General features: G+C 65.2%; 119 protein-coding genes, 2 tRNA genes and 1 pseudogene (2 of these 122 running past the window's edge). 42 read left to right on the plus strand and 80 right to left on the minus strand.

Features of this window, described 5'->3' with window-relative positions:
* Window positions 1–1518 carry the 5' portion of a bifunctional aspartate kinase/homoserine dehydrogenase I gene (gene thrA / locus AC5P8F_RS10500; protein WP_346601862.1) on the minus strand. Its footprint begins 987 nt before the window's first position, so 1518 of the gene's 2505 nt are visible here — the first part of the coding sequence; its start codon is at window positions 1516–1518; its stop codon lies beyond the left edge, outside the window.
* 27 nt (window positions 1519–1545) lie between these two features.
* Between thrA and AC5P8F_RS10505 the strand changes: the two genes are divergently transcribed.
* A complete protein-coding gene (locus tag AC5P8F_RS10505) occupies window positions 1546–1866 on the plus strand; it encodes a hypothetical protein (protein WP_346601863.1) in 321 nt (106 codons plus the stop codon).
* A 9-nt stretch (window positions 1867–1875) separates the two neighbouring features.
* Here the strand turns inward: AC5P8F_RS10505 and AC5P8F_RS10510 are convergent, their stop codons facing one another.
* Both AC5P8F_RS10510 and AC5P8F_RS10515 read right to left on the minus strand, forming a co-directional pair.
* Window positions 1876–2826 carry a DMT family transporter gene (locus AC5P8F_RS10510; RefSeq protein ID WP_032957678.1) on the minus strand — a complete coding sequence of 317 codons (951 nt, stop codon included), beginning with the start codon at window positions 2824–2826 and terminating at the stop codon, window positions 1876–1878.
* Window positions 2827–2993: 167 nt separating this feature from the next.
* Window positions 2994–3689 carry a helix-turn-helix transcriptional regulator gene (locus tag AC5P8F_RS10515; RefSeq protein ID WP_014646939.1) on the minus strand — a complete coding sequence of 232 codons (696 nt, stop codon included), beginning with the start codon at window positions 3687–3689 and terminating at the stop codon, window positions 2994–2996.
* Window positions 3690–3792: 103 nt separating this feature from the next.
* Here AC5P8F_RS10515 and AC5P8F_RS10520 point away from each other — a divergent pair, with 103 nt between their 5' ends.
* On the plus strand, window positions 3793–4599 hold the full coding sequence (locus tag AC5P8F_RS10520) for a DUF6491 family protein (protein ID WP_075076810.1): 807 nt from the start codon (window positions 3793–3795) through the stop codon (window positions 4597–4599).
* Here AC5P8F_RS10520 and AC5P8F_RS10525 read toward each other — a convergent pair.
* From AC5P8F_RS10525 to AC5P8F_RS10535, 3 genes are all read right to left on the minus strand, one after another.
* Window positions 4596–5648, minus strand: a complete 1053-nt coding sequence (locus AC5P8F_RS10525; protein WP_014646937.1) for a linear amide C-N hydrolase — start codon at window positions 5646–5648, stop codon at window positions 4596–4598. The genes AC5P8F_RS10520 and AC5P8F_RS10525 overlap by 4 nt on opposite strands.
* 67 nt (window positions 5649–5715) lie before the next feature.
* Complete coding sequence (locus AC5P8F_RS10530) at window positions 5716–6129, minus strand: DUF6691 family protein (protein WP_478406464.1); 414 nt, start codon at window positions 6127–6129, stop codon at window positions 5716–5718.
* On the minus strand, window positions 6126–6563 hold the full coding sequence (locus AC5P8F_RS10535; RefSeq protein ID WP_197605204.1) for a YeeE/YedE family protein: 438 nt from the start codon (window positions 6561–6563) through the stop codon (window positions 6126–6128). The genes AC5P8F_RS10530 and AC5P8F_RS10535 overlap by 4 nt, the downstream gene beginning before the upstream one ends.
* Window positions 6564–6649: 86 nt before the next feature.
* Here AC5P8F_RS10535 and AC5P8F_RS10540 point away from each other — a divergent pair, with 86 nt between their 5' ends.
* Window positions 6650–6973 (plus strand): ArsR/SmtB family transcription factor, encoded by a 324-nt coding sequence (locus tag AC5P8F_RS10540; RefSeq protein WP_032957672.1) that lies wholly within the window; start codon window positions 6650–6652, stop codon window positions 6971–6973.
* A 3-nt stretch (window positions 6974–6976) separates the two neighbouring features.
* Here AC5P8F_RS10540 and AC5P8F_RS10545 read toward each other — a convergent pair whose 3' ends face one another.
* The 5 genes from AC5P8F_RS10545 to AC5P8F_RS10565 form a co-directional block, all read right to left on the minus strand.
* On the minus strand, window positions 6977–7405 hold the full coding sequence (locus AC5P8F_RS10545; protein ID WP_014646933.1) for a BLUF domain-containing protein: 429 nt from the start codon (window positions 7403–7405) through the stop codon (window positions 6977–6979).
* 83 nt (window positions 7406–7488) lie between these two features.
* On the minus strand, window positions 7489–8622 hold the full coding sequence (locus AC5P8F_RS10550) for a hybrid sensor histidine kinase/response regulator (protein WP_032957670.1): 1134 nt from the start codon (window positions 8620–8622) through the stop codon (window positions 7489–7491).
* The gene (locus tag AC5P8F_RS10555; RefSeq protein ID WP_046430340.1) at window positions 8619–9194 is read right to left on the minus strand and encodes a chemotaxis protein CheB; all 576 of its coding nucleotides are present in this window, start codon (window positions 9192–9194) and stop codon (window positions 8619–8621) included. Before AC5P8F_RS10555 ends, AC5P8F_RS10550 begins: the two co-directional genes overlap by 4 nt.
* Window positions 9194–10018: a CheR family methyltransferase gene (locus AC5P8F_RS10560; protein WP_049440811.1), complete on the minus strand. Its 825-nt coding sequence runs from the start codon at window positions 10016–10018 to the stop codon at window positions 9194–9196. Before AC5P8F_RS10560 ends, AC5P8F_RS10555 begins: the two co-directional genes overlap by 1 nt.
* Window positions 10015–13128 carry a response regulator gene (locus AC5P8F_RS10565; protein WP_142234642.1) on the minus strand — a complete coding sequence of 1038 codons (3114 nt, stop codon included), beginning with the start codon at window positions 13126–13128 and terminating at the stop codon, window positions 10015–10017. The genes AC5P8F_RS10560 and AC5P8F_RS10565 overlap by 4 nt, the downstream gene beginning before the upstream one ends.
* 151 nt (window positions 13129–13279) lie before the next feature.
* Between AC5P8F_RS10565 and AC5P8F_RS10570 the strand changes: the two genes are divergently transcribed.
* Both AC5P8F_RS10570 and AC5P8F_RS10575 read left to right on the plus strand, forming a co-directional pair.
* Window positions 13280–14443 (plus strand): two-component system sensor histidine kinase NtrB, encoded by a 1164-nt coding sequence (locus AC5P8F_RS10570; RefSeq protein WP_401730139.1) that lies wholly within the window; start codon window positions 13280–13282, stop codon window positions 14441–14443.
* Window positions 14433–14792: a response regulator gene (locus AC5P8F_RS10575; protein ID WP_014646927.1), complete on the plus strand. Its 360-nt coding sequence runs from the start codon at window positions 14433–14435 to the stop codon at window positions 14790–14792. Before AC5P8F_RS10570 ends, AC5P8F_RS10575 begins: the two co-directional genes overlap by 11 nt.
* An 85-nt stretch (window positions 14793–14877) precedes the next feature.
* Here the strand turns inward: AC5P8F_RS10575 and AC5P8F_RS10580 are convergent, their stop codons facing one another.
* Window positions 14878–15771: a helix-turn-helix domain-containing protein gene (locus AC5P8F_RS10580; protein WP_495228076.1), complete on the minus strand. Its 894-nt coding sequence runs from the start codon at window positions 15769–15771 to the stop codon at window positions 14878–14880.
* Window positions 15772–15917: 146 nt separating this feature from the next.
* Between AC5P8F_RS10580 and AC5P8F_RS10585 the strand changes: the two genes are divergently transcribed.
* Window positions 15918–16478 (plus strand): GNAT family N-acetyltransferase, encoded by a 561-nt coding sequence (locus AC5P8F_RS10585; protein WP_142234640.1) that lies wholly within the window; start codon window positions 15918–15920, stop codon window positions 16476–16478.
* A gap of 7 nt (window positions 16479–16485) precedes the next feature.
* Here AC5P8F_RS10585 and AC5P8F_RS10590 read toward each other — a convergent pair whose 3' ends face one another.
* Window positions 16486–16950: a GNAT family N-acetyltransferase gene (locus AC5P8F_RS10590; protein ID WP_142234639.1), complete on the minus strand. Its 465-nt coding sequence runs from the start codon at window positions 16948–16950 to the stop codon at window positions 16486–16488.
* Between the two features lie 662 nt (window positions 16951–17612).
* Here AC5P8F_RS10590 and AC5P8F_RS10595 point away from each other — a divergent pair.
* Window positions 17613–18512, plus strand: coding sequence for a hypothetical protein (locus AC5P8F_RS10595; protein WP_197574455.1), 900 nt, complete (start codon window positions 17613–17615; stop codon window positions 18510–18512).
* A 550-nt stretch (window positions 18513–19062) separates the two neighbouring features.
* Here the strand turns inward: AC5P8F_RS10595 and AC5P8F_RS10600 are convergent.
* A tRNA-Arg gene (locus AC5P8F_RS10600) sits at window positions 19063–19145 on the minus strand.
* A gap of 203 nt (window positions 19146–19348) precedes the next feature.
* Here AC5P8F_RS10600 and AC5P8F_RS10605 point away from each other — a divergent pair.
* Window positions 19349–19714 carry a DUF6713 family protein gene (locus AC5P8F_RS10605; RefSeq protein ID WP_329768001.1) on the plus strand — a complete coding sequence of 122 codons (366 nt, stop codon included), beginning with the start codon at window positions 19349–19351 and terminating at the stop codon, window positions 19712–19714.
* Here the strand turns inward: AC5P8F_RS10605 and AC5P8F_RS10610 are convergent.
* On the minus strand, window positions 19708–20208 hold the full coding sequence (locus tag AC5P8F_RS10610; RefSeq protein ID WP_329768000.1) for a hypothetical protein: 501 nt from the start codon (window positions 20206–20208) through the stop codon (window positions 19708–19710). The genes AC5P8F_RS10605 and AC5P8F_RS10610 overlap by 7 nt on opposite strands.
* A 51-nt stretch (window positions 20209–20259) precedes the next feature.
* Between AC5P8F_RS10610 and AC5P8F_RS10615 the strand changes: the two genes are divergently transcribed.
* Window positions 20260–20964: a hypothetical protein gene (locus tag AC5P8F_RS10615; protein ID WP_495228079.1), complete on the plus strand. Its 705-nt coding sequence runs from the start codon at window positions 20260–20262 to the stop codon at window positions 20962–20964.
* Window positions 20965–21586: 622 nt separating this feature from the next.
* On the opposite strand, the gene AC5P8F_RS10620 is transcribed toward AC5P8F_RS10615, so the two are convergent.
* Window positions 21587–22201, minus strand: a complete 615-nt coding sequence (locus tag AC5P8F_RS10620) for a hypothetical protein (protein WP_495228081.1) — start codon at window positions 22199–22201, stop codon at window positions 21587–21589.
* Window positions 22202–22715: 514 nt separating this feature from the next.
* On the opposite strand from AC5P8F_RS10620, the gene AC5P8F_RS10625 reads away from it, so the two are divergent.
* Entirely contained in the window at window positions 22716–22985 is a 270-nt protein-coding gene (locus AC5P8F_RS10625) for a hypothetical protein (protein ID WP_495228083.1), read from the plus strand.
* A gap of 163 nt (window positions 22986–23148) precedes the next feature.
* On the opposite strand, the gene AC5P8F_RS10630 is transcribed toward AC5P8F_RS10625, so the two are convergent.
* Entirely contained in the window at window positions 23149–23574 is a 426-nt protein-coding gene (locus AC5P8F_RS10630; protein WP_440980494.1) for a BLUF domain-containing protein, read from the minus strand.
* A gap of 207 nt (window positions 23575–23781) precedes the next feature.
* On the opposite strand from AC5P8F_RS10630, the gene AC5P8F_RS10635 reads away from it, so the two are divergent.
* Window positions 23782–24447 (plus strand): SOS response-associated peptidase, encoded by a 666-nt coding sequence (locus AC5P8F_RS10635; protein WP_495228085.1) that lies wholly within the window; start codon window positions 23782–23784, stop codon window positions 24445–24447.
* A 132-nt stretch (window positions 24448–24579) separates the two neighbouring features.
* Here the strand turns inward: AC5P8F_RS10635 and AC5P8F_RS10640 are convergent, their stop codons facing one another.
* The 35 genes from AC5P8F_RS10640 to AC5P8F_RS10810 all read right to left on the minus strand — a co-directional run bounded on the left by AC5P8F_RS10640 (window position 24580) and on the right by AC5P8F_RS10810 (window position 51802).
* The gene (locus AC5P8F_RS10640; RefSeq protein ID WP_188238718.1) at window positions 24580–24936 is read right to left on the minus strand and encodes a hypothetical protein; all 357 of its coding nucleotides are present in this window, start codon (window positions 24934–24936) and stop codon (window positions 24580–24582) included.
* A gap of 13 nt (window positions 24937–24949) precedes the next feature.
* Window positions 24950–25648 (minus strand): hypothetical protein, encoded by a 699-nt coding sequence (locus AC5P8F_RS10645; protein ID WP_188238717.1) that lies wholly within the window; start codon window positions 25646–25648, stop codon window positions 24950–24952.
* A 262-nt stretch (window positions 25649–25910) separates the two neighbouring features.
* On the minus strand, window positions 25911–27725 hold the full coding sequence (locus AC5P8F_RS10650) for a hypothetical protein (RefSeq protein WP_495228088.1): 1815 nt from the start codon (window positions 27723–27725) through the stop codon (window positions 25911–25913).
* A 5-nt stretch (window positions 27726–27730) separates the two neighbouring features.
* Entirely contained in the window at window positions 27731–32305 is a 4575-nt protein-coding gene (locus tag AC5P8F_RS10655) for a tape measure protein (protein WP_495228089.1), read from the minus strand.
* A gap of 81 nt (window positions 32306–32386) precedes the next feature.
* Entirely contained in the window at window positions 32387–32935 is a 549-nt protein-coding gene (locus AC5P8F_RS10660) for a hypothetical protein (protein WP_495228091.1), read from the minus strand.
* 37 nt (window positions 32936–32972) lie between these two features.
* Window positions 32973–33716 (minus strand): hypothetical protein, encoded by a 744-nt coding sequence (locus AC5P8F_RS10665; protein WP_440980499.1) that lies wholly within the window; start codon window positions 33714–33716, stop codon window positions 32973–32975.
* 22 nt (window positions 33717–33738) lie between these two features.
* Window positions 33739–35706 (minus strand): hypothetical protein, encoded by a 1968-nt coding sequence (locus AC5P8F_RS10670; protein WP_495228094.1) that lies wholly within the window; start codon window positions 35704–35706, stop codon window positions 33739–33741.
* A gap of 2 nt (window positions 35707–35708) precedes the next feature.
* On the minus strand, window positions 35709–35945 hold the full coding sequence (locus tag AC5P8F_RS10675; RefSeq protein ID WP_262094141.1) for a hypothetical protein: 237 nt from the start codon (window positions 35943–35945) through the stop codon (window positions 35709–35711).
* A gap of 56 nt (window positions 35946–36001) precedes the next feature.
* Complete coding sequence (locus AC5P8F_RS10680; protein WP_053497214.1) at window positions 36002–36376, minus strand: hypothetical protein; 375 nt, start codon at window positions 36374–36376, stop codon at window positions 36002–36004.
* A 128-nt stretch (window positions 36377–36504) separates the two neighbouring features.
* Complete coding sequence (locus AC5P8F_RS10685) at window positions 36505–36978, minus strand: phage tail tube protein (RefSeq protein WP_053497212.1); 474 nt, start codon at window positions 36976–36978, stop codon at window positions 36505–36507.
* 78 nt (window positions 36979–37056) lie between these two features.
* Window positions 37057–37419 carry a tail completion protein gp17 gene (gp17, locus tag AC5P8F_RS10690; protein ID WP_440980502.1) on the minus strand — a complete coding sequence of 121 codons (363 nt, stop codon included), beginning with the start codon at window positions 37417–37419 and terminating at the stop codon, window positions 37057–37059.
* Complete coding sequence (locus tag AC5P8F_RS10695) at window positions 37416–37919, minus strand: HK97-gp10 family putative phage morphogenesis protein (RefSeq protein ID WP_495228097.1); 504 nt, start codon at window positions 37917–37919, stop codon at window positions 37416–37418. The genes gp17 and AC5P8F_RS10695 overlap by 4 nt, the downstream gene beginning before the upstream one ends.
* Window positions 37912–38247, minus strand: a complete 336-nt coding sequence (locus tag AC5P8F_RS10700) for a phage head closure protein (protein ID WP_495228098.1) — start codon at window positions 38245–38247, stop codon at window positions 37912–37914. Before AC5P8F_RS10700 ends, AC5P8F_RS10695 begins: the two co-directional genes overlap by 8 nt.
* A complete protein-coding gene (locus AC5P8F_RS10705) occupies window positions 38244–38723 on the minus strand; it encodes a head-tail connector protein (RefSeq protein WP_495228100.1) in 480 nt (159 codons plus the stop codon). Before AC5P8F_RS10705 ends, AC5P8F_RS10700 begins: the two co-directional genes overlap by 4 nt.
* 1 nt (window position 38724) lies before the next feature.
* Window positions 38725–38991 (minus strand): hypothetical protein, encoded by a 267-nt coding sequence (locus tag AC5P8F_RS10710; protein WP_188238893.1) that lies wholly within the window; start codon window positions 38989–38991, stop codon window positions 38725–38727.
* Between the two features lie 60 nt (window positions 38992–39051).
* Entirely contained in the window at window positions 39052–40296 is a 1245-nt protein-coding gene (locus AC5P8F_RS10715) for a phage major capsid protein (RefSeq protein ID WP_049432460.1), read from the minus strand.
* A gap of 11 nt (window positions 40297–40307) precedes the next feature.
* Complete coding sequence (locus tag AC5P8F_RS10720; protein WP_188238708.1) at window positions 40308–41150, minus strand: head maturation protease, ClpP-related; 843 nt, start codon at window positions 41148–41150, stop codon at window positions 40308–40310.
* Window positions 41128–42390, minus strand: coding sequence for a phage portal protein (locus AC5P8F_RS10725; RefSeq protein ID WP_440980503.1), 1263 nt, complete (start codon window positions 42388–42390; stop codon window positions 41128–41130). The genes AC5P8F_RS10720 and AC5P8F_RS10725 overlap by 23 nt, the downstream gene beginning before the upstream one ends.
* Before the next feature lie 8 nt (window positions 42391–42398).
* Window positions 42399–44279 carry a terminase large subunit gene (locus AC5P8F_RS10730; RefSeq protein WP_188238706.1) on the minus strand — a complete coding sequence of 627 codons (1881 nt, stop codon included), beginning with the start codon at window positions 44277–44279 and terminating at the stop codon, window positions 42399–42401.
* Window positions 44236–44613 carry a hypothetical protein gene (locus tag AC5P8F_RS10735; RefSeq protein WP_239526997.1) on the minus strand — a complete coding sequence of 126 codons (378 nt, stop codon included), beginning with the start codon at window positions 44611–44613 and terminating at the stop codon, window positions 44236–44238. Before AC5P8F_RS10735 ends, AC5P8F_RS10730 begins: the two co-directional genes overlap by 44 nt.
* A 150-nt stretch (window positions 44614–44763) precedes the next feature.
* Window positions 44764–45087, minus strand: coding sequence for an HNH endonuclease (locus AC5P8F_RS10740; RefSeq protein WP_099553154.1), 324 nt, complete (start codon window positions 45085–45087; stop codon window positions 44764–44766).
* On the minus strand, window positions 45087–45377 hold the full coding sequence (locus AC5P8F_RS10745) for a hypothetical protein (RefSeq protein WP_164262512.1): 291 nt from the start codon (window positions 45375–45377) through the stop codon (window positions 45087–45089). Before AC5P8F_RS10745 ends, AC5P8F_RS10740 begins: the two co-directional genes overlap by 1 nt.
* A 162-nt stretch (window positions 45378–45539) precedes the next feature.
* On the minus strand, window positions 45540–45884 hold the full coding sequence (locus AC5P8F_RS10750) for a DUF1064 domain-containing protein (RefSeq protein WP_440980504.1): 345 nt from the start codon (window positions 45882–45884) through the stop codon (window positions 45540–45542).
* Window positions 45881–46357 carry a lysis system spanin subunit gene (locus AC5P8F_RS10755; RefSeq protein WP_495228103.1) on the minus strand — a complete coding sequence of 159 codons (477 nt, stop codon included), beginning with the start codon at window positions 46355–46357 and terminating at the stop codon, window positions 45881–45883. Before AC5P8F_RS10755 ends, AC5P8F_RS10750 begins: the two co-directional genes overlap by 4 nt.
* On the minus strand, window positions 46354–46818 hold the full coding sequence (locus AC5P8F_RS10760) for a lysozyme (protein WP_495228105.1): 465 nt from the start codon (window positions 46816–46818) through the stop codon (window positions 46354–46356). Before AC5P8F_RS10760 ends, AC5P8F_RS10755 begins: the two co-directional genes overlap by 4 nt.
* Window positions 46815–47012 (minus strand): hypothetical protein, encoded by a 198-nt coding sequence (locus tag AC5P8F_RS10765; RefSeq protein ID WP_032954460.1) that lies wholly within the window; start codon window positions 47010–47012, stop codon window positions 46815–46817. Before AC5P8F_RS10765 ends, AC5P8F_RS10760 begins: the two co-directional genes overlap by 4 nt.
* A 189-nt stretch (window positions 47013–47201) precedes the next feature.
* On the minus strand, window positions 47202–47918 hold the full coding sequence (locus AC5P8F_RS10770) for a hypothetical protein (protein WP_495228106.1): 717 nt from the start codon (window positions 47916–47918) through the stop codon (window positions 47202–47204).
* Between the two features lie 70 nt (window positions 47919–47988).
* Complete coding sequence (locus AC5P8F_RS10775) at window positions 47989–48192, minus strand: hypothetical protein (protein ID WP_495228108.1); 204 nt, start codon at window positions 48190–48192, stop codon at window positions 47989–47991.
* Complete coding sequence (locus tag AC5P8F_RS10780; protein ID WP_262217157.1) at window positions 48189–48557, minus strand: Ref family protein; 369 nt, start codon at window positions 48555–48557, stop codon at window positions 48189–48191. The genes AC5P8F_RS10775 and AC5P8F_RS10780 overlap by 4 nt, the downstream gene beginning before the upstream one ends.
* The gene (locus AC5P8F_RS10785; RefSeq protein ID WP_495228110.1) at window positions 48557–48775 is read right to left on the minus strand and encodes a hypothetical protein; all 219 of its coding nucleotides are present in this window, start codon (window positions 48773–48775) and stop codon (window positions 48557–48559) included. Before AC5P8F_RS10785 ends, AC5P8F_RS10780 begins: the two co-directional genes overlap by 1 nt.
* Window positions 48776–48964: 189 nt before the next feature.
* Window positions 48965–49567, minus strand: a complete 603-nt coding sequence (locus AC5P8F_RS10790; protein WP_495228112.1) for a hypothetical protein — start codon at window positions 49565–49567, stop codon at window positions 48965–48967.
* On the minus strand, window positions 49533–50519 hold the full coding sequence (locus tag AC5P8F_RS10795; protein ID WP_495228113.1) for a helix-turn-helix domain-containing protein: 987 nt from the start codon (window positions 50517–50519) through the stop codon (window positions 49533–49535). Before AC5P8F_RS10795 ends, AC5P8F_RS10790 begins: the two co-directional genes overlap by 35 nt.
* A gap of 31 nt (window positions 50520–50550) precedes the next feature.
* Window positions 50551–50895 (minus strand): hypothetical protein, encoded by a 345-nt coding sequence (locus AC5P8F_RS10800; RefSeq protein ID WP_065179345.1) that lies wholly within the window; start codon window positions 50893–50895, stop codon window positions 50551–50553.
* 68 nt (window positions 50896–50963) lie between these two features.
* On the minus strand, window positions 50964–51275 hold the full coding sequence (locus AC5P8F_RS10805; RefSeq protein WP_495228115.1) for a winged helix-turn-helix domain-containing protein: 312 nt from the start codon (window positions 51273–51275) through the stop codon (window positions 50964–50966).
* Window positions 51272–51802 carry a phage regulatory CII family protein gene (locus tag AC5P8F_RS10810; protein WP_495228117.1) on the minus strand — a complete coding sequence of 177 codons (531 nt, stop codon included), beginning with the start codon at window positions 51800–51802 and terminating at the stop codon, window positions 51272–51274. Before AC5P8F_RS10810 ends, AC5P8F_RS10805 begins: the two co-directional genes overlap by 4 nt.
* Window positions 51803–51955: 153 nt before the next feature.
* Here AC5P8F_RS10810 and AC5P8F_RS10815 point away from each other — a divergent pair, with 153 nt between their 5' ends.
* Window positions 51956–52249, plus strand: coding sequence for a hypothetical protein (locus AC5P8F_RS10815; RefSeq protein WP_495228119.1), 294 nt, complete (start codon window positions 51956–51958; stop codon window positions 52247–52249).
* A gap of 85 nt (window positions 52250–52334) precedes the next feature.
* Here the strand turns inward: AC5P8F_RS10815 and AC5P8F_RS10820 are convergent, their stop codons facing one another.
* Complete coding sequence (locus AC5P8F_RS10820) at window positions 52335–52763, minus strand: hypothetical protein (protein WP_495228121.1); 429 nt, start codon at window positions 52761–52763, stop codon at window positions 52335–52337.
* A 72-nt stretch (window positions 52764–52835) separates the two neighbouring features.
* Between AC5P8F_RS10820 and AC5P8F_RS10825 the strand changes: the two genes are divergently transcribed.
* Together AC5P8F_RS10825 and AC5P8F_RS10830 are read left to right on the plus strand one after the other, a co-directional pair.
* Window positions 52836–53534: a LexA family transcriptional regulator gene (locus AC5P8F_RS10825; RefSeq protein ID WP_495228123.1), complete on the plus strand. Its 699-nt coding sequence runs from the start codon at window positions 52836–52838 to the stop codon at window positions 53532–53534.
* Between the two features lie 294 nt (window positions 53535–53828).
* On the plus strand, window positions 53829–54020 hold the full coding sequence (locus AC5P8F_RS10830; RefSeq protein WP_495228125.1) for a hypothetical protein: 192 nt from the start codon (window positions 53829–53831) through the stop codon (window positions 54018–54020).
* A gap of 243 nt (window positions 54021–54263) precedes the next feature.
* Here AC5P8F_RS10830 and AC5P8F_RS10835 read toward each other — a convergent pair whose 3' ends face one another.
* A complete protein-coding gene (locus AC5P8F_RS10835; RefSeq protein ID WP_495228126.1) occupies window positions 54264–54530 on the minus strand; it encodes a hypothetical protein in 267 nt (88 codons plus the stop codon).
* A 138-nt stretch (window positions 54531–54668) separates the two neighbouring features.
* Between AC5P8F_RS10835 and AC5P8F_RS10840 the strand changes: the two genes are divergently transcribed.
* From AC5P8F_RS10840 to AC5P8F_RS10855, 4 genes are all read left to right on the plus strand, one after another.
* The gene (locus AC5P8F_RS10840; RefSeq protein WP_495228128.1) at window positions 54669–54926 is read left to right on the plus strand and encodes a hypothetical protein; all 258 of its coding nucleotides are present in this window, start codon (window positions 54669–54671) and stop codon (window positions 54924–54926) included.
* An 87-nt stretch (window positions 54927–55013) separates the two neighbouring features.
* On the plus strand, window positions 55014–55223 hold the full coding sequence (locus AC5P8F_RS10845; protein ID WP_197556855.1) for a hypothetical protein: 210 nt from the start codon (window positions 55014–55016) through the stop codon (window positions 55221–55223).
* Window positions 55220–55951, plus strand: a complete 732-nt coding sequence (locus AC5P8F_RS10850; protein WP_495228129.1) for a hypothetical protein — start codon at window positions 55220–55222, stop codon at window positions 55949–55951. Before AC5P8F_RS10845 ends, AC5P8F_RS10850 begins: the two co-directional genes overlap by 4 nt.
* Window positions 55944–56174, plus strand: coding sequence for a helix-turn-helix domain-containing protein (locus AC5P8F_RS10855; RefSeq protein WP_197556853.1), 231 nt, complete (start codon window positions 55944–55946; stop codon window positions 56172–56174). Before AC5P8F_RS10850 ends, AC5P8F_RS10855 begins: the two co-directional genes overlap by 8 nt.
* 34 nt (window positions 56175–56208) lie before the next feature.
* Here the strand turns inward: AC5P8F_RS10855 and AC5P8F_RS10860 are convergent, their stop codons facing one another.
* Window positions 56209–56436, minus strand: a complete 228-nt coding sequence (locus tag AC5P8F_RS10860; RefSeq protein WP_495228131.1) for a hypothetical protein — start codon at window positions 56434–56436, stop codon at window positions 56209–56211.
* 375 nt (window positions 56437–56811) lie between these two features.
* Between AC5P8F_RS10860 and AC5P8F_RS10865 the strand changes: the two genes are divergently transcribed.
* A complete protein-coding gene (locus AC5P8F_RS10865; RefSeq protein WP_495228133.1) occupies window positions 56812–57129 on the plus strand; it encodes a hypothetical protein in 318 nt (105 codons plus the stop codon).
* A gap of 180 nt (window positions 57130–57309) precedes the next feature.
* Entirely contained in the window at window positions 57310–58299 is a 990-nt protein-coding gene (locus AC5P8F_RS10870; protein WP_495228135.1) for a tyrosine-type recombinase/integrase, read from the plus strand.
* A gap of 12 nt (window positions 58300–58311) precedes the next feature.
* On the opposite strand, the gene AC5P8F_RS10875 is transcribed toward AC5P8F_RS10870, so the two are convergent.
* From AC5P8F_RS10875 to AC5P8F_RS10885, 3 genes are all read right to left on the minus strand, one after another.
* Window positions 58312–59013 carry a hypothetical protein gene (locus tag AC5P8F_RS10875; protein WP_495228137.1) on the minus strand — a complete coding sequence of 234 codons (702 nt, stop codon included), beginning with the start codon at window positions 59011–59013 and terminating at the stop codon, window positions 58312–58314.
* Window positions 59013–62255 carry a hypothetical protein gene (locus AC5P8F_RS10880; RefSeq protein ID WP_495228139.1) on the minus strand — a complete coding sequence of 1081 codons (3243 nt, stop codon included), beginning with the start codon at window positions 62253–62255 and terminating at the stop codon, window positions 59013–59015. Before AC5P8F_RS10880 ends, AC5P8F_RS10875 begins: the two co-directional genes overlap by 1 nt.
* 218 nt (window positions 62256–62473) lie before the next feature.
* A tRNA-Arg gene (locus tag AC5P8F_RS10885) sits at window positions 62474–62550 on the minus strand.
* A gap of 183 nt (window positions 62551–62733) precedes the next feature.
* Here AC5P8F_RS10885 and amaB point away from each other — a divergent pair.
* From amaB to AC5P8F_RS10920, 7 genes are all read left to right on the plus strand, one after another.
* A complete protein-coding gene (gene amaB, locus AC5P8F_RS10890) occupies window positions 62734–64266 on the plus strand; it encodes an L-piperidine-6-carboxylate dehydrogenase (RefSeq protein WP_014646923.1) in 1533 nt (510 codons plus the stop codon).
* Window positions 64266–65105: an SDR family NAD(P)-dependent oxidoreductase gene (locus tag AC5P8F_RS10895; RefSeq protein ID WP_134966140.1), complete on the plus strand. Its 840-nt coding sequence runs from the start codon at window positions 64266–64268 to the stop codon at window positions 65103–65105. The genes amaB and AC5P8F_RS10895 overlap by 1 nt, the downstream gene beginning before the upstream one ends.
* 179 nt (window positions 65106–65284) lie before the next feature.
* Complete coding sequence (locus AC5P8F_RS10900) at window positions 65285–65569, plus strand: DUF4190 domain-containing protein (protein ID WP_014646921.1); 285 nt, start codon at window positions 65285–65287, stop codon at window positions 65567–65569.
* A gap of 4 nt (window positions 65570–65573) precedes the next feature.
* Entirely contained in the window at window positions 65574–66344 is a 771-nt protein-coding gene (locus tag AC5P8F_RS10905) for a class I SAM-dependent methyltransferase (protein WP_478406458.1), read from the plus strand.
* 8 nt (window positions 66345–66352) lie between these two features.
* Complete coding sequence (locus AC5P8F_RS10910) at window positions 66353–67408, plus strand: quinone-dependent dihydroorotate dehydrogenase (protein ID WP_032962331.1); 1056 nt, start codon at window positions 66353–66355, stop codon at window positions 67406–67408.
* An 8-nt stretch (window positions 67409–67416) separates the two neighbouring features.
* Window positions 67417–68478, plus strand: a complete 1062-nt coding sequence (gene murB / locus AC5P8F_RS10915) for a UDP-N-acetylmuramate dehydrogenase (RefSeq protein WP_014646918.1) — start codon at window positions 67417–67419, stop codon at window positions 68476–68478.
* A gap of 32 nt (window positions 68479–68510) precedes the next feature.
* A complete protein-coding gene (locus AC5P8F_RS10920; RefSeq protein WP_049406338.1) occupies window positions 68511–69398 on the plus strand; it encodes a DMT family transporter in 888 nt (295 codons plus the stop codon).
* 110 nt (window positions 69399–69508) lie between these two features.
* Here the strand turns inward: AC5P8F_RS10920 and AC5P8F_RS10925 are convergent, their stop codons facing one another.
* From AC5P8F_RS10925 to AC5P8F_RS10945, 5 genes are all read right to left on the minus strand, one after another.
* On the minus strand, window positions 69509–70513 hold the full coding sequence (locus tag AC5P8F_RS10925; RefSeq protein WP_032959991.1) for an aminoglycoside phosphotransferase family protein: 1005 nt from the start codon (window positions 70511–70513) through the stop codon (window positions 69509–69511).
* A gap of 99 nt (window positions 70514–70612) precedes the next feature.
* Window positions 70613–71647, minus strand: a complete 1035-nt coding sequence (locus tag AC5P8F_RS10930) for a DUF418 domain-containing protein (protein ID WP_111206791.1) — start codon at window positions 71645–71647, stop codon at window positions 70613–70615.
* Window positions 71644–72234 (minus strand): TetR/AcrR family transcriptional regulator, encoded by a 591-nt coding sequence (locus tag AC5P8F_RS10935; protein WP_495228143.1) that lies wholly within the window; start codon window positions 72232–72234, stop codon window positions 71644–71646. Before AC5P8F_RS10935 ends, AC5P8F_RS10930 begins: the two co-directional genes overlap by 4 nt.
* A 96-nt stretch (window positions 72235–72330) precedes the next feature.
* Window positions 72331–73134 (minus strand): APH(3')-II family aminoglycoside O-phosphotransferase, encoded by an 804-nt coding sequence (locus AC5P8F_RS10940; RefSeq protein WP_495228145.1) that lies wholly within the window; start codon window positions 73132–73134, stop codon window positions 72331–72333.
* Between the two features lie 41 nt (window positions 73135–73175).
* Window positions 73176–73682: a DUF2938 domain-containing protein gene (locus AC5P8F_RS10945; protein WP_049440782.1), complete on the minus strand. Its 507-nt coding sequence runs from the start codon at window positions 73680–73682 to the stop codon at window positions 73176–73178.
* Window positions 73683–73737: 55 nt separating this feature from the next.
* Here AC5P8F_RS10945 and AC5P8F_RS10950 point away from each other — a divergent pair, with 55 nt between their 5' ends.
* From AC5P8F_RS10950 to AC5P8F_RS10965, 4 genes and pseudogenes are all read left to right on the plus strand, one after another.
* Complete coding sequence (locus AC5P8F_RS10950; RefSeq protein WP_495228147.1) at window positions 73738–74403, plus strand: ArsR/SmtB family transcription factor; 666 nt, start codon at window positions 73738–73740, stop codon at window positions 74401–74403.
* 14 nt (window positions 74404–74417) lie between these two features.
* Entirely contained in the window at window positions 74418–75146 is a 729-nt protein-coding gene (locus tag AC5P8F_RS10955; protein ID WP_495228149.1) for a GNAT family N-acetyltransferase, read from the plus strand.
* A 28-nt stretch (window positions 75147–75174) separates the two neighbouring features.
* Window positions 75175–75890, plus strand: a pseudogene (locus AC5P8F_RS10960) (SDR family NAD(P)-dependent oxidoreductase).
* A 94-nt stretch (window positions 75891–75984) separates the two neighbouring features.
* Entirely contained in the window at window positions 75985–77931 is a 1947-nt protein-coding gene (locus AC5P8F_RS10965) for an EAL domain-containing protein (protein WP_495228151.1), read from the plus strand.
* Here AC5P8F_RS10965 and AC5P8F_RS10970 read toward each other — a convergent pair.
* Window positions 77928–78539, minus strand: a complete 612-nt coding sequence (locus AC5P8F_RS10970) for a TetR/AcrR family transcriptional regulator (RefSeq protein ID WP_014646907.1) — start codon at window positions 78537–78539, stop codon at window positions 77928–77930. The two genes, AC5P8F_RS10965 and AC5P8F_RS10970, sit on opposite strands and share 4 nt — an antisense overlap.
* A gap of 104 nt (window positions 78540–78643) precedes the next feature.
* Between AC5P8F_RS10970 and AC5P8F_RS10975 the strand changes: the two genes are divergently transcribed.
* Both AC5P8F_RS10975 and AC5P8F_RS10980 read left to right on the plus strand, forming a co-directional pair.
* Complete coding sequence (locus tag AC5P8F_RS10975; RefSeq protein ID WP_495228154.1) at window positions 78644–79720, plus strand: MBL fold metallo-hydrolase; 1077 nt, start codon at window positions 78644–78646, stop codon at window positions 79718–79720.
* Window positions 79721–79886: 166 nt separating this feature from the next.
* Entirely contained in the window at window positions 79887–83006 is a 3120-nt protein-coding gene (locus tag AC5P8F_RS10980) for a galactose-binding domain-containing protein (RefSeq protein WP_495228156.1), read from the plus strand.
* Between the two features lie 59 nt (window positions 83007–83065).
* Here the strand turns inward: AC5P8F_RS10980 and AC5P8F_RS10985 are convergent, their stop codons facing one another.
* The 9 genes from AC5P8F_RS10985 to AC5P8F_RS11025 all read right to left on the minus strand — a co-directional run bounded on the left by AC5P8F_RS10985 (window position 83066) and on the right by AC5P8F_RS11025 (window position 93724).
* Window positions 83066–84043 (minus strand): ABC transporter substrate-binding protein, encoded by a 978-nt coding sequence (locus AC5P8F_RS10985; RefSeq protein WP_014646904.1) that lies wholly within the window; start codon window positions 84041–84043, stop codon window positions 83066–83068.
* 16 nt (window positions 84044–84059) lie between these two features.
* Window positions 84060–85805 (minus strand): amino acid ABC transporter permease/ATP-binding protein, encoded by a 1746-nt coding sequence (locus AC5P8F_RS10990; RefSeq protein ID WP_495228158.1) that lies wholly within the window; start codon window positions 85803–85805, stop codon window positions 84060–84062.
* The gene (locus AC5P8F_RS10995) at window positions 85802–86353 is read right to left on the minus strand and encodes a GNAT family N-acetyltransferase (protein WP_478442258.1); all 552 of its coding nucleotides are present in this window, start codon (window positions 86351–86353) and stop codon (window positions 85802–85804) included. The genes AC5P8F_RS10990 and AC5P8F_RS10995 overlap by 4 nt, the downstream gene beginning before the upstream one ends.
* Window positions 86350–87570 (minus strand): M20 aminoacylase family protein, encoded by a 1221-nt coding sequence (locus AC5P8F_RS11000; protein ID WP_343229554.1) that lies wholly within the window; start codon window positions 87568–87570, stop codon window positions 86350–86352. Before AC5P8F_RS11000 ends, AC5P8F_RS10995 begins: the two co-directional genes overlap by 4 nt.
* 4 nt (window positions 87571–87574) lie before the next feature.
* Complete coding sequence (locus tag AC5P8F_RS11005; protein ID WP_495228160.1) at window positions 87575–88918, minus strand: LLM class flavin-dependent oxidoreductase; 1344 nt, start codon at window positions 88916–88918, stop codon at window positions 87575–87577.
* A gap of 18 nt (window positions 88919–88936) precedes the next feature.
* Window positions 88937–89914 carry an MsnO8 family LLM class oxidoreductase gene (locus tag AC5P8F_RS11010; protein ID WP_262224675.1) on the minus strand — a complete coding sequence of 326 codons (978 nt, stop codon included), beginning with the start codon at window positions 89912–89914 and terminating at the stop codon, window positions 88937–88939.
* 14 nt (window positions 89915–89928) lie between these two features.
* Window positions 89929–90291 carry a DUF3088 family protein gene (locus tag AC5P8F_RS11015; RefSeq protein WP_197574368.1) on the minus strand — a complete coding sequence of 121 codons (363 nt, stop codon included), beginning with the start codon at window positions 90289–90291 and terminating at the stop codon, window positions 89929–89931.
* 157 nt (window positions 90292–90448) lie between these two features.
* Entirely contained in the window at window positions 90449–91030 is a 582-nt protein-coding gene (gene msuE, locus AC5P8F_RS11020) for an FMN reductase (protein ID WP_032960012.1), read from the minus strand.
* Between the two features lie 117 nt (window positions 91031–91147).
* Window positions 91148–93724 carry a TonB-dependent receptor plug domain-containing protein gene (locus tag AC5P8F_RS11025; RefSeq protein WP_495228162.1) on the minus strand — a complete coding sequence of 859 codons (2577 nt, stop codon included), beginning with the start codon at window positions 93722–93724 and terminating at the stop codon, window positions 91148–91150.
* A gap of 328 nt (window positions 93725–94052) precedes the next feature.
* On the opposite strand from AC5P8F_RS11025, the gene ftrA reads away from it, so the two are divergent.
* The 3 genes from ftrA (at window position 94053) to AC5P8F_RS11040 (ending at window position 96158) form a co-directional block, all read left to right on the plus strand.
* On the plus strand, window positions 94053–95054 hold the full coding sequence (gene ftrA / locus AC5P8F_RS11030) for a transcriptional regulator FtrA (protein ID WP_014646895.1): 1002 nt from the start codon (window positions 94053–94055) through the stop codon (window positions 95052–95054).
* Between the two features lie 94 nt (window positions 95055–95148).
* Window positions 95149–95583 carry a BLUF domain-containing protein gene (locus AC5P8F_RS11035; protein WP_495228163.1) on the plus strand — a complete coding sequence of 145 codons (435 nt, stop codon included), beginning with the start codon at window positions 95149–95151 and terminating at the stop codon, window positions 95581–95583.
* A 107-nt stretch (window positions 95584–95690) separates the two neighbouring features.
* Window positions 95691–96158 (plus strand): chemotaxis protein CheW, encoded by a 468-nt coding sequence (locus tag AC5P8F_RS11040; protein WP_495228165.1) that lies wholly within the window; start codon window positions 95691–95693, stop codon window positions 96156–96158.
* An 11-nt stretch (window positions 96159–96169) separates the two neighbouring features.
* On the opposite strand, the gene AC5P8F_RS11045 is transcribed toward AC5P8F_RS11040, so the two are convergent.
* The 3 genes from AC5P8F_RS11045 to AC5P8F_RS11055 all read right to left on the minus strand — a co-directional run bounded on the left by AC5P8F_RS11045 (window position 96170) and on the right by AC5P8F_RS11055 (window position 98408).
* Window positions 96170–96670 (minus strand): hypothetical protein, encoded by a 501-nt coding sequence (locus AC5P8F_RS11045; RefSeq protein ID WP_057494058.1) that lies wholly within the window; start codon window positions 96668–96670, stop codon window positions 96170–96172.
* A gap of 92 nt (window positions 96671–96762) precedes the next feature.
* Window positions 96763–97350 (minus strand): TetR/AcrR family transcriptional regulator, encoded by a 588-nt coding sequence (locus tag AC5P8F_RS11050; protein ID WP_049440761.1) that lies wholly within the window; start codon window positions 97348–97350, stop codon window positions 96763–96765.
* A 110-nt stretch (window positions 97351–97460) separates the two neighbouring features.
* The gene (locus tag AC5P8F_RS11055) at window positions 97461–98408 is read right to left on the minus strand and encodes an AraC family transcriptional regulator (RefSeq protein ID WP_495228167.1); all 948 of its coding nucleotides are present in this window, start codon (window positions 98406–98408) and stop codon (window positions 97461–97463) included.
* Window positions 98409–98510: 102 nt separating this feature from the next.
* Here AC5P8F_RS11055 and AC5P8F_RS11060 point away from each other — a divergent pair, with 102 nt between their 5' ends.
* A complete protein-coding gene (locus AC5P8F_RS11060; RefSeq protein ID WP_046430252.1) occupies window positions 98511–99350 on the plus strand; it encodes an oxidoreductase in 840 nt (279 codons plus the stop codon).
* Between the two features lie 47 nt (window positions 99351–99397).
* On the opposite strand, the gene AC5P8F_RS11065 is transcribed toward AC5P8F_RS11060, so the two are convergent.
* The 3 genes from AC5P8F_RS11065 to AC5P8F_RS11075 all read right to left on the minus strand — a co-directional run bounded on the left by AC5P8F_RS11065 (window position 99398) and on the right by AC5P8F_RS11075 (window position 103127).
* Window positions 99398–101167 carry an oleate hydratase gene (locus tag AC5P8F_RS11065; protein WP_329855601.1) on the minus strand — a complete coding sequence of 590 codons (1770 nt, stop codon included), beginning with the start codon at window positions 101165–101167 and terminating at the stop codon, window positions 99398–99400.
* A gap of 141 nt (window positions 101168–101308) precedes the next feature.
* Window positions 101309–101833 (minus strand): GNAT family N-acetyltransferase, encoded by a 525-nt coding sequence (locus AC5P8F_RS11070; RefSeq protein WP_197605061.1) that lies wholly within the window; start codon window positions 101831–101833, stop codon window positions 101309–101311.
* A 199-nt stretch (window positions 101834–102032) separates the two neighbouring features.
* Window positions 102033–103127, minus strand: coding sequence for an FAD-dependent oxidoreductase (locus tag AC5P8F_RS11075; RefSeq protein WP_495228169.1), 1095 nt, complete (start codon window positions 103125–103127; stop codon window positions 102033–102035).
* 80 nt (window positions 103128–103207) lie between these two features.
* On the opposite strand from AC5P8F_RS11075, the gene AC5P8F_RS11080 reads away from it, so the two are divergent.
* From AC5P8F_RS11080 to AC5P8F_RS11100, 5 genes are all read left to right on the plus strand, one after another.
* Complete coding sequence (locus AC5P8F_RS11080; protein WP_014646885.1) at window positions 103208–103663, plus strand: MarR family winged helix-turn-helix transcriptional regulator; 456 nt, start codon at window positions 103208–103210, stop codon at window positions 103661–103663.
* Window positions 103664–103846: 183 nt separating this feature from the next.
* Complete coding sequence (locus AC5P8F_RS11085; RefSeq protein ID WP_032958113.1) at window positions 103847–104302, plus strand: SRPBCC family protein; 456 nt, start codon at window positions 103847–103849, stop codon at window positions 104300–104302.
* A 10-nt stretch (window positions 104303–104312) separates the two neighbouring features.
* Window positions 104313–104645 (plus strand): ArsR/SmtB family transcription factor, encoded by a 333-nt coding sequence (locus AC5P8F_RS11090; RefSeq protein WP_014646883.1) that lies wholly within the window; start codon window positions 104313–104315, stop codon window positions 104643–104645.
* A 2-nt stretch (window positions 104646–104647) separates the two neighbouring features.
* Window positions 104648–105106 (plus strand): SRPBCC family protein, encoded by a 459-nt coding sequence (locus AC5P8F_RS11095; RefSeq protein WP_495228172.1) that lies wholly within the window; start codon window positions 104648–104650, stop codon window positions 105104–105106.
* 50 nt (window positions 105107–105156) lie between these two features.
* Window positions 105157–106173 (plus strand): DUF6896 domain-containing protein, encoded by a 1017-nt coding sequence (locus AC5P8F_RS11100; protein WP_495228174.1) that lies wholly within the window; start codon window positions 105157–105159, stop codon window positions 106171–106173.
* Window positions 106174–106190: 17 nt separating this feature from the next.
* Here the strand turns inward: AC5P8F_RS11100 and AC5P8F_RS11105 are convergent, their stop codons facing one another.
* Window positions 106191–107199, minus strand: the 3' portion of a protein-coding gene (locus tag AC5P8F_RS11105) for an alpha/beta hydrolase family protein (RefSeq protein WP_495228230.1). Its footprint extends 251 nt past the window's final position; only the last 1009 of its 1260 coding nucleotides appear in the window; its start codon lies off the right edge, out of view; the stop codon is at window positions 106191–106193.

Here is a 107199-nt window from a genome sequence, read left to right on the forward strand (position 1 = left end):
CAACTGCGGGCGCGCGGCCAGCAGCTGGTCCAGCAGCGCGGCACCGACGTTGCCAGGCCCGATCACACCCACCGCGAAGGTCTGCGGCGACAGCCAGAAGCCGGCATGCGCGGCGCGCAGGGCGCGGGTGGCATCGGCACTGTCCACCGCCACCGAAATGTTGCGCTCGGACGAGCCCTGCGCGATTGCCAGGATGTTCACCTGCGCGCGGCCCAGCGCCTCGAACAGGCGCGCCGCCACGCCGGGTTGGCCGGCCATGCCGTCGCCCACTGCCGCCAGAACGCTGACGCCCTCGCTGACCTGCACGCGCTGCACCTGGCCCACCGACAGCTCATGCGCAAACGCATGCAGCAGCGCCTCGCGGCCACGTGCAGCTTCGGCGGCGCGCACCACGCAGCAGATCGAATGTTCCGACGAACCCTGCGAGATCATCACCACCGACACCTGCGCCTGGCGCAGGGCAGCGAATACGCGCTCTGCAGTGCCTGGCACGCCGATCAGGCCGGTGCCTTCCAGGTTCAACAGGGCCAGGCCCGGGCTCAGGGTCAGGCCCTTTACCGGCCCACGCGGCGAGCGCTCGGCACTGATGCGCGTACCCGGATGCGCCGGTTGGAACGTATTGCGGATGAAGATCGGCAGGCCCAGGCGGATCGCCGGCGACATCGTCTGCGGGTGCACCACTTTGGCGCCGAAGTAGGCCAGTTCGCAGGCCTCGTCGTAGCTGAGCGATTCGAGCTGCACGGCTTCGGGTACCAGGCGCGGGTCGGCTGACAGCACGCCGTCGACGTCGGTCCAGATGTGCAGTTCATCGGCATTGAACAGCGCGGCGAAGATCGCGCCGGAGTAGTCACTGCCGTTGCGGCCCAGGGTGGTGATGCGGTCATCACGGTCACGCGCGACGAAACCGGTGGCGACCAGGCGCGGCTGAGGATGTTGAAGGCGCCATTGCGCGAGGCGGTCGGCGCTGGCTTCCCAGTCGACATCGACGCCCAGCTCGCCATGCCCGACCACCAGCACATCGCGCGCATCGAGCACCGCACAGTCTTCGCCCAAGGCACGCAGGTGGGTGCCAAGCAACTGCGCGGAGAACACTTCGCCCAGGCCCTGCACGCGGTCCAGCACCTCGCGCGGCAGCTCGCCGATCACCGCCAGCGCCGCCAGCACTTCGGCCAGCTGATCGAAGCGGGCGTCGATCCATTCGACCGTCTCGCCGACCTGCTCGCCCAGCAGCGCCACGGCGGCGCCACGGTGGCGCGCGCGCAGGGCATGCCAGGCCTCGCGCCAACCCTGGTCACCCTTTGCCGCCAGCTGCGCCAGATCGATCAGCGCGTCGGTGACCCCCTTCATCGCCGAGACGACAGTGACCTGCAGCGACTCAGGACGGGCCAGCAGCAGGCCGGCAACATGGCGATAGCGTTCGGCATCGGCCACCGAGGTGCCGCCGAACTTGTGCACGACAGTGGACGGTGCAGCCAGATCGGCCGGGGCAACGGGATGGGCGGGGGCGTGGGAAGACATGCAGACCTCGGTAGGAGGCCCCGTCGCATGCAGGTGTCGAGTTTCCCCGCCACCTGGATGGTGCGGGGCCGTGGTTTTCGGGAGTTACACGAAGACGACGGGCCGCACCAGGGCAGTGGTGACGGTGGTGGTGGTAATGGTGGTGGTGGCGACCGGCGCAGTCGGACGGCCCGCAATGGCGGGGGCGATCAGGCTGGCGTGGGCGGCATCAAGGACCATGACGCACAGAAAACACTGTGCACCGGTCCGCTGTCAAGTGCTGCGATGCAAAAAATCATTGCGGCGATCATCGGCCAACGTGCCGGCATTTGGTTGCATCTGAGACCAAGCCGGCATCAGCACGCTTGACGCCCACATTCAGCCTGCATGTTCGGCGATCGCCCGTGGCGAGCGATGGGCATGCGCGCACAGCATCACGCCGGCCACCAGGAACACGATCGCCAGCGCCTCCAGCAGCGAGGGCCAGCGCTGCTGCCAGGCGAAGGCATACGCCAGCGCGAACAGCGTCTCGAACACGATCATCTGCCCGGTCAGGGTCAATGGCAACAGGCGGCTGGCACGGTTCCAGAACGCGTTGCCGAGGATCGAGGCCACCACTGCCACGCCGGCGCTGATCGCCCAGAAGCCACTCCACTGCGCCGCGGTGTGGGTACCGCTGTGGCCGATGAAGGCCATCGGCACCAGCAGCAGGGCCAGGCCGCCAGTGGTGACGCCGGTCAGCAACGACCAGTCGTGGCTGGACAGGTCCGGCCGGCGCGCCAGCCAACGACTGTTGCCGATCGAGTACAGCGCCCACGAGAACAGCGCACCGAACGCACAGAGCAGGCCAATCAGGCGCTGCCGCCACGGTGTTGCGAGGTGTTCGGACATCAATGCTTCCCAGCCCACCAGCGCCACGCCGAGCACGCACAGGCCCAGCGCCGGCAGCAGCTGCTTCAACGGCACCGCGCCCTGCTCGCGCACGCCAACCACAGTGACCACCACCGGAATCAGGCCGACAATCAATGACGCCGCCGCGCCACCGGCCCACTGCACCGCCGTGGCCAGCAGCAGGAAGTACACCAGGTTGCCGGCCAGGCTCAGCCACAGCAGCCCGAACCATTCGGCGCGGCCCAGCCGCGGTGCCAGCCGCTTCCAGCGCGGCAGCAGCAGAGCGATGGCAATCAGGCCATAGACCAGGTAGCGACCGGCGGACAGTTGCAGGGCATTGAACGACTGCAGCACGGCGGGCGCGAGAAAGACCACGCCCCACAGCGCGCCAGCGGCAACGCCATTGGCGATGCCCAGGGCCATCGGGTTGTTGCGCATTCGGGTTCTTCGGGGGAAGAGAACGGGCCGCGCAGTGTAAGCGCTGGCCAGCGGGCGCTCTTGACCGAGGCTATTGCCTTGTCATCTCTGTAGAGCCGAGCCAATGCTCGGCTGCGATTGGCCGCTGTGCAGATAAGGGCAGCCGAGCGTGGGCTCGGCTCTACAGGTCAGATGGCGCCCCTGCGCCAGGCGGCCGGCGTCTGCCCGCACTCACGACGCAGCGCACGGGTCAGTGCACTCTGCTCGGAATAGCCTGCCGCCAGCGCGATATCGCTGATCGGCGCCGCACTGGTACGCAGCTGGTGCTTGGCCCAACGCAACCGGCTTGCACTGAGCCAGGCCTGCGGGCTCAGCCCGAACTCCCGCTGGAACAGCGCATGCAACCGGCTTTCGCTGACACCGACGAAGGCGGCCATGCGTGCTACCGGCCACGCCTGGCCCGGATCAACCTGCACCGCCGCGCACAGGCCCTGCAGGCGCGCACCACTGCCCGCCGGTGCGAACACCTGGAGCAGCTGCGGCAACAGGGCCGGCAGTGCCTGGCCCTCACACACCTGCGCCAGGCGCTGTCGCAGCGCCAGTGGCAGATGCAGCCAGCGCTGGCGGCACAGGTGTTCCTGGGTACCGTCATCGAGCACACCCGGGGGGCAGTCGACGATCACGAAAGCATTCGGGCCATCGGCCATCTGGTCGTGTGCTTCGCCAGCCGCGACGAAGGCCCCCTGCAGCAGGTCCAGGCGACCACCGCGGCCTTGCATCTCGAACTGCAGTTCGCCCTGCAGCGGCAGCACCCACTGCGCGTAGTCATGACGGTCCAGGCCGGTGGCCTGGCCGTAGTGCCGCAGGTGGAAGATCGCGCCCATATGAAGAGTGTGCGCGTGCTGGCATTTCCCTGCAACGCGGCCCCGGCACCGGCCATGCTATGTTCCAGCCAGTTACAGACGCAGGGATGGCAGGATGAACAGCATGATCCGATTGCTTCCGCTGGCACTGGCCAGCGCCTTACCCCTGGCCGCCCTGGCCCAGGCGCCATCCGCGCCATCGGCCGCCGAGCGCATCGCACCTGCACCGCACTGCCTGGACGCACGTGACGTACGCCAGGTCGAGCAGGAGACACCGACCGCCATCGCGGTCCGTGATGGCAGGGGCCAGGCCTTCCGCATCGACTTCAGCGCAGCCTGCCCGGGTGTCAACGAAGCCAGCACACTGCGGCTGGAGGCGCCTTCGGGCTGGGCCTGCGGCCGCCCCAGTGAACAGGTGATGGTGGATGGCCGCCGCTGCGGCGTCGGCAGTGTCACCCCCATCGACAACCGGGAGTTCGCCAGCACCGCTCGCCAGAGCAGCCGCCTGTACGCGGCCACCCTGCCGCCGGTGAACGTGACCGCCACAGGCAAGCCCAGCCGTGGCGGCAGCAGCCCGCGCCATACCTTCCAGGCCTCGCCAGCGTTCTGCTTCGCCACCCGCCATGTGCGCAGCTGGAACGAGGATCCGCAAGGCGTGGTGGTGGAGACCAATCCGCGCCGCAATGGCGGCAATCGCTACTACCGCGTCGAACTGGCCGGCAGCTGCTCGATCCTGGCCGGGGCGACCTCGGTGGAATTCCAGTCCGGTTTCCAGAACGGCCTGATCTGTGGCAATCCGGGCGATCGCATCGTGGAGACGCCGTCCGGAATCCCCGGCGACATGCGCGCCAGCACGCCGCGCTTCGCCCGCCCGGGCTGCAGCGTGCTGGCGGTCTATCCGAAGGACGCGCCGGACCAGGCCTCGCGCTAGCCGTCCACGCCGAGGAAGGCGAACGGTGCACTGGGTACGAAGTGACCCAATGCATCGCCGGCGAACGTGTTGCGCTGGTCCTTGCCAAGGTCGAGCTTGAGCACCTGGCCGCCGAAATCGACCTTGTTCAGATCGATCCAGAAGGTGTTGGGGGTCAGCGCCGATTCGAAGAAGTACAACCGCCGCTTGTGGTCGGCCACCGTGCGCCAGCGCGTCGATGAGATGTTCGGCTCGCCCGGCGTGGTGATGCCGTACGGCACCGACGCATTGCGGATCACGCTGAACACGCTGGCCAGCGCTTCCACCGGGTCCTCGGCCTTGGGAATGGCATTGATGTAGAACGACGCACGCGCGAAGCGGTCGGACGAGCGGTTGGTACCTGGCAGCATCACCGTGCCACCGATCTGCTGCCAGTAGCTGTTGAGTGCCAGCTGCTGCTCGAAGATCGGCGAGTTGGTCATCACCTGGTAGCGCCGGTCATGGTGGATCACCTGGCGCCCCCCGATGTACTCGACGATGGCACTGTCGCCGCTCGCGTCGGACAGCGACAGATGCAGCGTTGCCTGGCGGTCCTCGCCCGGCACCTTGTCGGTGACGATCGAGTACGGCTCACGCTTCAGCGCCGCCACCGCCTCGTCCACGGTCGCGAAATTGTCCAGCACATACTGCGCCCACAGCGAGATCGCCAGTCCCGGCTTGTTGCCGCGCTGCTGCGGATACTCCGATTCGACCAGCCACAGCAGGTTGGCTACCAGGCCCTTCTCGTTCATGCCATCGGTGGTCGACACGTCGTAGCCGGTGGCCACCACCGAACCATAGCGCGCTGTCCAGGCCAGCGACTTCGGTCCGGCCTGGCCGGTGCGCGCGATGCCGCGCGGCAGCACGTAGAGATTGGTGGCCACGTCGACCTTCCAGTCCATCGAGCGTGCGGTGATCACATCACCGTTGTCACCCAGGTACACCGCGCGCGTGCAGGCCAGCGCCGGTGCCACCGCAGCGGCCAGTGCGACCGCCAGCATTGCCCTGCCCGTCCACTTCATCCGTACCATGTCGTTGTGCTCCTTTCCCCGTGAACCCCGGATCTGACCGCACGCAGGGTGACACAGGGGTGAAGCCTCAGCGTACGACCCGATCGTGCAGCCAGAAACCTGCAAGCATCGCAGGCACGAACCACAGCCCTTCACGCGATGCGACTGCCAGCCCGGCGATGGCCGGTCCCGGGCAATAGCCAGCCCATCCCCAGCCGATACCGAACAGTGCGGCGCCCAGCAGCAGGCGCGCATCGACATCACGCGCACTGGGCAGCTGGAAGCGCAGCGCGAACCACGGCTGCGCGCGGCGCAGCACCCAGCGCTGGCCGACCGCACTGACCAGCAGCGCCGCGCCCAGCACCCACACCAGGGTGGGATCGAAATCACCCGCAATGTCGAGGAAGCCGAGCACACGGCGCGCGTCGGTCATCCCCGAAAGCGCCAGCCCCGCACCGAACAGCGCACCCGCCGCTGCCGCGGCCCCTGTCGCGCGGCTCATGCCAGGCCTCCGCCGTGGCGGATGAGGAACGTCGTCAGCATCGCGCAGGCCATGAACACCAGCACCGCCAGCAGCGAGCGCTTCGAGCCGCGAGCCATGCCACAGACGCCGTGACCACTGGTACAGCCACTGCCCAAGCGGGTGCCGAAGCCCACCAGCAGGCCGGCGCCGATCAACTGCCAGGCAGGCAAGGCATCGCGCAACTGTACCCGCGGCAACGCTTCGGGCAGCGACTGCCACCACAGCACCAGCCCGGCCGCCGCGAGCAGGCCAGACAGGAAGGCCCAGCGCCATCCGCGCTCGCCTTCCGCTGCGCGCAGGCTGCCTGCGGCGATCCCGCTGATACCGGCCACACGCCCGAGGGTGGCGAGCAACAGCACTGCGGCGGCGCCGATCGACCCACCGCCGGCCACCGCAGTCCACGGCAGGTTCATGCCCTGCCCTCATTCACGCCCTTCATGGGATTGCCCTTTTATTTAGATTTATCTAAATTAGACACGTCTAAACAAAAAGGTCAACCATGCCCAGCACCCCGCTCGACAGTGCCGCGATGGCCAAGCACGCCGCGCAGGCCGCTGCCCTGCTCAAGCGCCTGGCCCATCCTGCCCGCTTGCGCGTGCTGTGCCGCCTGGTCGAAGGCGAAGCGCCGGTACCGGAGCTGCAGGCGCTGACCGGATTGAGTGCGTCCGCGCTGTCGCAGCACCTGGCTGTGCTGCGCGATATGGACATCGTGGCGACCCGGCGCGAAGCACAGGCCATCCACTACCGCATGCAGGAAGGGCCCGCATTGGGCGTGCTGCAGGCGCTGCATGCCGCCTATTGCGGCGGCGGCACCTCGGGCTGACGCTCAGCCGGCGTGCAGTGCTGGCTGCACAACGTTGTCGAGCAGGTCCACCGGCGTCGGCGCGGAGCGATCACCCTGCAGCGTACGGGTAAAGCCCGACCAGTCACTGGATGACAGCTGGCGCAACAGCGCCTCCTCCACCGGCAGCGCGCGCATCGACCAGTACGGAAACTGGCGCTGGCCCAGGCGGCCGCGCGCCAGTTCAATGATGTCGATATGGCTGCCGGCCTGCAGGATGCGTTCGTAGACCGAACCGATGCCATCCGGCGGCCCTTCGATGTACTGCAGGAAACGCCCGCCGTCGTGCAGCAGCACGCCGGTCACGCCGGCCATCTTGTTGAAGCGGGCCGCATCGTCGACCAGCGCCTGCAGCCGTCGAGCGGAGAGATCCGGCAGCGCCCGGCTGACATAGGCGATCGCACGCAGTGGCATGGTGCTTCCTTGGCAATATCTGCCGCCACGGTAGCAGTTGCGGACGAGCCCGTCTCAGATCCACGCGTCGCTTGCTGAAGGATTCAGCTGGCCGCCGTTGCCGGGCTTTCAGAGCGCCGTGGCAGCGTCGCCTCGAACACCACCTGCCCCGCCTCGTTGCGCGCGCCGATGTGGCCGCCGTGCGCGCGGACGAACTGATCAACGATGTACAGGCCCAGCCCCAGGCCATTGCTGGGGTGGAAACTGGCCTTGAACGGCTCGAACAATCGCGGCAGCAGCGCGTCGTCGATCCGCCCGGCGTTGCTTACCCGCAGCAGCACGCTGCGCGGATCGCGGCCGTCCACCTCCACCCTCGCCTCGCTGCCATGGGTAAGCGCGTTGCCGACCAGGTTCGCGGCGACCTGGCCAAGCCGATCCAGATCACCCTGCAGGCGGGTATCGCCCTGCATGTCGAGATGCACCCGTGCGTGGCCGTGGGCGCTGCCCGCTTCGGCCACCACGGCACGCGTCACTTCCGCAAGATCGCAGGCACTTGCCTGCAGGCGCAGGCCGCCGCTGCGGATCCGCGAAAAGTCCAGCAGCTGCTCGACCATCCGCGCCATGCGCAGGGTGCTGGCTTCCAGGTGCTTCAGGGTCTGCTGCGCACCGGCATTGTCCTCTGGAAGCTCCAGCGCCAGCTTGTCGGCACACAGCAGGATCGCCGACAGCGGCGTGCGCAGGTCATGGGTGAGCACGGCCGCCATCGTCTCGTTGAGCTTGAGCGAACGTTCCAGCGCCTCGTTGCGCGCCTTCAGCAGCTGGCGCTGCTGGTAGAGCTCGATGAAGACGTTGACCTTGCTCAGGATCACCTGCGGTGCGACCGGCTTGTGCAGGAAATCGACCGCACCGGTTTCGTAGCCCTTGAAGGCACGCACCGGGTCATCCGGCGAGGCGGTCAGGAAGATGATCGGCACATCGCGGCTGCGGTGCGAACCGCGCATCAGCTCGGCCAGGGTGAAACCATCGATCTCCGGCATGTGCACATCCAGCAATGCCAGCGCCACCTCGTGCTCCAGCAGCAGCTCCAGCGCCTGCGCACCCGAGCCCGCAAGCAGCAGGTTCACGCCCTCGCGCTGCAGCAGCGCCTGCATGGCTACCAGGTTCTGCGGCACGTCATCGACGATCAGCAGGTTGACCGGGGTCTGCGACTGCGCAGGGTCCGGTGGCAACAGGTTCATGCAAACAACTCCTTCAGGCGACGGCACATCAGTTCAAGGGGCAGCACGGCATCGGCGCCAGCGTGCTGCAGGGCGGAGGCCGGCATCATCGATGCCTCGGCCTCCTCGGGACATTGCAGCCAGGCGCGGCCACCAGCGGCGCGCACGGCGGCCACGCCTTCGCTGCCATCACTGCTGGCACCGGTCAGCAGCAAGGCCAGCACCTGCGCGCCGAACACCGCGGCCGCCGACTCGAACAGCGGATCGATGGCCGGGCGAGAAAACAGCACCGGGGCGTCCACCGACAGCGCCAGCGAACCGGCGTCTTCCACCAGCAGGTGATAGTCCGGTGGCGCAAAGGTCACCGTGCCAGGCTGCAGCGGCTGCTTGTCTTCGGCCTCGCGCACCGGCAGCGCGCAGTACGGCGCCAGCACTTCGGCGATGCGGCTGCTGCGATCGCGTGGCAGGTGCAGCACTGCCAGCACCGGCGCCGGCAGTGCCGCAGGCAGCGCGCCAAGCACCGTCTGCAGCGCTGCCACCCCACCCGCAGAGGCCCCGATCACCAGCACGGCCGGTCGTATCGGCAGGCTCATCAGGCGACTTTCCGGTACAGGCGATGCTCGCGCGAGCAGACCTCGAACACACCCTGGTGGCGCCCGAACTGCAGCGACTCCTTGCTGCCCAGGCCAAGGAAGCCGCGATGCACCAGCGCATCACGGAACAGGCCCACCGCGCGATCCTGCAGGTCGCGGTTGAAATAGATCAGCACGTTGCGGCACGACACCAGGTGCACTTCGGAGAACACGGTGTCGGTGGCCAGGCTGTGGTCGGCGAACACCACGTTGCGGCGCAGCTGGCGGTTGAACACCGCGCCATCGTAGGCCGTGGCGTAGTAGTCGGAGAGCGAAGCGGTGCCGCCGGCCGCCAGGTAGTTGCGGCTGAACTGGGCCATGCGGTCGATGCCATAGGCGCCGGCTTCGGCGGTGGCCAGCGCTGCCGGATTGATGTCGGTGGCGTAAACGATGCTGCGCTCGAGCAGGTCTTCCTCGTGCAGCAGGATCGCCAGCGACCACACTTCCTCGCCCGTACTGCAGCCAGCCACCCACAGCTTCACCGAGGGATAGGTGCGCAGCACCGGCACCACCTGCTCGCGCAGCTCACGGAAATAGGCCGGGTCACGGAACATCTCCGAGACCTGCACGGTGAAGAACTGCATCGCCTGCGCGAACAGGTCCGGCTCGTGCAGCAGGCGGTGCTGCAGGTCGGCCAGCCGCTCGCACTCGTAGCGCTGCATGGCCTGGCGGATGCGCCGCCGCAGCGACGATACCGCATAGCTGCGGAAGTCGTAGTGGTAGCGCTGGTACAGCGCTTCCAGCAGCACCTTCAGTTCCAGGTCGAACAGCGCCTGTTCGTTCATTGCCGCGAGCACCAGACCCGGCACAGCGAGACCAGCTTGTCGACATCGATGGGCTTGGCGATGTAATCGTTGGCACCGGCCTGCAGGCATCGCTCACGGTCGTCCGGCATGGCCTTGGCGGTCAGCGCGATGATCGGCAGGTCCTGCAGGTGGCGCTGTGCGCGGATCTCGCGCATCGCGGCCAGCCCATCCTTCTCCGGCATCATGATGTCCATCAGCACCAGATCGACCTCGCGCTCGGCCAGGCGATCCACCGCTTCCTGGCCATTGCGCGCGATCTCCAGCGTGACGCCGAGCGGTTCGAGCACGCTGGACAGCGCGAAGATGTTGCGGACATCGTCTTCGGCCAGCAGCACGGTACGGCCATCGAGCACGGTGTCGCGACGGCGCGCTTCGCGCAGCAGGCGCTGCTGGTCGGTCGGCAGGCTGGCCTCGACGCTGTGCAGGAACAGGGTCACTTCATCCAGCAGGCGTTCCGGCGAACGCGCACCCTTGATGATGATGCTCTTGGAATAGCGGCGCAGGCGCTGCTCTTCCTCGCGGCTGAGCGCGCGGCCGGTATAGACGATCACCGGCGGGAAACCGACCTCATCGTTGCCGGCCATGTGTTCAAGCAGGTCGTAGCCGCTGCCGTCGGGCAGCGACAGGTCCATCACCATGCAGTCGAACGTGACCGTGCTGAGCTGTTCCAGTGCGCCGGCCAGGGTGCCCACCGCGACGATCTGCAGCTGGTCGCGGCCCAGCAGCAGTTCCAGGTTGCTGCGCAGCTCGCTGTCGTCCTCGACGATCAGCAGGCGCCGCACGTCGCGCTGGCTGGTCTGTTCCAGCTGCTCGATGGCCGTCACCAGCCGCTCGCGCGTGGTCGGCTTGATCGCGAAGCCGATCGCGCCCAGCTCGCGCGCCACCTGGCTGCGGTCCGTTGCCGAGACCACATGCACCGGGATGTGGCGGGTTTCGGGGTTGCGCTTCAGGCGCTCCAGCACGCTCAGGCCCGACACGTCCGGCAGGCCGATATCAAGCAGGATGCCGTTTGGACGCAGCTCACTGGCAAGTGTCAGCGCTTCTTCCGCCGTACCCGCCACCACGCAGTCGAAGTCCAGTTCATGGGCCAGGGCCACCAGTGCTTCGGCGAACGTGGCATCGTCCTCGACCGCCAGGATCAGGCGCCCGGCGCGCTGGCGGCGGCCGCGGTCGTCGGCCACGCCGGCCGACGCAGTGGCCAGCGCCGCCGCAGTGGCAGCGCGCACCGGCGCCGGCGGCAGCACGGCCGGTGTCCGCGCCGGCGCCGGCACTGCCACGGGGGCCTCGGCAGCCTCGGCTGCGCTCGCCGCGGGGGCGCCCTGCAATGGCAGCTCCAGGATGAAGCAGCTGCCGCGCCCGGGCTCGCTGTCGACCTGGATGCGGCCGCCCATGCGCTCGGCCAGATCGCGCGAGATCGACAGGCCCAGGCCGGTACCGCCGTAGCGACGGCGGGTGCTGCCGTCGGCCTGGCGGAAGGCTTCAAAGATGACGTCCAGCTGCTCGCGGGCGATGCCGATGCCGGTGTCGCAGACCTCGAACCGGATGCGGCCATTGCCGGCCGCACGCACGTGCAGGCTGACCTTTCCGTGCTCGGTGAACTTCACCGCGTTGGCCAGCAGGTTCTTCAGGATCTGCTGCAGCCGCTGGCTGTCGACCACCAGCTGGCTCGGTGCCAGCGCATCGGCTTCGATCTGCAGGGCCAGGCCCTTCTGCCGCGCCATCGGCTCGAAGGTCTCGCGCAGGCGCTGCAGCGCGCTGTCGACCACCACCACTTCATCGGACAGTTCGACATGGCCGGCCTCGATGCGCGACAGGTCGAGGATGTCGTTGATCAGTGCCAACAGATCGTTGTTGGACGAGAGGATCGCACGGGCGTACTTCACCTGTTCTTCGGTGAGCGTGCCGTCCTTGTTGTCGGCCAGCAGCTTGGCCAGGATCAGCGAGCTGTTCAGCGGCGTGCGCAGTTCGTGCGACATGTTGGCCAGGAACTCGGACTTGTAGCGCGATGTCGCGGCCAGTTCGTTGCTGTTGCGCACCAGCTGGCTCTGCGCGACCAGCAGCGCCTGCTTCTGCGCCTCCAGCTCGTGGGTGCGCTCTTCCAGCTGCACGTTGCTCTGTTCCAGCTCGGCCTGCTGTTCTTCCAGGTGGCTCTGCGACTGCAGCAGGCTGCGGCTCTGCTCTTCCAGCTCCTCGTTGGCCACACGCAGCTCTTCCTGCTGGGCCTGCAGCTCTTCGCCCTGGCGCTGCGACTCTTCCAGCAGCACCACCAGTTGCGCACGCAACAGCGATGCGCGCAGCGCCATGCCGATGGTCTCGGCACAGCGCTCCAGCAGCTCGCGATCCAGATCACGCTGTTCACCGACCCGGGCGCGGCCCAGTTCGATGATGCCGACCACGGCGCCGTCGCTGCTGAGCGGCGCCAGGATGCGCTCGCGCACCGGCAGCCGGCCCAGGCTGGTCTGCAGTTCAAGCACGGCGGCATCGTCGCCATGCAGGTGGCGGATCCGTTCATCACGAGCGACCTGCCCGGCCAGCCCTTCGTGCAGGGCCAGCGAGGCCGGCGCGCCCGAAGGCAGCGCCATGCCACCGGTCAGCTGCAGCCGTCCGCCTTCCAGCCGATAGACCGCACCGACCTCCGCGTCCAGCTGCCCGGCCAGGCTCGTCGCAGCCGCCTCGGCGATCTGCTCCGGCCCCAGGTCACCGCGCAGGCTCGACGCCACCGTGTTCTCGGCCTCCTGCAGCCAGAGCGCGCGCATGGCCTGGCGGCGGGCCTGGATGGCGCGCGAGACGATCAGCGCGATCATCAGGAAGGCGCAGCCACCGATGGTGCGGTTGACGAACGAGAACGACGAGTTGTTGCTGGCGGGCGCCACGTTGAAGCCGATCACCAGCAGGACACAGGCGATCATCGCGACCACGAACGGCGCGCGCGCACTGCGCTGGAACACCGTGACGCCCACGGCCAGGAAATAGGCCAGCCAGACCGCGTATCCCAGCGGCACCACCAGTTCCAGCGCGATGGTCGCCGCCAGCAATACGGCAGAGGTCATCCAGATCCAGCGGTCACGCGTAGTCGCACCAGGACGCATGCAGGTCGGTTCCAGAAGGCAAAGGGTGGAAGATGGTACTCCGTGTCGCATTCAGCCGCACAGGACAAATGGCACGTGTCAGGTGTGCACGCATCCTTCACACTTGAATGCCTAGCTTCACGTCCCTCACAGGGGTAACACTTATCTACACGTGGACGCAGCTGCCTCTACGACGTCCGTGCTGACGGACCCTTCCCGACAACTGCGATTGCTGATCGACAGCGTGCGCGACCATGCGCTGTACCTGCTTGATCCTGAAGGCATCGTCTGCAGCTGGAACCCGGGCGCCGAGCGTATCAAGGGCTATTCAGCCGATGAAGTGGTGGGTACGCACTTCGGTCGCTTCTACCTGGCCACCGAGCGCGAGGCCGGCGAACCGCAGCGCCTGCTCCGCCTCGCGGCGCAGCAGGGCCATGTTGCCAGCGAGGGCTGGCGGGTACGCCGCGATGGCTCCTCGTTCCGCGCCAGCGTGGTCATCGAGCCGGTCGTTGAAGCGGGCGAACTGCTTGGCTTCGTCAAGATCACCCGCGACATCACCGAGCAATGGCAGGCACAGCGACTGCTGCGCGATGCCCAGCGTGCGCTGCGCAACACCCAGCAGTTCGAGACGGTCGGCCGGCTCAGCCGCGGCCTGTCGCACGAGTTCAACAACCTGCTGACCACCATCGGCAACGCACTGGACCTGCTGTCGCTACGCGTCCGCGGTGACGATGCACGCGCCGCTGAGCTGCTGGACGCTGCGCAGGCGGCCACCGACCGCGGCGCCCTGCTGACCCGCCAGCTGCTGGCCTTCAGCACGGGCCAGACCCTGATCCGCGAACCGCTGGACATCAACACGCTGGTACAGCAATGGCTGCCGGGCCTGCAGCGCGCCTGCCCACCCACGGTGACGCTGGACGCCTGCCTCACGCCGGGCCTGCCGCAGGTGTGCACCGACGCGATGCAGCTGCAGGCTGCCCTGGCCAACCTGGTGGCAAATGCCGTAGAGGCCACCATCGATGGCGGGCGCATCCTGATCGGCACCGCGCTGGAACATCGGCTCGACCCGGATGCGGACACTACGCTGCAACGCGGCTATGTCACCCTCAGCGTCTGTGACGAAGGCCATGGCATGGCGGCCGACATCGCCGAGCGCGCCAGCGAGCCCTTCTTCACCACCAAGGACATCGGCAAGGGCAGCGGCCTGGGCCTGAGCCAGGTGTTCGGATTCACTACCCAGAGCGGCGGCTTCGTCGATGTGTCCACCACGCCCGGTGTCGGCACGACGGTAAGCCTGCTGTTACCCGCATCAGAGGAAGCAACCCATGACCGATGAACCGATCCGCGTACTGATGGTGGAGGACCAGAACGATCTGCGCGAGATGATCGGCCTGGCCCTGCGCGATTTCGGCATCGAGGTCGCCACCACCGCCGATGGCCACGAGGCGGCGGAGCTGCTCAAGGGCGAGGCGCGTTTTGACGTGGTGTTCAGCGATGTCAGCATGCCCAACGGCATGTCCGGCATCGAACTGAGCGAGCACGTCGCCCGCGAACAGCCGCAGGCACGCATGATCCTGTCCTCCGGCTATGCGCGTTCGCAGCTGCCGCCGCTTCCTGAGCAGGTGGAGTTCCTGCCCAAGCCCTATCGCCTGCGCCAGCTGGTCGAGCTGTTGAAGCAGGATTGACCTTTCGCCAGGCCTGGCGAAGCCGATCTGCGGGTGCCGGGGCCCTACCGCCGCGACTGCGTGGTCGAACGCGTGCTCGGCGGGGTTACCGAGGATCTGCTGCCCGAAGTGCCGGCACCGCTGTTCGCATCCCACCAGCGCCGCCCTGCCCCGCACGGCGGTAGCCGGTCAGCGACTGCCCGGTGTGCCGCCGGAAGTAGCGGCACAGGTAGGACGCATCCTCGAAGCACAATCGCTCGGCGATGCGCCCGATCGGCAGCTCGCTGTAGCTCAGCAGCGCCTTGATCTCCAGCACCACCTGGCGGTCGATCAACGCCTCGGGTGTTTCACCGAAGCACTCGCGGGTCAGCTGTGAAAGATAGAACGGCGTGATGCACAACGCATCGGCATAAGACTGCACGTCGCGCTGGCGGGTACTGCGCTGGCCGACCAGTTCCCAGAAATTCCACGCCAGGCGCTCGCGCCGGCTGACCGACGCTGCGACCCCCTTCTGTGCCGGCAACAGCGTGGCGAATTTCAGGAAAAAGGTCTGCAGTAGATTGCGCAGCATCACGTGCCGATAGCGGCCCCCAGTATGCTGCGCGTCCATCAGCTGCTGCAGCCAGCCCTGCAGGAGCGGCACCTCCAGCGGCGACGGCACGCAATGGGGATGCTCATGCAGGAACTTGAACAGCGCGTTGGGCAGTACGTAGGCCACCTCCGACGCTAGCGCCTTCGGCATCAGGCAGACCACCGCCAGGAAGCCACGCGATCGCTTCCGCAGCAGCGCCAGCGTGTCCTCGGCCAGCACCAGCACGTCGTGCCGCTGCACCGCCACCTCACGGAAGTTCAGCGCGAAGCGCGCACGCCCGGACACGCACACCAGTACCGCCAGATACGCGTGCCCGAACGAAAGCGGAACCCCCTGCCCTTCGGCCAGCGTACTGACCTCCAGGCGCATCGATTCGTCCTGATCCAGAAGCTGGGGTATGCGGTCCATTGGCCGATCTGGCTGCATTCCGGGGCACAGCATACCGGGCAACGCCGGGGAGTTGTGAAAAGTACCGAAACCATCAAGGTCCCGCCCTGTGCCCTCCGCCCGACGCGGCCTAGCCTGTGCGCTCTCTCCCTGCCCCTGGAACGGCCATGCCGCTGCATACCGAACGCTTGATCCTGCGCCCCTGGCGCGACACCGACGCCGCCGACCTGTACGAATACGCCCGCGACCTGCGCGTCGGGCCCATCGCCGGATGGCCAGCCCACACCAGCGTCGAGGAAAGTACCGAGATCATCCGCACCGTGTTCAACCGGCCGGAGGTCTATGCCCTGCAGAGCCGCGAAGATGGCCGCGCCATCGGCTGCGTCGGCATCCTGATCGGTGCCGACAGCAACTTCGAGATCGGCGAGCGCGAAGGCGAGATCGCCTACTGGATCGGCGTACCGTACTGGGGGCGCGGCCTGGTGCCCGAAGCAGTGCGCGAAGTGATGCGGCACGCCTTCCTCGGCCTGCGCCTGGACGCACTGTGGTGCGGCTACTTCGCCGACAACCTGCAGTCCCTGAGCGTACAGAGCAAATGCGGTTTCCAGCATCACCATACCGAAGTGAACAAGTTCAACAGCTTCCTCGGCGACTACCGCACCGAACACATCAGCCGCATCACCCGCGAGCAATGGCAGGCGCAACAGGCTTCCGTGCTGCGCGCGTGATCACCACTCAGCCGGCACGGTGCTGCATGAACAGCAGTTCCGGCGTCGAAGCGTCTTCCATCGGCTGAAAGCCCAGGTCGCGGTACAGGGTCACCGCCGCGACGTTGTCACGATAGACACGCAGGGTCAGCCGCTCCGCCCCGGGCGACTGCAACGCCTGCGCCATCAGCGCCTGCATCAGTACACGTCCCAGTCCACGCCCGCGTGCCCGCGGCGAAACGATGATGCGGCCCAGGTGCAGCGTGCCGGAGGTCGTTGGCCAGTACTGGCCGAAACCAAGGCAGTGGCCATGCGCATCCAGCAGCACCCAGCCCGGGCGCTGCTGCAGTTGCAGTGCGTGCGCGAATGCGTCCGGCACGAGCGGATACGCCACGCCGGGACCGGCCCAGCGCCGGGTTGCGCTGGCCGAATCCAGCCACGCGCCGATGGCGGCGAAGTGCGGAGGCTGCACGGGGCGAAGGTACTCAGTCATGGCGTGCGCGCAAGGAAGGATGGCCGCCATGGTGCGCGATCCCGGCGGCCGAATCACGTTGCACGGCAGCGCTTGAATTTTGTACCAGGGCAATAAGCAATGCCGATCGTCCACCGCCGCCACACCTGACAATCCCTTTTTTCCTTCTGCCCTCGGGATCCGGCGGAGCCGCTCTGGGCGCTGTACAACCGCTTCGGCGGCGTCCGCGTCATGGCATGCGCGGCGGCACTGATGGGCCTGTGCAGTTACGACTGCCTGCCGCGGCCGCTGCTTGGGTTGCGAGGCGAAGAGCAGGCGCACGTGGCGGAGGTGCTGCGAGGCCTGGAGTTGCTCTGTAGCGTGCGCGAAGGGGCATCACGCGCGGTGCATGCAATAGCGCCCCCGGCCCGATTCGAACAAGTGCCCTCTATCGTCAAAGATCCACCCCAGCGAAGGTGGGGCTCGGCCTGAACCAGGATTAGGCGTGTCCAGGCTTCCACTCAGCGTCCAGTACATAAACAAATACTGAACTAGACCTATGGCCTGATGGGGGGAGCGTCGCCCCATCCCGTTTTGTAGGCATGGGACCTGCCAAAGTGCGCGGCGGTCGGAGCCCAGCCCCTGATTGGGCACCGTGACAATCCCTGCACGCGTACCGCGCTGATCGGTCATGAAGGAACGCCATGTCTCCACGAGTCAAAGTCCTGAGCTTCTCTGCATTGATACTGATCGTCTTGGCGGGAGTCAGTTTTTGGTATGTCCCAACCAAAGCGGACACACAACAGCGCAAACCTGATTCTCAAACCAATCAGCCAAACTCCAAGGATCAGGCCAACTCTAGCCATACCGCCTCATCCCTCACAGGTCCTGAGTTGAGTTCCAACACACAGGATGCAGCAGCCGGATTTCTTGAACTTCGTTCACGTGCAGAAGCCGGGGACGTAGCAGCACAGCGCAAGCTGGGGCAGATTTATCAGCATTGCTCCGTTTTCAGCATTTCCCATTCGAACATGTATGCGACGTTGGACGCATACGCGCGCCTCAGCGGGAAAACGCAAGGCGCATACGATGACATCAAGAAGCGCTTCGCAGCGACCTGCTCGGTCGTTGACGGCGGCGACGTGATACTCGAAGAGCACTATACAAAGTGGTTTGAACGCGCGGCAGATCACGGCGATCCTTACGCCAGGATTTACATGGCCTCCAGCAAGTGGACCAGCCTCAAACCTGATGACTATCAGCTACTGGCACGCGATGCGGTCAATTCTGCAGACCCGGAGGCAATTTTTGCACTGGGAGATCTGCTAGCGCTCGCGCCAGAGGGAACCGATCTCGGTGCCTTCAATGCAAGCGCTACGGGTCCATACGCCAACTATGCCTGGGGCATCGTCGCCTGCCGAATGGGGGCAGATTGCGGAGCCGGCTCATTCCGCATGGATTCACTATGTGTCAATTCGGGCGTGTGCGGATCAGAGAATTTTGAAGACGCCATCAGGAGCAGGGTGGTTCCTGCTGGACAGCAAGAGTCGCTTGATAGAGCAATAGGAGAAGTAAACAGAGCAGTTGGGAAGAAGCCATCTTGAAAAGGACGCCGCAGTGAATCGAATCTCCGGAAGAACGAAGTGGAGTATCGCTGGGCTGGTTTTCACGGCCTTTGCCGCCGTTGCTGCAACAGTATCGATCAACGCCAGTTCGTATCCGTATAACCAGGTTGCAGTTGCGCAGAATTTGTCCGCCTACGAAATGGTGGAGCTGCGACGCGCCGGCCTTGTCGGTTTGGCGGGCATGTACCGAATCACGCATGGCATTGCGTCTTTGCCTGTCGGCAGCAGGATCAAGGTGAGCTGGGGTGACGGGTCCGTCGAAGAAGCCGCTGTTACTTGCCTCACTGGAAGCCCTTGCGTCCAGCCCCTGCCGGGAACTCAGCAGCCGCCCAGCCGTGGCGGTGGAGGTGCCGGCGGTGGCAGCGGCGGAGGTGCTGGTGGAACCGGCGGATTTAACCCTGGCGGAGGCTGCTATGGAAGCTGCGGAGGAGGTGGCAGCGGGGTTGTCACGGTGAAACCCATCATCCCGGTCCGTCCGAAGTAGACCCATTCAAGCCCGACGACGCCGCTCGCCCTGTTCCATTGATTCTGGTGACCCCGGCCCGATTCGAACGGGCGACCTTCCCCTTAGGAGGGGGGCGACCCGTCCATGCGTAGCAAGGGCTCACGGCCCAAATGTGCCAAGCGTGTGCCAATTCGCGCGCATGGCATGGGGCGTCCCGCCCTTAACCAGACCTTCATCGAGTCCTTCGCCCTAGGCTGGGTTTCGGCCGGCGGCCGGCCAGGCACCGGCCCTTCCTTGCCATCTGCGTCTCCCTGCTCTGCACAACCGAACCCGGCTGTTAGACTTCGCGCAGCTTTGGACGGAAAGCCCCATGGAACGGTGGTATCTGGCAACACTTCTGGCCTTGATCCTGCACCAGATTGACGCCGCGTTCTGGCACGAATGGGACATGTTCCGCGTCCCTGGGGGCATCCAAGGGTTTCTCATCTTCAACCTGGCCGCTGTTGGCGCCCTGCTGCATGGGTATCGCCAGGTCGCGCTGGTCAAGCCGTCCGCGCGAGCGTATGCCCGCCTATGCGGGTTAGTGGGTGCTGGCACGGCGGCAATCCACGTCGCATTTGCCATGGCTGGGCGTGAGGAATTCCATCTCCCTCTGTCCAGCGCAGCCCTAGCCGCATGTCTCATTGCCAGCGTCGGCCTGCTGCTGAGCAGTCGGAACCCGGCCACCGGTCAGTAGCCACGGCGGAGCTGCGCCTGCCCAACCCTGACCCACGCCTTCATGGGATCCCTCGCCCTGGGCTTGGTCTCCTTCGGCGGTCGGCGCGGCTCCAGCGCTTCCTTGATTCGCGCCAGTTCCACAGTCCCGGCGTCCGCCAGGCGCCGGGCCTGTTGCTGCTGCTCTCGGGTTGGCGGCAGGCCCGGCAGTGGTGGGGGCGGCTGGATCGGGGTGCTGTCGGTCAGCCGGGCAACCGCCTGGCGCAGGGGCAGATCGGGATAGAGCCTGGCCGCGCACCAGCGCTCGGCGTACCGCTTCGCCTGCCGGACGTTGGCCGCGCGCACTTCCTTCACCTGCCACATCTTCTGGCCTTCCATCCATAGCCGGACCCCGGGACCGCCATCGGGCATGACGCTGGCCGTCTCACGGCCGTTGCACCAAAGCGCCCAGCGCTCACCGGTCTGGACCCAGCCAGAGGGGATCGGGGTGCTGAGGAAGCCTTGGGAGGAATGCATGGCCGGAAGAATACGGCTGGCCGTCGCAGATCCTGCGAAGCAGGCGGGCACATGTCTGAACCGGTCACATTCGGATCCCTGTCACATCCCTCGCCTCGGTGGGGCTTTAACTACACCGAACTGGCCGGTTTTCCGATTGCACCTCAGGCGAGGGGTTGCGACCGTGCCCGGGCAGTGCAGCACTACCCTACTCATGGAGAGATGGAAGTGAACTCAATGCAAAGCGATTGCAGGACTGCCCGCTCGACCCCTCGCCGCCTGATGCTGGGCATGTCACTTGCTCTGTTGTCAGCCGGCTTTGCCCAGAGCGCCTTCGCCGGCCAATGGGTGCCGACGGGCCGCGTACTCTGGGTGGATTCGGAAACTATTCAGCCTTACCCAGTGGCCTATACCAACTTCTGCCAGGGCGGCGTGGATGGGCCGAGCGGCGTCTACCTGTACGGCGACTGGGGTTCGGAAGGGTTCGGCTCGTGCCCAACCGACCCATACACCGGTTTTCAGGAGATGAAGGGCTCCGGCGGCACATGCAGACCGGATCCCCAAGGCGTTGGTGGCGGCTACTCCTGCGAAGAGAATCACCATACCTTCGGCGGTCAGACCTACCAAGGCCCAATGCCAGCGACCTGTAGCTCGCCTGGGATCTATGGCGTAAGCCACCTCTACCGCAGAGAACTCGTCTACTTCGGCTCCGGTCACATGCCCGACGACTTCTACGACAGGTTCTACGAAAGTTCCCAAGAATACGTCTGCCAGTAGCTCGAACCTGTGCTTCACACGTCCCCGCGCGAGCGGGGACACTGCTTTACAGCGACCCAAGATCCTTCACGACGGCTGGCTGTTTTTGCAGGAACGCGGCCAGCAGGCGGTCGCAGATCCTGCGAAGCCGCAGGCACATGTCTGAATCGTTCGGGTTGGCTACTGGCGTGGGGCAGCTAATGCGCTCCGGGCTGAGCTGCTGCCGGCCAAGCGTCCGTCGAAGAGAATTCGTCCAACACGAAGTTCTTAACGATTCATGCTGTATGGTTGAAGCATCTGGCTCCTCTCAGGCGCGAAATCCTTCGCTCCCGTGTCTAGCCCCCTGCAGGCACGGCACATGACACCCTTGACAGCTTTTCGGATCCTTCGGATCCGCCCGCTGCTGCGCCTCAACGGAACGATCGAGCAAGTCGAAACTCTGCACGCCAAGTGCAGTTCATGCGGCGACGAGTCCCGTATGTCCCGAGGGTATGGCCTTGCCGAGGTGGAAGGAGGGGTAGAACTCACGTGTCCGGCATGCCGGGTGACAGGGATTTTGACCTTAGACCAAGCGTGGACTCTCTGGGCCGAGCAGATGAGGCAGGACAGGATCCTCGCCTTGGCCGGGCTAACGCCCGAAGATCTAAAGCTCACCTAGATCTTTGATCACGGCTTGCCCCGCTTTCAGGAAGCCGGCTAACAGCCGGCCTCCCGCCACCTGCCGGCCCATCTGCTCATTGAGGTAACTGGCCTGCAGGCGCGCGTGGGCCATCAGATCGGCTTGGCCCATGCTCGGCGTCAATGCCCGGAGCGGCTCCCCGGGTGACGCCAGCTGGCCCGCAATAGCCTGCACCAAGCAGGAGCGTTGACTGTCGCTCTTGGCGTACCCCGTGGCCATCATCCGGCCGTTCTTCGGCGACCAACCACCCAGCACCAGCTCGGTCCCGAGCTGCTCGATCGGCAGGCCGGCCTCGACTGCTGCTTTCTCATAGTTCGGCCATAGCTCGTCCACGACCAACCCCAGCTCGACGGACAGCTGCTCCATTGTGAAATCTGCGCGGAAGCTCGCCTGCAGCGCCAGCTCATAGATGCGAAGGAAGAACTGGGTGGAACCGCGAGTGGCAAGCACCAGGTTGTGCTGAGGGATCAGCAGTAGCTTCGCCCCCGCAGAATGCGCCCCTGTCCGGGAATCCACTGCCAGAGTGTCTACCGCGACGACCAGGTGGTCACGAGTGAGCAGAACGTTGAGGATGCTCATTTAGAAAGCAGCCGGAAGTTCTGCGAAATATGGCAGCGTGAGCGCTTCGAGTCCACCAGCCCCGAGGCTCAGGGAAGTAAGCGCGAGAGTCCACTTGAGCTTGGTGTGATGCGAGGTTCACATCATGTAGTAGACACTTCTGTGTCGCGGCTCTTCTCTGGTGCAGAATCCTTTGCTCCCGTGTCCAGCCCCTAAACGGCACGGCCATGCACCCTCCCAATGCCTTCAGGATCCACTCGATCCTGCCCCTGCTTGCGCTAAATGGCGCAATCATCCAACTGGAGCAGGTGCGCTCAACCTGCAAGAACTGTGGGCTTAGGTCATCACTGGCCCACGATGCTGGATTCCATACGGACATCAGGGGCACGACCCTGAAGTGCCCAGCTTGCGGAGCTACAGGATTGATGGACGAAATGGAGATCTGGCATCACTGGCTCGAGCAGCGCCGTCGCGAAAAGCTCCTAGCGCTCTTGGACCGCAAGCCCGACGAACCACTCGATATCGAGGACCCAAAATGACCGATGGCATCTCCGAACTGCTAGACCGAGTCCACTCCTGCGAAGTTGCGATTGAGGTCCATCGCGGGTATCTCAAGGCAATGGAGTACGCGCTGCGGGTGTCTGTACTGACCCACCCCGCGCCGGAGCAATTGACCGAAACGTGGACGCAGCTGCTGCCAGGCATCGCCGCGAAGCATAGAGGCGACGGAGGAGAGCTCTTCGCTGCCGCCTTCGAGCAGTCACTGAGACTTCTCACCGAGCAAATCGGCGACGCTCACCCCTAATCGTCACTTGGCTAGTCCCGGCGCGGCGCAGCTCACGCGCCCCCACGGGTTGAGCGGCCATTGGCCCCGGATCCGGCACGGTCAGCTTACCCATCTGGCGACACCGGCGCCATCCGGAGAACGGCCGCTGCCCCATCAGATTACAGCCCTGCGCGCAGGGGCATCAGCCGTCTACCTGCGGAGTGACGATGTCCGCAAGCTGGACCATAGCGCTTCCGATGGCACCTGCATTCGCCTCGTAACGGCGCAGCCCGTCCCAGTCCTGACGTATGAGATCCCTGAGGTCATCAGACACAACAGGGACAAGTCGCATTGCCCAATAAGGGAATCGCCGAATGGACGCACGACCACGCCCAAGCTCAACAATCTCTCTATGACTGGTTGCCGCGAGAATTCGACCGTAGACGGCCTCTACTCCATCTTCAGGGCCTTCAAAGTACTGCAAGAAGCGCTGGCCATCGAAAAGAAGGACACCCGTCACCCCAGCCTCGACATTGAATCGTGCCGCATCACGCTTCAGCCTTTCGACTTGCTCCGCAGTTACACCACTGCTCGCCTCGCTGGCGTAGGCGATAGATTGAAGCGCCACCGGAAGTTCCCCCTGTCGCAGGAGTATCCCTGCACCTCAGGATGGCAGATTTACGGCAGAAGGGACGATCTGGCTTTGACGAAAGTTCCTAGACAGCTCATGCCGCAAACCCAGGCGCCGCTGGCTGGCTCGCTTGGGTGACTTCGCCACACCAGCCGCGCTGTCCCTACACACGCCGGCCACAGCCGGCAGGGCTACCCTCCGACCATGTGCGGCCGATTCGTCCAGCTCCCCGTTGTCGACTTCGGCCAGCCGGGGCTGGCTGACCTTGCCTCCGGCCTGGCCGAGATCCAGCCCAGCTACAACCTCGCGCCGACACAGCGCGCATCGGTGATCCTGGACCGGGGCGAAGGCCGTCAGGTGACCCGGCTGGCGTGGGGTCTGCTGCCGTTTTGGGCCAAGGCCAAAGGCCTGCAGGGCTCGACCATCAACGCCCGGATGGAGACGGTGGCCACCAAACCGGCCTTCCGGTCGGCGTTCAAGAAGCGCCGCTGCGTCATCCCCATGGCCGGCTACTACGAGTGGTCGGTGAGCCCGATCGACGAGAAGAAGGATCCTTGGTTCATCCACGCCACCGGGCCGCTGCTGGCCGCTGGCCTGTGGGAGGACACCAGCCCGCTGCTCCCCGACGGCAACCTGGGCACCTTCACCATCATCACCGGCGACAGCAGCGGCGTGTCGGCCGACATCCACGACCGCATGCCGGTGTGGCTACAGGCCGGGCAGATCGATGAGTGGATGTCCGCCAGCCCCGACGACGCCATGGCCATGCTGCTGGCCAGCGAGCCGCCAGCAATGGAAGCCTACCGCGTCAGCCGCTCCGTCAACACGCCGCGGAACAACCGCGAGGATCTGCTGCAACAGGTTGCTTAGCCAGGTCAACCGAACCCCAGCGGCACTGCGGCCAGGCCCACGATGATGAGCGCGGCTCCTTGCGGCACCGACTCGTCCCCGCGATCTAACAGCCGAGTCCAACGTGACCAAGACGATGCCTTAGCCGGCCATCTATGGCTCTGCCGTAGGCGGCGAGATAACGCCTGCTGGTGGCTGCAGGCTCGCAAGATAGACGGCATCGGTCGCTGCCTTAATCATCGCCATGAGCTTCCACCCAGGTTCAGTGCTTTCTTCACCGGTCAGCGGGTTGGTTATGACGTAGGCCTTTGCTAACAGGTCACTGATCTTTGCGGGAAGAACGCCCAGAAAGGTGCGCTCCAACACCGTACCGTCTGGCTGTGTGGTCAGCTTCTCGAAGTGAAATGTTACCGGGCCATCGTTGGTGTACGGGTTCCAGTCGATGCCTATGCGCGGCGCAATTGCTTCCACCCGAGTTCCGAAGGCCGCGCTCTCGCTTATCAACGCCATGTTGGTCTCCATGTCAGTACCCCGCCACGTTTACGGTCATGATGTGCATCTGGCTGCTAATCGCCCGCGGCGCCGGATTGCCAAAGAATGCATATGTCCCCTCCCCAGTCGTCCCTTGGGCGACCGTGTAGCCGTTTCCGTTTGATGTAAGCAAGCCTGCGAAGCAAGCCCACTGCCAATCCGCGCTCGGCGAGGCTTGCACGCCAGTCCAGCGAAATCCCGGCACGGTGATGATCTGCGCGTAGGTGCCTGGACCTAAGTTCACGTCTGCGGACGGCGTAGAGCCCACCAGGGTGCGAGCATCCACTACGCGCATGTACCGGTTCTGCGAGTCGAACACAACGCGTTCCTGGGCGTCGAACACCTGCAATCCGAAGCCCGGGCCGGACCGGACGGGAGGTCGGTCAAACACGAATACCTCCATCGTGTCGCCGACTGCAGCACCGCCTCCATGCACGCTGATCCAGCCGAACTCCCAACCCCCGCTCACCTGGCGAGCACGACTCACGGTGAATGGCTTGCTGCAGCGAGCGGCTACCAAAGGTCTTTCGCCGGAAACGGTCAGGAAGGCTTGGTTTCCGAAACCTCCCGTCACCGGCCCGGCGGCATTCTGGAAGGTCAGCGTGTGCTTCAAAATGAAGGCGTAGTTGAAGAAATTTTCGTCGATGATGACGTTGTCATTGTTGTTGATGAACTGGAAGCCGGCAGGCATCAGTACGTCCCAAAGTAGAAGTTCGCAGGTGTGGTCCAACTAACGCTTGTACCGCTGATAGTTGGCACCGTGATATCGACCGGATACATGAGGCCGTTCTGGTCAAGGATCGGTAGCACGAATGGGATTCCCTGCGAGAGCGCAGGCTCTTGAAGCGATCCACCGGCGCTCTGATTCACAACCCCAAGAAGCCGGGTCATCCGGCTAGTCAGGTCAACGGTGATGTTGCCGAACTCGTCCCAGCATTGCAGTCCCGTAGGCATCAGCTGCTCCATGTTCCAAGACGGATGCGCCGCTTGTTGTTCTCGTCGTATCCGGTGAAGTGCCCATCGCTGTATTCCATCCGCCGGCCGTTGCCAGGGGACACGAATCGCACCTTGTCGAACAGAAAATCAATCGTGCTCGTCGTGCCGTTGTTCACCGAACGTATACCGGCCACCCGACCATTGGCGTCAAGCGACATGGTCCAGCTGGCTCGGTACTCGGCGATCCCGTTCTCATTGATCGTCGTTCGTGCCTCAATCGCTTGGGTGACCGAAGCATATTTGTAGTCCATGCCGCGAACGCCGAGCTGGTAGGGAGGCGGCACCGTCTGCTGCGCCGTCACGCGAGCAAAGAGCGGCTCAAGCAGCCAGAAGTTGCAGCTGGTTTCGATCGTGGTCCAAACGAACAGCACAGGGCGCACAGATGCGGCACCGGCAGGCGCAGTGGCGAATCGCGTAGAGGTGGCATAGTTGGCGTACACCGAACCACCCTGCGGATTGCGTGCGGACGCTGCCGCCTGCGGCTCCCCGATCTGAATGCCATCGGCATCGTAGAAAATCATGCCGAAGGCGATATCGCATCGATGTGCCAGGAACTTGGTCGAGGCGCAGAACCTCTCCCCAGGCTTGCAGGACACGTTGGCTCCGTTGCGCAGGATGTTGTAGCTCGCGGCCCCACCGTTGGCGGCTGAGCCAATCGTATGCCCCCCGACAGGGAACCAGTCCGCAGACCACCAATCCCTGCGCATCACCTGGAAGCCGGCCGGATTCCAGATCCAGTCCCATCCACCCGCATCCCACTCAAATCCAGTGTTGAATGCAAGGTTTCCGCTGCCGCCCAGCTCAGACCGTACGCTGGTCAGCGCCGATGCGTTCGCCGCGATGCTCTCGCCCTGCTGTTGCACCGTGGTGGACAGTGCCGTCACTGCGGACGTGTCCGCCTTTCCTGCAATCGCCGCGTTGGCTGCGGAGATTGCCTCGGCGTTGGCTCGGATTCCATCCTCACTCTCGCTCACCCGGCTCGATAGGGCGTTCAATGCAGCCGCGTCTGCCTTTTGTTCCAGCGCCGTTGCCACGCCATCAACGCGCTCGGAGGTGACCGCCAGGCCATTCTCCGTCTGCTCGATGCGAACGCTGTGATTTGTCAGCTGCAAGCCTTGAGCCCCTACCGCCTCCGCCAAGGAGCTGTAGTCGCCGATCTTCTTCCAGAACGCCGCATCCGATGGCAAATTCCCTTTCGTTTCCACGAGTGCGTAGTACAGCCCGCCTTCCCACTTAACGACCGCCCCCGGGTTGTATGCCATCTCAGGGTCATAGACAGCCGCATTCAAGGCAGCGTCCAGATTGGCGATCTGCTGTGCCTGCTCGGCAAACCCCGCTGCCATCTCTTGACCAAGCCGGTTCTGCTCCTCGATCAGGTCGATGATCTCCTGCGCCGTCGGCGGTGGCTTCACCGGAATGATCGACCCCTCCCCCGCCTTGCCGCGCACGCTGGCGGTGATCTTGAACCACCATTCCTGCCCACTGCCATCGCTGTAGAGATAGCGGGTTTCAACCACCCGGGCGATCTCCGTCCACGGCCCCTGCGCTGTTGGTCCGCGCTCAATGATGTAGATCACGCCCTCCTGGTCTACGGCGTCCCACTCGATGAGCACACCATCAGCGACCGGATTGGGCACCACACCCTCCACCGGTGGCACGTCCGGGGACACGTACGCGATCGGGAACCAAGAGGATTCCCGCAGCGGAACAGGGGTCACCGATGGCAGCGGCCCTGCCCCGATCTCGATCAGGGTTATTTTCCTTTCTTGCATGTGACTTACCTTGCGTTGAGAGCCGCGCGAATGGCCGAGCTGGTGCTGGTGCGCACCCCTTGCGTCGTCACGGAGACCAGGTCCTGCAGCAGCGAGCGGGCATCGGTCAGAAGTGCATTGGTTTCCCGTACTGCTGCAGTCGTCTCCGCCTGCGCCTTGTTGCCCACCACCAGGTCGAACACCGCACGGCTGAAGTTGTCCGGCAGGGCCTCGATAGCGTCGGCCAGTTGGCCCATGCTGGTGCCGTCATCCTTGTCGAGGTTGCCCACCTTCATGCCGTCGATGAGCCCGGTCACCTGGTCGTACAGCCCGTTGTAGTCCTTGCCACTGGCGTAGAGGTTCCGACCGAAGCCTAGGGCCGCCTGGGCCGCAGACTGCGCGGCGCTGGTGTCCCCACCGGCCACCGCCCGCTGCAGCTCCTTCATCGCCTCGCCCAGCTTCTCCTGGTCCGTCAGCGGAGACAGGTCGCTGATCGACAGGCCGTACTGCATGGCCTTCTTGTCCTTGTCGATCTGCGCCTGCAGCTTGCCCATGTTCATCGCGCGCAGCGCTTCGATCTTGGCCAGATCCTCGGCACGTGCACCGGACAAGCCCAGGGCCTTGGCGTAGTCGTTGGCCGACTTCACCTGCTGCCGGTAGGTCCGCTCGATGCTCAGGGCCTGCTGCTGGTAGCTGGACAGGTCGCCGGTCATGAGCTGCGTGGAAACGTCCGCCATCAGCGAGGCGTAGTTCCCGAGCAACCCGGTCACCTTCTCGACCTGGGTGGCCAGGTCCGTGCCGGCGACGCTGGCCAGATCCTGGAAGTAATCCACCGCCTTGTTGACCTTGTCGACCTCCATCCCGTTGAGGGCGCGGCCCAGCTCGTCAGCATTGCCCACCGCCAGTGCAATCGACGCACTCAGCGCGTTGAACACATCCGACGCCTCGAAGTAGCCATCCAGCTGGCCTCCGAAGCCTGCAGCCTTCACCGCCTCGGTGAACAGGCGGTCCGTCATGTCGGCAAGGTACGCCTCCAGCTGCGCCTTGGCCTCAGCCGAATCCGCAGACAATTGCATCTTGCCCAGCGATACCTTCACCCCGGCCAGTTGCCCGGAGAGATCTACACCCAGCTGCTTTGCAAGGTCAGTGGCGGCGCCGCGCACCTGGCGAGCCGCCATATCGAACGTGCGATCGATACCGGGATCCACTGCCCCGTACTGCGTCCACCTCTTGTCGGACCGGAAGAAGCCGCCCTTCTGCTTGATATCGGCGTAGGTCTGGCCGTCGAAGCCACCGAACCCATATGAGCCGGTCAGGCCCTGGCCGGTGATCTTCGGCGCGCCGCGGCCGAACAGCTTGGCGTGGATGCTCGACCCGGACAGGATCGATGCGACCTTGTCGTTGAATCCCAGCCCGCGGAACGTCTTGTCGGCAAGGCCCACCGCGCCGGCGGTGGCAATCTTGCCGGCCCAGCTCTCCCCGTTGGCGATGTTCCAGCCCTGATCGAACAGCTCGGCGTTCTTCATCATGCCGGCCACGATCCAGCCGATGATCGGGACCGCTGCAGCAGCGGACCCGGCCGCACCGGCACCAGCAGCGGCCGAAGAACCACTCGCTGCGGCCGCGCCGCCACCGGTGAGGGCGGCAACGTTATTACCTAAGCCCAGCAGACTGCCGGCGCTGGCACCGCTGCTCGCCGCACTTGCGCCCGCACTGAACAGTCCCTGGCCCTTGGACAGCAGCCCAGCGATGGTCCCCAAGTTCTGGCCGCCGCCGGCGGCGCCATTGCCGCCGAACAGCCCCATGATGCTCTGAAGGCTCAGGCCACCGCCCTGGCCATTCATCCCGTTGAGGATCTGCGTCTGGATCGGAATCACGATCTTCTGCTGCAGGAACTCGCGAGCCAGGTCACGCAGCCCGCGCTTGGCGGCATCCTTCAGGTCGTCCCACAGGTTGTCGAAGTCCCGCATGCCGCCCGCAACGAAGTCAGCCATGGCGTCGGCGGCATCGCCCACACCGTTGACGACCACGCCGGCCCACGCCTCAACGTTGGCAGCAGCCTCCTCCACGCGCAGGGATAGATCGGCCGATGCTCGGGCGGCATCCAGCATGGACTGCTCGTACTGCGCGTAGCTCGCTGCCCCCTTGGACAACGCCAGGGCCTCCTTGCCGCCGGCGGCCTCCACCGCCTTCTGCAGCTCCTGCCGCATGTCCCGCTCGTTCATCATTTCGCGCCGCGACAGCTCGCGTGCACGGCCGACCTTGCCGAGCACGGCGACCTCGGCATCCATCGTCGCAAGAAGCGCCTCGGGGCTGGCGAGGGCCTTCTTGATCTCCGCGCTGGACTGTTCCAACGCCTTCTGCGACTCTAGGACCAGCGTGTTGTACGCGGCCCGCTCGATGCGCCCCTCCTTCAGCGCTTCCTTCAGCTTGTCCTCGAGCTGCTTCTGGTGCTCGGTGGCCTCGGCCAGTGGGCCGGCCATCGTCGCAGCCGCCATTGCCGCCTGCTCGTTGTAGCGCTTGATCGCCTCCGCGTCCGCCTTGCGATCCTTGGCGCCAGCACGCTCAGCGGCCGCGGAAGCCTTGCGCGACTCCGTGAAGTTCTTCTGCGCGGCAGCCAGCTCGGTCTGGAGCCGGATGTACTGTGCGCCCTGCTCGATGTACTGCTTGACCATCGGGTCGTCGCGCTTGGAAAAGTCGACGCCGCTGGCCTGGGCCTCCTTGAACCAGTCGTTTACGTCGAGCTTTGCGACTTCGGCCGCGCTCTTGCCGACGCGGGCGAGCTGGCCCGGCAGCGACTGCATTGCCGACGCGATGCGCTTGCCCGCGGCGCCTGCCGAGTCGCCCAGAACGTTGAATGAACCCGACAGGGCGTCGGTTGCGTTCTTCGCCTGGCTACTGCTGCCCGTGAAGGCGTCGAGGATCGCACGCTTACGATCGACCTCCCTGCCAGCAGTCGCCGCGGCAGCGGTCTCTTCCGTGAGGCTCTTGGCCACGGTGGCAGCAGCTGGCGAGCCAGCGATCATTGCTCGCCATGCCGCCTCCAGACCATTGGAGAACTCATCGGCGCCAATCTTGCCGGCCTTAAAGGCGGCATCCAGCCGCTGCGTTTCCTGGATGAACTCTGAAGCCTGGCTCGCGGTGGAGAAGTTCGTCGCCGCAGCGACCATCTCCGTGATCGAAAGGGTGATGGTCCGATAGTTCTCGTCGATCTCCTTCTGCAGTCGAAGGATCTCGCCGGCCTGCATCTGGGCGTTGAGGGTCTTGAACTTCTCGATGGCAGTGTCAGCCGCACCACCAAAATCGATCAGCGCAGCCGACGCAATCTTCGTGTTGTCGCGGAAGATCAACCAGCCCACAGCGGCAGTGGCCAGCATGGTCACAATGCCCGCCGGACCTCCCAGCATGGCAAGCGTCGCTGATCCAGCACGCGCAAGCCAACCGGCGTTGGCCGCTGCAGCCTGCGTTTGGGCCTGAGCCAGCAGCAGCGTGGCCTGTCGATGCTCAAGGGTCGCTGCAGCAGCTTTGCTGCTCACCGAAACGCTACCGCCGATCGCAGCCGTGCGGCGCACTTCCGCCTCCGCATCGAGCATTGCGGCACGGGTCCGCAGCTCGAGCTGCTGCGCAGCGGCCAAGTTCTGAGCCGCTGCGGCCCGGTCTGCCGCCATACCAGCGTTGGCCGCAGCGACCCGCGCCAGGACGGCTTTCAGCAGCGGTCCAGATGCGACTGCCGCTCCGGCGACAGCTACCATTTCCAGATTGCTGCCGAGGGCACCGATGCCGGCTGCAAGCGCCTTGGATGCGCCGGTTGCCTCGTCGGCACGGCCAATCATGACCTGCAGGTTGTTGTTGAACAGTGTCATTGCCTGCCCAACGGTGGAATCCATCTTGCCGAACGCCTCGTCCACGGCGCCAGCCTGGCTCTGCAGCGCGTTAATCACTTGCTGTGACGACAACTTGCCCGCGGCGCCCAGTTCACGCAGTTTCCCGATCGGTACGTTCAGGCCCTTGGCGATGGCCTGGGCCAGGGCTGGCGCCTGCTCGAGTACCGAGTTCAGCTCTTCACCTCGAAGGGTGCCGGAGGCAAACGCCTGACCCAGCTGCACGAGGGCGGCATCGGCACCCGCCGCAGACGTGCCACTGATCACCATCGTTTTGCTGATGGTCTCGACAATGCGTGCCAAGTCTCTCCCAGACAGATCGAGGGCCTCCTGGTTCATCGCGATTCGCTGGTACAACTCCGCGGTCGCACCCAGAGGCTGTCGCGCTGCGCCGGCAATCCGGATCACGTCAGCCTGCGCTGCAGCGAACTGCGCTTGGCCCTGCGTGACCAGCCGCAGCCTGTTGTTGAGGTTCGTCCATTCGTCGGCCTTGCCAACTGCGGCTTTTACGGCCACCAAGGCTGATGTAAGACCCACCGCCTCAGTCGCTACCCGACGAAATCCGGCCGCGACCTCATCGGCGCCGCGGCGCGCGGCGTCTGACATAGACGATTGAATCGTAGCCATGTCGCGCTGCACGATGCGCGCGGCTTTCCCGCTGTCGCGCTCGAACGAGCCCGATTTCAGCAGCAGATCGACGGTAAGGGTGTAGAGAGACATGGTAGCTCCGGAAACGAAGAAGCCCCGCACTTGGCGGGGCTTCGATGAACAACCTGCGACGTTCTTGAGGGCGAACCTCGCTTAACCTGATAGGACCCATATGAACATTGTGATCAGTGCAATTCCGCTCCCAATAGTCAGAGCGAACTGGACCACAGGTGAGAACTCGTATCCGTTGGAATACAGACTCTTCATTAGCGCTCGAACGATCAATAGCCAAGTGCTGATCATCAGCATGACCGCTGCGTCAACAATGTGATCCACGTTGAACCAAGACAGCAACAACAATCCGACAGATACACCGAAGCAAGCAGCCCCAAACTGAGTCACGGACGATAGGAACTGATCTAACCACCTACCAAGGAAACTACCCAGTGGCGGGCAGATGCCAAACAGCACTCTCGCCAGGCACCCCATTACTGCTAACCCGCCAGAGACAGCTACGAGGGCTCTGGAAGATATCCCTTCGATCGCGTCCTCCACCAGCTTGCTTTCAAATGGAAACTGGAACGACCCACCAAGTTTTAAGATGACAAGAAGCCCCATGGCTAGTCCAGCGCTTGCCAGGAACTCCAGCGACCACGCCTCTAGATCGTCGACAATGGCATTTTCTGCATCAATCTTATTCATAGACACTTGTTTTGTTCTCTCCCAAATCCTTAGCGGCCTAGGCCGGAATTTCTTCAAACTCCATATATCCTGAAAAGTACTGACGGCTGATGTTCTCCGCCGACGGCAGCTGCGTCGAGTAGCCGTAGAGCGCCGACCGCGCCGCCAGCAGCGGGTCAAACGCCTTGCTGATCATGTCCCGGTACTGCGGCACAACGCAGGATCGCCGGCGTCCCGCGATCGCAGCGGCCACCGTCTCCCAATCGGTCCCGCCCAGTCCACCGCCGCGCACGGCAGCCGTCGCCCGACCAGACAGGGTACACGTCAGCCGGCGGTACAGACGTCCAGCAACCGTGTTGACCTGCGCACCCTTGGTACGGGTGTGGACGCTGGTGTCGATTGTGGCCACCGCCCAGCCGTCGCTGATGCCCACCTCGACTGCCCGGAAGATCGCGATCTCGCCCACGTCCACGTTCGCCGCGGTTGTCGCGATCTCGACGGACACGGTCGAAACCAAGGCATCGGCCTGCGGAAACAGCCATGCGCAGACACTCCCGTCGGGCAGTCGCACCGTGGTGCCGCTGGCGCCGGCCGCGCTCACCTGCACGCCGGGCGGGATGTTGAGGCCGAGAACCGCGACGATCCCCGGCACAACAGCCTCGGCCAGGGTGATCGTGATCGCCAGCGAACTGGTGCGCCGCATCCGCGACGCTCGCCCAGGCTTACCATCGAAGAGCGCCGAGCCCTGGTCCGCCGACAGCCACGTTCCGCCGGTGAGGGTGACCGCTTGCACCGCCGGCATGCCATATCCAATCAACACGTCATCACCCCCACAGGGTAAGCACCACGTCCCCCGTGGCAGGGTTGCGCTCCACGCGCCGCACCAACACCGGCTTACCGTCGGCCAGGCCATAACGGCTGTAAGTCAGCCGGCCAATCTGTCCCGGAAGCGGGGCCAGCTGCTGATCGCCCCGGACGGTGACCTGGTAGAAGAAGCGCTGGTCGCGGTAGATGCCCACTACTCGGTCGATCTCTGCTTGTGCGTCCACCGAGCGCCAGAACAGCGACACGACTGGGTCGGCAGCGTCAGCTTTGCGATAGTGAGGATGGAGCGCCCCGGCCCCGTACACCTGCGCTCTGAATAGGCCAACCAGTTCGTCACGGCGCCATTGAGGCACATCCACTACGTCTGTCACCAGGTCCGATGCCGACAGCGCCTGGGCGTTCGGCCGATACGCCATCCGGCGGGTCAAATTCGGCGCGTCATCGGGGACACAGAGCAGGTCTTCAGCCATGTCCGCCTCGCTCAGATCAAACGCTGGCGCTGCCCCCGAGGTCTCCGGCGCAATCACCCGCGCGAATCGTAGCGGCCCGCTCGGATCCTGGTAGCAACCCGCGCCGTAGCTGGGGAGGATCGCGTTCATTGCATCTCGACCGGTGACCGCGCTGCCGGCGTAGTAGCCAATGCCGGCATACCCGGTTTCGCCATCGATCGCTGCACAGTCAGCCGCTACCCACGCTGTCTTGCCCAGCCTTCCCATGATATCGGCCATAGCCTGCCGCAGTGTGGCAGGCTGCTGCCCCGGGCCGATGCTGGACAGGTCTGCCACCACAGGGGTTACCGGTGGCGATTTCATCAGCAATTGCTGCCCATCCGGCGAGACGCTGAACGTTCCCGGCTCCAATGTGTCGCCTCGGTCCATCACCGTGTCCGCATAGATCGGCACATCAGCCACAAACATGGCCGTGGCATCTGAGTTGGCCCCCATGGCGGGTACGCTGGCAACAGCCCCAATCACCACCGGCTGCGGCTTCCAGGCGAGTGCGGGAATGTTGGGCAGGAAGACTCCACGGTTGATCGTGCCATCAAGATCATCGTGGGCATCTTTGAAGTGCAACGTCTTGCTGCCGTCGTCGTTGATCTCGATGCGGTCAACCGCGAAGCGAAACACAGGCACCGTGTCATTGAGCATGCCGTCTTCCGGACCGGTTCGGATCCGTACCGGCAGTCCAGACACCCCGGCTTGTGCCAGTCCGTCCAGCAGCCCCTCAGCATCCAGCACCAAGCATTCCGCGGCACTGGTCTGGATCAAGGACTCGCCTCCCCACGGCCAGAAGCTGATCTCGCTAACAAGGGTCAGGCCCTCGGCAACCAACCCCTCGAAGCGAACGTTCGCGGGTGTATCGCCCGGGGCCGTGAGCCAGTCAGCGTCGGCGAGGCGCACCACATCGGCGGCAGGTCCTGGGGTGTACCAACCAGCGGCGGCGGCAGGGCTCCGTGCGCCCCATTGACCCGCATTGACCACCAGGGACAGCCCGCCGGCCTTGGTTGCGGCGAGTGCAGCGGCGAAGTGCAGGGGCCCGGCCAACGTGAAATCCCGCTCGTGGACAAGCTCACCGTTGCGGTACAGCTTAAGGCGGTTCGGAATTCCGATCTCCACCAGTACGCCAGCGGTATCCCCTCGGCCAACGAATGGAAGCCCTACCGCGACCGCGCTGCCATTGGCGATCACCCTGCCCCCAGCAAGGTTCCAGCCGATTCCGCCGGCATCTGAGCCCGGGTAGCCGGCCAACGATGCGGCGCCGTTGACGATGCCTACCACCGCCGACATATCGTCTTCACCCCATAGGGCGAACTCTGCGCCCACCGTGCCGGCACTTTGCGCTATGTCCGACCGTGCCATGCGGTTGAGGTCGGCCGCGCTCGTCGTGGCGAGCGTGAGCCCTCCGTCGCGCGCAGCGAGCAGAGGGCCGATGGGGAGGGCAGCAAAGCGCCCGAAGGTGTTGGTCATGGTCATCCCAGTCGATCGAACCAGTCCTGCGCCTCGTCCTCCTCGGAACGCGGCACGAGGGTTTCCAGGTACTCCTGGAAGGAGCGCTTGGTGCCGCCCTGGCTGTGTGAGGCGGTGATGTACGCGGCGAAGGCAGCGGGCTTGATGTGCAGGCTTACCGGGTCGATGGGATTCCGCTTATGGAACTCCCACCATTCCAGGAACTCCCGGCGCGACATGCTCGCCCGCAGCTCCGACACTGTGCGATGCAGGTGGCCGGCGAGGACCTTCCAGAACCAATCCTCGCCGCGCTGCCTTAGCCGTTTCCCGCGTCGGCCTGGGCCTGGGCAGCATCTTCGCCGAAGCCGGAATGCTTCATGGCCACGCGCTGCAGTTCAGCGGCAACCAGCGGCTTGAGCTGGGCAGCCTGCTCCACATTCATGACGGGCTTGCCGTCCTCGTCGCAGATGGTCGCTGCGATCAGCTTGGCGCGATCGCCTTCGCCCCACAGCTTGCGGAACTCCGCATCCGGCAGCTCGCGAACATGGAACTGCGCTTTGGCACCGTTGGGCAAGGTGATCGTGTCGGCGCGGACGTCCTTGGAGGCGAACATGCCCAGGTTGGTGAACGACTGCAGGATGCTCACGGGCTGCTGCGGCTGGGTTTGGGTGGTTTCGCTGGTCTTGCTCATTGGCCGTTTCCTTGAATGGCGACAGGGCGCGCGGGCCGCGCACGGCTAACACGCGGAGGATCCGCGCGCCCTGTCAAAGAGAAGGCCCGCCGAAGCGGGCCGGGAGTGTGGAGGCCGTTGCCGTAGCCTTACGGCGTCGGGCGGTGCGTGGTGACGGCGCCGGAGCCGCGGATGGTGATCGTCGCCTTCCAGACGTCGTTGTCCTGGCTGGTCACCGCGAAGTTCTGCACGAAGCCGTCGAACTGCTTGGACAGCACGGTGTCCGGCGGGGTGATCTTGCCGGCAACGGCGGTCGGCTTGGCCACGCCTTCGGTTTCCGACAACGGCGCGGTCACCAGCCAGTTCACGACGGCACCGGTCTCGTGCAGCTCCTCCAGCTTCTCGTGATCGACGCTGTCGTAGATGATCTCGATGCTGGTGCTGCCGGTCTGCTTGCGGCCGGCGACGAACTGGTCCCAGTCGTCGTCGTAATCGGAGATATCGATCTCCGACGCCTGGCCATCCGGGAAGCCGACCGAACGCAGGCGGGTGACCTTGATGACCTCGGCCGCGGCGATGGCGACGAAAAGCTGCGAGTGCTTCGACTTGATTACCTGTCCCATAGGGGTTTCCTTGTATTGCGCCCGTCGCCGGGCATGAAGAAGGCCCCTTGCGGGGCCAGTGGGTTGCCGTTGTGTGGTTCAGCGCAGTTGCAGGAGCCTGGCGTCGAAGGAGACGCCAAAGGCGTCCGCGCCGTCGCTGTCAGGCGTCGGGTTGTACGATTCGATGCTGCCTACGCGCTCGATCGCGTCGCGGATGGCGACGGCCGCGCCGTTGGCCTGCGTCAGGGTTTCGCCCCACACGGTCAATCGGACTCGCCAGCCGTCGGCCGGCGGCGCCTCGGACAGCATCGCGGTGGGCGATCCGCCGACGACCTCCCACGTCGCGTAGGGCAGTGCTGCATCCTGTGGCGCGGTTGCCGGCCACAACCGGATCGGGTCGCCCAGCACGTGCCGAACCGCTGCGTCAACCTGCAGCAGGGACTGAATCAGGGGAACCATCATCGCCAGCCATCCTTCTTCAGCTGCTTGTCGAGCGCAGCCCAGGTTTCATCGATGACAACTTGAGCCGCCTCCGGTCCATTGGCCTCGCCCGCTGGCGTGAGGAACGGGGACGCCCGCATGTTCTTGGTGCCGAACTCGACGAACCGCCAGTAGTAGGCCCAGCCTCTATCCACATAGGTTTTGCCGGTCCGCCCACGCCGTTGATTGCGCTTGGTGTTGGCGTACTTGCGGCGGCGACCAGTCTTAACCCCAACCGTAAAGTACTCGCCGCCTTGGCCTACACCTGCGCGCTGTCGGGCTTTGGTGTTGGCCCGGCGGGTGACGATCTGCGTGGTCATGAACCCCGATGCTCTCGGAGCCCGGCGCCGGGCGTCGTCGCGGATGACGTTGCCGCCCTTGCGCATGCCGGCCTGAACCGCCCTTCCCTGGATCGCCTTGGGAGCCGCCCGTAGTGAACGCAGGAGGCCGTCCAGACCGTCGATCTTCACCTGCTCAGACATTGGTCAACCCCGCTACGGCGATGATCGCCATCTCGCTGCGGTCGTTGCTGGGTGCGATGCTCTTGATATCGAAGGCACGGCCACGGAACACGATCCGCCACTGAGGATCAACGTCACGCGGGCGGATATCGAACCGAACCTGCTCCCGGTAGCGCTCGGCACCGGCGGCGACCGCCTCTGTCGTCGCCGCAAGATTGTTGGTGGCCTTGGCCCACACACTCACAACCTCGACCCACACCGGCTTACCTTGGCCGCCCAGCGGGTCGCGCGGTTCGGTCTTCCGCTCGAAGCGGATACGGTGCTGCAGATCGCCATCTAGAATCGTCATGGCATCATCACCCTTCGGAATGGGCGCAGCAGGCTCTTGGCACCGTTGGGTAGCTCGACCGCCTGAGCCCCCACGATCACATCCGTGCGGTTCGCGTAGAGGTGACCGAGCGTCAGCAGGATGGCAGAGAAGATGCTCGGATTCGCAACAACGCCGTGGATGCAGGCCTCCGCCTCTACTGTCGCCTCGCGATGGGCGACAACCGCCAGCCGTATCGCGGCGGTGCGCTCGTCCCCATCCTCAATGAACGCCGCATCTGCCAGCGCCTGGCTTTTTGCAAGCGCTGCGGCCTTCATTACGGCTGGGTAGCTGCGCCTTGCCAGAGCCAAGGCGTCGGCGTCCTCGTAGATCCGCCGATTGAGGTATGCCTGCGCTGCATCTTGCGCGCCGGCAATGGCGGCCTGCAGCTGTTCCTCAGGGTAATCGGCCTCAACTCGCACATGCGAGCGGGCTTGTGCGAGTGAGACGATGGGCATGTCAGTCCTTCTTCCCTTCAGCCAGAGCCGCGGCCAGCTTCTCCGCCCCCCAGCGCTTGTCGAACGGGATGCCGGCGGCCTCGAGCTTGGCAATAAGCACCGGCTTCTCATCCGATCCCGATTCAGCCGAAGACTTGCCCTCCGACAGCGCACCCAAGGCCCGGGCACCTGCTTCCAATTCGGGCGGGCATTCATCCCCGACGGCGAAATCGGTCGGGTAAATCTCGCCGTCGCGCACACCGCGAAACGGCTTCGTGAGCTTGCTCATGGCTTCTCCCAGTGAAGGGGCGGCCGAAGCCGCCCCATGTTCCGCTGTTCCCTGTGCCGATTACTCGGCAATCTTGAGGGCTCGCATGGGCTCCGGGTTGTGCACACCGCCGCCCACGCGCTTGGTGGTGTAGAACATCACGTACGGCTTGTTGGTGTACGGGTCGCGCAGAACGCGCACGCCCTTGCGGTCGTACACGGTGTAGGTCTGCTTGAAGTCGCCGAACAGCGCGGCGATGGCGTTTGCTGCCACATCCGGGATCGCGGCCACATCCTGCACCGCAAAGCCGGCCAGGGTCGACGGCTGACCCGCCACCAGCGACGGCTGCCACAGGTAGTTGCCCTGGGCATCCTTCAGCTTGCGCACCACACCCTGCGTCTTGCGGTTCAGCGCGAACTTGGCGCCCGCAGTGAATGCCGACGGCAGGTCATAGACCAGGTCCAGAATGCTGTCACCGTTGATGCCAGCCGCCAACCCGCTGTTCACGGCCTTGATAGCACCGAACGGGTGCTTGGCCGCGTTGGCGCCGCCTTCCACGTAGGTCAGGATGCCGAACGGCTTGTTGACGCCATTGCCGGAGAAGAACGCATCGCCCTCCTGCTTGGCGAACTCCAACTCGACCTCGCCGGCCAGCCATGCCTCCAGGTCAATCTCTGCATCGTCCAGCAACTGCTGGGTCGCCGCCGGATTGGCGTAGATTTCGCCCCAGCCGAAGCTGAGCGGACGCAGCTTTGCCGTTGCTGTCTCCGGGCGGGGATCTTCTTCGCCCACCCAGCCCGAGGACGTGCCGCCGGTGTTGTACAGCTTGGTCAGGCCCGCCCCGGAGCAGGGCTGCACGTTGGCCAGCTGGCGCATGTCCGACACGATGACCAGGCGGTCGGTGATCGAGCGGTCCCATTCTACCGGTGCCAAGTAGCCGCCCTCATCGGCCGCCCCCTTGTTGAGGGCAGCCTGCACTTCACCCTTGCGGAAGTGGGCACGGAACGACTCGGTGTACTCCGCATCAGCGACAGAACTGCCGGCGCTACCGCCGCCCATCTGGAACGCGGCCATCTGGGTGTTGGCCTGGTCGACCGCGGCCTGCAGGCGGGTAATGTCTGCATTGATGTTGTCGACCTTCAGGGCCTGCAGTGCATCGGCGCTGCCCTTCTTGATCTCTTCCAGCTGCTTGGTGTGCTCAGCCTTGAAGTCGGCGAATGCCTTGTTCAGCGACTCCACCAGCGCCTTCACGTCGGGCTGGCTGCCGCCATCGGCGTGCACGGAAACGAGGCCGCGCGGGACGCGGCCGTGGGTCATCTTGGTCATGTGTTGGCCTCTTAGGCTTTGATGTTGTCGAGAAGGCCCTGCAGCAGGGCCGAGGTTTCGTTGCCGCCAGCGCTCGGCGTGGCAGACCCGGCAGCGCTCGGCTTGCCGTTGAACAGCGATTTCAGGGTGTCGCGCCGCATGGAGCGGGAGTGGCCTGCCTTGGCCATCGCCGCCTCGACCAGGGCCAGGGCCTTGCGTCCACCCGATGCCTGCTTGGCATCCTTGGTCGCTGCAGATCCGTCCAGCAGGCCATCGGCAAAACCGTCCTCCACCGCCTGGGAGGCGCCGATCCAGGTCTCATCGTCCATCATCCGGGCCGCCTCGGCCTCGGTGACGCCCGAGCGGGCCGCGTAGACCTTGGCCATGGCCGTGTCGAAGGGCTCCAGTAGCTTTGCCGCGTCGGCCATGTCGTGGCGATTGCCGATGGCCACCGCCCACGCGTTGTGGATCATCAGGAACGATCCGTCGCCCATCAGGATCTCGTCGCCAGCCATCGCGATCACCGACGCCGCCGACGCGGCCAAGCCCATGACTTGGACGGTCACCCTGCCCTGGTGCTCGCGCAGCAGGTTGTAGATCGCGACGCCTTCGAAGAAGTCGCCGCCGGGCGAGTTAATGTTCACCACCACGTCTTTGTCGCCGATGGAGCGTAGGGCGGCGCTGATCCGCTTGGCAGTGACGCCAGTACCCTCCCAGTTTTCGCCGATCGAGTCATAGATCGAGATGCTGTTCGCGTCGTTACCGGCGGCGCGTACTTCGGGTTCCCAGCGTTCGAGCGCGTCGGGGCGCATGTCGAACTGGGCTGCGCCGAGCCGTCGCTCAGCACGGATTTCAGGCAGCTGCCGGAGGCTCATTGCTTTCTCCCTTCTGTGTCATGGGGTTGATCAGGTCGTTGGCCCCTGGCTGATCAGATTCCGGATAGTCCAGCAGGTCGCGGATCTCGTTCTGCGTGTGGAACGGCGCCGTACCGCCGGAACCGAGAGCGGCCTTGAAGAAGTCCGCCTGATCCTTGAGCGTGCCGCGCATCAGCGCCCGAACGTTGAACTTGGGCTGATAGCGCTCCAGGTCCCGCTCGTCGATCAGCGATCGCGCGACCGCCTGCTCCCAGTTGGTGAAGTGCTCCAGCATCGTGTACTGCAGGAAGAAGATGCCCAGTTGCTCGATGCCGGTGCCCCAGCTGGTATCGCTCAGGAACAGCAGCGGGCGGGGAACACCGTAGAGCCTGGCCACCTCCTCCACCTGTGCGCTGCGGTTCTCGACATGCTGGGCCTCTTGGGCGGTGCTGCCAAACTTGTTGGCCTTGGCGTTCTCCTCCAGCAGCATCCAGCGCTGCGCCGCGGCAGCGCCGGCATATTCGGTGTCGAGGGACGTGCGCATGCGCTCGTAGGCCACGTCGCTGAGCGCATTGGGCACCTCGATGGCACCACCGGCCATGTTGCCGGTCTCAAAGATCCGGCTCGCTGCCTGTTCCGCATCCAGCGCCAGGCGGATAGCCCGATCTGCCAGTTTCATCCTGGACAGGCTCGTCACGCCGTCCACGGATAGGTCGCGGATGTGCAGTACTTCCTCCTGCTTGAGGATGACCTCACCACGCTTCTTGCTGTTGAAGCGATAGAGCATGCGCCAGTCGTCGCCAAGCTCAGCCCTCACCGCTGGGGAATCCAGCGGGATCAGATGGATTGGCCGGCCTGCTGACCACACGATCCGCGCGTAGGCGTCCCCGTGCCGCTGCCGGGCTAGCTCCATCTGCCGCTTGAACTCCAGCGGGGTCTGCCATGGATTCGGCTTGATCTTCAGCAGGCGGTGCGCGGGATGCTCGGCGGCTATCCGCTTCTTCCCGCCCGACTCGACCAGGTTCAGCGGCAGCATGCCGATGGTCCCGCAGATCAGAGACAGGCAGCGGAGTACCGCCATATTACGCAGCTGGTAGCCACCGCCGCCGTGGCCGCCCTGTGATCGGATGAACTCCAGCAGTGCCGGATCATTCATTCCCGTGAACTGGCCGGCCTCAGCGCGTGCGCTTGGTGGCGCCGCCGGCGACGGATTCCAGAGCCGGTCCAGCGACTTAAGGTCTTCTTCGTTGAACCTGGACATGGTTTTCCTTATAGAAATCGGATCCCACGCTTCTCGTACACAGAAGCTGCGCGGACAAAGCTCGCGTGCGCTGCACCGATAGCCATGCACAGTGCGACGGCCGGATCGATCTTGTTGATGGACCGCTCTTTGGAGAGCCAGCGGTTATCCCATTTGTCGGTTTCGATCACCGCCGACATGAGCGCTGAAACGAGGACCGGGTTCTTCTTCAGTCGGATACGACCCTCCAAGAGGGCCTCTTCCAACAGGTTGAGCGAGCCGGGCATCCACATGCCCTCTGGCACCGGCTGCCCTGCTGCTTTGGCGGCCTCGGCGGCGGCCTCTAGAGGCTTGCCCTTCCTGGTGCCGCCCTGCGGGTGCTCGGCGAAGGTCAGCGAAAGGCCAATCTGTTTGGCATCGTCCTCGAAGCGGCGGAACACATACCGGTCATAGGCCATCAGCTGAATGGAGTAGCCTTGGTCGTAGTCGGCCAGTGTCTGAGCCACATGCCGGAAGCTGATCGTCTTGCCCTTCGGCGCGTGCAAGTGGCCAGCCTCGATCCACGTCCGGTAGGGCAGCTTGTCCTTCAGCTGGCGTGCGTCCACCGTGTCGCCGGGCGTCCATGCCTCAATCCAAGCATCAAACGTCGGCTTCTCGACCACGCGCTCCTCGCCCTCCACCATGACGGTGACCGGCAAGCTGCCGGTTTGGACGACGAACGCCGCGGCGGTCAGGTCGCGCACCTGCGACAGGTCGAGCCCGCCATACACCGGCTTTCCGTGGTGTTCGGCAATCTTGAAGTCGGCCAATGCCGGCTCCAGCGTCGCGCGGGTCATCCATGCAGTTTCAGCATCGGTCCAGACGCAGAAGTGCAGGCGCAGCACGCCGTTCAACTGGCCGGGAATCGCCTTGGCCTGGTGAACAATGTCCCCCAGCGTCTCCTCGGTGATTGTGATCCCGAGCAGCGGGTTCGCTTTGGCCCAGCAAGTCGGATCCTCCAGCGGGTCGTCGCCATCATCGAGCGCGCACACGTAACTGAAAGTGCGATCGTCCAGCGGCTCACCGACAAAGGTCGGATCGTTGACTGCCTCGGTATGCCCAGCCGCCACCTTCACCGCATGCTCGTGCTCCTCCCAGGCGACACTGTTTCGGTCGCTGCCCGAGTTGGTGATCATGAACAGCAACGGCTGTCGCCGGAACTTGAAGCCGCGCTCCAGCATCTCGATGGCGCGCCGGTCCGGCAGCTCGTGGACTTCGTCGGCAAGCACGAAGTACGGACGAGGACCGGAGCCTGTTCGCCCGGTGTCCCGCGAAACCGGCCGGAAGAAGCTGCCGCTCTTGTGGTGGGCGATGTTGTACTCGCGCCCCTCGCCGCCGGAGAACTCCAGACGCTTCATCAGCGCCTTTGACGCCTTAACCATCTTCACCGCGTCGGCGAACAGGATTCCGGCCTGCTCCTTCTTCGCGGCGGCGGCGTAGATCTGCGCGCCAGCCTCCCCGTCGGAGGTCATCCCATACAAACCAATGCCGCCAGCCATGGGCGACTTTCCGTTGCCCTTGCCCATCTCGATATAGGCGCGACGGAATCGCCGGTTGCCGTCTGCCTTCTTCCAGCCAAACAGCGATCCGAGAATGAATGCCTGCGAGGGGTGCAGCTCAAAGGAGCGGCCCTCGAACTGGCCCTCGGAGAGCTTCAGAATCGTCTCGAAGTACTCAAAAACCCTTTGCGCCGCCGCTTGGTCGAAGTAGAGGCCACGCTCGTGACCGTCTTGCAGGTCCTTCAGGTGCCGGCGGCATGCATTCCGCACGTGGGGGCCGGCCACGATCTCACCTGCTACCACCGCCAGCGCATAGGCCGCAGTGCGATCAGAAGAGCTTGTCGTCGGGGTCTTCGTCCTCTTCGCCGCCATGATTCACTTTTGTCTCGTCAACCGGCGTTGCGCCGAGCTTGGAAAGCAGGGAGCCCAGCGCCTGAAGGGCCGAAACCCCCATGTCGGGGTCGGTCTCCATCCGAGCCGCCAAGATGCAGACCTGGCGCAGCAACAGCCGGTGGCCGGCATGCAGCCACGGCATGTTCTCGACCTGCTCACGCCATACCGCGATCTGCGGTTTGGTCATCCCCTTGTAGGGAGGCCCGACCGCCTTGGCCTTTTTCGGCGTCTTGCGGTCCTTGTGCCGTTTTGGGTTCTTGGCCGCTGCGCCAGAAACTGCCGCTTTTGCGGCTGGTGTCCTTGGATTTGCCATTTTCTGCCCCGGTCGGGGGTCGTCTTTCCAACTGTGGATGCGCGAAGAAAGGGGGGCGCACGTATCGCCGGGCGATCGGCCCAAACTTTTGAGCCCCCCTCCCCTTTTCATTCAGCTTTCTGTGGATAACCGCGCGCCGGCGCTGTTGGCCTACTTGATCGGCCAACCGTCGGCGTCGCACCCCACAACCACCTGCTGGGCGTTCCCAAAGCCGCCGTCCTCGCGGGCCGTCTTCCGGCTATGGCAGCTGATGCACATCGTCCGCAGGTTCTCCGGGGCGTTGTTGTTGGGGTCGCCATCCACGTGGTCGACGTGGGCTTGGCCGCGCCCGGTGCAGAGAACACCGCAGCCATGTTCCTGACATCGGTACAGGTCCCGAACCAGAATGGTCTCTCGCAGCGCGCGCCAAGCTCGGCTGTTCGTCGGCAAGGCGCGCTTGGCCTGCCGGTTACCCGCCAGCCCTCGGGCGCTCATCAGTAGGGCTTCCCGTCCAGGTCGACGCGCTCAGGCTCGGCACCTTCATCCTGCACCGGTGCACCGGCCTCCTCGCCCAGCAGCTGCGCCACCGCCTGCACGAGCAGGCCAACGTGCATTGCCAGCTCGGCGATCTGCTTGCCCTGCTGCTCGATGATCCCGACCAGTCGGTCGATGCGGCTGTCGGTGCTGCCTTCGATGAGCGCTGACAGGGCAGCATCAGCACCAGCGCGCGCCGCTTGCTCAGCGGTCAGGGCAGCCGCCACCTCTTCAATCCGTGCAGCGTCCATCACCATCCCTCGTCGTTCGCAGTACCAGGCCGCGGCGTATCCACCACTCGACCCGCTCCCAGTCCGGTTCCATGCCCGTGGCCCGGGCAAACCACACCACGGCAGCCAGATACCACCGCAGCCACCAGCGCAGGCGGACCGACGCAGTCACTGTCGCGTGCATCAGAATTCCTCCACTTCCCAGCCACCGCCGTCGCGCTTGCGCCTGACCTTCACCGCGATAAAGCGGAACGGGTACATGGCCGCGGCAATCTTGATCTTGGCCCTGGCATCGTCCTGCCAGTGGCCCTTCACCTCGTGGCACTCCATGACGCCGTCGGCAGCCATGACTGCAAAGTCCGGTGTGTAAAACGTGTTGTCAGCCAAGCGCAGCTTCATGCCCTCGAACCGGTGCCACTGCACCTCGCCTGCCGCTTCCAGCGCGCGCAGCCGCTCGGCATACGCTGCCTCGGTCCTGTTCATCTCGCCGGTCTTCAGCCGGCCAAGGGCCAGCATCCGGCGGTTCATTGCGTCACCGTTTGCCGGTCGGCCGCGATTACTGCTTGGCTGGCGCGGACGTGGTCGTCGGCGTCGCGGCCGATCTGAACAGCAGCTCCCGCAACCTCTGCTCGTAGTTCGGCGTGCGCATCACGTTCGACGGTGCCGGCGACGGCTTGGGACAGGAGGCTGGTGCTGCAGGTGGCGAGGTCGTCGCGCAGCTGGAGACGCCCAGCGCGCAGGTCAGCCACAACAGCAGCAGGGACGGTCGCGGCCGCAGTGCGGTCTTCTTCATGCTTCGCTCCAATAGCGGCCAGCTGCAGAGCCTTGGTCTGCTCGGTGGCACGGGTCTGGTTCACCTGGGCGGCGACTGCCTCTGCGCTGGCGGCGCGCTGGTCGGCCTCCCTGCCCTCTGCCCGGTCGCCGCGCCAGGCCCAGCCTGCACCGAACATGGCTGAGGACCACAAGGCGAAGGCGGCGACTGCGACGGCGATGCGGTTCACGACTGGCCCTCGCACATCCGGCGCTCAGCGGCCCGGCGGTTCACCAGGCCCTGCACGCGCTTGCCACCGGCGTAGACCCAGCGGTCCAGCTCCGGGCACCAGCTCGCGGCGGGCTGGCCAGCGTTGATCCGCCCCACCAATGTCGAGCGGCACGCAGCGCCCACGCCCACGTTGTAGGTCCAGCTAAGCAGCGCCGCAGCCTGGTGCGGCTGCAGTGGGACGCGGATGCATGCCTGGATGCCGGTCAGGTATTGCCCAAGCCTGCTGTTCAACCTCTCAGCGCACTCCTGCTCGGTGTAGACAGCCTTTTCCGGGCTGCTGGTATCGCCGTAGCAGTAGGTGGCGACGCCGACCATGTCGACATAGGGAGTAGGCGAGTAGCCCTCCCATGGCTTTACCAGCGCAGTAGCAGCCAAAGCAATGACGGCGGCTGCGCCGCTGCCGATTATCCTGGCCTTCATGCTCGCGCCCTCTGCCGCCACTCGCGAACCCAGCGCCAGCCCAGGTAGCTGATCTGGCCCACCAGGTAGATGATTGTCAGGACTACCACCACGCGATCGAGGTTCGCTCCTGCGGCGACCGCGCCGGCTACCGTCACCGGTGGAGCAGCCTTCGCTACAGCACCAGCGGCAGTGCCAATGATTTCGTCCTTCATGGTGGCCCCGTAGGTCGTCCGGTTCGGCATATGCCCCTCCCGGTTGATTGGTGCCCGCCCCTAGCGCCGGCTGGGCACGAGAGTTAGTCCGGCTGGGACGCGGGCAAAGAAAAAGCCCCGGCTGGGCCGGGGCTTGCGTTTGGATGGTGGTCAATTTGCCTGCCAATCTGCGGACCCTGCAAGTCCTCACTACGCAGCGCGATTCAGTGCCCGGGAGAACTGCTCGGCAGCAACATGCTCCGCACTTCGCATGCGCTCCAGCATCCACTCGTACACCGGACGCCAGAACCGCCGATACGCCGCGTCGTCGGCACCGATCGCCGCACCACGCTTGCGGCCGCTGAGCTGCTCCAGCCCCACGCCGCCGCATGCTTCGCATTCAACGACTCCGCTCCCCGTCGGCGCGGCCTGAACCCGCGTGCCTTGGCACGTCTTGCAGCAGCCACAGCTGGCCATTTCCGCAATCACTGCGCGGGCCAGTACCCCAAGCTGCTCCATGGTGTTGTTCGGCCAGGCTGCAGCGCGCGCCTCATCCAGCGCGTTCTCGGTCCTCTGTAGTTCGCGCCGCTGCGCATCCGTCACCTGGCTGCCACCCCACCCCATGCACGCCTTGGCGATACCGAACTCCGTTCGTGCGGTAGCCAGGTCGTGCATCTGCCGGATGAACTCCGGGGCTACCAGCCCGATTACCGCTTTGCGCAGATGCTCGCGGCGGCGAGAAGCGCTCTCAGGCCACCACAGCGCCTCCATCAGCTCCCGGCCAAGCCCGTCCTGCACATACGCTATGGCAGCGGCAATGTCCTGCGTCGTCAGCTCGGGGCGTCCGCCGCCGCCGAATGCGTCGAACCTCTGCGTGGCCGGCCCCATGCGACTTGCCAGCAGTTCGCGTGCCTTGTTCATATCCATGCGCCTTCCCCTTGATGGTTTGCTCGTGCTGCGCGCGATCGCGCCTGGTGGTCGTTCGGTGCGGCACCGGTCACGCCGCGCGGTCCCAGCTGGCCGCGAGGTACTGCACCTTTCCGCCGCGCGCCTTGAACTGCTCCACCGTCTCGGCCGGGCCATCGGCGAGCACACGTGCCTTGGCTCGCCTGGGCCGGGACACCGTGTTGTGGTCCATCCGCCGCTCGCGGGGCGCACGCTGGGGGTTGATCTTCGGCGCCATGGCCTTCGTCTTCTTCATGCTGCCGCCCTCAGTTCATTGATGTAGGTCTGGTTTGCGATCAGCTCGTCGTCGGAGCCGTACGTCTCGTGGAAGGTCCGCGAGCCATCCATCAGGCTCGGGCCGTAGATCTGGCGCATCGTCGCGAAGGTGTTCCCCTCCATCGGATGCCGCATGTGGTGCCACTTACAGAGGCCGTAGCCCTCCATGTGACCGCGCCGCAGGTTCCCGCTCTTGGCGTGGTTGTAGTCGCAGCCGTACACCACCAACTCCGGGTCCAGCAGGCCCTGCATCTGCAGCGCCAGGCAGGCCATGCACGGGCCCGTCTTGGCCAGTTCGATCCGGGCCGCTTCTGCCCTGGTCGGCGGTGGTGCCTTCGACCACATCAGCGCGCGCCCTGATCGGCCAGCCACCAGCCGTGCTGCCAGGCTTCCGCCTTCTCGCTCAGCGGCCCCGCCCTGCGGTGGGCGCCGTCCTCGGTCTCGCATTCGATCCAGACCAGGTGCGGGTTGTCCCACCATTGCCCGTCGTTGAGCCGCGCCGAGTAACCGGCATTGATCTCCTTGGCGAACCTGCTGCGCGTGCTGTAGTTGGTGAAGTCCATCAGCGTCTGTTCCTCGTCGTGCTGCGCCGTGCGGCGCTCAGTTCCTGGTCCCGCTTGTCCCACCCTGCCTGCCAGCGGCGTCGCCGCGTCACACCGTCCAGTCCCATCTCGTACCGCGGTGCCGATTCCCGGCTGCGGCATGCGTCGCGTGCCCAGCGGCCGGCCTGCTCCGCCTGGGCCAGCTCCGCTTCAGTCACCATCGAAGTTCAGCTCGGCCGCCGCCCGCTCCATCGCAGCGCGCGCCGACTCCCGGTCACGCACCGGCCGCACGCCGTGCTTCTCCTGCTCGATCGCCAGCACCGGCTGCGGCACGGGCTTGCCGTCGACAACGTGCTGGACAGCGCGCGTGTAGGCCTCCTCCAACATCCGCCTCTGCTGGGATCCGTGGTCGGCCGAGGCGTAGACGTGCAGGTCAAGCAGCGACCGCACCAGCACCGTGAAGCCGCTCTGCGGCCGGCCCGGCGCCATCTCCCGCTCCACCGCCGCCATGACCGGAATGTCCAGGCACATCGTCAGGAACCTCGGTGGGTTCGGCGGCCACTCCCGGCCCTCGGTGAGGCAGCAGGCCATGCCGCGCGCGTGCTGGGCCCGGCTGCGGCCCTTCAGCACCTGGAACCACGTGCCGGCCGCGATGGTCAGGCTGCCGTCCTTCTTGAACGGCGCAGCGCCGTTCTCGCGCTCCCACTTTCCCGGGAACATGGCCGTCATCTGCTTCCAGAACTCCCACAGGTAGGCCGACTGCTGATCGCTGAGCGGCTCAGCCGACGACGGCAAACTCGACGTCGACGACATCGCCTGGCTCGAACCCAGCGCCGCCACCGTGGCCACCGCCTCGGCGTTCGGCGTAGAACTGCTGTTCGAGCTGCTCGGTGCGGTCGGCAGAACCGTGTTGAGGGCTTGCATGGGTTGCTCCTGCGGAATGCTGGGCGACAGGGGTCACCGGCAGCGCCAGGCCGGCGGCCATCGTCTGCTTCAGGGATTCGTTTGGGTCGTGGCCGGTGGCGATCAGGTCCAGCAGCTGCTGGCGGACCTGCAGCCAGCCTTGGACCGAGAGCGGGCGGCGGATCGCGGCGCGGTGGCGGACGAACCTGGCCAGCTGCTCGCGGTCGACGCCGGTCGGCGTGCTGCCGAAACCGGCCAGCTCGCGGTCGACCTGCTCCCGGGTCAGCGCCAGCGGATCGGCCTCGTGCTCACACTCGCGGTGTGAGGGTTGCTCTTGGTTGCTTTTGGTTGCTCTTGGTTCGGGTGCAATAGCTGTTGCACCCTTTGAGGGCACTTTTTGCACCCTTCGCGACGCTTTTTTGCACCCTTGACGAGGGTTTTTTGCACCCTTCGAGGTATCCGTAAAGGGTGCAGAATCTGCACCCTTTTGGACGACGGGTTGACCTTGAATCGAGACCCCGAGATGTTCCACGGGAGACTCATCAAAGGGTGCAAATTCTGCACCCTTCAACCAAGCCGGATTTATCCGATACTCGCGGGTGACGCCACCTTCTTCGAAACCCCGTCGGCGGCCACCGCGGCCAGAGTTGACTAGCAGCAACCAACCAGCCTGTTCCATGCGGCGCAGCTGGTATTGCACGGAGCGCTCAGACTGGCGCGTCTTGTGTGCCAGCCTGGCGATCGACGGAAAGATGTGCGTTCCATCATCATGCGCGTGGTCGGCCAATGCCAACGCAAGCAGCAGCTCCCCGCCGCTCCCCGGATACCTGGAGAACACCAGGCCCGTTACCCGGGCGCTCACAGGGCACCCCGGGTGTTCTGCTCAGGGCAGACTACTCCCCGCCATGAACCCGACAGTAGGGCTGCTGGTCGTACAGCGACTTCCACCGAGCGGGCACCTCGTCCGCCGCTCCGGTCACAGTGTTCCGGCAGCGTTGCCCGGCCCCAGTGTGGGCGCTGCATTGCACACGGCCTCCCCACTCGATCCAGTCGTAGTACTCGGAAGGCGTCAGGCCCAACAGAGCGGATGTATGCAGTTCCCCGGCCGCTATCGCTGCGGCTTGTTCGGCGGTTGCGAATGCCTCTCTCGCACCGAACGGTGCCTCGATGCTGAAGAGGAACATGCCCCCTGCGCTCGCAACGGTCTGCAGCGCTTTCAGAATGGTCGGGTCGGCCAAGGTCTCGCTCCTTCGAGCATTGAGGTACGGCAGATCCTAGCGCCGATGCGGTCATCTTGATCATTTCTTCAGACTGCCAAGTTGAAGTTGGAGCCCGGCGCAACCGGCCACCAGGTGCAGGCACTGCGACCCGACACGGAACAGGGCTTCTTCGGGCCGCGCCAAACACGGCCGGTTTCTGCCAGTTCGGGAAGACGACGCGCCAGCACATAGCGGCACAAGCTGGTCTCCTGGGCCAGCTCAAGGCTGGTCAGGCCAGGATGGCGCTTCACTGCAGACGCCGCTGCGGCCTGCTGGTCACCCTGCAAGCCGGATTGAACGACGTACCGGGCGGCCTCGTGACTGGTGCTGAGGTCGGTTACGCGGGCCGGATGGCTCATCGACGCACCCTCCCCTTTGCTGCAGCGCGCGACACGTTGCGGATCAGCCGGTGCGCCATCGTGATCAGCGAATTGGCCTCTTCCACCATCAGCTTGGCCTCGTCGCTGTCGATGTGGTGATCGGCCATCGCCTCCACAGCGGTGCCCGACAAGCGCCCAACCCGCGTAGTGATTTCCAGCAGCTTGGTCTGGATGGCCCCGATCTCGTCCGACCAGCCGCCCTCCGGCGGAGGTGGGACGGTGGCCACCGCCATGCCGAACTGCCCGGCCAGCGCCTGCATCCAGTCCAGGGCGTAATCGCTTCCGCCTGCCTTCTCCTGCATCCACTCGGTCAGCAGTTCGGCGATTTCCAGCGTCACCGATTCACCCTCAAGCCCGCGCAACTTCGCGCGCAGCGTCTCTGGGTGCATGGACTTGCCGCGGCGGTCGGCCAGGAATGCGGCCGCATCCGCAACACCGCCGGGCGTTTTACGCACGGAGTTGTAGAGAACGTCGAGCCAGTTGAGTGCGGATGTACGGCAGGTCATGGGTCACCTTGGGGAAGGCTGTGTTTCAAGGTTTCGGGCCGGGCCCGGGTGGCGCACGATGAGCGCCATGGAGATCAACAACTCACGGACGACGGGCGTCGCCTCCTTTGCGCTACGCTGGATGTGCCAACAACAGCCCACAAGGAGGGCGACATGGACGACGAGACGCGATTTGCTATCGAAGAGCTGAAGCTGCAGCTGGCGTCGACTCAAGAACGGCTTCACCAGACGGCGGGCAGAGCACTCGCGCTGGATGCCACCCTGAGCGCAACCCTCCGCTCGTGGGGCAAGCCAGCTGCAGAAGTGCAGACAGAAGTACGGAGAGTCTTGGAACAGGGAGCAACGGAAGCCGCTCGAAGGGGGGCTCATCGACCAGCGCTCGTCCAGTACGGGAACACCGCAGAGGCGCTTCTGGCGGCAATTGCGATCGCAGTGGACGGCGAATAGCCAATCTGCTGGTAGAAAGGCTTCGCAGCAGGCACCGGGAAGCACAGGTGCCTGCTGCGATAGCGGTACAGGCGTCACGGTCATCTCAGGCGACCTCCACGCTGACGATGCGATCTGCATCGGAGTCCTCGAGTTCACTGGGGGCAGCCCTGCGCTGCATGTTCAACAGGTTCTCCACCTGCGGTAGCGCCGGGACCATGTCCTCATCCGCCCAGCCGCTCACCTGCTCCGCCGGCAGCTGCAAAACCTTGGCCAACTGCTTGTCGCTGCCCAGGCCCAGCTTGGCGCGCAGCGCGCGCTTACTTATGCGGCTGTGCACCAGCCGAACGTCGGCCGCGTTGCTGGATCCCCTGAAGATTTCCGGCCGCAGCAATTCGAGGAACTGACGGCGCGCTGGAGGGATTCCACTGGTACGCCACTCACTGACAGACGGCGGCTTGATACGGCAGATGCGGGCCACCTCGGTGGTGCCACCCAAGCGGTCGATGATCTCGGAAGCAGTAAGGTTGTCCATAGGCGAAGATTAGGACTAGCTAATGCCCGGGTCAATAGCCAGTCCTAATTCAATAGCCGTTAGCCTTTCCTAATGACGACTCTTGCCGAACGCTTGACGCTCGCAATCGAGCATGCGCAGATCACTAAGGCCGAGCTTGCCCGCCGCGTGGGGATTTCCGCCCCTAGCGTCAACGGCTGGTTTAGCGGAAAGGCCAAGTTCCTTCGAGGCGAGAACCTACTCGCCGCAGCAAAGGCGCTGGGCGTAAGCGAGACTTGGCTTGCCACAGGCAAAGGCGCCATGCACGCGCCCATGCACACCGGTGTGCGCGAAGCGCCTGTCTCATACGTCGCTCACATTGAGACGACTCCCGGCTATGTTCGCTTCGACTTGTTTGAAGGGGGCGCGGGAATGGGTGCAGGGATCGTCAACCAGGACTACCCCGAGGTAGTGAAAACAATAGAGGTCGCGGAGTGGGAGGTCCGCCGCAAGCTCGGCTACCTGCCCAAGCCTGGTCGGATCCAGATCATCACCGGTCGCGGGCCTTCAATGCGACCAAAGCTGGAAGATGGAGACATTGTCTGGATCGACACCAGCTGCGACTACTTCGACGGTGACGATTACTATCTCATCAACATCGGTGGCGAGACGCAGATCAAGATGCTGCAGAAGCGCGGAGATGGACTGTACGTGGTCAGCGTGAACACCGACTTCCCGGCATACCGCCCCGATCCGGGTGATGTCAGCATCTTAGGAAAAGCGCTGATCCACGCGGGATTGAGGAAGTTTTAGAGGGATCATGGCTGGCTCCGAAAGCAAAGGCCCCGTCTAACGGGGCCTTTTCTGATCTGCAATCAGGGCCTGTCAGCTTGTCGGACGGCGGCAGCGCGGATGGTCGTGTATGTCCACTTTGGCTCAACTTCCTCTGCGGCTGGAACCACGGAAGGCGCCCCAGCGACTCCAAGCGCGCGCCTCCGCGAATTCATAAAAATGTTAGCCACTCCTATTGACTGTTGGATTAGCCACTCCTAATCTACGGCCATCGCCCAGCAACCCCATCCCGGGGCCGGGCGCAGGAGACCATGCATGGCCACCCTTTCCTTGGGCTGCCGATCGGCAGAGATGAAAGTCACCGCTGACCCTGTCAGCGAGCGTGTCATCGCAGACATGGGCGCCGCCCGCCTGCACCTGACCGTCCACGAGGCTGAACTGCACGCGCAACAGCTGCAGGACGCAGCAAAGCAGCTGCGCGCCGCGCAGCAAGGCCCCGCCGCATGAGCGCCGCCCTCGCTCACCACTCCAACGCTCGGCGCGCTGCTGCAGCAGCCGGCATCGTCGCCCGCGCCGGGCGCCGCTGGGGCCTCCTCCCCTACCAGGTCGTCGCCGCCGCCAGCCTCGCCGCCAATGCCGTCCTGCGGCAGGGGAAGAGCGCTGCAGGCGCTGTCGCTGCGGCCCGCCGCGCAGCACGCTCACAGGCAGGTGCTGCATGAGCGCCAACAAGATGAGCGTTCCGCTTCCCGTTCAAAGCACGGCTGGGTTGAACTCTTCACCCTCGAGCCAATTATCACCACTCCGGCGCAGGACACGCTTGACCTGCGAGTCCACGACACGAGCATTGAGCCCTGAAATCAACAGGGCCACCAGTGCAAGGCAACTGCCCCGGTCCGAGAAAGTCTCTTGTGCGTCGATTAACGTCACGCCGTCGAATGTGCGCAGGCGCCATCGCCAGCCAACAGTGCCAGTCAGTTGGGCCCATAACCCTGAGCGGCGGTACACCTCGACGTACATCCAAGCTCCTGAGGAGACGATCAGCGCACAATCGTACTGTCAAATCCGCGTGAAGCAACAGGCTGCGGAGGCTAAGGCAGGCCAACAACTGAATTACTCAAGGACAGCTGTCCGTGCGACGGCTCAGGGGGATCGCTGATGCGCCACCTGGCCCTGCCCTTCTACTGCGCCATCGTCGTCGGCCTGCTGCTGGCGCTGCTCGCGCGCGCCATCTACACCGGTGCCGGCTCCCTCCTCCCGCCCGTGCTGTTCGGCATCGGCTATTTCGCCTGGCGCGGCATCAAGGATGCCCGGCAGTCATGGCCGGAGTTCGAGGCCGATCGGCAGCGCGACGCAGACCGGCGCCGCCGCGAGGCACAGCGTAATCGCCATCCGATCACCGACACCGACTACTGACCCCCTGCCCTGCGCTCTCCCCCTGTAGCGCAGGGAACCCGCGCCGGCCGGGTTCCACCAGCCGGCAATCCCTTCCAGGAGTCCAGCGTGCGTAATCAGCTCGACATCTTCGATCACGACCCAGCCCGCATGGCCGCGGCAAACCGCGCCGCCGCCGAGCGCGCACTGAGCGATGTGCAGTTCACCGCCACCGTGCGGCAGGAACGCCACCAGTACTACCTGGGCGAAGCCGAACGCTGGGAACACCTCGCCGCGCACAGCGCGCGCTCCACCAACAGCAAGGACATGCAGGCATGAGCAACGACAACAAGACCCTGGCGGACGTGCAGCCCGGTGGGAGGGTGAGGCTGGGGGATGCCATCCCGCGCCCGCTCGAAGATTTGCGGGACGCCACTCGCCACGTCATCGACTGCGCCGACGGCGGTGATGACTACAGTTGCGGTCGTCCGATGATTGATGCGCTGACCACGCTCGGTATCTTGGAGAAGACCGGCCGAGGGCTTTGGTCGGTGAACGCTCAGGAAGCTCAGGCCGTGTTCGCCGCCCTCTCCGCCCAGCCCTCCCCGGGTGGTCAGGGGGATGCGTTACTAGATCACGCACGCAAGCTATTCGATGAGCTGGGAGAAATTGCCGACGACGACAAATGCGTCGAGATCTTGGCCGGCGCCCTCGCCGCCCGCCAGCCGGTGGGGGAGCCGCCGATGCAAATGCGTATCTGCGAGCTGCGCCACGTCAGCCTGAAGCCGAACCGGCCTTACGTCTTCACCGTCGACGCGAACTGCGCGAACTGCCGTGCCGATGCAGCGTACGCCATGGGGCAGACCGACACCCGGCCCGCGCAGGCCGTGGACCTGGCCGACTTCAAGGCGCTGTATCGAGCCTACGTACGCCTGCTGGAGTCTGGCCGGGATCGCATCCTGGATCTTGGCGGCACCTGCGATCCGGTCGATGTGATGGAAGCCAACGACGTAGACCTGCAGGCTGCCCGGCGCGTCCTCGACAGCCAGGGGGTGGGCAATGGCTGAACTGCCCGAAGAAATCATGCTGTTCCTCAAGCGCTCCGAGACGGCGCACAAGCGGCGGGTGCAATCCACACCGAGCATCGCGCGAGCCGCCGGCGTAACCACGCCGGCCGCACTGAAGGAGCTGAAGCGCATGGAAAAGGCCGGCATCGTGAAGCGCTACCAGCCGTGGTGCCACCAAGGAATGAACTGGTGGGAACGCGTGGAGGGCTCGACCCATGGCTGACCAGCTGCTCTCCACGGCTTCTACCAGCGCGCCTTCAGCGATTGGGGACGAGACCCGCCACGTAGCGCTCAACCGCAGCCATGCCGAGCTGCATAGCGTCGCCCTTGCTCCTGATCACACCCTCGGATCGCAACTCGACAGCGATGCCGTCGACTTCGGCTGTGTACGAGAAAACGTCATCCACGCTGCTGGTGATGGTCAGCACGAAATGGTAGCCATTGTGGAAACCGCGCAGGGTTCGATGAAAGCCACGGGTAGTCATGGGCCGAGCGCGGTAGGGGACTTGCAGCACTGTACAGCTGAATTCGGCAAGGCGACAGCATCCACTCTGGCGGCTGGGCCGCTCCCCACCGCCGCACCAGTACGCAACGTCACCAGCGCGCAGTTCGTTGCTTCGCCAGGCGCAAGCGCTCTCTCCGCTCGGTTCCAATGTCTTTTGTCGTGCGGCCACGTCGTGATCCGCCCCGGCGAGCACGTGCGAGGCACCAGGTTCTCCTTGCGCGCACCTCACACAGCCCCTTGCAACCAATGCCCGAAGGAAGCCAGCCATGGATGACGGTCACCGCGTAATTGGCGCTGCGCAAGCTGCCTTCCTGCTGGAAAAGCTGGTCGCCCACATCGAGGAGTGCACGACGCCATGACCCAGGAACATATCAGCCACCCGGAAGGGTTGCCGAACTGCGCCGCCGGCCACCGCGCGCGCCACATCCACGACAAGCGCTGCGCGTCCGCCGGCGATGGCCACCTGGTCGAGTGCGCCTGCAGGTCGACCAGCAAGCATGCAGCCCCCGACAAGGCCATCGCAGCTTGGCACCGCCTCAACCGGCCAGCACGCGGCGCACGGGCGACAGCCCTACCGGCCGTCGCCGACAACGTCGTGCAGTTCAACCTGAGCCTCGCCGAGCAGGCGCCGGCCAGGAGGAAGGCCGCAGGAGGCGCCAATGGGCGCCGCTGAAAGGCTCGATCTATCAGGGAAGGATTGGCTGACCGTTGAGGAGGCCGCCCACTACTGCGGCGTCTCAAACAGCCAGTTCAGGAAGAACGCCATGGGCTATGGGCTGACGCCCCGCCGCTTCATGGGAAAGCAGTTGTACGAAAAGGCGGCTCTCTATGCCGCGATCGAAGGTGCAGAGGAATGGCAAAGGTTCGACTCTACTGGCGCGGCAGCAAGGCCTACCTCGACTGGGTGGAAGGCGGCGAGCGCTTTCGCAGGTCCATTGGGCAACCTGACGCCCGTGAGGCGGAGAGAATTCGTGCAGCGAAAGAAGCAGAGCTGACGCATGGGGTCCGTATTCTCGCGCGACTGCCTAAGGTTCGCGACTACCTGGAGTGGTATCTGGACTGGTACGAGGCCGAGCACCCTACCACCATCTCGAAGGCCAGGAGTGAGGTGAAGCGCTTCATCGAGCGTTTCGGCCATCGGCCAATCGACAGCATCCGAGCGGTCGAGGTGGAGCAGTACAAGCGCGCCAGGCTGTTGGACGACAAGGCGGCAAAGGAGACTGTGGGGAAGGAAATTCGACGGCTGAAGGCGGCGTTCAACCGCGGCGTCGAATGGAATGAGCTTGACGTGAACCCGCTCGCCTCTGTAAAGGCGCCTCGCGGCGTGCGGAGCGTGGCAGTCAAGTTCTATGACCGGGCGGCGATGCGACGGCTGTATCGGGCGAACCCTGCGCGGGCACCACTGTGGCTATTTATGGCGCACACGGGGCTGCGCCGAGGCGAAGTAATCGGGTTAGAGAAGAGCTCGGTGGTCGCAGGTCGACTGTTAGTCGAGAGCGAACCTGACGAGACAGGTGCCGGACGAACCAAATCCGGCAAATGGCGCGAAGTGCCCCTCAATCGCTATGCCAAGTGGGCGCTGCGCCATCTGCCTGATCCGCTGGTATCCGTTCATAAGGACACGGTGTCGGATTGGTTCGCAAAGGATGCCGAGGCCGCGCACATAGGTGGCCACCTCCACAGACTAAGGCACACATTTTGCGCCCACTTGGTGATGGGCGGTGTACCGCTACGAAGAGTGCAGGTCCTAGCAGGCCACGCGGATTACGCTACAACAGAAAAATACTACGCCCATCTGACTCCTGAAGGCGACTACCAAGCAGTTGGAAAGCTCAAGTTCTAGACCGACACAGCGTCACGCGCGAATGTAGGACCTCAGCCCTATGAGCGCCGCGACAATTTTGTCAACATCCGCTCTCATCGCGTTCTGCCGCGTAAACCTCAGAAGCGCAGCCTTTCCCTCTACTGTATATTCGCGATGCACGTGGCTCCCAGGTGACACGACCTTGCTCTTAACCGCAGAAGGACATGACTCCTCAAAGGCATTAAGAAAGTCAGGCGCAAGCATATCCTCAATCTCCCAATCAATCCCAGAAAATCCAGGGTTCGAATTGTGAATTGCCCTGCCAACAGCGGGAGGATCACCGACCGCGGCGTTCATTACTGGAAATAGGCAAAAAACATCCTTGAACTCCAGGACTCCCATATTAAGAGTTGTAGTCAGCCTAAGCGCACGCCTCCCGGCATAATCGTTGTCGAAGAGACCCAGAAAGCTGTAAACAGCCCGGCCGTTCCTATCTAGGCAATATTTCCCAATATTCCTAAGCGTTATGAATTGGTGCACCAAACCGTCGACGCCGCCTTGCTCCCTCTCGCCGGCGGCAGTAATGCAGAACGATTCGTCCAACAGCGATGCTCCCCCGGACGCGGCCTCCAAGTCTGCCGCAATCTTGAAGTACTGGACATCACTGGTCCCTTCAACGAGAACGGTCCTTGGCCTAATCACCAGACCGGCCGACTGAGCGTACAAGCCTACTTGATCAAGCACTTCAGCCATCAGCTATGAGTCCAAAGTGCAGACAGCGGCCGGAGGAATGGCCCATTGTGACCGAAGGAGACGTAAGCTTTAAATCTCAACCCGAGCTTTGGCGCACTTAACGCATGCTCCTCCGGCCGATAGGGAGTACTGGAGTTGTTGAATTCAGCAATCCTAGCCAGCGCGCGCGAGCCGTATCCGGACATGACCACGGCATCAACAATGCGTCGATCTTTCCTATCTGACGTAAGCAGCCAGCGGAGGCGATCTGGAACCGAGACATACTGCTCAGTAGTTCGCCAAAGCGCGCGTAACACTTTGAACTCCCGCTCACCCTGCGTAGCTTTTCCGGCTTGATATAGTAGAACAGCCCTATCCAACTGGAGCTGGGCAGGAAGCCGGTATCCCACGAACATCAGTTCGTTGAGCAAATCAAGCTGACGTTCGAAATTTAGCGGATCGCGGCGCACGACGAGGTCGAACGTTAGCCTTAGGACCTGCGCATTCCCCGCACCTGCGGGGTCAGCCAGAATCTCAAGCGCCTTATCGATTTCATCGAAATCCAGAGCATCTGCGTCAAAGAAGGTCGCCCCTTCGAAACTCGCTGATAGAGAGATCCATGCGGAGACCAAAACCTGAACTGGGCTTCTCCGAGCCGTCGCATCTCCGCTGCGTTCAGTCGGGACAGCATGGGCCAGCAAGAGATTCAGCGCTTGATCGGCCATCTTCGCAAGTTGATCGCGCCTATACTGCACATCCTTCGACTCTGCAGCAGCAAAGAGCGCGTTTAACGCTTCGACACAGAGTGCAGGTGCAGCGTGCGGATCTTCAGCCGCACGCTCCAAAATACTCTTGACGTGGGTCTCGATCACAAAAGGATTAGCCGGACTAATTTCGTATGCCCTGGCCGCAGCAGTATAGCCAAGGTCTCGTGTGGCATTCACTACGTCCTTGCTTGCACCACTTTCGGCCTGGGCAGATGCAAGGTCGAAATACGCGTTTGCAATCGAGTTTAGAAGGTTGAGATCCGACTCTGAGTCTTCGTCTTGGTCTACAAAGTCAAGCGCATATCGAAGATCGGTCACCGCCTGCTGGAGAAGCTCAACCTTGTCCTCAACAGTGACATTCGCCGCCGCCCCTAGCTTTGCGATGCGCCTACGAGAGATTGCGGCATGGTGCCGGAAGACACGACTGGAGTCTCGCAAAGTGCTTGGCATGCTATTGAGAATGCCAAGCGCCTCCCTCCAAAACAGAGCGAAACTAAAGTGACCATGATCTGGGTCAATCTTAAGAAATGTGGTCGCAAAGTCCTCACCCAGCGACCTGTATCGCCTCTCGCCGAGCTCCGACTTGCGCGCGATCTGCCCGAGGAGAATCAGGCGCAAATGATCTGCGCTCTTAGCTGTCGATAGCTGGAGCTCATCAAGAAGCATTGGATCGAAGAAAATTGCATTAAGCAAGTACTTTCCGAGAATGTCGTGGACGAGCGCCCAGTGTCGACCGGTAGCACCATTTATGCTTACCAGACCTACAGCAGCCAGATCGGTCCGTGCATCTGAAAGTAACGCCGAAGTTGGCCATTGGCCAGATGACTGATAAAGGAGTCCTTCCGGCGTGGGAACTCTCTCGGCGCTCAGCGCTGCAATTTCCATAACTGCCAGCTTCAACTCTTTACCTGGGCAACCAGCCATAAATCGATTAAATATCCAGGTCTGTAGCGATTGCTCCAGGTCGTATTGCCCGCGGATCCAGAACGACAGCGCCACCCAGAAGGAAGCCGCGTCATTGACGCCGTCCACGGAATGAGCGCGATAGAAGGCCTGCCACTGATGCTCAGTTTTAGCAAGACCGCGCGAAGAGAGAAACGCGTTTAGGTGGCGGCCCAGATCGCCCGCGTCGCTACTTGAAAGCACATGCGTCAGCGACGCGAGCGGCTTGAATACAGAGCGGTTATGGTACTGAATAGGCAGTTGCGCATCTGTAACAACTAGAATGAGTGCGGGCCGCCCAGAACGCTTGATTTCTTGCGAGAAACTAACAAGCTCTGCGGCTCGGTGCTGCCAGTGCATTACATCAAACACGATGAGCCAGGGAGTCTCATAAAGGTCTTGCTCACCTTGAGTGGCGGGCGTGATCTGCTCCGAACCCTCCGGGTGAACAACTGCATCTTTCGCCCGATGCATGAAGTCAACTAGGGACAGGGCACTCAAATGAAATGGCACGGGCTTGGCAACCATCACCGGGTAGCCATCTCTGGCAGCCTCCCACGCAAGCGCACGGGCAAGCGTCGTTCCACCTGCTCCAGGCTCGGAGGACACGAAGCCAATCGCATTCGCCTCCGGGCCCGATGCGTCCAGCCGATGGAACAGCGTCCTCAACTCCTTGCGGCCGACATTGGCCCTAGGCCAAGGTAGCCCCGCAGCGTATGGCTGCCAGCTTGCGGCATCGCCTGTGAAGAAACTCGTGAACGCTTCGTCAGATAGCTCCGCCGGCATCAGCGAGGCCAAGTCACCTTCTTGAATTAGGTCATAGTCACCCAATACTGGTCGCTCTGGCTGATCGCAACTCGTCAGATCAAAAACCCGTGGGGTTCCGCGCCGATCTCTGACACGGACCATTAGTCGATCGGGCGGAAACACCTCCATGTATCGGTGGAGGACTCGGCGTACGAAGGTTTCGTAACCGCAGTTGATCAGGGTTAGATTGCCGTACTGTTGAGCTGCTAAGGCAAGTGCTTCTGGCGCTCCCTCAACGTCAGAGACCACGGTCAACGATGGCTGAAATGCTGCTCCCCATATCTGGGCTATATCATGGGGGACAGTGGCATCCTCTCCACCCACAACAACGATATGGCTGGCAAAAGACCTTCTGACGTGGTCCAGCATCGCCATACGGCGCATCGATTGCTCAAATAGGCTATCCGACGACCTGCGATCACTGCCCGCGAGAAAAAGTAGAGGCAGGGATCGAGCGGGAAGATCAACCTTGCCGATATCGCTCTCAATGATTTGCACGAATCCGCGCCGGCGAACGAGCGGACTATCCACGCTCTCATCGTGCTGAATTGCCTCAACCAGCTTTCGGTCGTACTCCTCAGCGACAACCATCGACCACGGCAGGCCTACGAATCGGGCAAGATCTGATTCATCAGGAGACTTGCAGGCCGACTTCCGGATCCACAGCACGGCATCTCGAGTGGCTAAGCGAGAGACAACGCTAGAGACGTCACTGGAGGTCAAAAATTGAGGGGAAGACATCGACATGAGTAAGCCATCCTAGCGAAGATAGGACAGGTTACTTCACGTCGCACGAACATTGTTGAGGGATCTGACAGATCGCCTAACAACGGCTTCGCCCACGAAGCCACCGAGTGGATAAACAACGGCAGCCTCGAGGTGTGCCAGCTGTGCCAAGGCCGGGCTCAACCCGACCGAATAAGAGCAGACGGGCTAGGGGCAATGAGGCGTAACTCATTGAATTCTGGTGACCCCGGCCCGATTCGAACGGGCGACCTTCCCCTTAGGAGGGGGACGCTCTATCCAGCTGAGCTACGGGGCCATGCAGCCGGGAAGTTTACAGGCAACGTGCCCCGCCCTCCAAGCATTCATGTTCGGCCAGGCCTGGCTGGCGCGTTGCACCATGGCTGGCCGGGGCGCTCTGCTACCATCGGCGATTCAGTTCATCGCGTCCCCCACCTGCCCGCGATGGCGCCAAACAACGTAACGAAATACAGGAGTCTGCATGTCTTCCGAGCTGCTCAAGTCCCTTGGCCTGGACGCGATCAACGCTGGCACGTACCTGGGCAACGGGGAGTGGTCGAGCGCGACCAGCGGTGAGCTGATCACCCCGGTCAACCCGACCACCGGCGAGCCGATCGCGCAGGTCCGCGCGACCACCGAGGCCGAGTACGAGACCGTCGTGGCCCGCGCCCAGGAAGCCTTCAAGGTCTGGCGCACCACGCCGGCCCCGCGCCGCGGTGAAGCCGTGCGCCTGTGCGGTGAAGCACTGCGCAGGCACAAGGACGCCCTGGGTTCGCTGGTTGCGCTGGAAATGGGCAAGAGCAAGCCGGAAGGCGATGGCGAAGTGCAGGAGATGATCGACATCGCCGATTTCGCCGTGGGCCAGAGCCGCATGCTGTACGGCTACACCATGCATTCCGAGCGCCCCGGCCACCGCATGTACGAGCAGTACCACCCGCTGGGCCTGGTCGGCATCATCTCGGCCTTCAACTTCCCGGTCGCGGTGTGGAGCTGGAACTCGTTCCTGGCCGCCATCTGTGGCGACGTGTGCATCTGGAAGCCGTCCAACAAGACGCCGCTGACCGCCATCGCCTCGCTGAAGATCTGCAACGACGCCCTGCGCGAAGCCGGCTTCCCGGACATCTTCTTCCTGATCAACGATGCCGGCACCGCGCTGTCGGAAAAGATGGTCGATGACCGACGCGTGCCGCTGATCAGCTTCACCGGCTCGACCCAGGTCGGTCGCACCGTCAACGAGAAGGTCGCGCGCCGCCTCGGCCGCTGCCTGCTGGAACTCGGCGGCAACAACGCCATCATCCTGGACGAAACCGCCGACCTGAAGCTGGCCGTGCCGGGCATCGTGTTCGGCGCTGTCGGCACCGCCGGCCAGCGCTGCACCACCACCCGCCGCCTGATCGTGCACCGCTCGATCTACGCCGACGTGCTGGCCACCCTGGTCAAGGCCTACAAGCAGGTGGAAGGCAAGATCGGCGACCCGACCGATGCGGCCAACCTGATGGGCCCGCTGAACAGCGAAGGCGCCGTGCAGCAGTTCCTCGATGCGATCGCCCAGGCCAAGGCGGCCGGCGGCACCATCGAAACCGGTGGCAGCCGCATCGACCGCCCGGGCAACTTCGTGTTGCCGGCCATCGTCTCCGGCCTGAAGAACAGCGACGCCGTGGTCCAGCACGAGACCTTCGCGCCGATCCTGTACGTGATGCCGTACGACACCCTCGATGAAGCCATCGACATGCAGAACGGCGTGCCGCAGGGCCTGTCGTCCTCGATCTTCACCCAGAACCTGAAGACTGCCGAGAAGTTCCTGTCGGCTGCCGGCAGCGACTGCGGCATCGCCAACATCAACATCGGCACGTCCGGTGCGGAGATCGGCGGCGCCTTCGGTGGCGAGAAGGACACCGGCGGTGGCCGCGAATCCGGTTCGGATGCGTGGAAGGTCTACATGCGCCGCCAGACCAACACCATCAACTATTCGGATTCGCTGCCGCTGGCCCAGGGCATCAAGTTCGACCTGTGATGGCAAACGACGCAGACACGTCCGTGGGCCAGAGCCCCTCCGGGGACCTGGCCCCAGCGAGGGGTCGGATCCCCGCAGGGGCTCCGACCCTCGATTTCAGCGGCCGCCGCGTGCTCATCGCCGGCGGCAGCAAGGGCATTGGCCGTGAAATGGCGCTGGCGTTTGCCGGCGCCGGCGCACAGGTCTCGGCCTGCGCCCGCGGCCAGGCCGGCCTGGATGCCCTGCGTGCCGATGCACGGGCGCAGGGCTTCGAACTGCACGCGTTTTCCACCGATCTGGCCGATCCCGGCCAGATCCAGGCCTGGCTGCAGGCCGCCGCCGATGCCCTCGGCGGTATCGATGTACTGGTCAACAATGCCACCGGCTACGGCATGGCCGACGACGAGGACGGCTGGGCGGCCAGCCTGCAGATCGACCTGATGGCGGCCGTGCGTGCCTCGCGTCTGGCACTGCCATGGCTGCGTGCCTCCAGCGACGCCTGCATCCTCAATCTGTCGTCGATTGCCGCGCAGCAGCCGCGCCCCGGTGGCGCGCCGTATGCTGCGGCCAAAGCGGCGCTTTCGCACTACACCACGTCACAGGCGCTGGCGCTGGCCAAGGACCGGATCCGGGTCAATGCCATCGCCCCGGGCTCGATCGAGTTCGATGACGGCCTCTGGGACCGTCGCCGCGTCGAGGACCCCGCGCTGTACCACGGCACCCTGGCGAAGATTCCGTTCGGCCGCTTCGGCCACCCGCGCGAGATCGCCGACGCCGCCCTGTTCCTGTGCTCGCCGCTGGCGCGCTGGGTCACCGGTAGCGTGCTCAATGTGGATGGCGGCCAGGTGTTGATGGGCTGATACCGGCACTTCGGTAGCCGCCAAGCCTGGTTGGCATGCCTTTCGTCGACCAAGGTCGACGCCTACCAGGGCCGAAATCCCATTCGTCGGCCAGGGTCGACGCCTGCCATCGCATCCGCCGGGCATGGGATTGCCGGGGCAGAGGCACTATCATGTGCACACTGCCAAGGAGGACCCCGATGAGCGTGGCACCCCGACAGACAAGCGCCCTGGCCGTGGTCAGCCTGGTCATGGGCATCGCCAGCTGGACCGTCCTGCCCTTCGTGGCCAGCATCGTCGCCATCATCACCGGCCACATGGCCCGCGCCGAAATCCGCCGCCGCCCGCACGAACTGGAAGGCGATGGCCTGGCCGTTACCGGCCTGGTGCTGGGCTGGGTCATGGTCGGCGCGGCACTTGCCGCCATCGTGGTCTTCATCCTGTTCTTCGGCGGCCTGGCGTGGCTGGCGGCGGTGTCGAACTGACGCCATGACCGCCTCCGACAGCACTGAACGCTTCAGCAGCCGCGTCGCCGACTACGTCCGCTACCGGCCCGACTACCCACCCGCGCTGCTGGAGTGGCTGCACGGCCCGATGGGTGTCAGCCAGCAGGTGCGTGTGGCTGACATCGGCGCCGGCACCGGCATTTCCAGCCGCCTGTTCCTGGCCAGCGGCCATCCCGTTGTCGCGGTTGAGCCCAATGCGGCCATGCGGGGCGCGGCCGAAGAATGGCTGGCACCGCAGTACCCGCAGTTCCGTGCGGTGGACGGCCGCGCCGAGGCCACCGCGCTGGACGATGCCAGCATCGATCTGGTCAGCGTCGCGCAGGCCTTCCATTGGTTCGACACCGTGGCGGTACGCGCCGAGTGGCAGCGCATCCTGCGCCCCGGCGGCCAGGCCCTCATCTACTGGAATTCTCGCCTGCTCGATGCGAGCCCGTTCCTGATCGGGTACGAACAGCTGCTGCTGGACTACGGCACCGACTACACCGCCGTGGCCGAGCGCTACCAGGACGACGCCACCATGCAGGCCTGGTTCGGCGCTGGCCTGCGCGGCAGGGTGGAGCTGCCGAACGTGCAGCACCTGGACTTCGACGCCCTGCGCGGGCGCCTGCTCTCCTCCTCCTACGCCCCTCAACCCGGTCATCCGCGCCACGCACCGATGATCGACGCTCTGCAGCACCTGTTCGCCGCCCACGCGGTCGACGGCCAGGTTGCTTTTGAATATCGAACCCGAGCCTTCCTCGGCACGCTGGACTGAACCGACGCATGTATTCGCTTGCCCGCCCCTTCCTGTTCTCGCTCGACGCCGAGCGCGCCCACGGCCTCGGCCTGTCCGCACTGGACCTGGCCTATCGCACCGGCACCACGCCGCTGCTGGCCGCACGCATCGCGCCGATGCCCAGCACGGTGTTCGGGCTGACGTTCCCCAACCCGGTCGGCCTGGCCGCCGGCCTGGACAAGAACGGGGAGCACATCGATGCATTGTTCGCGCTCGGCTTCGGCTTCGTCGAAATCGGCACGATCACCCCGCGCCCGCAGGCCGGCAATCCGCAGCCGCGCCTGTTCCGCCTGCCGGAACACAACGCGATCATCAACCGCATGGGCTTCAACAATGCAGGCGTGGACGCACTGGTGCGCAACGTCGAGCGCGCGCGCAACCGCCGCGGCCTGCTCGGCATCAACATCGGCAAGAACAAGGACACCCCCAACGAACAGGCCGTGGACGATTACATCGCCTGCCTGGACAAGGTGTACGCGCTGGCCGACTACATCACTGTCAACATTTCCTCGCCCAACACCGCCGGCCTGCGTGAACTGCAGGAAGAAACCGCGCTGCGCCAGCTGGTCAGCCAGCTGCGTGACCGCCAGGAAGAGCTCGCGGCCCGCCACGGCCGCCGCGTACCGATGCTGGTGAAGGTGGCGCCGGACCTCAGCGAGCGCGACATCGATGCCGCCGCCCGCGTGCTGGGCGAGCTGCAGGTGGACGGCGTGATCGCCACCAACACCACCATCGACCACAGCAAGGTGGCCGGCGATCCGCTGGCCAACGAGGCCGGTGGCCTGTCCGGTGCGCCGGTGCTGGAGCAGTCCACGCTGGTGCTGCGCCGCCTGCGCTCGCGCCTGCCCGAGTCGGTGCCCTTGGTCGGCGTCGGCGGCATCCTGTCCGGTGCCGATGCCGTGGCCAAGATGGCGGCCGGTGCCGCGCTGGTGCAGTGCTACAGCGGCCTGATCTTCCGTGGACCGGCGCTGGTTTCCGAATGCGTGGAGGCGATCCGTCGCCGCCGCGAAGCGCCCAGCCGCGGCGCGGTGGCCCCACTGTGAGCGCGCCCATGGACACCATCGACGGCAACGCCCCGCTGCGCTGGACGCTCACCCAAAATGCGCCGCTGCAGGGACTGAACACCTTCCACGTGCAGGCCAATGCGGAACAGCTGCTGGAACTGCACGATGCCGCGCTGCTGCCGGAGGTGCTGGCACTGCCCGAGGTGGCCAACGGCCCACTGCTGGTGCTGGGTGCCGGCAGCAACGTCCTGATCGCCGAGGACCTGCCCGGTACCGTGCTGGTGTTCGGCAACCGCGACATCAGTTTCCTTGAACACCGCGCCGACCATGCCGTGATCCGCGCCGGCGCCGGCGTGCCCTGGCATGGCCTGGTGATGTGGTCGCTGCAGGAAGGCCTGTCCGGCCTGGAAAACCTGGCGCTGATTCCCGGCACCGCCGGTGCCGCACCGATCCAGAACATCGGCGCCTATGGCGCGCAGGTCGGCGAGTTCATCCAGGCGGTCGAAGCCTGGGACTGCCAGGAACAGGCCTGGGTGCGCCTGGATAACGAACAGTGTGGTTTCGCCTACCGCGACAGCGTGTTCAAGCAACAGCCCGATCGCTACCTGATCACCGCCATCGAACTGAAACTGCCACTGCTGCACGATCTGCGCATGGACTACGCCGGCATCCGCGAAGAGCTGCAGGCGCAGGGCGTGGTGCTGCCGGGCGCGGTGGACGTGGCCAATGCGGTGATCGCGATCCGCCGCCGCAAGCTGCCCGACCCGGAGGTACTCGGCAATGCCGGCAGCTTCTTCAAGAACCCGGTGCTGCCGCTGGAGCAGGTCGACGTGCTGCTGCAGCATTTCCCCGACCTGCCGGTGTTCCCGGCCGAGCAGGACGACAAGCGCAAGGTCTCGGCGGCCTGGATGATCGAATCCTGCGGCTGGAAGGGCTTCCGCGACGGCGATGCCGGCGTGGCTCCCAGCCACGCGCTGGTGCTGGTCAACCACGGCAATGCCAGCGGCGCTGAACTGCTGGCGCTGGCGCGCCGCATCTCGGCCTCGGTGCTGGAGAAGTTCGGCGTGCCGATCGAACCGGAGCCCCGCCTGCTCGGCGCACAGTGGTGAACACTCTCGCCCTCTCCCCCGGCGCCACTCCGATGCGGGCGGCGCTGTTGATGCTCGGCAGTACGATGGCGTTCGGCCTGATGGCGGTAGCGATCCGCTATGCCACACGCTACGTTCCGACCCAGGAAGTGGCGTTCTTCCGCAATGCCTTCGGCCTGCTGGCGTTGCTGCCGATGCTGCTGCGGCCGGGCCGTGCGCCGCTGAAGACGCAGCAGCTGCCGCGCTATTTCGTGCGTAGTGCGATTGGCCTGGGCTCGATGCTGTGCGCGTTCTGGGCACTGGGCCACCTGCCGTTGGCGCAGGCGGTGTCGCTGTCGTACTCCACGCCGCTGTTCGTCACGATTGCCGCCGTGCTGTGGCTGGGTGAAACCGTGCGCGTGCGCCGCTGGGCCGCGGTCGTGGTCGGCTTCATCGGCGTGCTGGTGATCGTGCGTCCCGGCACCGCCGGCTTCACCGCCGGCAGCTTGGTCGCGGTGGGTGCGGCGGTACTCAGCTCGCTGGTGGCGATCCAGATCAAGCAGCTGACCCGCGTCGACAGTGCCGATACCGTGGTGCTCTATACCTACGTGTTCTGGGTGCCGCTGTCGCTGGTGCCGGCGCTGTTCGTCTGGGCCTGGCCAACCGGGTCGGCCTGGCTGTGGCTGCTGGCCACCGGCGTGCTCGGCACCGTCGGCCAGCTGTTGTGGACCCGCGCGCTACGGCTGGGCGAAGTCTCCGCCCTGACCCCGATCAGCTTCCTGCAGCTGCCCCTGGTAACGCTGTTCGGCTGGCTGCTGTTCAACGAAACGGTGGACCGCTGGACGATCATCGGTGCCGGCATCATCCTCGCCGCCAACGCCTACATCGCCCACCGCGAAGCCGTGCTGTCACGCCGCGCTGCAAGCGCGGCGGCCTCTGCAGCGGCCAAGCCCGCAGAGTAGATCCACACCCCGCGCAGACACCGCGGCCCCCTGTAGAGCCGAGCCATGCTCGACTCATCGCGCAGCGTGAGGGTTCATCGTAGAAAATGCCATGCACGCATGGCGTGGATCTACAGCGCGCGATACACCCGCTCTGCCGCGTCGAATACATTGCCCGGTGCGAACTGTTCGCTGAGGAAATGCAGCGACTGCCGGCGCAGCTGCGGCGAACGGTCCTCTCCATCACTGCCCAGCAGGACCTGCTGGAACTCGATCAGGTCCTGCAGGATGCGCCAGTGCCGGTACCAGGCGATCCAGCGTGGATCGCCGCGGTCACTGCCATAGCCTTCCTCGAATCCCAACGGGTTCTCGCGCCCCCAGCGCCCACCGACCGCGCCACCGATGAACATCAGGTCGCGCTCGCGCGGGGCCAGCGACAGGCCATCCCAATCGATCAGGTGCAGGCTGCCGTCATTGCCCATCAGCAGATTGCCGGCATGCAGGTCGGTGTGGCACAGGTGCAGCCGCACCGGGACATCCTGCAACGCCGCGTGCAGCTGCAGTGCCTGCGCATGCAGCGCCGCGATGCGCGCATGCTGCTGGTCCCAGACGGATACGAAGGCGCGGCCCAGCCCATCCCTGGCGGCCGCCAGGCCCTCGCCGGCCAGCCATTGCCCGACCGTATCAAGCGCCGCGGTTTCCATCCGCAGGCTCGGCAGCGCCTCCTGCAGCGCCGGTGGCGGGCACGCCTCGTGCAGGCGCCGCAGCACCTCGCCCAATCGTTGCCACTGCGTGCGGCTCAACGCCGCCTCGAAGCCGGACTGGCCTTCCACATACGGGAACAGGGTGAACTGCAGGCCCCAGCGCTGCACTGACGCTCCACCGGTCAGGGCCGGCCAGGGCGCGACGATTTCCTCGATGCCCAGCGTGCCGCGCAGCCAATGCAGGGTGTCCCAGACGGCAGGGGCAACCTGGTAACTGCGGCACTTCAACCACCATTGCCCGCGCCGTGCATCGATGCGATACACACTGGCGTTGGCATCGGCGCCAACCGGGCGTGGCACCACGGCATTGGCGGTGATGCCATAGGACTGCTGAAGGACTTCGCCGAGATGCTGCGCCGAAGCGAATGACATGGATGCAAGCGGAGAGTATTACCTGCCGCCACTATCGCAGATGCGCGGGCCGCGACACAGACATGTCCGTCACAACATCGTGCCTGCGCGACCAAAGTGCTAGCCGGCGACGCGTCGCATCACCGCTTCCAATGGGCCCCGCGCGAACCGCCAGGACCACAGCCACGCTGCGCTCGTGGCCAGCATCAGGAACAACAATGCCCACAGCAGCACCGACGCGAGCGACGCGCTGCCATCAAGCAGGCCCAGGCCTTCCAGCGTGCCCATGCCCAGCAGGATATGGCCGACGTACAGGGTCAGGGTCATGCGCCCGGCCGCGGTGAACGGTTCCAGCCAGTCACCCGGTCGTACACGCGTCAGCCACAGGCAGGCTGCAATGACACTGCAGGCCGCGCCCGCGCCTGTGAGTACGTAGGCCGGTCCCGGTGGCATCGGCTGCGTTCCCAGCCACGCCTGCCAGGGCGTCCCCTGCGCAAGCTGCTGCACGCCATGTCCAGCCACGATCAGCATCAGGCCCAGCACCAGCAGCGCGCGCTGGACCCGCGGTTGCGACAGTTGCAGCCGCGCCAGCAGCATGCCCAGCAGGAAGAAGCACAGCCACGGCAGCAGCGGATGGAACCCATTGAACAGCAGGTTGCGGGCCGCGCCCGGCCATTGCCACAGACCGGCGTATTCCAGCGTCTGCCAGTTCCATCCCTGGCTGTAGTCCCAGTGCAGCAACGCCCAGAACGAACAGGCCGCGATCCCCACGATGCTGGCCAGCAACACCCGCGGCGAGGCCCGCAGCCACAGCACGGCCAGCGCGAAATACACCGCGTAGTAATGCAGGATATCGGCCGGGAACAGCGTCAGGTTGAGCAGGCCCAGCACCAGCAGGAACAGTGCGCGCCGCCAGGTCTGCACACTGGCCGGCCACCAACCCTGCCGATGCGTGCCCAGTACCAGGCCCAACCCGGCCAGCGTAACGAACGTCGCCGAAGCCTTGCCTTCCAGAAAGTGGAAGACGCCTGCCAACCATCCGGCGCCCTCTGCCGGCACGGCCATCGCCAGGCGGAAGTTGACCAGCACCATGCCGGCCAAGGCCAGGTAACGCGCCAGATCAACGCCGTGCAGTCGCCGGTCGACGGCGCTCATGCGCGTGCGCCCAGCAGCAGCGCAAGCAGGCCGAGATCCAGCGATGCCTCATCGGTGCCCCCGGCTTCGCCCAGCCCTCGGCGCAGGGCATCGCTTTCGATGGCATCCAGCAGCACCTGTGCCTGCAGTGCCGCGGCCAGCACGGGGCGCCGACGTTCGCGCCGTGCCACCTGCTGCAGGGCTTCGGCCAGCGTCGCCTGCAATTGCCTGCGATTGGCCGCAAATGCCTCGGCCACGGCCGGATTGCGTGCGCTCTCGGCCAGCACTTCGACGGCGAGCGTTGCCCACTCCGGTTGCTGGCACAGTGCGTGGAAGTCCTGAAGGAAAACCAGCACCCGTGCGCGCTCGCCATCGGACGCGGCCAGTCGCTGCAGCAACGGTGCCAGTTCCTCGCCTTCGGCCACGGCCACCGCAAGGATGATCGCCTCCTTGCCCGGGAAGTGGTTGTAGAGATTGCCGAGGCTGACGCCGGCCGCCTGCGCGATGTCACGCATGCTGGTCTGGTGGAAGCCCTTCACGAGGAAACACTGCAGGGCGGCCTGCAGGATCTGCGCGATGCGTTGCCCGTTGCGGTCGGTTCGGTTCATGCCACAAATAGTGAACGAACGTTCGTCCATTTTTAAGGCGCGCGCATCCGCTGGCAGGGCGCCGTTCAGCCCTGCCCTACGCTGCCCTGTGCGGTTTCAGAAGAACTCGTCGAGAAGACGGTAGAACGCCAGCCGCCGTTCGTCGGGCACAACGCCATAGCGCCGGAACAGCGGCGCGACCCAGCGCGTGTCGCCGAAGTTGTGGACCAGGCTGCGCGCGGCGAGCGCCAGATCCTGGTAGCGATCGGCCACACCCAGCCGGCCACAGTCGATGAAACCGCTGAAACGGCCTTCGGCTGCCAAAAGGTTCGGCAGGCAGGCGTCGCCGTGGCTGACCACCAGATCCTCGTGATCGGGCCGGGTAGCGCGCAGTTCGGCGAACACCTGCTGTGCGCTCTGCCCCAGGCGCTCGTCATCGAAGTCATCGGCGTCGACCAGGCCCGCCTCGACCCGTTCCTGCGCGGCCTGCAGGCGCGAGGCCAGCCGCTGGTCGAACGGACAGGCCGCCACCGGTATGGCATGCAGGCCCCGCAGCGCATCGGCCAGCAGTTCCACCAGGCGCTGGGGCGGAAGCTCAGGCGACGAGGCCAAGTCGCGGCCGGGCAGCGCGCTCATCAGCAACCAGCGCCGGCCCGCTTCTTCGGCGGTGGCAATTACCGTTGGCGCCGGCTGGCCCTGCGCCTGCAGCCAGCGCAGGCGCGCGATCTCATCGCCCAACTCACTGAAGGTGTCTATCACTTCCGATTTCAGGAAGGCATCGGCCTGCCCCGGACGATGCACGCGGGCAACGTCCGCACGCGATACGCCGATCGACTGTCGCTCGATTCGCGCATCGGCCAATGTTTCCCGCCACGCCCACGGCAGCGGCATGCCATCAGTGAAGGGATCGGGTGCTTCCATGGCGGGATGTTCCTGTTGCCGGTGACCCTACGGATTCTCGCTCATCCTGCACGGACCCCGGCCAACAGCAGCGCGGAAAGGTACATGCCTGCGCCGAACACGCTGTGTGCCACCAGGCTGCGCAGCCGCGCCTTGCCAGGCGCCGGGGTCTTCGAAGCGGCAATGCCGGCGCCCATGCCCGGCTGCAGGATGAAGAACGGCGCGGCAACGCTGAGAACGCCGAAGGCCAGCGCCGGCCACAGGGTCGGTGCCTGCACCCAACCGTTCCCGACCACGGCCAGCAACAACACGGCGAAGACCACACCGATCACGTAATGCGCGGTCCAGCCCAGCGCGCGCTCGCCGGCCACCGGCAGCGAACGACCAATGCCCTCATGGCGCAAGCGCCCACGCCGCAGGTGGCCGAGCCAGCGGCCGACCATCGCAAAATCCAGCGACGGAATGCCGAGCAGCCTGCGCTGCAGCAACGCCCACAGATCCATCAGCGCGGTCGCGCCGACGCCGATCACTACCGCATCGATCACCAATGTCGTCGCCCAGCCACTCATCCCGCCAACCTTCAATTATTTGCTTGAATGATAGAGCGATGCTAGCGTGCCCGGCATGAACGCTGCAACCGAGCTGCCGCCGTCCCCGCTGGAAGCGCTGGCCGAGATCGCCCGCACCCTGGGCCACCCGCACCGCCTGGCCCTGCTGGAGCACATCGCCCAAGGCGAGCGTGCGGTCGAGCGCCTGGCCGAACTGAGCGGCCTGTCGGTGGCCAATACGTCCCAGCACCTGCAGCAGCTGCGTCGTGCCGGCCTGGCGCAGACCCGCCGTGACGGCAAGCGCATCCTCTACCGCAGCGCTGACGGCCCACTGGCCAACCTGCTGGCCGCGCTGCGCGACTATGCCGACCACCAGCGCAGCGAAATGCAGGGCGTCCTCACCGACAGCCTGCAGCGCCGCGATGCACTGGAAGGGCTGACCGTCGAGCAGCTGCTGGAGCAACGCGACAGCGTGGTACTGCTGGACGTGCGGCCGCGCGAGGAATTCGATCTGGGCCACCTGCCCGGCGCGCTGAACATTCCCGCAACTGAACTGCACGCGCGGATGGACGAACTGCCGCGCGCCGTCCACATTGTCGCGTACTGCCGCGGGCCCTACTGCGTGCTGTCCAACGATGCAGTGATGATGCTGCGCGAAGCCGGCCTCAGCGCGCAGCGACTGGCCGCCGGCTATCCCGAATGGAAGGCCGCAGGCCTGCAGGTTGAACTGCCCCGACACTGAGCGAACCGTTTGTCATGGATGATGCGATTTCCCCGTTGATCGATGCTGCCTGGCAGCGCGTGTTCGCCGGCCAGCGCACGTTGCAGCAGGGGCCGCAGCTGCACCTGGCGTGCAGCGATGATGTCGATGAGGGTGAGGACCGCATGCTGTTACAGCCGGTCGCGGGCCCCGCCCGAGCGCTGTTGCGTCCTGCCCTGGCCGCTCGCCTGCAACTGCGTGCGCAACCGCACTGGACACTGGCGCAGCTGCAACAGCGCTTGCAGCAGCTCGGCCAGCATATGCACGGCGCGGATCGTGTCTTCTACTTCCCCACCGCAACACTCGCCGCCCTCGCCGAACACCCTGCCCCACCACATATCCGCCGCCTCGGCGCGACCGACGCGGCAGCGTTCAACGCGTTCCAGGCCACCGCCAGCGAGGACGATCTCGATGCCGCATGGGTCGAGCTGGATCACTGGCAGGTGTTCGGTGCCTTCGACGGCGAGCGCCTGGTCGCTGCGGGAAGCATGTACCCCTGGAGCCTGGATCCAGCCTTCGCCGATATGGGCGTACTGACCCTGCCCGAGGCCCGCGGTCGCGGTCACGCGCGACAGCTGGTACACGCCATGGCCGTGTCCGCGCGGGCGTCCGGGCTGCAGCCGCAATACCGTTGCCAGCTCGACAACACCGCCTCGATCATCACCGCCGGACGCAGCGGCCTGCGCGCGTTCGCCGATTGGGACACCATTCTGGCGGCCGACTGAGGCCGCCGCAGCACAACAAGGAAGCCACATGAAATTGATGGTCATCGGCGCCAGCAGGGGCCTCGGTCGAGCGTTCGTCGAAGGCCTGTGCAGTGCGGGCGACACCGTCATCGGCGTTTCGCGCAGCCGCCCGCACGACCTCGAATGCCCCGAGGGCGTCACCCTGCAGTGGATCGAAGCGGATCTGTCCCAGCCCACCCTTGCTGCCAATCACATCGCAGCGCAGGCGCCGGCCGATCTGGATGTGCTCATCCACAACCTGGCATCTGGGAAGAGACGGCCTTCAGCGACGAGTACGCCTTCCTCGACGAAAGCGATGCCGCGCTTGCCCAGCTGGTCGACGTCAACATCACCGCCACCCTGGTGCTGCTGCGGCGCCTGCTGCCAAGGGTACTGGGCGCAGCACGTCCACAGCTGGTGCTGACCGGCTCGACCTCGGCGCTGCCGCGCAGCGGCCGCCCGGAAGTGGCGTTCGGCGCATCCAAGTTCGCGCTCAACGGCATCGCCGATGCGCTGCGCGAAGGCTTCCGGGATCGGCGCCTGGCGGTAACCAGTCTGCAGCTGGGCTACCTCAACACCGACGATGCACTGTCAGTGCCGGTAGCGGACGCCGCAGCGCGCGGCGACGGCGCACTGGTGCCGGTCCATGATGTCGTGGCGATGGTACGCGCCCTGCTGCAGCTGTCACCGTCCTCCTTCGTGCGCGAACTGGTGCTGCCCGCCATCGCCGACCCGCGCTACTGACCGCAGGGACCTTGGCCTGCCCCTTGGTGGCCGCACAGGCGCCTGTGGTTTACCCTGCTCGTCACTGGCCGTCGGTCACAGGCGGGAACCTGCTATGGATGCGCTTTCACGGGTCTCGGCCCAGGTCCTGGACAGCGCCCTGCCCAGCCTGCCGCTGTACCTGCTGCAGGCCACGGCGGTGATCGGCATGATCGGCGTGCTGCTGATCGCCACCCGTCGCGCCGGGCACGCCATTGAAGGACGGCGCCTGTATGTCGGCATAGCGCTGGGCCTGATCTACCTGTTCAATTCCTGGTTCGTGGCCCGTTACACCCAGGGTGTGGTCAAGCTGCACCTCGGCTTCGACATCCTGCTGGTCAGTGGCCTGCTCGGTGGCTGGCGCGGCGGCTTGGCCTGCCTGGCCGCCGCCCTGCTCGCCCGCTACCAGTTCGTCGGCACCCAGTTCTTCCTGCCTGCCAGCCTCGAGGCCGTGTTGCAGATGGTGGCCGGCGTCTGGCTGCGCAGGCGCCTGCACCCGCGCATGCTCAACGAACTCTCGCCACGCACGATCCTGCAGGCGTGGTCCGTGCGTATCGGGATGACCGCCCTGGGCCTGGCGCTGGGTGTGGCGATCATTGGGGCCGATCAACTACCGGTGGCCGAACTGGCGATCCAGCGTGTGCTGGCACTGCCGGTCTCGCTGCTGGTACTCGGCGCAGTGTTCGCACTGGTCTACAACGATGCCCAGATCGATGCGCAGCGCCAGCGCGAACAGGCGTGGCTGCGCATCGATCCGATCAGCGGCCTGCCCAACATGCGTGCGCTCGGTGAACGCCTGCAGCGGTACTGGCGCGACAACGACGGCATCGGCAAGGCCTGCCTGATCGTGGCCGAGATGGGCAACCTGCGCGATCTGCGCCTGCGCTACGGGCCATTGCAGGACAACGGCCTGTGGCAGCGCGATACACCGGCCGACGTCCACCGGTTGCTGCCATCGCTGGCGGTGGACGACGTGGAGGTCTACCAGTTCGGTGATGCCGCGCTGGCGATCCTGGTGCGCGGCATGACCTTGTCCGAACTGCGCATACAACCGCAGATCACCGAGCTGGCCAGCAACCTGGCCGATCGGGTCGGCCGCGATTGGCCTGGCTTCCGGCCGCTGTTCCGCTGTGCGGTGGTTGAATTGAAGCCCCCCGTTGATGCCGACGAAGGACATCTTCCGTTCCGCGCGATCACCGTGGCACTGAGCGCGATCGAATCCGGCGTCGTGTTCTTCGACGACCCGATCCAGCGCGACGGCGAGATCGACGCCCTGATCGAAGTCGCCCTCGAACGCTGGCTGCAGCAGGGCGACGCACCGCTGTGCTACCAGCCCAAGCATCGCCTGCAGGACCGCCAGCTGGTCGGCGCCGAAGCGCTGCTGCGCATGCGCGATGGCGAAGGCCGGCCGATTGCACCGATGCGGGTGATCTCGCTGCTGCGCCGGCAGGGCCGGCTGGCAGACCTGGAATGGGCCACGCTGCAGTCGGCGGTGCACTTCCTGCAGCACTGCCGGCAGGACGGCGCGGCGCTGACCATCGCAGTCAATGTGTCAGCCGAATCCCTGCGCCTGCCCGACTTCGGCCTGCGCCTGCAGGAACTGCTGCAGCTGCACGACATCCCCGGCGCGATGCTGCGGCTGGAAATCGTCGAGTGGACCGAGATCGTCGAGCGTGACCTGGTCGATGCCAACATCGCACAGCTGCTGGCGGCCGGAGTCACCCTGTCGCTGGATGATTTCGGCGCGGGCTACTCGACCCTGATCCTGCTTTCGCAGCTGGCCATCGCCGAGGTCAAGATCGAGCAGGCGTTGATCGCCACGCTGTCCGACGCCAAGTCGCAGTCGATCGTTCGCTTCATCGTCGAAGTCGCGCACCGCTGCGGCGCGATCGTGGTGGCCGAGGGGACCGAAACCCTGGCGCAGGAACAGCACCTGCGCGCGCTGGGCGTGGATGTCGGCCAGGGCTATCTGTACTCGGCCGCACTGCCGGCCGACGAGTTCCGTCGCTTCGCCGCCAGCTAGACCGCGTAGAAACCCAGGAACATGGCCACCGCCGATTCGGCGACGCGTGCGCGTTCCTGCGCGGTCAACGGTGGCTGCCCCATCGTCACCTGCGGCCAGAACGCAAAGCTCTTCACCAGCCCATGCAGCTGGTGGCCGGCGAATTCCGGATCAACCTCTCGCAACCGGCCATCGGCGATCGCTGCGCGGATCCACGCACTCTCGCCACTTTCCTTCTCGCCCATGCGGCAGACGATGGCCTGCGCCCGCTCCGGCGAGTGGATGACCTCGGCCATCGCCACCCGTGCCAGGTCGATGAAGTTGGCATCGCTGAGCAGTTCCAGCTTCTGGCCCAGCAACTGCAGCAGCTGCGCCTGCAACGGCTGGTCCGCGCGATACGGCAGTGCGTCGCTGGCCACGCTGCGTTCCCACAGCTCCTCCAGGATCATCGAAAACAGCGCTTCCTTGCTCGGGAAGTGGTTGTAGACGGTGCGCTTGGAGACCCCGGCCACCTCGGCGATGCGGTCCATGCTGGTCGCCTCGTAGCCCGATGCACGGAACTCCTCCACCGCCGCGCGCACGATGGCCTCGCGTTTGCGGTCGGTCAGGCGTTGTGGGGCACGGGGCATGGCAGGAACCGGATAGCTGAACGGATGCCACCATTTTACACCCAGCAGTGTACTTTTGAAAAATGCGAAACTACACTGTGCAGTGTACCCAGCGGACGTCACCCATGAAGCGCCTGCTCCTTGTCCTCCTGCTTGGAATCCTCGCCGTGACCGCCTACACCTTCTGCAAGTCCTGGTCCCTCCCCGACTTCCCCGATTCGCCGCAGTACCGCGACGGCAAGTTCCGCAATGCCCTGCCCCGTCCGGCGATGGGCCTGCGCGACGGTGCGGAGATCTGGTGGACGTTCCTGTTCAACAAGCCCAAGGGCACCGTGCCCGCCCACCCGATTCCGGTGAAGCCGCTGGACCGCGCCTCCCTGGATGCTGCCCCGGATCGCAGCCTGTTCCGGCTTGGGCACTCCACGATCCTGCTGAAGCTGCGTGACCAGTACTGGCTGACCGACCCGGTGTTCTCCGAGCGCGCCTCACCGGTGCAGTGGATGGGGCCGGCGCGCTTCCACGCACCGCCGATCAGCATCGACGAACTGCCGCCCATCGCCGGCGTGATCCTCTCGCACAACCACTATGACCATCTCGACCATGCCGCGGTAATGCAGCTGGCCGGCAAGACCGCGCGCTTCATCGCACCGCTCGGCGTCGGCGACCAGCTGATTGCATGGGGTGTGGACGCCAGCAAGGTGGAACAGCTGGACTGGTGGCAGTCGACTGAAGCCAGTGGCCTGCGCTTGACCGCGACCCCGGGCCAGCACTTCTCCGGCCGCGGGCTGGGTGACAGCGACCGCAGCCTGTGGGCGTCATGGGTGATCCAGGACGGCGACTTCCGCATCTTCTTCAGCGGCGACACCGGCTACTTCGATGGCTTCAAGGCCATCGGCGAGAAGTACGGACCGTTCGACCTGACCATGATCGAGACCGGCGCCTACGATCCGCGCTGGGCGTTCGTGCACATGCAGCCGGAACAGACCCTGCAGGCGCACCTGGACCTGCGCGGAAAGTGGCTGCTGCCGATCCACAACGGCACCTTCGACCTGGCCCTGCACGCATGGCAGCAGCCGTTCGAGCGCATCACGGCATTGGCGGCCGCAAAGAACGTGCCGGTGGCCACGCCGATGATGGGCGAAGCACTGGACATGCAGGCGCCGCAGGCGGGTACGCGATGGTGGGAGACGGTGGAGCTTTAGCGGGGGATGCCGTTTGACCTGCCGGAAGCCATGTAGAGCCGAGCCATGCTCGGCTGCGTCAACCACGGAAGCGGCCTGCGGCGCTGCAGTGCGTCATGTAACCGATTACATCCCTTGCTAGCGTAGCGCTCGCCCGATTCCGGTCGAACCTGCGAGGCTGTCTGTAATGACGTTGCGCGCCGAACGCTCCAAGGTCTCCCGCTCAGCTATCCCATGGCGATCTGCCGCCGCCCTGCTGTTGGCCGCCCTGGCCTCCAACGCACAGGCACAGACCCTCCCCCCGCGCAACCAATGGCAGGCCAGCAGTTCCTCGCAGCAGGTACCGGCGATGGCGATCGGCCACCTGATCGACGGCGACCCGAAGACCGTGACCGGCGGCGCCTTCAGCCCCGGCCACTGGTTCCAGATCGATCTGGGCGCGCCCACCCTGCTGGCCGGTGCGCGCCTTACCTGGGATGTCTCCAATCCGGAAGGCTATTCACTGCAGACCTCGCTGGATGGCACGCAGTGGCAGACCGCGTACACGATGGCCGATTCGCTGGGCGACGTGGAAACGCTGTACTTCGCGCCGCGGCAGGCACGCTACCTGCGGCTGGCCAGCCCGCAGCGCACCTCCGATTGGGGCGTGTCGATCTTCGAGATGGAGCCACTGGACAGCACGCTCAGCGCACGCATCAGCGGTATCGATGCAACGCAGGCAGCGGCGCTGTGGCAAGGGGGCGGCACCGTCGCGATGCCGGCCGGGGCAAATGGATCCCATACGTTCGAGATCACGCTGCCGCGGGCCCAATCAACGGCTGGCCTGGTCGTCGACTGGGCCGATGGCGCGCGCGGCGCCGCGCGACTGCAGGTGCAGGATGCACAGGGCCGTTGGCAGGACCTCGCACACGATGCACAAGCGGCCAATCATCGACAAAGCTGGCTGGCCGCCACTGCAGCACAACCGTTACGTACATTCCGCCTGAGCGTGGACGGCGCTGCACCGCAGATCGCGCGCCTGCGCCTGCTCGGCCCGAAGGCCGTGATGACGCCGATGAAGCGCTACCAGATCGCTGCCAGCGGCGCGCAGCGCGCGTTGTTCCCGGCGTCGTTGCAGATGCAGCAGACCTATTGGACCGCAGTGGGCGTGCATGCGGGCCGGCAGAAGTCGATCTTCGACGAATACGGCAATCTGGAAGCCTTCAAGGGCGCGCCACTGGTGCAGCCGATCTGGCGAAGTGCTGACGGTCGCGCCGCTGGCGCGGCAGGACAGCCGATACAGCACGCGCTGCGGGATGGCTGGAAGCCGATGCCCTCCGCTACGTGGTCACCGCAGCCCGGGCTGGAGTTGCGCAGCGAGGTATTCGCCATCGAGCGCAACGGCCAGCCGGTAACGTTCCTGCGTCATCGCCTGCACAACACCGGAAAAACCCGGATCGACGGCACGCTCAGCCTGGTCGTGCGCCCGATGCAGATGAACCCGCCATGGCAGAACGGCGGGCTGTCGCCGATCCGCGATGTGGCCATCGACAGGCAATCCGTGCGCATCAATGGCCGCACGCTGCTGCACTCGCTCACGCCAGTGGCTGCGTCCGGCGCGGCGCCGTTCGGCAGGGATGGCGCCACGGAAATCACCGCGGACATCGCTGCCGGCCAACTGCCTTCCGCGCAACAGGCACGTGATGACCAGGGTCTTGCCTCGGCTGCGTTGGACTACCGCGCCTCGTTGGCGCCGGGAACCAGCGATGCCATCGTGGTCGCGTTCCCGTTGGGCACCGCCGCCGCGGATGCCAATGGCGTGCTGCCCGAAGCGCCTGCGCTGGATCTGGCCACGCTTCCCCGCGATGCCAATGCGGCGTTCGATTCACTGGCCACGCAGGCGTCCGCGGACTGGCAGGCACGGCTGGGCCAGGTCGGCCTGCGCCTGCCCGACCCATCACTGGTGGACATGCTGCGCGCGCAGGCCGCCTACATGCTGATCAACCAGACCGGCCCGGCGATGCAGCCCGGCCCGCGCAACTACAACCGCTCCTTCATCCGCGACGGCATGGCCACCTCGGCCGTGCTGCTGCGCATGGGCGAGGCCAAGGTCGCGCGCGACTACCTGGCCTGGTACAGCGAACACGGCGTACATGCCAACGGCCTGGTCTCGCCGATCCTCAATGACGATGGCAGCGTCAACACCGGCTTCGGTTCGGACATCGAGTACGACAGCCAGGGCCAGTACGTGGCGCTGGTCGCCGACGTTGCACGGCTGGATGGCGGACCCGAGTCGGTGCGTGACTACCTGCCGAAGGTGAAGGCCGCGCTGCACTTCCTGCAGGAACTGCGCGAGCGCACGCTGGTGCCCGGTTACAAGGCTGACCAGCCTGCCCCGGAACGCTTTGCGGGCATCCTTGCACCATCGATCAGCCATGAGGGCTATCCATCACCCACCCACAGCTATTGGGATGACTACTGGGGCCTGAAGGGGTGGCACGACGGCGCGTGGCTGGCCGAGGCGCTGGGCGACCACGAAACCGCCCGTTGGGCGCGCGAGCAGTACAAAGCGCTGTACGACGCATTGCGTGCCTCGATCCGCGCAACGATGGCGTGGAAGGGCATCGACTTCATTCCGTCATCGGCCGATCTTGGCGATGGTGACCCCACCGGCGTGTCGATCGCCCTGGACCCGACCGGCGCGCAGAGCGTGTTGCCGGCAGATGCGTTGCGGACCACCTTCGCCCGCTACCTGGAAGACGTGCGCAAGCGCAGCCAGCCCGGTGCGCTGTATGCCTACACGCCGTACGAGATCCGCAACGTGCTGAGCTATGTGCACCTGGGCCAGCCAGACGTGGCTGACGAGCTGCTGCAGGGCCTGCTTCATGACCGGCGCCCGCTTGAATGGCAGGTGCTGGCCGAAGTAGTGCATTCACGGCTGCGCTTCCCGCGCTACCTCGGCGACATGCCGCATACCTGGATCGGCGCCGAATACGGCCGCACCCTGTTCGGCATGCTGATGCGCGAAGACGATGATGCGCTCTCGCTGCTGCCGGGCACACCGCCCTCGTGGGTGGCGGGGGATGGATTGGCGGTGGAACGCCTGCCGACGGCGTATGGCACGTTGCAGATGCAGGCGCGGCAGCGCGACGGGGTGCTGACGGTGGGGCTTGGCAAAGGGCTGCGCGGCGGAACGGCGGTGAAAGTCTGGTGGCCGGCGCGCACGATGCCGAAGACGGTGCGTGTGGACGGACGCAGCGTTTCCGACTTCGACGCCGAGGGCGTGCGCCTGGCGAAACCGTTCAGAACGCTGGAGGCGCGTTGGTAAAGCAGCCGAGCATGGCTCGGCTCTACAAAAGCGGAGGTCGCGCCGGGCCACGCCCGGTGTCATTGCAACGTCGGCAATCCCGGCGGGTTGGTCTGCGACTGCGGCACGGCTTCCTCGGCCACGTTCCACCGTTTCAGCGCCTGCGCGTAGGTGCCACTGGCGATCTGGGTGTTCAGCGCCTGCGTCACTGCATCAGCCAGGCCGCTGCCCTTGCGCGTGGTCACCGAGATCGCCGCAGCGTTCGGCCAGCCACCGGGGAACAGGCCGACGCGCCGCACCTTACCGTCGCGTGCGGAATAGGCGCCGGTGGCGTTGGGCTCGAACGACACATCGGCGCGGCCGGTGATCACCGCCAGCCGCCCGACCACGGCGTCATCGAAGTACTGGTACTCCACCGGTTTCAATCCCGCCGCGATGTTCTGCTGGTCCCACTGCCGCAGGATCTGGTCCTGGTTGGTGCTGGCACCCACCACCACCTTCAGCCCGGCCACATCGGCCGGCTTCTCGATCTTCTGGATCGGCCCGTCTGCGCGCGTGTAGATGCCCAGCAGGTCGAAACGGTAGCTGGAGAAATCGAACTTCTTCTTGCGCTCTTCGGTAACCGTCACGTTCGACAGCACCGCATCGTACTTGCCTGATTCCAGACCCAGCGGCCAGTCGGCCCAGGCCACCGGCACGATCACCAGCTTCAGGCCCAGCGCATCGGCGATCAGGCGCGCGATGTCGGGCTCGATGCCCACAACGTCCTTGCTGTCGGCCCCGTAGTCGGCCAGCGGCAGCTGCCCTGGATGGGTGGCCACGGTGAAGGACCCGGGCGTGACGAAGCGATACCCCTTGGGGATCAATGACTGCGCCTCTGGATCGAACGTGCCTTTCAACACCGCCGTGTTCGCACCGGCCAGGCTGGTCGCGGCCACGGTGCCGGCATCCGGTGCCTGCCGCACGCGCGAATAGACGATACCGGTGATGCCGATGACCAGCACGCCCACGATCAACAGGGTGCTGCGTGAGGGACGACGCGGTGCTGCAGGGCTCATGGTGTTCCTTTCTCGGTTACAGGGTCTTGGCCAGGAAATCGGCGGTGCGCTGCTGGCGCGGGCGTTCGAACAGCACCTCGGGCGTGCCCTGCTCGATCACCCGGCCCTGGTCCATCATCACCACGTGGTCGGCCACGCGGCGGGCGAAGCTCAGCTCATGGGTGACGATCACCAGCGTGGTGCCGGAGCGGGCCAGCTCCTCGATCACGCTCAGCACCTCGGCCACCAGTTCCGGGTCCAGCGCCGACGTCGGTTCGTCGAACAGCAGCACCTTGGGCTGCAGCCCCAGCGCGCGGGCAATTGCGATGCGCTGCTGCTGGCCACCGGACAGCTGGCGCGGGAAGGCATCGGCCTTGTCGGCCAGGCCGACCCGTTCCAGCAGCGTGCGCGCCTGCTGCTCGGCCTGCGCGCGCGGCACGCCACGCACCGCGATCGGTGCCTCGATGATGTTCTCCAGCGCGGTCAGGTGCGGGAACAGGTTGAAGCCCTGGAACACCATGCCCACTTCCGCACGGCGGCGTCGGATCTCGCGCTCGGGCAGCTCGTACAGGGTGTCGCCCTCGCGGCGGTAGCCGATCAGCTGGCCGCCGACAGTCACGTAACCGCCGTCGGCGCGTTCCAGGTGGTTGATCAGCCGCAGCAGCGTGGACTTGCCGGCGCCCGAAGGGCCGATCAGCACGGTCACGCTGCCGGCGCGCAGGTCCAGGTTCACGTCTTCCAGCACCGGTTGGTCGCCAAACACCTTGCCTACGCCATGCAGCGACACCGCCGCGCCCTCGCCCGCTTCAACCTGGGTGGCGATACGTGGGCGGCTTGCTGCGCGCGGTGCGGCTTCGCTCTGCACACGCGGGGGCGATGACACCGGCGACACCGAGCGCTCGCGCTGCAGCTGGCCGCGCGCGAAGCGTTGCTCCACGCGCCGCTGCAACAGCGACAGCACGGTAAGTATCACCAGGTACCAGACCGTGGCCACCATCAGCAGCGGCACCACTTCCAGATTGCGGCGGTAGATCACCTGCACGGTGTAGAACAGCTCCGGCAGCGCCAGCACGTAGACCACCGAGGTGCTCTTGGCCAGGCCGATCACATCGTTGAACGCGGCCGGCAGGATCGAACGCATCGCCTGCGGCAGGATGATGCGGCGCACCTGGCGGCTACGCGGCAGGCCAAGTGCCGCTGCCGCCTCGTACTGGCCATGGTCGACCGAGAGGATGCCACCGCGGATCACTTCGGCCGAGAACGCGGCCTGATTCAAGGTGAGGCCCAGCACTGCGGCGGTGAACACGCCGATCAGCTGCGTGGTCGGGTACGAGAACAGGCTGATGCCGGTGAACGGCACGCCCAGCTCGATGGTGCTGTACAGGTAGCCCAGGTTGTTCAGCAGCAGCAACAGCACCAGCAGCGGGATCGAACGGAACAGCCATACATAGCCCCACGACACCGCCGACAGCAGCGGCGAGCCGGACACGCGGGCCAGCGCCAGCAAGGTACCCAGCGCGAAGCCGAGGCCGGTACCGAGCGCGGTCAGCAGCAGCGTGCGACCCAGGCCTTCCAGTACAGGCCGTGCGAAGAACCACTCGGCGAACGTGCCCCAGCCCCAGCGCGGATTGCCCAGCACGGATTGCAGCCCGATCAGGATCAGCGCCAGTGCCAGCACCGTGCCGAAGACCTGCAGCGGATGCCGGGCCGGCACGATCTTCAGCGCCGGTGCTGGCGCGGGGGGTGCGGCAATGCCATCCAGCGCAGTCGAAGGCGTGCTCATGCGTGGGCTCCGTGCAACACGGTCTGCGACGGCGAAAGCACTGGCGCCGGCGCACGTAGATGCTTCTCGAACGGCAGATGCGCGATGGTTTCCGGGTCGGCCTGCAGGTCGAACAGCGCGGTATAGCCGTGGCTGAGGTACAGGCCGACGGCTTCAGGCTGGCGGAAGCCGGTGGTCAGGAACACCCGCCGGTACCCTTGCCGCGCCGCCTGGTCTTCCAGTTCCTGAAGCACGCGACGCGCGATGCCCTGCCGGCGCAGCCCGGGCAGCGTCCAGATACGTTTGAATTCGGCGGTGTCCGGATCGCGGTGCGGCATGAAGGCGCCGCCGGAGATCGCCACACCATCGCGCAGCAGCAGCACGAACGCGCCTACCGGCGCCGCGAAGGCCTGCGCCGGATAGCGTTGCAGCTCCTCGCGGGCGCTGCCGCCGATGCGTCGGCGCACGTCGGCGTAACGGATGTCGTACTCCTGCTCCAGGCCATCGAACAGCGGCCGCGCCAATGGATCATCCACCGAGGTATAGAGGAAGCGTTCGTTGCTGCTCATGCCACGTCCTTCACCAGATAGTCTTCGGCCAGTCGCGCCCACAGGCTGGCGGCCGGTGCGATGGCCGCGTCGTTGAACACATAGCGCGGGCTGTGCAACGGTGCGCTGTCGCCGTTGCCGACGAACACGAAACTCCCGGGCCGTGCTTGCAACAGGAAAGCGAAGTCCTCGCTGGCGGTGCGCGGCGCGAACTCCGGCACCACCTGTTCGTGGCCGAAGCCCTGTACGGCCACGTCGCGGATGTAGGCGGTCTGCTGCGGGTGGTTGATCACGCTGGGGAAGCCACGCGGGAACTCGATTTCGGCGCGTGCCCCGAAAGCGGCAGCGGTCTGCTCGGCAATTCCGGTCACCCGGCGGCGCAGCGTGTCGCGCACCTCGGGCAGGTAGGCGCGCACGGTCAGCTTCAGCTCGACCACGTCCGGAATCACATTGGCGGCCTGCCCACCATGGATCGAACCGACGGTGACCACGCCCATCTGCCGCGGGTCGACATTGCGCGACACCACACTCTGCAATGCAGTGATGATGTGCGCGGCGACCAGGATCGGGTCCACGCTGCCCTGCGGCTCGGCACCGTGGCCGCCCTTGCCGATCACCTTCAGCCGCGCCCAGTCGACCGACGCCATCGCCGGGCCGTCGACGAAGCCGAAGTGGCCCACCGGCACGCCCGGCCAGTTGTGCAGCCCATAGATCGCATCCACCGGGAAGCGCTCGAACAGGCCGTCGGCAATCATCTTCGATGCACCCGAGCCGGTTTCCTCGGCTGGCTGGAACACCAGCTGCAAGGTGCCGTCGATAGTGCCGTGATGGGCCAGGTAATGCGCGGCGGACAGCAGGATGGCGGTGTGACCATCATGGCCGCAGGCATGCATCAGGCCGTCGGTCTGGCTGGCGTAGGCCAGCCCCGAGTCTTCGTGGATCGGCAAGGCATCGATGTCCGCACGCAGCCCCAGCCGACGGCCGCCCTGCCCACGCTGCAACGTGCCGACCACGCCGGTGCCGCCGAGACCGGTGGTCACCTCATAGCCCCACTGCTGCAGCAACTCGGCCACACGGGCGCTGGTGCGGTGCTCCTCGAAGGCCAGCTCCGGGTGGCGGTGCAGGTCATGGCGGATCGCGATGGTGGCCTCGGCGCGTGCCGCAATCTCGGGCAATACGCCCGTCGTTTGGGAATCCCGCCGGACATGGCCCGGTGCTGCCGCAGTTTCTCCGCTCATTGCCCTACCCCGCCTTCCGCGCCGGCTCGGCATCGGTCGAATGACGGCTGGCCTTGTACGGCAGGCCCAGATGTTCGCGCAGGGTCTGCCCCTCCAGCTCGCGCTGGTGGTAGCCGCGCGCCTGCAGGATCGGCAGCACCTGGGTCACGAAATCGTCCAGGCCTTCGCGCTGCGCCGCAAATCCGAGGATGAAGCCGTCGCTGGCACCGGCGTCGAACCAGCGGATCAACTCATCGGCCATGTGCTCCGGCGTGCCGATGAAGTTCGGTCGTGGACTCACGGCTTCCAGTGCCACCTGGCGCAGGCTCAGCCCCTTCTCCCGCGCATCCTGCTTGATGCGATCGGTGGTGGAACGGAACGAGTTGCTGCCGATCTCACCCAGCTCCGGGAACGGCGCGTCCGGATCGTACTGGCTGAAATCGTGGTGATCGAAGAAGCGTCCCAGGTACGCCAGTGCATCCTCCAGCGTGGCCAGTGCGGCGATCGCCTGGTACTTGGCTTCAGCCTCCTCTGCGGTACGGCCAACGATGGGGCCGATGCCCGGGAAGATCTTCACGTCGTTGCCGCTGCGGCCATGCGCGATCGCCGAGTTCTTCACCTTCTGGGTGAACGCGCGGGTTTCTTCCAGCGACGGCGAATGGGTGAACACCGCATCGGCGTACTTGCCGGCCAGCGCGATGCCGTCGTCGGACGAACCGGCCTGGAAGATCACCGGCTGGCCCTGTGGCGAACGCTGGATGTTGAGCGGACCTTCCACCTGGAAGAAGCGGCCCTTGTGCTCGAGGCGGCGGAATTTCTCCGGTGCGAAGAAGGTGCCGCTGTCGCGCTCACGCACGAAGGCGTCGTCATCCCAGGAATCCCACAGCCCCTGCACCACCTCCAGGTACTCGTCGGCAATCTGGTAGCGCAGTGCATGCTCGGGATGTGGGCGGCCATAATTGCGACCCGAGCCCTCCAACGGCGACGTCACCACGTTCCAGCCGGCGCGGCCGCCGCTGAGCAGATCCAGCGAGGCGAACTGGCGGGCGACGGTGAACGGATCGCTGTAGGACGTCGACAGCGTACCGGCCAAGCCGATCTTCTTCGTCGCCGTAGCGAGCGCCGACAGCAGCGAGATCGGCTCGAAACGGTTGAGGAAATGCGGGATCGACTTCTCGTTGATATACAACCCGTCGGCCACGAAGCCGAAGGCGATGCCGTTGTCTTCGGCGGTGCGCGCGATGTCGATGTAGAACTGCAGGTTGACGCTGGCATCGGCCGGGTTGGACGGGTGCTTCCAGGCATGCATGTGGCTGCCGGGGCCCTGCAGCATGATGCCGAACGGAATGTGGCGCGGGGTCGTGCTCATGGGAAACGCTCCTGCAGGTCAGGCCACCGCCGCGCGCGGCGCGGGCGACAGCAGTTCAAGGGATGTCAGGCGTGCGTCGAGGTCGGCCACCGGCGCATCGAGGATGAACTCGCCCACGCCGAAACGCCGGTGCAGCGCATCCAGTTCGCCGCGCACGTGCTGCGCATCACCGGACAGCACGCTGGGGCGCGCTTCCTCGATGCGGAAGTCGGCCACCCCCACCTGGCGCGCGTACTCGGCAGCTGCCTCGGCGCTGGGCAGGTTCACCGCCTGCCCGGGACCGAGGTGCAGCTTGTAGACGCGCAGCGCACCGATATGACGCGAAGCGGCTTCCGCAGTCGGTGCGGCGAAGGCCACCGTGGCCAGCAGCGGCGGCTGCGAGGCGACGCTGCGGTAGGCGTCGAACGCGGCCTCGATGTGCTTCGGGTCACCATCGAAGTGCGCGGCGTAGACGAAGCGCCAGCCCAGTTCGGCCGCCTGCTTTGCACTCTGTGGACTTGCGCCGAGCAGGAAACGCTCCGGCGCCTGCTGCGGAAGCGGCCGCGCCAGCGCCTCGCTTTCGGCGCCGGCCAGATAACCCTCCAGGTCGCGCAGTTGCTGGTCGAAATCAGCGAACGGCGGACGCCCGGCTGCCAGCGCGGCAGTCGAGGCCGGCAGGCCGCCGGGGGCCTTGCCCACGCCCAGATCCACGCGCCCCGGCGCCAGCGCCGCCAGCAGGTTGAAGTTCTCCGCCACCTTGTACGGCGCGTAGTGGCGCAGCATCACCCCGCCACTGCCGATGCGGATGCGCCGGGTCTGCGCCAGCACCCAGGCCGCCAGCACTTCCGGTGCAGGGCTGGCCAACGTCGGTGCGGCATGGTGCTCGGCAAACCAGTAGCGGTGATAGCCCAGCTGTTCGGCGCGCTGCGCCAGCTGCAGGCTGTTGCGCAGCGCCTGCTCCGGCGAAGCGCCCTCGGCTACCGGGCTCTTGTCCAGCACGCTGATCTGATAGCTCACGGTCGCGTCCTCGCTCAGGGGTGGGCCACGGGAATGCCGAGCAATCCGTTCAGTGCGGCCAGGATCGGTTCGGCACCGGAGATGTACTGCCGGTCCTGGTGCGCGCCACTGGCCAGGTCGCTGCGTACGCCCTGCGGCAGCACCAGCTTGGGCAACGACTGGTCCTGCTCGCCGATCTCGGCGATCACCTCGCGGCGCGGCCGCGCGAAGCCGATGCGACGTACGTCCAGCTGCGCATCAAGGCCGTCGATGCTCGACAGTGCACCTTCCAGTAACAGGCTGTGCCGGCAGAAGAAGCGCTGGCCGGGAATCTGGCCGTCCTCGAACTCGCGATCGAGCAGGAACAGGATGGGTTTGCTTGCTGCGTCGAGCTTCACTGGGGGGGTCCTCATCTGGGCCGGCAATGCGATGCCGCTTCGATATCGATGCTAGAGATGCCTGCGGCTGCGGCAGCGACGCCTGGCGACAATCGGCGGTCAGATCCGGCCATGCAGATGCAGCGTGGCCATAAGCAAAGCGCCGCCGGTTATGGCGTCAGGCGATGCGTCGCAGCGGCGCCGCTACCGCCAGCGCCTGCGTCGCCAGGTGGCCGGCCGCACGCTCGGCTGCCAGCGCGATGCGTGCCTGCAAGGCAGCACTGTTGATGTGCTCGCCGTCGAAGTCGGCAGGCGTGGCATACACCCCGATCGGCAGCGTGTGCGCCTGCAGGAAACTGAACAACGGCCGCAACTGGTGGTCGATCACCAGCGCATGGCGCTCGCTGCCACCGGTCGCCGCCAGCAGCACCGGCGTATCCACCAGCGCCTCCAGCCCGACGAAGTCGACCAGGTGCTTGAACAACCCGGGATACGAGCCGCGATAGACCGGCGCGGCCACCACCAGCAGCTCTGCGGCCTCGATGCTCTGCAGCGCCTGCTCCACCTCCGGCCCCGCCTCATCGCGCGACAACGACTGGCCCAGCGAGCGCGCGATCGGCGCCAGCTCCACCAGCTCCACGCTGGCATGCACGCGTTGCTGCAGCGACGCCAGCAGATGCCGCACCAGCAGCAACGTGCGCGATGTCGCCGAACTGGTCGGTGACCCCACCAATGCAACCACCTTCAATGCAGAAGACATGAATTGCTCCTCGATAATGCCGAACTACCTCCGGCCGCACTTCGTCTTTTGTAGAGCCGAGCCATGCTCGGCTGCTTCCCGCCTTTGTAGAGCCGAGCCATGCTCGGCTGCCCCAGATCAGAACCGGTAACTGATCCGCCCATACCAATACGCCCCGACGTTGCCCAGCACATCGCCGCTGTCCCACGTCGTCTCGATGCTCGCCACATCGGTAGCACTGCGCGCGTACTCCGGCACCTTGCGCGTGCGCTTGTCGAACACATTGTTGATCCCCAGCGCCGCGCTCCAGCCCGCCCCCAGCTCCACGCCGCCGGACAGGTTGGTCACCAGCACCGGCGGCTGTTTGTACTCCACGCCGTTGTTCAGGCGCTTGATCGGGCCGTAGTAGGTGAAATCGACGTTCGAGCGCCAGCGCCCGTTCTGCCAGCCCAGCCCGGCTACCTGGGTGTAGCTGGGCGTGCGGAAGCGCAGCGCGTATTCGCTGCTCTTGGTCAGCAGGTTGATGTTCGGCAGCCCCTGCAGCGCCGCCGGAATGTCGCTCACCTTCTGGATGGTGGTACGGCCGACGTTGGCCGCGTAGCTCCAGCGCAGCTTGCCCCACGCAGTGTCCTGGTTGGCTTCCAGGGTCAGCTCGACACCGCGCGTGCGGGTATTGCCCACATTGGTGAAGTAGCTGGCGTAGAACGCATCACCCGGCAGGATGCTGATGCCGGCCGAACCCAGCAGCGCATCGATGGTGTTCTTCTGCGCCGCGCTCAACACCGTACCGCTGTTGTCGGTGATGCGCGCCGGATCCTGCGCGTTGTAGCCGATCTGGCTGGACTGGCCCAGCTGGCCACGGATGTCGATCTGGTACGCATCCACGGCCAGATGGAATGCAGGGCTCGGGTCCCAGGTCACGCCCAGGCTGTAGTTGGTGGCTTTCTCGGGCTTCAGCGGCGTAGCACCCAGCGCAACCGCCGCCGGTGAAGACACCTGCGCCACCAGCGTGGTCCCGCACGGGCAGCTGCCCGTGGCCTGGTAGAACTGTGCGCCCAGGCTGGGCGCATGGAAGCCGTTGCTGACCGTCGCGCGTACACCCAACGCGTCGGTGAAGTCGAAGCGCGTGGTCAGGCGGCCAGTGGACACGCTGCCGAAGTCGGAATGATCTTCCCAGCGCGCCGCCGCATCCAGATACCAGCGCGAGGTGATGTTGCTGGCCGCGCCCACATAGACCGCCTTGCTGTTGCGCGTCGCCTTCGCCGCATCGGCTGTGGAGTAGCCCACGAACGCCGCGGCACCGAAGCCGGTGTACGACTCCCACTGCCCGGCCCCGCGTTCGTACTGTTCGTGCTGGTACTCGGCGCCTGCGCTCACTTCCAGCGGCGACGCAAAGGCCGCCACCTCGAAGCCACGGCGCAGGTCGAGGTTGGCGATCCCCTGCTGGTAGTCCAGCTTGCCGTCATAGAAGTCAGTGGGCGAACCGGGATACGGCAGCGAGTAGTTCACCGAATTGCGGGTATAGGTGCGCACCGTGCTGCGGTTGCCGGTCAGGCTGGCGTCGTAATCCCAGCCCGCGATCTGCCCCTTCACGCCCGCAGTGCCGGTGTACTGCTTTTCCTTGGTCTCCAGCACCGGCAGGAAGCCATCGGGAAACACGCTCAGCACGCCGGGTGCCTTGTAGGTGGTGAAGATGGTCGCCGGCAGGCGGAAGTTCTGGATCGCCTGCGCGGTGCGGTCACTGGCCGTGGCGTTGGCGTAGAACTGCGCGCTCTCGCCCAGGCCATGGCCTGCATTCACTGCGAAAGCCTTCAACGCGTACGACGGCGAACTGAGGATGGTGTTGGCCTCGGCATCGCGGTTGGCCTCGGCCGGGTTCGGCGATGCACCCGTCGGCAAGCGATTGTTCGGGCGCAGTGCGACCCGGTTGCCGTTGGCATCTACTGCCGGATAGCTCAGGTAGCCATCGATGTAGCGACGGGTGCGGATCGCGTGGTGCTGCCGCGTGTTCTCGCCGGACAGGTTGACGAAGCCATCCTGGCCCCACGGCAGGCCGACATTGGCGCGCACGCTGGTACGCGAACCATCACCATCGATGCTCTGCCCGCTCTCCACCGACACATCGCCACCGTGCGCCTGCGATTTCAGGATCACGTTGACCACGCCGGTGATCGCGTCCGAGCCATAGATGGCCGACGCACCATCGCGCAGCACTTCCACGTGGTCGATGGCCGAGACCGGAATCAACGCCAGGTCGGCCCAGGCGTGGCCCGGAAAGCCACCACCGTTTGCGCCACTCACGTAAGCGCTGGCATTGCGGCGCTTGCCGTTCACCAGCACCAGCGTGTAGCCCGGCGACAGGTTGCGCAGCTGGTAGCCACGGATCAGGCTCTCCTGGTCGCTCTGGTAGCCGCCGATCTGGCTCAGCGACGGCAGGCTGCGCTGCAGCGCTTCCAGCAGGTTGCCCTGCCCGGTCGCGGCGAGGTCCTCTGCAGAGATCACATCGATGGGCGTGGAACTGTTCTTCACCGTGCGCGTGCTGGTGCGTGAGCCGGTGACCACCACCGCATCCAGCGTGGACGCTGCCACGTTGGCTGTCGCGGCGGTGGCAGCAGGATCTGCGTCTGCTTCAGCCGCATGGCTGGGCGAGGCGGCAAGGATGGCTGTGATCAGAACAGCGAGAGTGCTCAGGACAGGGGCGTGGGCGGCAGGCATGGGGGCTCGTGGGGGGGCCGGAAACACGCTTCCATTCAAGGGCCTGTTCACCTGGTGCGACAGGCGCGATCGCGTCACCCAGCCGTAACATCCGGCCACCCACATGACCGCTGGTAATGACGTTAGGCGGCGCACACGCACAGGGTCCCCCACGGAGTCGGATCCCTTTCCATAGGAAAGGGCTCTGACCCCACGCACGCCTCCCCACCACGGGGTCAGAGCCCTTCCTGCGGAAGGGATCCGACCCCGGTTCCCATATGCCCGCCCGGCATCACCTCATGCCCGCGCATCACGCAACGCCACGCACCGCCACCCGTAGCATCAAGCCATGCCCAGCCCACCCGCCGATCCCACCGCGCCGCTCGTTGCCATCGTCGCCTGCCACGGCCAGGGGCTGTTCGAGTTCGGCTGCGCGGTTGGCCTGTTCGCGCCGGTGCGGCCGGAACTCGGCGTGGCCTGGTACCGCACCCAGCTGTGCGCGGGCGAACCCGGTGCGCTGCGCATGCTCGGCAATGCGCAGGTGCAGCTTCCCTACGATCTCAGCGCGGTTGATGACGCCGACATCATCGTCATTCCCGGTTGGCGCGAACCCAGCGAGCGCCCACCGCAGGCACTGCTCGATGCACTGATCCGTGCCCACGCACGTGGCGCGCGCATCGCCTCGATCTGCTCCGGTGCCTTCGTGCTGGCCTGGGCCGGGCTGCTCGATGGCCGCCAGGCCACCACCCACTGGCGCCTCACCGAAGCGCTGGCACGCGAGTTCCCACGCATCGATGTGCGCGAGGATGCGCTGTACGTGGATACCGGCAGCATCATCACTTCGGCCGGCTCGGCCACCGGCATGGACATGATGCTGCACATGGTGCGCAAGGATTACGGCGCGCGCGTGGCCAACCTGGTGGCCGAACGGCTGGTCCTGGCACCGTGGCGTGATGCCGGGCGCAGCCAGCGCGTCAGCCGCGCCATTCCCCACGGCGAGCCCACCCGCTTGGCAAAGCTGATGGAATGGATGCGCCGCAACCTGCGCGAGCCCCACTCGCTGGGCAGCCTCGCCGAGCAGGCCGCGCTCAGCCAACGCACGCTGCAGCGGCAGTTCCTGGACGCCACCGGCCTGTCGCCGATCGACTGGCTGATCCGCGAGCGCGTGGCTTTCGCGCGCGAGCTGCTGGAAACCACTGACCGGCCACTGCAGTGGATTGCAGAACAGGCCGGCTTTGGTTCGCAGGAATCGTTCCGTCGGCACTTCCGCGGTCAGGTCGACGCGAGCCCTACCGAGTACCGCAGCCAGCATCGCGGCGGTCTCGGTGCCGACCGGTTGGTGGGCTGTTGATCCAGTGCGCGGAGCCAAGCGTGGCGTGAGCAAAGCCTCACGACGGTCCGGGCTTGCGTGCGTATAGTGACGTGCGTCACAAGAAGCCCCTTCCATGCTCCATGCATTTGCTTACTCCAGCCGCATGTCGGCTGGGCTGTCCAATCACGCCCTCCACCAGATCGTCTCGCAATCTGCCACGTTCAATCGCCGGGTGGACGTTACCGGTGCGCTGATCGTCGACGGGCAGCGGTTTTTCCAGTACATCGAAGGCCCGCCCGACGCCCTGGAAGCAGTCAAGCGCCGCATCCATGACAGCCGCTCGCATGCTGCCGTCGTGCCGGTACTGGACATGGCCATCAGCGCGCGTGCCGTTCCGTACTGGGCAATGACCCACATCGAGACCGGGCAGATCGTGGTGTCCGGCCTGGTGAATGCGCGCTGGGACGAGTTCGGCCATTCCATTCCGGGCATGGACCAGCTCGTCGGCCTGCTGCGTCCGCATTTTCCACGCGTCGGCAGCGTCGGCGCGCCACGCGCAGCCGCCTGATACACACTGAACCATCGCCTCGCACGCGCACGCCGACGCGGCCGCGCGCTGCGTTCAGGCGTCATCATCCAGATCTCCTTTCCCATCGTCTTCGCCACGCCCATCGCATGCCCTTACCCGCCCACCCTGCAACGGAAACACGCGCATCGCCTGCCGACCTGTTCGAGATCGTCGTCGTGCGTGCAGGCACCGTCCTGTTCGCCATCGACATCCAGGCGGCGGTCGAAATCCGCGGTCCGGAGGCATTCGGCCCTGCAGACCGCAACGGCAGGCCGACCCTGGAGGTCCGTGGGCAGCCATTACCCGTCGTCGACCTGCGCCGCATGAGCGGCCAACCGGCATTCGAGGGTGGCAGCCCGGCCATGCTGCTGATCAACGCCGGCACCGCAACCCTGGCGCTGGCCGTGGACGAAGTGCTGGAGATCGAGACGCCGGACGCGAGCGCGAACACCCCCGAGCCTGCAGCGGGCCAATCGTTCTGCTTCTGCAGCCGGCACATTCAACTCGATCCGGCGCGCTCGGCTGCACTGATCGAACCGGCGGCACTGCTGGGCGCACTTCCCGCGCAGGGGTGACCGGCGGCGTCTCAGGATCGTCCTGCCAAGGCACGGTTTCGCAGCCTCCAGCACTGCGCGGCAAAGCCGATCACGAACACCACCAGGCAGGCCAGCAGCGTGTGCAGCACCACCGGGGCCATCGGTGCCGCCGCAATCGGATGCGCTGCCGGCAGGCGGGTCAGCGTTTCGTTGACGCCGGGCACCAACGAGAGCAGGAAGCTGAACGACAGTGCGAAGGTCGACAGGTAACGCGCGGCGCGCCCCAGCCAGCGCAGCCGCGCGGCCAGCACGCCGCCGAATGCCACCAGCAGCACGATCACCCCGAATGCGTGGCCGGGGTTGATCCCGCCCGTGCTGGACACGGTGAACGAGGTGGCCACCGATAGCACCAGCCCCACCAGGTACAGCTTGCCCGCGCGCGTGGCGGGATCGATTGCGCGGTGGCGAATGAAGGCATACAGGCCACTCAACACCGGGATCAGGCTGACAGCGGTATGGATCACGCCAAGTGTGGACAGAGGGTGGGACATGGGACATCTCCAGGGACAGAATGAACCTACTAGTAGGTAGGCATTGGACTCAAAAAGAAGGCCCGCGTCGCCGCAGGCCCACCACACATCTCTCAGGACGCCGCGCTCACCCGCGCGATCGCCAACCGCGCCAGTGCCGCGAAGGTCGCCGCATCACCGAAACCGCGCGCGGCCAGCATTGCGCCGTGCACCGATGACATGAACGCCTTGGCCTCATCGGCCGCCGAGCCCTGCAACTGCAGTTGGCCCATCGAAACGCCCTTCTCCAGCGTCACTGCCAGCCAGCCGCTCAGGTCCTCGAAATGGCCGCGCACTTCCTCAGCGATCTCTGCCGGAATCATCGGCGCTTCGGCGGCCAGCATCGCGCAGATGCAGAACGAGGACGTACCCCCTGCAATGCAGCTGGACCAGTAATCCACATAGGCGTTGAGCTCCTGCAGCGGGTCGGCCAACTGCCGGTCCAGCAACGCCAGGCCTTCGCGCGCTTCGGCCCGGTACAGCTCGACCACCGTGCGCACCAGATCCGCCTTGCTGGGGAAGTGGTGATGGATGCTGGCCTTGCTGATGTTCACCCGCGCCGACACGTCGGCGTAGCTGAAGCCGTTGTAGCCACCGGCTTCCAGCAGCGCACGGGCATGGGCCAGGATTTCCTGGGCCTTGGGTGAGAGCGACTCTTTCATGGCAATAAACCTACTAGTAGGTAGACATCCTGTCAACCCCTCTCTGCTGCACCCGTCAGGCATCATTCCCGGCAGAGCCGGCCGCTGGCAACGTGACCTTCGATTGCCCCTCAATGCGAAGACACGTACACCGCATCGGCTGGCGGAGGTGGCAGCGCGAAACTGCGCCGCATCCGCGCGACCTCGGCCGCCGGCGGCAACGCGAACAGGCGCTTGAACTCACGGTTGAACTGCGATGGGCTGGCATACCCCACCGCCAGCGATGCCGCTTCGGCGGTCATCCCCTGCCGCAGCATCAGCAACCGTGCCTGGTGCAGGCGGGTCGACTTCACGTACTGCATCGGCGACGTGCCGGTAATCGCGCGGAAGTGGTCGTGGAAGGTCGCCACACTCATGCCCGCTTCGGTGGCCAGTTGCCCCACGTCCAGGGTGGTGGCATATCCGGCATGGATCGTCCGCAGCACTCTGCCGATGCTGCCGAAGCGCCCGCGCATGGCCAGCGCCTCGCGCATTGCGCCGCCCTGTGCACCCGTCAGCACGCGGAAGTACACCTCACGCACCAACGCAGGGCCGAGCACGGCAGCCTCCAACGGTTCAGCCAGTGCCTCCAGCAGGCGCAGCACCGTGGCCTGCATCGGCGCCTGCATCGGGCTGGACATCATGCCCTGCGCCGGTGTCGCCGGCGGGGTGCCCTCCTGTTCACCCAGTTCGATCAGCAGATCCGCCGCCAGCTGCAGATCCAGGTGCAGGTAGATCGCCAGCAGCGGCGCCTGGGCCGACGCATCGGTTTCCATCGTGAACGGCACCGGCACCGACACTGCCAGATAGTGCTGCGCGTCGTACTGGTAGACCTGCCCGCCCAGATAGCCACGCTTCACGCCCTGGCAGACGATCACGATGCCGGGGTCGTACAACACCGGCGTGCGCGCCAGTGGCCGGTCCGATCGCAGCAACCGCACCCCCGGCAGGCGCGTGAGCGTGTAGCCCTCCTCCACCGCCAGCGTCTTCAGCAGGCCGACCATGCGCGCCTGCACCCGCCGTTGCAGGGAATCGACCACAGGCACTCCAGAGGAATAGGCAAGAATGGCCGAATCCTAGGCCTGTGACCCCGGTCGTTCAAGAACTAACGTGCAAGCCCTGCCCACCACGAACGCCCCCTCATGCCCCCTTCCCGCTTTCTCCTCATCACCGGTGTCAGCAGTGGATTCGGCCGCGCCCTTGCCCAGCAGGCCCTGCTGGCCGGCCACCGCGTGGTCGGCACCGTGCGCAACGAAACCGACCGCCAGGTACTCGAAGCGCTCGCTCCCGGCCGCGCATTCGGTCGCCTGCTGGACGTAACCGATACCGCCGCCATCAATGCGCTCGTCGCCGATATCGAAACCAACATCGGAAGCATCGACGTGCTGGTCAACAACGCTGGCTACGGCCACGAAGGCATCCTCGAAGAATCCACGCTCGCCGAGCTGCGGCAGCAATTCGAGGTGAACGTATTCGCTCCAGCCGCGCTGATCAAGGCCGTGCTGCCGCACATGCGCGCCCGGCGCCGCGGCCATATCCTCAACATCACCTCCATGGGTGGTTTCATCACGATGCCGGGCATCGCGTGGTACTGCGGCAGCAAGTTCGCGCTGGAGGGCATCAGTGAAGTGCTTGGCAAGGAAGTCGCGCCGTTTGGTATCCACGTCACGGCCGTCGCGCCGGGTTCCTTCCGCACCGACTGGGCAGGCCGCTCGATGGTGCGGGCACCGCGCAGCATTGACGACTACGACGCATTGTTCGATCCCATCCGCAGCGCGCGTGAGGCGAAGAGTGGCCACCAGCCCGGTGATCCAGTGAAGGCTGCGCAGGCCATGCTGCAGGTCATCGACAGCGACGCTCCTCCCCGCCACTTGCTGCTGGGCAGTGATGCACTGCAGCTGGTGAGGGCAAAGCTGGCATCGATGGCCGGTAGCATCGACGCGTGGGAACAGCTGAGCCGTTCGACCGACGGCGTAGCGTGAGATCTTGAGGCCGCCGATGCCCTCACCGGCGACCTCCCCCTGCCCGCTCAGTCTTCCTGCACCAGCTTGAACTCGCGTAGCAGGCCACCGATCTGGGTCTTGTCCAGCTTGTTCATCAGCAGATTGCGCAGGAACGCAGGCCCGGGAATATCCAGTTCCTTGCCATCGCGCAGGCGACCGGTGGCGGCCAGCAGCGAGCGCACGTCATACGTGGAATTGAACACCTCCGGCACGCCGCGCTCGATCCCCAGCAGGGTGTACACCGCTTCCATCGGCGTGCGCACTGAATATTCGGTGGTGAAGATGCAGTCGCGCTGCTTCGATTCGGCAAACTGGCCGATGAAGGCGAAGTTCACCGCACCGTCCGGCACCACGTCCGGGCGGTCACCGGCCTGGCGTGGCATGAAGAACGCCGTGATGTACGGCATCATCACCGGCACCGTCTTCGCACCGGTCGCGGCCAGCGCATCAATCTCTTCCACCGGCACGCCCAGGTGGTACAGCCACTCGCGGGTGATCTCCTCGCCGGTGCACTCCTGCATCGGCTTTTTCACGTAGTCGCCCGGCGTATCCACAAACAGCGAGTACACCCAGACCACGATCTGGTCCTTGGGCTGGTTCTTGAAATGCGGCTGGCGGTTCACCGTCCAGCTCATCAGCCAGCGCGAGTCGCGCACGCTGACGATGCCGCCGGTCACTACCTTGCCACTGAACGGGTCGCGCTTGGCGATCTTCTGGATGTAGGCCGGAATGCGCGCATCCAGCGTCGTCACTGTCGCCGATTCCCACTTGGTCTGCGGGATATGCGCGCCGAACACGTCCGGGCGGCCAAAGGCCTCGTCCTTCGCGGCGATGCGGCGCCACAGGTCCCAGGCCGGCGCCGGTCCTTCGTTCAAACGCGCCGCGGTGTGGTGATCGCCATTATCCGAGTTTTCGGTCAGCGAACCGATCGTCATGAAAACAAGATCATCCACGCCCAGGTCCACGCCGCCGGCCACGCCTTCGCGCGTCCAGTGGATTCGGGTGGCCTGCTTGCGGCCGACCGACAGATCGAAGTCAACGTCGGTCACTTCGGTGCCGTACTGGAACACCACGCCCTGGTCCCGCAACCACTTCACCAGCGGCAGCACCAGCGATTCGTACTGGTTGTACCTGGTGAACTTCAACGCCGAGAAATCCGGCAGGCCGCCGATATGGTGGATGAAGCGATGCAGGTACAGCTTCATCTCCAACGCCGAATGCCACTCTTCGAACGCGAACATCGTGCGCCAGTACAGCCAGAAGTTGCTGTCCAGGAAGTCGCGGCCCAGCACCTCGTCGATCCGCTTGTTCTCCATCTCCTTCCGGGTGGCCAGGAACAGCGCGATGATGTCCTTCTGGGCCTGCTCGGTCAGCGTGAACAGGCCATCGGTGTGCGCATCTTCGCCGCGATTGATGGTGGCGCGCTGCAGGGAGTAGTTCGGGTCGTCCTTGTTCAACCAGTAGAACTCGTCCAGCACACTGGCATCCTCGATTTCCAGCGACGGAATCGAGCGGAACAGGTCCCACAGGCACTCGAAGTGGTCTTCCATCTCGCGGCCGCCGCGGATCACGAAGCCCTTCTCCGGCACCTTCAGGCCATCCAGCGCGCCGCCGGGAATCTGCTGCTGTTCAAGGATGGTGATGCGTTCACCGGCCATGCGCCCGTCGCGCACCAGGAACGCGGCGCCGGCCAGCGAGGCCAGGCCCGAGCCCACAAACCAGGCGCGCTTGCCATCCACACCGGCCGGCTTGCGCGGGCGCGCGAAGGCTTCGTAGTTGCCACTGCTGTAATACATGCGTTGCACCTTCCTGGAGGGGGTCATCAGGAACCGGCAGCGGAATGACACAGCCATCCGATGCAGGTCATGACCCTACTCTAGCGCCGATCCGATGTATCGTTTCCTGCACGCAGGCTGCGACGGAATGACGCAGCCGCGTCAGAGCGTCCTTCCCAGCAGCATGCCTGGCCAGCCGTCCACGTTGAACGGCGCGATGCGCGTATACCCGCAGGATTCATAGAAGCGCACCAGGTCGCCGCTGCCTCCGGCGTAGCAGTCCACACGCAGATGGTCGACACCGGCAGCGCGCGCCTGCTCGTCGGCAAACGCCATCAGTCGGCGGCCGATGCCACGCACGCGCACATCACGCGAGGCCACCAGAACCCGCACATACAGCTCCGGCCCGGTGGGGGCCGGCACATAGGGCATCGACTCGCCCAGTGCCAGGAACGCCCGCACGTCGCCCTGCTCGTTCTGCGCCACCCATGCGCCTGGCAGTGCACACGCCTCGGTGACCTGGGCAATCCGGCGCGGCATCGTCGACCACGGTTCGCTGCCCCATTGCTGCACATTGCCGATCGACACGAACCACTCGATCACCTCGTCAAAGAGCCCCAACACTGCGGGGGCATCGGCCGCGCTGGCGCGGCGGATGTTCAAGGGGTCCTTTCCGGTTTCAGTCATGCGTTCCGCTCCTGTCAGACCACGCTCCCCAACCCTGGAAAACAGGGGAGCGGCGGCCGGTTCAACCAGTCTAGCGCGTGCCCCAGCGTGGCCACCTGTACCGGACCAAAGCAGTCGGAAGTCCATGTGACTTCCAGCGCGCCGCCAGGATTCTGCTGCTGTTCCCAGTGTCGCAGGTGCGTACAGACTCAATGCTTCATCAACCGCGTGGAGCATCCCCTCCGGTAGTGAACCAGCGCTGGAACCCCTCGATCGCATCCGGCATCAGGGCGCGGGCGCGTTCACGCACCAGCACTTCGGCGTCGCGCATCGCGCTGATCGCATCCGGCCGCGCGCACAACGCCATCGCCACATCCGACGCGTCCAGCATCGCCAGGTTCACGCCCACGCCCACCGGCGGCATCAGATGCGCCGCATCGCCGATCAAGGTCACGCCATCGCGCGGGGCCCAGCAAAAATCCGCTGGCAGGCTGTAGATCGGCCGCCGCACGAAGTCCGTGCAGGCCTCCAGCAGGCGCCGAAGGTTCGTGGCCCACCCGGTATAGCAGCCTGTCACCAGCGTCCGTATGCCGTGCTGCGCGATCTGTGCATCAAGCCATTCGGAAGAGCGCTTCAGCGCCGCATACACGCAGAGCCGATCGCGGCTGTTGCGTTGCACGAACAAGGCCTCCTCGCCGCCAAAGCAGAACAGGCTGCCCTGCCCGACCATCGCTGCGATGTCCGCAGCAGGCTGTGCGATCCAACCTTCGAAGAAGGTAATGCCGGTGGGCACCGGCTGGCACGTACTCAAGGCCGCGCGCACTTTCGACCACGCACCATCGGCACCGATCACGATGTCCGCCTCGCGCTGCACGCCGTTGGCGAATCGCAGGCCGTGGCCGTTCGCCTGTGCAGATACCAGCGCGGTCAGGCTGTGGCCCCACTGCACCGTGTCCGCCGGCAGCGCGTCCAGCAGCAGCTGGCGCAGGTCGCCGCGGTCGATCTCCGGCTTGTCCTTGCTCCCTTCCGGCCCGAACCCGCCGGTGGTGATCTCCCCGGACCACGGATCGCCCATCCGCGCCTCCTGCCCCTCATGCCGCGCCACCGCACGGAAGGCCTCCAGCAGGCCCGCGCGCTGCAGCGCCACCTGCCCGGAATCGTCGTGCAGATCCAGCGTGCCGCCCTGTGTGCGCTGCTGCCCGGATGCTTCGCCCTCGTACACGCTCACGGGGTGACCGCCCCGATGCAGGATGAGCGCAGCGGTGAGGCCAGCGGGGCCTGCGCCGATGACGGCAATACGGGGAGGGTGCTGCATGGCGCGATCCAGGTTAGTTGATACGTCAACCGTATGCCGCAAGGGTTGACATGTCAACCATTGCCCGGCAACGTTCGGCCATGACCTCCCCCAGCATCACACCCGACGAATGGGCCACCTGGCGCGGCTTCCGGCGCATGGCAGAAATCACCTCCGGCCGCATCGTCCAGGACATCACCCGTAGCACCGGGCTCTCAAGGGCCGACTTCATCGTGCTGATGGAGCTGAACCAGTCCAAGGATCGCTGCCGCCGCCAGCGCGAACTGCTGGACTACCTGGAATGGGACAAGACGCGCCTCTCGCACCAGCTGACCCGCATGGCGGGCCGTGGCCTGATCGAACGCGATACCGACAGCGAAAACGTCGTAGTGATCCGCATGACCACAGAAGGGCACGCGCAGCTGCGCGCGGCACGGCCGGTACACGCCGCCGGTGTCCGCCGGTATTTTCTCGACCATCTCTCCGCGGATGATCGTGCCGCACTGCAGCGGATCACCGACAAACTGCATGCCGCCCTTCAGGACGCGGAGAACTGAGCCATCGCCCCGGTAGTGCCGGCCGCTGGCCGGCAACTGCACGCACCCAACGCCACCGGGATGCCGGCCAGCGGCCGGCACTACCACGCCCGGGCGTTCGTGGCGGGGTTTGACATGCAGGCATTTACCTGCATATAGTCCACTCAAGGGCGGCGCCTGCCGGCCCATCGCGAGGAACCTGCAATGGTGGATATCGCACACAGGGTCGGCATCAAGGCCCCCGCAAGCCAGGTGTACCAGGCGCTGGCCACCCCCGAAGGCGTGGCCGCCTGGTGGGCCGAAGACGCGCACGGCGACCACGAAGCCGGCGGCACGGTCAAGGTCCGTTTCACCAACAACGGCCAGGAAATCGGCGCCATGGAGATGAAGCTTGAGCAGCTTGTTCCAGGCGAGCTCGTGCTGTGGCGGTTCCTCGCCGGCCCCGCCGAATGGATCGGCACCCACGCGCGCTTCGCGCTGAAGCAGGAAGGCGACTACTGCATCGTGCTGTTCACCCACGAAGGCTGGAAGGAACGTGTCGAGTTCACCTCCCACTGCAGCACCAAGTGGGCGGTGTTCCTGATGAGCCTGAAGGCACTGCTGGAAACCGGCAAGGGCCAGCCCAACCCACACGACGTCAGGATCGACAACTGGAATTGAAGACCTCCCCATGGCGGTAGACCACCTGCGCGACGCAGACAAGGTGTTCAAGGCACTGGCCGATCCCACGCGCCGGACGCTGCTGGATCTGCTCTGCAAGGACAACGGGCAGACGCTGGGCCAGCTGTGCGAACACCTGGACATGGCCCGGCAATCGGTCACCCAGCACCTGGGCCTGCTGGAAGACGCCAACCTGATCAGTACCGTGCGCCGTGGCCGCGAGAAGCTGCACTTCATCAACCCGGTGCCCCTGCATGAAGTCTACGAACGCTGGGTACGCAAGTTCGAGCAGCAGCGCCTGAGCCTGCTGCATGACCTGAAACGCGAACTGGAAGGAGAATGACGATGTCTGCAGAGTCAACCCGCTTCATCCACGTGATCTATGTCGCCTCCACCCCACAGAAGGTGTTCGAGGCCATCACCCGCCCCGAGATCGCCAGTCGCTATTGGGGTCACGAGAACGTCTCGGACTGGAAACCGGGCTCGCGCTGGCAGCACGTGCGTGCAAATGAAACGCGCTCGGTCGAGCTGGTCGGCGAAGTGGTGGAAAGCACCCCGCCCTCGCGGCTGGTCATCACCTGGGCCGCCGCCTCGCAGGCCGACAATCCCGCTGCCTACAGCCGCGTCACCTTCGACATCGTGCCCTACCAGGACATGGTGCGGCTGACGGTTACCCATGAGGAACTGGAACCCGGCAGCGGCATGGATACCGGCATCCGCCAGGGCTGGCCGATCGTGCTGTCGAGCCTGAAGTCGCTGCTGGAAACCGGCAAGGGGCTGGATGTGTTTGCGAAGCCGAGATGAGCAGAATAGATTCACCAGAATCAGACATCGCCAATCATTGACGACAGACCATGGAACTAGCCTTCGCGAATCTCATTCGCGACTATCAGAAGCAAGTATCGTACGCAGTAAAGATTCTGAGAGAATCTGGCATTGAAATGCCATATAGCAGCCACGAGTGGACCCTTCGGACCGATCCCCGAGAGGGAAAGCTCGTCGGAGGTGTGAGCTACCAAAGGCATGGCCGCGGAATCTGGCTGGATCTACCTGACGGACAAGTTGATTTTGACTTTGGAGATCAAGGAGAGACCACTGGATTTGACAGATGGCGTCTTGAATGCTTCTTGGACAGCAGGCGCGATGCCTACCCGACCTCGACTCGCCCCGAGCTCGGAGTATGGCTGAAAGATGGGATCATCAAAGGTGAACTAATCCAAGCCCCCTATGGCCTGTATTACGTTGCAGACATTGCAATCAGCAAGAACCAGGATGTAAATCGAATCCTGACGGATGGCTGTGGCCTGCCCCACCAGTCTCAGGACAGGATACTAACACTGCACTCTGAATGCTTTCTCTCGGCCGACGTGATGCTCGGACACTACAATTCAACCGTCCGTTACGCAGAGAAGCATAAGGGACTGAGCCGATTGAAGAGAATAGGACTCCGCGTCTACCTGCTGTCATGGCTGGGATATCTGCACTCAACAATGGAAGGCATTCAGTCGATCGGGGTAAGACTACTACTTCAGAGAAGGCGCCATCACTCTTTTCAGGAAGCGATTCCGCTGCTAGACGAACTGAACAGCCTATTCAAGAAGCACGCTAATTCCCTAAGAATTCTGCGAAACAATGTCTTCCATCTACTCACTGATGCCAAGGCTCTAGAAGCGTTTTTCTCGCAGGATGGTCAAAGATTGAGATGGGCAACGGAGCTACATCGTCAACTTGCAGAGTTCTTCTCAAATTACAGAATAACGGCCGAGGTGTACTACTTGGAAACCGGAAGAATGGCAGAGAGTGTAGTGAGGAGCGTGGCTCGGGAGCGAAAACGACGTAGATCAACTACCATGCCTACTTCAGAAAAATAGGTCGCAATCGAGGCTCCCTATTTTTTCATTTCGCTCAATCTGCGCGACCGCCCATAACTGCCATGCACATCCTGCTTGATCCAATCGGCCAGCAGGCGCAGGTAGCCGTCGGTGATCCGTGTCGACACCCGGTTGCCCTCGGCATCGGTGCGGAACTCGACCATGCCGTGGTCGGTATCCGGGAACAGGTAGGTGTCGATCGGTTGCCCCGACGCGCGCAGGCGCGACAGGATCGAACGCGTGGCGGCAATCGGCGCGGCGCGGTCCTGCTCGGCCAGCACCCACAGCAACGGCACCTTCAGGCGGCGCAGCGCGGCCTCGGCGTCGTAGTCCCAGATCAGTTCCAGGTTGTCGAATCGCGCGCGACCGATCCGGCGCAGGTCAGCGTCACTCATGCGCAGCATGTCGCCGCTGTATTCGCCGCTGATGTTCTTTGCCCACGGTGCGGCACCGATCTGCGTACGCACCTTCGCCAGCGCCTCGAACCCTTCAGTGAAATGCGTGCGCATCAACTGCGCGGTCGCGTCTGAAAGCTGGCCGACCTGCTTCATCGCCGTTGCATCCAGCTGCATGCGGCGTGCCTCGTCGAACAGCTGCTCGCGGTCCTCCTCGATGGGCGACACCACCAGCCCGAAACCGATCGCCACGAAATCCGCCTGCGAGCGCGTCGCCGCAAGCGGTGCGATCCACCCGCCCTGGCTGCCACCGAAGTAGCCGGCCCGGCCGAAACGCCCCGCTGCCAGCTCACGTGCCTTAGCAAGCGCCGCCGCCGCGTCGTCGGCCAGCAGCTCGAAGTTCTGTGTGTACTCGCCTTCCGAATCGCCGGTCCCACGCTTCTGGTAAGCGAAGACCGAAATCCCCTGCGCCACCAGCATGCGCTGGTAGATGGCCGCCGCCGCCATCGTGCGTTCCGAGCCGTGCACCAGCACCACCAGCGGTCGCGTCGGGTCGGCCGGCCCTGCCGGCTCGATCAACTGCCCAACCAGCTTGGTTCCCGCGCTGATGAACGTTGCATCGGTATCGCGG

The organism is Stenotrophomonas sp. YJH_SMC_69 (genome assembly GCF_059370495.1).

Bases quoted from the DNA above. Each gene is read 5' to 3' on its own strand.
- AC5P8F_RS10505 (WP_346601863.1), top strand. From the start codon at position 1,546: ATGCAGGTGTCGAGTTTCCCCGCCACCTGGATGGTGCGGGGCCGTGGT.
- AC5P8F_RS10510 (WP_032957678.1), bottom strand. From the start codon at position 2,826: ATGCGCAACAACCCGATGGCCCTGGGCATCGCCAATGGCGTTGCCGCT.
- AC5P8F_RS10515 (WP_014646939.1), bottom strand. From the start codon at position 3,689: ATGGGCGCGATCTTCCACCTGCGGCACTACGGCCAGGCCACCGGCCTG.
- AC5P8F_RS10520 (WP_075076810.1), top strand. From the start codon at position 3,793: ATGATCCGATTGCTTCCGCTGGCACTGGCCAGCGCCTTACCCCTGGCC.
- AC5P8F_RS10525 (WP_014646937.1), bottom strand. From the start codon at position 5,648: ATGGTACGGATGAAGTGGACGGGCAGGGCAATGCTGGCGGTCGCACTG.
- AC5P8F_RS10530 (WP_478406464.1), bottom strand. From the start codon at position 6,129: ATGAGCCGCGCGACAGGGGCCGCGGCAGCGGCGGGTGCGCTGTTCGGT.
- AC5P8F_RS10535 (WP_197605204.1), bottom strand. From the start codon at position 6,563: ATGAACCTGCCGTGGACTGCGGTGGCCGGCGGTGGGTCGATCGGCGCC.
- AC5P8F_RS10540 (WP_032957672.1), top strand. From the start codon at position 6,650: ATGCCCAGCACCCCGCTCGACAGTGCCGCGATGGCCAAGCACGCCGCG.
- AC5P8F_RS10545 (WP_014646933.1), bottom strand. From the start codon at position 7,405: ATGCCACTGCGTGCGATCGCCTATGTCAGCCGGGCGCTGCCGGATCTC.
- AC5P8F_RS10550 (WP_032957670.1), bottom strand. From the start codon at position 8,622: ATGAACCTGTTGCCACCGGACCCTGCGCAGTCGCAGACCCCGGTCAAC.
- AC5P8F_RS10555 (WP_046430340.1), bottom strand. From the start codon at position 9,194: ATGAGCCTGCCGATACGACCGGCCGTGCTGGTGATCGGGGCCTCTGCG.
- AC5P8F_RS10560 (WP_049440811.1), bottom strand. From the start codon at position 10,018: ATGAACGAACAGGCGCTGTTCGACCTGGAACTGAAGGTGCTGCTGGAA.
- AC5P8F_RS10565 (WP_142234642.1), bottom strand. From the start codon at position 13,128: ATGCGTCCTGGTGCGACTACGCGTGACCGCTGGATCTGGATGACCTCT.
- AC5P8F_RS10575 (WP_014646927.1), top strand. From the start codon at position 14,433: ATGACCGATGAACCGATCCGCGTACTGATGGTGGAGGACCAGAACGAT.
- AC5P8F_RS10580 (WP_495228076.1), bottom strand. From the start codon at position 15,771: ATGGACCGCATACCCCAGCTTCTGGATCAGGACGAATCGATGCGCCTG.
- AC5P8F_RS10585 (WP_142234640.1), top strand. From the start codon at position 15,918: ATGCCGCTGCATACCGAACGCTTGATCCTGCGCCCCTGGCGCGACACC.
- AC5P8F_RS10590 (WP_142234639.1), bottom strand. From the start codon at position 16,950: ATGACTGAGTACCTTCGCCCCGTGCAGCCTCCGCACTTCGCCGCCATC.
- AC5P8F_RS10595 (WP_197574455.1), top strand. From the start codon at position 17,613: ATGTCTCCACGAGTCAAAGTCCTGAGCTTCTCTGCATTGATACTGATC.
- AC5P8F_RS10605 (WP_329768001.1), top strand. From the start codon at position 19,349: ATGGAACGGTGGTATCTGGCAACACTTCTGGCCTTGATCCTGCACCAG.
- AC5P8F_RS10610 (WP_329768000.1), bottom strand. From the start codon at position 20,208: ATGCATTCCTCCCAAGGCTTCCTCAGCACCCCGATCCCCTCTGGCTGG.
- AC5P8F_RS10615 (WP_495228079.1), top strand. From the start codon at position 20,260: ATGTCTGAACCGGTCACATTCGGATCCCTGTCACATCCCTCGCCTCGG.
- AC5P8F_RS10620 (WP_495228081.1), bottom strand. From the start codon at position 22,201: ATGAGCATCCTCAACGTTCTGCTCACTCGTGACCACCTGGTCGTCGCG.
- AC5P8F_RS10625 (WP_495228083.1), top strand. From the start codon at position 22,716: ATGACCGATGGCATCTCCGAACTGCTAGACCGAGTCCACTCCTGCGAA.
- AC5P8F_RS10635 (WP_495228085.1), top strand. From the start codon at position 23,782: ATGTGCGGCCGATTCGTCCAGCTCCCCGTTGTCGACTTCGGCCAGCCG.
- AC5P8F_RS10640 (WP_188238718.1), bottom strand. From the start codon at position 24,936: ATGGCGTTGATAAGCGAGAGCGCGGCCTTCGGAACTCGGGTGGAAGCA.
- AC5P8F_RS10645 (WP_188238717.1), bottom strand. From the start codon at position 25,648: ATGCCTGCCGGCTTCCAGTTCATCAACAACAATGACAACGTCATCATC.
- AC5P8F_RS10650 (WP_495228088.1), bottom strand. From the start codon at position 27,725: ATGCAAGAAAGGAAAATAACCCTGATCGAGATCGGGGCAGGGCCGCTG.
- AC5P8F_RS10655 (WP_495228089.1), bottom strand. From the start codon at position 32,305: ATGTCTCTCTACACCCTTACCGTCGATCTGCTGCTGAAATCGGGCTCG.
- AC5P8F_RS10660 (WP_495228091.1), bottom strand. From the start codon at position 32,935: ATGAATAAGATTGATGCAGAAAATGCCATTGTCGACGATCTAGAGGCG.
- AC5P8F_RS10665 (WP_440980499.1), bottom strand. From the start codon at position 33,716: ATGCCGGCGGTGCAAGCGGTCACCCTCACCGGCGGAACGTGGCTGTCG.
- AC5P8F_RS10670 (WP_495228094.1), bottom strand. From the start codon at position 35,706: ATGACCAACACCTTCGGGCGCTTTGCTGCCCTCCCCATCGGCCCTCTG.
- AC5P8F_RS10680 (WP_053497214.1), bottom strand. From the start codon at position 36,376: ATGAGCAAGACCAGCGAAACCACCCAAACCCAGCCGCAGCAGCCCGTG.
- AC5P8F_RS10685 (WP_053497212.1), bottom strand. From the start codon at position 36,978: ATGGGACAGGTAATCAAGTCGAAGCACTCGCAGCTTTTCGTCGCCATC.
- gp17 (WP_440980502.1), bottom strand. From the start codon at position 37,419: ATGATGGTTCCCCTGATTCAGTCCCTGCTGCAGGTTGACGCAGCGGTT.
- AC5P8F_RS10695 (WP_495228097.1), bottom strand. From the start codon at position 37,919: ATGTCTGAGCAGGTGAAGATCGACGGTCTGGACGGCCTCCTGCGTTCA.
- AC5P8F_RS10700 (WP_495228098.1), bottom strand. From the start codon at position 38,247: ATGACGATTCTAGATGGCGATCTGCAGCACCGTATCCGCTTCGAGCGG.
- AC5P8F_RS10705 (WP_495228100.1), bottom strand. From the start codon at position 38,723: ATGCCCATCGTCTCACTCGCACAAGCCCGCTCGCATGTGCGAGTTGAG.
- AC5P8F_RS10710 (WP_188238893.1), bottom strand. From the start codon at position 38,991: ATGAGCAAGCTCACGAAGCCGTTTCGCGGTGTGCGCGACGGCGAGATT.
- AC5P8F_RS10715 (WP_049432460.1), bottom strand. From the start codon at position 40,296: ATGACCAAGATGACCCACGGCCGCGTCCCGCGCGGCCTCGTTTCCGTG.
- AC5P8F_RS10720 (WP_188238708.1), bottom strand. From the start codon at position 41,150: ATGAGCCTCCGGCAGCTGCCTGAAATCCGTGCTGAGCGACGGCTCGGC.
- AC5P8F_RS10725 (WP_440980503.1), bottom strand. From the start codon at position 42,390: ATGTCCAGGTTCAACGAAGAAGACCTTAAGTCGCTGGACCGGCTCTGG.
- AC5P8F_RS10730 (WP_188238706.1), bottom strand. From the start codon at position 44,279: ATGGCGGCGAAGAGGACGAAGACCCCGACGACAAGCTCTTCTGATCGC.
- AC5P8F_RS10735 (WP_239526997.1), bottom strand. From the start codon at position 44,613: ATGGCAAATCCAAGGACACCAGCCGCAAAAGCGGCAGTTTCTGGCGCA.
- AC5P8F_RS10740 (WP_099553154.1), bottom strand. From the start codon at position 45,087: ATGAGCGCCCGAGGGCTGGCGGGTAACCGGCAGGCCAAGCGCGCCTTG.
- AC5P8F_RS10745 (WP_164262512.1), bottom strand. From the start codon at position 45,377: ATGGACGCTGCACGGATTGAAGAGGTGGCGGCTGCCCTGACCGCTGAG.
- AC5P8F_RS10750 (WP_440980504.1), bottom strand. From the start codon at position 45,884: ATGAACCGCCGGATGCTGGCCCTTGGCCGGCTGAAGACCGGCGAGATG.
- AC5P8F_RS10760 (WP_495228105.1), bottom strand. From the start codon at position 46,818: ATGAAGGCCAGGATAATCGGCAGCGGCGCAGCCGCCGTCATTGCTTTG.
- AC5P8F_RS10765 (WP_032954460.1), bottom strand. From the start codon at position 47,012: ATGAAGGACGAAATCATTGGCACTGCCGCTGGTGCTGTAGCGAAGGCT.
- AC5P8F_RS10770 (WP_495228106.1), bottom strand. From the start codon at position 47,918: ATGGATATGAACAAGGCACGCGAACTGCTGGCAAGTCGCATGGGGCCG.
- AC5P8F_RS10775 (WP_495228108.1), bottom strand. From the start codon at position 48,192: ATGAAGAAGACGAAGGCCATGGCGCCGAAGATCAACCCCCAGCGTGCG.
- AC5P8F_RS10780 (WP_262217157.1), bottom strand. From the start codon at position 48,557: ATGTGGTCGAAGGCACCACCGCCGACCAGGGCAGAAGCGGCCCGGATC.
- AC5P8F_RS10785 (WP_495228110.1), bottom strand. From the start codon at position 48,775: ATGGACTTCACCAACTACAGCACGCGCAGCAGGTTCGCCAAGGAGATC.
- AC5P8F_RS10790 (WP_495228112.1), bottom strand. From the start codon at position 49,567: ATGTCGTCGACGTCGAGTTTGCCGTCGTCGGCTGAGCCGCTCAGCGAT.
- AC5P8F_RS10805 (WP_495228115.1), bottom strand. From the start codon at position 51,275: ATGAGCCATCCGGCCCGCGTAACCGACCTCAGCACCAGTCACGAGGCC.
- AC5P8F_RS10810 (WP_495228117.1), bottom strand. From the start codon at position 51,802: ATGACCTGCCGTACATCCGCACTCAACTGGCTCGACGTTCTCTACAAC.
- AC5P8F_RS10815 (WP_495228119.1), top strand. From the start codon at position 51,956: ATGGACGACGAGACGCGATTTGCTATCGAAGAGCTGAAGCTGCAGCTG.
- AC5P8F_RS10820 (WP_495228121.1), bottom strand. From the start codon at position 52,763: ATGGACAACCTTACTGCTTCCGAGATCATCGACCGCTTGGGTGGCACC.
- AC5P8F_RS10825 (WP_495228123.1), top strand. From the start codon at position 52,836: ATGACGACTCTTGCCGAACGCTTGACGCTCGCAATCGAGCATGCGCAG.
- AC5P8F_RS10830 (WP_495228125.1), top strand. From the start codon at position 53,829: ATGGCCACCCTTTCCTTGGGCTGCCGATCGGCAGAGATGAAAGTCACC.
- AC5P8F_RS10835 (WP_495228126.1), bottom strand. From the start codon at position 54,530: ATGTACGTCGAGGTGTACCGCCGCTCAGGGTTATGGGCCCAACTGACT.
- AC5P8F_RS10840 (WP_495228128.1), top strand. From the start codon at position 54,669: ATGCGCCACCTGGCCCTGCCCTTCTACTGCGCCATCGTCGTCGGCCTG.
- AC5P8F_RS10850 (WP_495228129.1), top strand. From the start codon at position 55,220: ATGAGCAACGACAACAAGACCCTGGCGGACGTGCAGCCCGGTGGGAGG.
- AC5P8F_RS10855 (WP_197556853.1), top strand. From the start codon at position 55,944: ATGGCTGAACTGCCCGAAGAAATCATGCTGTTCCTCAAGCGCTCCGAG.
- AC5P8F_RS10860 (WP_495228131.1), bottom strand. From the start codon at position 56,436: ATGACTACCCGTGGCTTTCATCGAACCCTGCGCGGTTTCCACAATGGC.
- AC5P8F_RS10865 (WP_495228133.1), top strand. From the start codon at position 56,812: ATGACCCAGGAACATATCAGCCACCCGGAAGGGTTGCCGAACTGCGCC.
- AC5P8F_RS10870 (WP_495228135.1), top strand. From the start codon at position 57,310: ATGGCAAAGGTTCGACTCTACTGGCGCGGCAGCAAGGCCTACCTCGAC.
- AC5P8F_RS10875 (WP_495228137.1), bottom strand. From the start codon at position 59,013: ATGGCTGAAGTGCTTGATCAAGTAGGCTTGTACGCTCAGTCGGCCGGT.
- AC5P8F_RS10880 (WP_495228139.1), bottom strand. From the start codon at position 62,255: ATGTCGATGTCTTCCCCTCAATTTTTGACCTCCAGTGACGTCTCTAGC.
- amaB (WP_014646923.1), top strand. From the start codon at position 62,734: ATGTCTTCCGAGCTGCTCAAGTCCCTTGGCCTGGACGCGATCAACGCT.
- AC5P8F_RS10895 (WP_134966140.1), top strand. From the start codon at position 64,266: ATGGCAAACGACGCAGACACGTCCGTGGGCCAGAGCCCCTCCGGGGAC.
- AC5P8F_RS10900 (WP_014646921.1), top strand. From the start codon at position 65,285: ATGAGCGTGGCACCCCGACAGACAAGCGCCCTGGCCGTGGTCAGCCTG.
- AC5P8F_RS10905 (WP_478406458.1), top strand. From the start codon at position 65,574: ATGACCGCCTCCGACAGCACTGAACGCTTCAGCAGCCGCGTCGCCGAC.
- AC5P8F_RS10910 (WP_032962331.1), top strand. From the start codon at position 66,353: ATGTATTCGCTTGCCCGCCCCTTCCTGTTCTCGCTCGACGCCGAGCGC.
- murB (WP_014646918.1), top strand. From the start codon at position 67,417: ATGGACACCATCGACGGCAACGCCCCGCTGCGCTGGACGCTCACCCAA.
- AC5P8F_RS10920 (WP_049406338.1), top strand. From the start codon at position 68,511: ATGCGGGCGGCGCTGTTGATGCTCGGCAGTACGATGGCGTTCGGCCTG.
- AC5P8F_RS10925 (WP_032959991.1), bottom strand. From the start codon at position 70,513: ATGTCATTCGCTTCGGCGCAGCATCTCGGCGAAGTCCTTCAGCAGTCC.
- AC5P8F_RS10930 (WP_111206791.1), bottom strand. From the start codon at position 71,647: ATGAGCGCCGTCGACCGGCGACTGCACGGCGTTGATCTGGCGCGTTAC.
- AC5P8F_RS10935 (WP_495228143.1), bottom strand. From the start codon at position 72,234: ATGAACCGAACCGACCGCAACGGGCAACGCATCGCGCAGATCCTGCAG.
- AC5P8F_RS10940 (WP_495228145.1), bottom strand. From the start codon at position 73,134: ATGGAAGCACCCGATCCCTTCACTGATGGCATGCCGCTGCCGTGGGCG.
- AC5P8F_RS10945 (WP_049440782.1), bottom strand. From the start codon at position 73,682: ATGAGTGGCTGGGCGACGACATTGGTGATCGATGCGGTAGTGATCGGC.
- AC5P8F_RS10950 (WP_495228147.1), top strand. From the start codon at position 73,738: ATGAACGCTGCAACCGAGCTGCCGCCGTCCCCGCTGGAAGCGCTGGCC.
- AC5P8F_RS10955 (WP_495228149.1), top strand. From the start codon at position 74,418: ATGGATGATGCGATTTCCCCGTTGATCGATGCTGCCTGGCAGCGCGTG.
- AC5P8F_RS10965 (WP_495228151.1), top strand. From the start codon at position 75,985: ATGGATGCGCTTTCACGGGTCTCGGCCCAGGTCCTGGACAGCGCCCTG.
- AC5P8F_RS10970 (WP_014646907.1), bottom strand. From the start codon at position 78,539: ATGCCCCGTGCCCCACAACGCCTGACCGACCGCAAACGCGAGGCCATC.
- AC5P8F_RS10975 (WP_495228154.1), top strand. From the start codon at position 78,644: ATGAAGCGCCTGCTCCTTGTCCTCCTGCTTGGAATCCTCGCCGTGACC.
- AC5P8F_RS10980 (WP_495228156.1), top strand. From the start codon at position 79,887: ATGACGTTGCGCGCCGAACGCTCCAAGGTCTCCCGCTCAGCTATCCCA.
- AC5P8F_RS10985 (WP_014646904.1), bottom strand. From the start codon at position 84,043: ATGAGCCCTGCAGCACCGCGTCGTCCCTCACGCAGCACCCTGTTGATC.
- AC5P8F_RS10990 (WP_495228158.1), bottom strand. From the start codon at position 85,805: ATGAGCACGCCTTCGACTGCGCTGGATGGCATTGCCGCACCCCCCGCG.
- AC5P8F_RS10995 (WP_478442258.1), bottom strand. From the start codon at position 86,353: ATGAGCAGCAACGAACGCTTCCTCTATACCTCGGTGGATGATCCATTG.
- AC5P8F_RS11000 (WP_343229554.1), bottom strand. From the start codon at position 87,570: ATGAGCGGAGAAACTGCGGCAGCACCGGGCCATGTCCGGCGGGATTCC.
- AC5P8F_RS11005 (WP_495228160.1), bottom strand. From the start codon at position 88,918: ATGAGCACGACCCCGCGCCACATTCCGTTCGGCATCATGCTGCAGGGC.
- msuE (WP_032960012.1), bottom strand. From the start codon at position 91,030: ATGTCTTCTGCATTGAAGGTGGTTGCATTGGTGGGGTCACCGACCAGT.
- AC5P8F_RS11025 (WP_495228162.1), bottom strand. From the start codon at position 93,724: ATGCCTGCCGCCCACGCCCCTGTCCTGAGCACTCTCGCTGTTCTGATC.
- ftrA (WP_014646895.1), top strand. From the start codon at position 94,053: ATGCCCAGCCCACCCGCCGATCCCACCGCGCCGCTCGTTGCCATCGTC.
- AC5P8F_RS11035 (WP_495228163.1), top strand. From the start codon at position 95,149: ATGCTCCATGCATTTGCTTACTCCAGCCGCATGTCGGCTGGGCTGTCC.
- AC5P8F_RS11040 (WP_495228165.1), top strand. From the start codon at position 95,691: ATGCCCTTACCCGCCCACCCTGCAACGGAAACACGCGCATCGCCTGCC.
- AC5P8F_RS11045 (WP_057494058.1), bottom strand. From the start codon at position 96,670: ATGTCCCACCCTCTGTCCACACTTGGCGTGATCCATACCGCTGTCAGC.
- AC5P8F_RS11050 (WP_049440761.1), bottom strand. From the start codon at position 97,350: ATGAAAGAGTCGCTCTCACCCAAGGCCCAGGAAATCCTGGCCCATGCC.
- AC5P8F_RS11060 (WP_046430252.1), top strand. From the start codon at position 98,511: ATGCCCCCTTCCCGCTTTCTCCTCATCACCGGTGTCAGCAGTGGATTC.
- AC5P8F_RS11065 (WP_329855601.1), bottom strand. From the start codon at position 101,167: ATGTATTACAGCAGTGGCAACTACGAAGCCTTCGCGCGCCCGCGCAAG.
- AC5P8F_RS11070 (WP_197605061.1), bottom strand. From the start codon at position 101,833: ATGACTGAAACCGGAAAGGACCCCTTGAACATCCGCCGCGCCAGCGCG.
- AC5P8F_RS11075 (WP_495228169.1), bottom strand. From the start codon at position 103,127: ATGCAGCACCCTCCCCGTATTGCCGTCATCGGCGCAGGCCCCGCTGGC.
- AC5P8F_RS11080 (WP_014646885.1), top strand. From the start codon at position 103,208: ATGACCTCCCCCAGCATCACACCCGACGAATGGGCCACCTGGCGCGGC.
- AC5P8F_RS11085 (WP_032958113.1), top strand. From the start codon at position 103,847: ATGGTGGATATCGCACACAGGGTCGGCATCAAGGCCCCCGCAAGCCAG.
- AC5P8F_RS11090 (WP_014646883.1), top strand. From the start codon at position 104,313: ATGGCGGTAGACCACCTGCGCGACGCAGACAAGGTGTTCAAGGCACTG.
- AC5P8F_RS11095 (WP_495228172.1), top strand. From the start codon at position 104,648: ATGTCTGCAGAGTCAACCCGCTTCATCCACGTGATCTATGTCGCCTCC.
- AC5P8F_RS11100 (WP_495228174.1), top strand. From the start codon at position 105,157: ATGGAACTAGCCTTCGCGAATCTCATTCGCGACTATCAGAAGCAAGTA.